102 protein-coding genes, 2 tRNA genes and 1 pseudogene (2 of these 105 only partly in view) are annotated in these 115343 nt (G+C 47.3%); 38 read left to right on the plus strand and 67 right to left on the minus strand.

Annotation, left to right across the window (positions count from 1 at the left end):
- The 8 genes from IPP66_16115 to IPP66_16150 all read right to left on the minus strand — a co-directional run.
- On the minus strand, positions 1–1265 hold the 5' end (the start) of the coding sequence (locus IPP66_16115; GenBank protein ID MBK9926798.1) for a DNA polymerase III subunit epsilon. It extends 1516 nt beyond the left edge of the window; 1265 of the gene's 2781 nt are visible here — the first part of the coding sequence; it begins with the start codon at positions 1263–1265; its stop codon lies beyond the left edge, outside the window.
- A 168-nt stretch (positions 1266–1433) separates the two neighbouring features.
- Complete coding sequence (locus IPP66_16120; GenBank protein MBK9926799.1) at positions 1434–2993, minus strand: glycosyltransferase family 39 protein; 1560 nt, start codon at positions 2991–2993, stop codon at positions 1434–1436.
- 78 nt (positions 2994–3071) lie between these two features.
- Positions 3072–3764, minus strand: coding sequence for a hypothetical protein (locus IPP66_16125; protein ID MBK9926800.1), 693 nt, complete (start codon positions 3762–3764; stop codon positions 3072–3074).
- Between the two features lie 60 nt (positions 3765–3824).
- On the minus strand, positions 3825–4247 hold the full coding sequence (locus IPP66_16130; GenBank protein ID MBK9926801.1) for a GxxExxY protein: 423 nt from the start codon (positions 4245–4247) through the stop codon (positions 3825–3827).
- Positions 4248–4307: 60 nt separating this feature from the next.
- Positions 4308–5324 (minus strand): phosphate acyltransferase PlsX, encoded by a 1017-nt coding sequence (gene plsX, locus IPP66_16135; GenBank protein MBK9926802.1) that lies wholly within the window; start codon positions 5322–5324, stop codon positions 4308–4310.
- A gap of 8 nt (positions 5325–5332) precedes the next feature.
- The gene (locus IPP66_16140; protein ID MBK9926803.1) at positions 5333–8614 is read right to left on the minus strand and encodes a GAF domain-containing protein; all 3282 of its coding nucleotides are present in this window, start codon (positions 8612–8614) and stop codon (positions 5333–5335) included.
- A 75-nt stretch (positions 8615–8689) separates the two neighbouring features.
- On the minus strand, positions 8690–10012 hold the full coding sequence (locus IPP66_16145; protein ID MBK9926804.1) for a hypothetical protein: 1323 nt from the start codon (positions 10010–10012) through the stop codon (positions 8690–8692).
- Positions 10002–12608 carry a PAS domain S-box protein gene (locus IPP66_16150; protein ID MBK9926805.1) on the minus strand — a complete coding sequence of 869 codons (2607 nt, stop codon included), beginning with the start codon at positions 12606–12608 and terminating at the stop codon, positions 10002–10004. Before IPP66_16150 ends, IPP66_16145 begins: the two co-directional genes overlap by 11 nt.
- 90 nt (positions 12609–12698) lie before the next feature.
- Between IPP66_16150 and IPP66_16155 the strand changes: the two genes are divergently transcribed.
- Positions 12699–12780: transfer RNA gene (locus IPP66_16155), tRNA-Leu, on the plus strand.
- 81 nt (positions 12781–12861) lie between these two features.
- Here IPP66_16155 and IPP66_16160 read toward each other — a convergent pair.
- The 4 genes from IPP66_16160 to IPP66_16175 all read right to left on the minus strand — a co-directional run bounded on the left by IPP66_16160 (position 12862) and on the right by IPP66_16175 (position 16209).
- Entirely contained in the window at positions 12862–13626 is a 765-nt protein-coding gene (locus IPP66_16160; protein ID MBK9926806.1) for a dimethylargininase, read from the minus strand.
- Positions 13623–14387 carry an amino acid ABC transporter ATP-binding protein gene (locus IPP66_16165; GenBank protein ID MBK9926807.1) on the minus strand — a complete coding sequence of 255 codons (765 nt, stop codon included), beginning with the start codon at positions 14385–14387 and terminating at the stop codon, positions 13623–13625. The genes IPP66_16160 and IPP66_16165 overlap by 4 nt, the downstream gene beginning before the upstream one ends.
- A gap of 1 nt (position 14388) precedes the next feature.
- On the minus strand, positions 14389–15225 hold the full coding sequence (locus IPP66_16170) for an amino acid ABC transporter permease (protein ID MBK9926808.1): 837 nt from the start codon (positions 15223–15225) through the stop codon (positions 14389–14391).
- A gap of 81 nt (positions 15226–15306) precedes the next feature.
- Entirely contained in the window at positions 15307–16209 is a 903-nt protein-coding gene (locus tag IPP66_16175) for a transporter substrate-binding domain-containing protein (GenBank protein ID MBK9926809.1), read from the minus strand.
- A 172-nt stretch (positions 16210–16381) separates the two neighbouring features.
- Here IPP66_16175 and IPP66_16180 point away from each other — a divergent pair, with 172 nt between their 5' ends.
- The 6 genes from IPP66_16180 to IPP66_16205 all read left to right on the plus strand — a co-directional run bounded on the left by IPP66_16180 (position 16382) and on the right by IPP66_16205 (position 21777).
- A complete protein-coding gene (locus IPP66_16180) occupies positions 16382–16792 on the plus strand; it encodes an SCP2 sterol-binding domain-containing protein (GenBank protein MBK9926810.1) in 411 nt (136 codons plus the stop codon).
- Positions 16793–16816: 24 nt separating this feature from the next.
- Positions 16817–18637 carry an aldehyde ferredoxin oxidoreductase family protein gene (locus IPP66_16185; GenBank protein ID MBK9926811.1) on the plus strand — a complete coding sequence of 607 codons (1821 nt, stop codon included), beginning with the start codon at positions 16817–16819 and terminating at the stop codon, positions 18635–18637.
- A gap of 172 nt (positions 18638–18809) precedes the next feature.
- Positions 18810–19010 carry a 50S ribosomal protein L32 gene (gene rpmF, locus IPP66_16190; GenBank protein MBK9926812.1) on the plus strand — a complete coding sequence of 67 codons (201 nt, stop codon included), beginning with the start codon at positions 18810–18812 and terminating at the stop codon, positions 19008–19010.
- A gap of 105 nt (positions 19011–19115) precedes the next feature.
- Entirely contained in the window at positions 19116–20057 is a 942-nt protein-coding gene (gene fabD / locus IPP66_16195) for an ACP S-malonyltransferase (GenBank protein ID MBK9926813.1), read from the plus strand.
- Between the two features lie 60 nt (positions 20058–20117).
- A complete protein-coding gene (locus IPP66_16200; GenBank protein MBK9926814.1) occupies positions 20118–20510 on the plus strand; it encodes a hypothetical protein in 393 nt (130 codons plus the stop codon).
- A 4-nt stretch (positions 20511–20514) separates the two neighbouring features.
- The gene (locus tag IPP66_16205; GenBank protein ID MBK9926815.1) at positions 20515–21777 is read left to right on the plus strand and encodes a hypothetical protein; all 1263 of its coding nucleotides are present in this window, start codon (positions 20515–20517) and stop codon (positions 21775–21777) included.
- Between the two features lie 51 nt (positions 21778–21828).
- Here the strand turns inward: IPP66_16205 and IPP66_16210 are convergent, their stop codons facing one another.
- On the minus strand, positions 21829–22380 hold the full coding sequence (locus IPP66_16210; GenBank protein ID MBK9926816.1) for a DUF4231 domain-containing protein: 552 nt from the start codon (positions 22378–22380) through the stop codon (positions 21829–21831).
- Between the two features lie 250 nt (positions 22381–22630).
- Here IPP66_16210 and IPP66_16215 point away from each other — a divergent pair, with 250 nt between their 5' ends.
- From IPP66_16215 to IPP66_16225, 3 genes are all read left to right on the plus strand, one after another.
- Positions 22631–23848: an aminotransferase class I/II-fold pyridoxal phosphate-dependent enzyme gene (locus tag IPP66_16215; protein ID MBK9926817.1), complete on the plus strand. Its 1218-nt coding sequence runs from the start codon at positions 22631–22633 to the stop codon at positions 23846–23848.
- Between the two features lie 256 nt (positions 23849–24104).
- On the plus strand, positions 24105–25751 hold the full coding sequence (gene pckA / locus IPP66_16220) for a phosphoenolpyruvate carboxykinase (ATP) (protein MBK9926818.1): 1647 nt from the start codon (positions 24105–24107) through the stop codon (positions 25749–25751).
- A gap of 105 nt (positions 25752–25856) precedes the next feature.
- Entirely contained in the window at positions 25857–26672 is an 816-nt protein-coding gene (locus IPP66_16225) for a 1-acyl-sn-glycerol-3-phosphate acyltransferase (protein MBK9926819.1), read from the plus strand.
- Here the strand turns inward: IPP66_16225 and IPP66_16230 are convergent.
- Together IPP66_16230 and IPP66_16235 are read right to left on the minus strand one after the other, a co-directional pair.
- Positions 26665–27033 carry a hypothetical protein gene (locus IPP66_16230; GenBank protein MBK9926820.1) on the minus strand — a complete coding sequence of 123 codons (369 nt, stop codon included), beginning with the start codon at positions 27031–27033 and terminating at the stop codon, positions 26665–26667. The genes IPP66_16225 and IPP66_16230 overlap by 8 nt on opposite strands.
- 137 nt (positions 27034–27170) lie before the next feature.
- Positions 27171–28199: a hypothetical protein gene (locus IPP66_16235; protein ID MBK9926821.1), complete on the minus strand. Its 1029-nt coding sequence runs from the start codon at positions 28197–28199 to the stop codon at positions 27171–27173.
- A gap of 407 nt (positions 28200–28606) precedes the next feature.
- Here IPP66_16235 and IPP66_16240 point away from each other — a divergent pair, with 407 nt between their 5' ends.
- Positions 28607–28801 (plus strand): helix-turn-helix transcriptional regulator, encoded by a 195-nt coding sequence (locus tag IPP66_16240; protein ID MBK9926822.1) that lies wholly within the window; start codon positions 28607–28609, stop codon positions 28799–28801.
- A gap of 96 nt (positions 28802–28897) precedes the next feature.
- Positions 28898–29887: a restriction endonuclease gene (locus IPP66_16245; GenBank protein ID MBK9926823.1), complete on the plus strand. Its 990-nt coding sequence runs from the start codon at positions 28898–28900 to the stop codon at positions 29885–29887.
- Here the strand turns inward: IPP66_16245 and IPP66_16250 are convergent.
- The 7 genes from IPP66_16250 to IPP66_16280 all read right to left on the minus strand — a co-directional run bounded on the left by IPP66_16250 (position 29868) and on the right by IPP66_16280 (position 36909).
- On the minus strand, positions 29868–31571 hold the full coding sequence (locus IPP66_16250) for an N-6 DNA methylase (protein MBK9926824.1): 1704 nt from the start codon (positions 31569–31571) through the stop codon (positions 29868–29870). The two genes, IPP66_16245 and IPP66_16250, sit on opposite strands and share 20 nt — an antisense overlap.
- Positions 31572–31819: 248 nt before the next feature.
- A complete protein-coding gene (locus IPP66_16255; protein MBK9926825.1) occupies positions 31820–33232 on the minus strand; it encodes a family 43 glycosylhydrolase in 1413 nt (470 codons plus the stop codon).
- A gap of 53 nt (positions 33233–33285) precedes the next feature.
- The gene (locus tag IPP66_16260; GenBank protein MBK9926826.1) at positions 33286–33702 is read right to left on the minus strand and encodes a ubiquinol-cytochrome c reductase iron-sulfur subunit; all 417 of its coding nucleotides are present in this window, start codon (positions 33700–33702) and stop codon (positions 33286–33288) included.
- Positions 33699–35486, minus strand: coding sequence for a cytochrome bc complex cytochrome b subunit (locus tag IPP66_16265; protein ID MBK9926827.1), 1788 nt, complete (start codon positions 35484–35486; stop codon positions 33699–33701). The genes IPP66_16260 and IPP66_16265 overlap by 4 nt, the downstream gene beginning before the upstream one ends.
- A 15-nt stretch (positions 35487–35501) precedes the next feature.
- The gene (yedF, locus tag IPP66_16270; GenBank protein MBK9926828.1) at positions 35502–35840 is read right to left on the minus strand and encodes a sulfurtransferase-like selenium metabolism protein YedF; all 339 of its coding nucleotides are present in this window, start codon (positions 35838–35840) and stop codon (positions 35502–35504) included.
- A 2-nt stretch (positions 35841–35842) separates the two neighbouring features.
- Entirely contained in the window at positions 35843–36082 is a 240-nt protein-coding gene (locus IPP66_16275) for a hypothetical protein (protein MBK9926829.1), read from the minus strand.
- Positions 36083–36084: 2 nt separating this feature from the next.
- On the minus strand, positions 36085–36909 hold the full coding sequence (locus IPP66_16280; GenBank protein ID MBK9926830.1) for a YwiC-like family protein: 825 nt from the start codon (positions 36907–36909) through the stop codon (positions 36085–36087).
- Between the two features lie 138 nt (positions 36910–37047).
- Here IPP66_16280 and IPP66_16285 point away from each other — a divergent pair, with 138 nt between their 5' ends.
- The gene (locus tag IPP66_16285; GenBank protein ID MBK9926831.1) at positions 37048–40152 is read left to right on the plus strand and encodes a HEAT repeat domain-containing protein; all 3105 of its coding nucleotides are present in this window, start codon (positions 37048–37050) and stop codon (positions 40150–40152) included.
- Positions 40153–40177: 25 nt separating this feature from the next.
- Positions 40178–40903 (plus strand): peptidylprolyl isomerase, encoded by a 726-nt coding sequence (locus IPP66_16290; protein ID MBK9926832.1) that lies wholly within the window; start codon positions 40178–40180, stop codon positions 40901–40903.
- A gap of 75 nt (positions 40904–40978) precedes the next feature.
- On the opposite strand, the gene IPP66_16295 is transcribed toward IPP66_16290, so the two are convergent.
- The 5 genes from IPP66_16295 to IPP66_16315 are packed head-to-tail and all read right to left on the minus strand — an operon-like array spanning position 40979 to position 47394.
- The gene (locus IPP66_16295; protein ID MBK9926833.1) at positions 40979–42289 is read right to left on the minus strand and encodes a YeeE/YedE family protein; all 1311 of its coding nucleotides are present in this window, start codon (positions 42287–42289) and stop codon (positions 40979–40981) included.
- A gap of 9 nt (positions 42290–42298) precedes the next feature.
- Positions 42299–42850, minus strand: coding sequence for a YeeE/YedE family protein (locus tag IPP66_16300; protein MBK9926834.1), 552 nt, complete (start codon positions 42848–42850; stop codon positions 42299–42301).
- Positions 42850–45591 (minus strand): cytochrome b/b6 domain-containing protein, encoded by a 2742-nt coding sequence (locus IPP66_16305; GenBank protein MBK9926835.1) that lies wholly within the window; start codon positions 45589–45591, stop codon positions 42850–42852. Before IPP66_16305 ends, IPP66_16300 begins: the two co-directional genes overlap by 1 nt.
- Before the next feature lie 10 nt (positions 45592–45601).
- A complete protein-coding gene (locus tag IPP66_16310; protein ID MBK9926836.1) occupies positions 45602–47050 on the minus strand; it encodes a tetrathionate reductase family octaheme c-type cytochrome in 1449 nt (482 codons plus the stop codon).
- An 8-nt stretch (positions 47051–47058) separates the two neighbouring features.
- Positions 47059–47394 carry a winged helix-turn-helix transcriptional regulator gene (locus tag IPP66_16315; protein MBK9926837.1) on the minus strand — a complete coding sequence of 112 codons (336 nt, stop codon included), beginning with the start codon at positions 47392–47394 and terminating at the stop codon, positions 47059–47061.
- A gap of 152 nt (positions 47395–47546) precedes the next feature.
- Here IPP66_16315 and IPP66_16320 point away from each other — a divergent pair, with 152 nt between their 5' ends.
- Entirely contained in the window at positions 47547–48182 is a 636-nt protein-coding gene (locus IPP66_16320) for a helix-turn-helix domain-containing protein (protein ID MBK9926838.1), read from the plus strand.
- Positions 48183–48261: 79 nt separating this feature from the next.
- On the opposite strand, the gene IPP66_16325 is transcribed toward IPP66_16320, so the two are convergent.
- The 5 genes from IPP66_16325 to IPP66_16345 all read right to left on the minus strand — a co-directional run bounded on the left by IPP66_16325 (position 48262) and on the right by IPP66_16345 (position 52803).
- Positions 48262–49434, minus strand: coding sequence for an ABC transporter permease (locus IPP66_16325; protein MBK9926839.1), 1173 nt, complete (start codon positions 49432–49434; stop codon positions 48262–48264).
- The gene (locus IPP66_16330; GenBank protein MBK9926840.1) at positions 49434–50165 is read right to left on the minus strand and encodes an ATP-binding cassette domain-containing protein; all 732 of its coding nucleotides are present in this window, start codon (positions 50163–50165) and stop codon (positions 49434–49436) included. The genes IPP66_16325 and IPP66_16330 overlap by 1 nt, the downstream gene beginning before the upstream one ends.
- Positions 50166–50184: 19 nt before the next feature.
- Complete coding sequence (locus tag IPP66_16335) at positions 50185–51636, minus strand: alpha/beta fold hydrolase (GenBank protein MBK9926841.1); 1452 nt, start codon at positions 51634–51636, stop codon at positions 50185–50187.
- Positions 51637–51758: 122 nt separating this feature from the next.
- Positions 51759–52049, minus strand: a complete 291-nt coding sequence (locus IPP66_16340) for a DUF59 domain-containing protein (GenBank protein ID MBK9926842.1) — start codon at positions 52047–52049, stop codon at positions 51759–51761.
- A gap of 130 nt (positions 52050–52179) precedes the next feature.
- Positions 52180–52803, minus strand: a complete 624-nt coding sequence (locus tag IPP66_16345) for a winged helix-turn-helix transcriptional regulator (GenBank protein ID MBK9926843.1) — start codon at positions 52801–52803, stop codon at positions 52180–52182.
- 145 nt (positions 52804–52948) lie between these two features.
- On the opposite strand from IPP66_16345, the gene sufC reads away from it, so the two are divergent.
- From sufC to IPP66_16385, 8 genes and pseudogenes are all read left to right on the plus strand, one after another.
- Positions 52949–53725 carry a Fe-S cluster assembly ATPase SufC gene (gene sufC, locus IPP66_16350; protein MBK9926844.1) on the plus strand — a complete coding sequence of 259 codons (777 nt, stop codon included), beginning with the start codon at positions 52949–52951 and terminating at the stop codon, positions 53723–53725.
- A 71-nt stretch (positions 53726–53796) separates the two neighbouring features.
- Positions 53797–55205, plus strand: a pseudogene (gene sufB, locus IPP66_16355) (Fe-S cluster assembly protein SufB).
- 1 nt (position 55206) lies between these two features.
- Positions 55207–56547: a Fe-S cluster assembly protein SufD gene (sufD, locus tag IPP66_16360; GenBank protein MBK9926845.1), complete on the plus strand. Its 1341-nt coding sequence runs from the start codon at positions 55207–55209 to the stop codon at positions 56545–56547.
- 40 nt (positions 56548–56587) lie between these two features.
- Positions 56588–57127 carry a hypothetical protein gene (locus tag IPP66_16365; protein MBK9926846.1) on the plus strand — a complete coding sequence of 180 codons (540 nt, stop codon included), beginning with the start codon at positions 56588–56590 and terminating at the stop codon, positions 57125–57127.
- Between the two features lie 77 nt (positions 57128–57204).
- On the plus strand, positions 57205–58425 hold the full coding sequence (locus IPP66_16370; GenBank protein ID MBK9926847.1) for a cysteine desulfurase: 1221 nt from the start codon (positions 57205–57207) through the stop codon (positions 58423–58425).
- Between the two features lie 3 nt (positions 58426–58428).
- Positions 58429–58824 (plus strand): SUF system NifU family Fe-S cluster assembly protein, encoded by a 396-nt coding sequence (locus IPP66_16375; GenBank protein MBK9926848.1) that lies wholly within the window; start codon positions 58429–58431, stop codon positions 58822–58824.
- Between the two features lies 1 nt (position 58825).
- A complete protein-coding gene (locus tag IPP66_16380) occupies positions 58826–59173 on the plus strand; it encodes a non-heme iron oxygenase ferredoxin subunit (protein MBK9926849.1) in 348 nt (115 codons plus the stop codon).
- 15 nt (positions 59174–59188) lie between these two features.
- A complete protein-coding gene (locus IPP66_16385) occupies positions 59189–59863 on the plus strand; it encodes a DUF998 domain-containing protein (GenBank protein MBK9926850.1) in 675 nt (224 codons plus the stop codon).
- A gap of 20 nt (positions 59864–59883) precedes the next feature.
- Here the strand turns inward: IPP66_16385 and IPP66_16390 are convergent, their stop codons facing one another.
- The gene (locus IPP66_16390; protein MBK9926851.1) at positions 59884–60513 is read right to left on the minus strand and encodes a PIG-L family deacetylase; all 630 of its coding nucleotides are present in this window, start codon (positions 60511–60513) and stop codon (positions 59884–59886) included.
- 48 nt (positions 60514–60561) lie between these two features.
- Complete coding sequence (locus IPP66_16395) at positions 60562–61362, minus strand: class I SAM-dependent methyltransferase (GenBank protein ID MBK9926852.1); 801 nt, start codon at positions 61360–61362, stop codon at positions 60562–60564.
- An 87-nt stretch (positions 61363–61449) separates the two neighbouring features.
- Between IPP66_16395 and hisS the strand changes: the two genes are divergently transcribed.
- The 6 genes from hisS (at position 61450) to malQ (ending at position 67588) form a co-directional block, all read left to right on the plus strand.
- Positions 61450–62718: a histidine--tRNA ligase gene (hisS, locus tag IPP66_16400; protein ID MBK9926853.1), complete on the plus strand. Its 1269-nt coding sequence runs from the start codon at positions 61450–61452 to the stop codon at positions 62716–62718.
- 92 nt (positions 62719–62810) lie between these two features.
- Positions 62811–63179 (plus strand): GNAT family N-acetyltransferase, encoded by a 369-nt coding sequence (locus IPP66_16405; protein ID MBK9926854.1) that lies wholly within the window; start codon positions 62811–62813, stop codon positions 63177–63179.
- A 31-nt stretch (positions 63180–63210) separates the two neighbouring features.
- A tRNA-His gene (locus IPP66_16410) sits at positions 63211–63282 on the plus strand.
- An 89-nt stretch (positions 63283–63371) separates the two neighbouring features.
- Complete coding sequence (locus IPP66_16415; protein MBK9926855.1) at positions 63372–64832, plus strand: glycogen synthase; 1461 nt, start codon at positions 63372–63374, stop codon at positions 64830–64832.
- 7 nt (positions 64833–64839) lie between these two features.
- Complete coding sequence (locus tag IPP66_16420) at positions 64840–66102, plus strand: glucose-1-phosphate adenylyltransferase (GenBank protein ID MBK9926856.1); 1263 nt, start codon at positions 64840–64842, stop codon at positions 66100–66102.
- Positions 66092–67588: a 4-alpha-glucanotransferase gene (malQ, locus tag IPP66_16425; GenBank protein MBK9926857.1), complete on the plus strand. Its 1497-nt coding sequence runs from the start codon at positions 66092–66094 to the stop codon at positions 67586–67588. The genes IPP66_16420 and malQ overlap by 11 nt, the downstream gene beginning before the upstream one ends.
- A gap of 73 nt (positions 67589–67661) precedes the next feature.
- On the opposite strand, the gene msrB is transcribed toward malQ, so the two are convergent.
- From msrB to IPP66_16440, 3 genes are all read right to left on the minus strand, one after another.
- Positions 67662–68108, minus strand: a complete 447-nt coding sequence (gene msrB / locus IPP66_16430; GenBank protein ID MBK9926858.1) for a peptide-methionine (R)-S-oxide reductase MsrB — start codon at positions 68106–68108, stop codon at positions 67662–67664.
- A gap of 108 nt (positions 68109–68216) precedes the next feature.
- Positions 68217–68702 (minus strand): YbaK/EbsC family protein, encoded by a 486-nt coding sequence (locus IPP66_16435; GenBank protein ID MBK9926859.1) that lies wholly within the window; start codon positions 68700–68702, stop codon positions 68217–68219.
- A complete protein-coding gene (locus IPP66_16440; GenBank protein MBK9926860.1) occupies positions 68699–69622 on the minus strand; it encodes an EamA family transporter in 924 nt (307 codons plus the stop codon). The genes IPP66_16435 and IPP66_16440 overlap by 4 nt, the downstream gene beginning before the upstream one ends.
- A 166-nt stretch (positions 69623–69788) precedes the next feature.
- On the opposite strand from IPP66_16440, the gene IPP66_16445 reads away from it, so the two are divergent.
- The 3 genes from IPP66_16445 (at position 69789) to IPP66_16455 (ending at position 71804) form a co-directional block, all read left to right on the plus strand.
- Positions 69789–70553: an SH3 domain-containing protein gene (locus IPP66_16445; protein MBK9926861.1), complete on the plus strand. Its 765-nt coding sequence runs from the start codon at positions 69789–69791 to the stop codon at positions 70551–70553.
- A gap of 142 nt (positions 70554–70695) precedes the next feature.
- A complete protein-coding gene (locus IPP66_16450; protein MBK9926862.1) occupies positions 70696–71301 on the plus strand; it encodes a superoxide dismutase in 606 nt (201 codons plus the stop codon).
- An 89-nt stretch (positions 71302–71390) separates the two neighbouring features.
- Positions 71391–71804, plus strand: coding sequence for a ferredoxin family protein (locus IPP66_16455; GenBank protein MBK9926863.1), 414 nt, complete (start codon positions 71391–71393; stop codon positions 71802–71804).
- A gap of 55 nt (positions 71805–71859) precedes the next feature.
- Here the strand turns inward: IPP66_16455 and IPP66_16460 are convergent, their stop codons facing one another.
- The 5 genes from IPP66_16460 to IPP66_16480 all read right to left on the minus strand — a co-directional run bounded on the left by IPP66_16460 (position 71860) and on the right by IPP66_16480 (position 77164).
- Positions 71860–74274, minus strand: a complete 2415-nt coding sequence (locus tag IPP66_16460; GenBank protein MBK9926864.1) for an FtsW/RodA/SpoVE family cell cycle protein — start codon at positions 74272–74274, stop codon at positions 71860–71862.
- A gap of 31 nt (positions 74275–74305) precedes the next feature.
- Positions 74306–75169 carry an S-methyl-5'-thioadenosine phosphorylase gene (gene mtnP, locus IPP66_16465; protein ID MBK9926865.1) on the minus strand — a complete coding sequence of 288 codons (864 nt, stop codon included), beginning with the start codon at positions 75167–75169 and terminating at the stop codon, positions 74306–74308.
- On the minus strand, positions 75166–75645 hold the full coding sequence (locus IPP66_16470) for an FHA domain-containing protein (protein ID MBK9926866.1): 480 nt from the start codon (positions 75643–75645) through the stop codon (positions 75166–75168). The genes mtnP and IPP66_16470 overlap by 4 nt, the downstream gene beginning before the upstream one ends.
- Positions 75642–76496, minus strand: a complete 855-nt coding sequence (locus tag IPP66_16475; protein ID MBK9926867.1) for an FHA domain-containing protein — start codon at positions 76494–76496, stop codon at positions 75642–75644. The genes IPP66_16470 and IPP66_16475 overlap by 4 nt, the downstream gene beginning before the upstream one ends.
- An 83-nt stretch (positions 76497–76579) precedes the next feature.
- Entirely contained in the window at positions 76580–77164 is a 585-nt protein-coding gene (locus tag IPP66_16480; protein MBK9926868.1) for a zinc ribbon domain-containing protein, read from the minus strand.
- Between the two features lie 72 nt (positions 77165–77236).
- On the opposite strand from IPP66_16480, the gene IPP66_16485 reads away from it, so the two are divergent.
- Together IPP66_16485 and IPP66_16490 are read left to right on the plus strand one after the other, a co-directional pair.
- Positions 77237–77824 carry an SH3 domain-containing protein gene (locus tag IPP66_16485; protein MBK9926869.1) on the plus strand — a complete coding sequence of 196 codons (588 nt, stop codon included), beginning with the start codon at positions 77237–77239 and terminating at the stop codon, positions 77822–77824.
- A 7-nt stretch (positions 77825–77831) separates the two neighbouring features.
- Positions 77832–78458 (plus strand): SH3 domain-containing protein, encoded by a 627-nt coding sequence (locus IPP66_16490; protein ID MBK9926870.1) that lies wholly within the window; start codon positions 77832–77834, stop codon positions 78456–78458.
- Positions 78459–78530: 72 nt separating this feature from the next.
- Here IPP66_16490 and IPP66_16495 read toward each other — a convergent pair whose 3' ends face one another.
- A complete protein-coding gene (locus IPP66_16495; protein MBK9926871.1) occupies positions 78531–78959 on the minus strand; it encodes an iron-sulfur cluster assembly accessory protein in 429 nt (142 codons plus the stop codon).
- A gap of 201 nt (positions 78960–79160) precedes the next feature.
- On the opposite strand from IPP66_16495, the gene IPP66_16500 reads away from it, so the two are divergent.
- Positions 79161–81494, plus strand: coding sequence for a sodium-translocating pyrophosphatase (locus tag IPP66_16500; GenBank protein ID MBK9926872.1), 2334 nt, complete (start codon positions 79161–79163; stop codon positions 81492–81494).
- Between the two features lie 67 nt (positions 81495–81561).
- On the opposite strand, the gene IPP66_16505 is transcribed toward IPP66_16500, so the two are convergent.
- From IPP66_16505 to mutS, 15 genes are all read right to left on the minus strand, one after another.
- Complete coding sequence (locus IPP66_16505) at positions 81562–83682, minus strand: hypothetical protein (protein ID MBK9926873.1); 2121 nt, start codon at positions 83680–83682, stop codon at positions 81562–81564.
- Positions 83679–84698 carry a flippase-like domain-containing protein gene (locus IPP66_16510; protein MBK9926874.1) on the minus strand — a complete coding sequence of 340 codons (1020 nt, stop codon included), beginning with the start codon at positions 84696–84698 and terminating at the stop codon, positions 83679–83681. The genes IPP66_16505 and IPP66_16510 overlap by 4 nt, the downstream gene beginning before the upstream one ends.
- On the minus strand, positions 84691–85623 hold the full coding sequence (locus IPP66_16515; GenBank protein MBK9926875.1) for a glycosyltransferase family 2 protein: 933 nt from the start codon (positions 85621–85623) through the stop codon (positions 84691–84693). The genes IPP66_16510 and IPP66_16515 overlap by 8 nt, the downstream gene beginning before the upstream one ends.
- A gap of 11 nt (positions 85624–85634) precedes the next feature.
- Positions 85635–86717, minus strand: a complete 1083-nt coding sequence (locus IPP66_16520; GenBank protein ID MBK9926876.1) for an N-acetylneuraminate synthase family protein — start codon at positions 86715–86717, stop codon at positions 85635–85637.
- 85 nt (positions 86718–86802) lie between these two features.
- Positions 86803–88599, minus strand: a complete 1797-nt coding sequence (locus IPP66_16525) for a thiamine pyrophosphate-binding protein (protein MBK9926877.1) — start codon at positions 88597–88599, stop codon at positions 86803–86805.
- On the minus strand, positions 88596–89741 hold the full coding sequence (locus IPP66_16530; protein MBK9926878.1) for an FkbM family methyltransferase: 1146 nt from the start codon (positions 89739–89741) through the stop codon (positions 88596–88598). The genes IPP66_16525 and IPP66_16530 overlap by 4 nt, the downstream gene beginning before the upstream one ends.
- Before the next feature lie 6 nt (positions 89742–89747).
- Positions 89748–90926 carry a class I SAM-dependent methyltransferase gene (locus tag IPP66_16535; protein ID MBK9926879.1) on the minus strand — a complete coding sequence of 393 codons (1179 nt, stop codon included), beginning with the start codon at positions 90924–90926 and terminating at the stop codon, positions 89748–89750.
- A 30-nt stretch (positions 90927–90956) separates the two neighbouring features.
- Entirely contained in the window at positions 90957–92465 is a 1509-nt protein-coding gene (locus tag IPP66_16540; protein ID MBK9926880.1) for a hypothetical protein, read from the minus strand.
- Positions 92458–93000: a hypothetical protein gene (locus tag IPP66_16545; GenBank protein ID MBK9926881.1), complete on the minus strand. Its 543-nt coding sequence runs from the start codon at positions 92998–93000 to the stop codon at positions 92458–92460. The genes IPP66_16540 and IPP66_16545 overlap by 8 nt, the downstream gene beginning before the upstream one ends.
- Positions 93001–93522 (minus strand): hypothetical protein, encoded by a 522-nt coding sequence (locus IPP66_16550; GenBank protein MBK9926882.1) that lies wholly within the window; start codon positions 93520–93522, stop codon positions 93001–93003.
- A 13-nt stretch (positions 93523–93535) separates the two neighbouring features.
- A complete protein-coding gene (locus IPP66_16555) occupies positions 93536–94570 on the minus strand; it encodes an NAD-dependent epimerase/dehydratase family protein (GenBank protein MBK9926883.1) in 1035 nt (344 codons plus the stop codon).
- Positions 94563–95882: a lipopolysaccharide biosynthesis protein RfbH gene (rfbH, locus tag IPP66_16560; protein MBK9926884.1), complete on the minus strand. Its 1320-nt coding sequence runs from the start codon at positions 95880–95882 to the stop codon at positions 94563–94565. Before rfbH ends, IPP66_16555 begins: the two co-directional genes overlap by 8 nt.
- On the minus strand, positions 95875–96858 hold the full coding sequence (locus IPP66_16565) for a GDP-mannose 4,6-dehydratase (GenBank protein ID MBK9926885.1): 984 nt from the start codon (positions 96856–96858) through the stop codon (positions 95875–95877). The genes rfbH and IPP66_16565 overlap by 8 nt, the downstream gene beginning before the upstream one ends.
- The gene (rfbF, locus tag IPP66_16570; GenBank protein MBK9926886.1) at positions 96849–97619 is read right to left on the minus strand and encodes a glucose-1-phosphate cytidylyltransferase; all 771 of its coding nucleotides are present in this window, start codon (positions 97617–97619) and stop codon (positions 96849–96851) included. Before rfbF ends, IPP66_16565 begins: the two co-directional genes overlap by 10 nt.
- The gene (gene mutS, locus IPP66_16575; protein ID MBK9926887.1) at positions 97616–100168 is read right to left on the minus strand and encodes a DNA mismatch repair protein MutS; all 2553 of its coding nucleotides are present in this window, start codon (positions 100166–100168) and stop codon (positions 97616–97618) included. Before mutS ends, rfbF begins: the two co-directional genes overlap by 4 nt.
- Positions 100169–100235: 67 nt before the next feature.
- Here mutS and gpmA point away from each other — a divergent pair, with 67 nt between their 5' ends.
- Entirely contained in the window at positions 100236–100982 is a 747-nt protein-coding gene (gene gpmA / locus IPP66_16580; GenBank protein MBK9926888.1) for a 2,3-diphosphoglycerate-dependent phosphoglycerate mutase, read from the plus strand.
- Between the two features lie 99 nt (positions 100983–101081).
- Here the strand turns inward: gpmA and IPP66_16585 are convergent, their stop codons facing one another.
- From IPP66_16585 to metG, 4 genes are all read right to left on the minus strand, one after another.
- Positions 101082–101564 carry a hypothetical protein gene (locus IPP66_16585; GenBank protein MBK9926889.1) on the minus strand — a complete coding sequence of 161 codons (483 nt, stop codon included), beginning with the start codon at positions 101562–101564 and terminating at the stop codon, positions 101082–101084.
- Positions 101565–101799: 235 nt separating this feature from the next.
- Positions 101800–102675 (minus strand): HD-GYP domain-containing protein, encoded by an 876-nt coding sequence (locus IPP66_16590; GenBank protein MBK9926890.1) that lies wholly within the window; start codon positions 102673–102675, stop codon positions 101800–101802.
- 471 nt (positions 102676–103146) lie between these two features.
- Positions 103147–103791: a class I SAM-dependent methyltransferase gene (locus tag IPP66_16595; protein MBK9926891.1), complete on the minus strand. Its 645-nt coding sequence runs from the start codon at positions 103789–103791 to the stop codon at positions 103147–103149.
- 52 nt (positions 103792–103843) lie between these two features.
- A complete protein-coding gene (gene metG / locus IPP66_16600; protein MBK9926892.1) occupies positions 103844–105634 on the minus strand; it encodes a methionine--tRNA ligase in 1791 nt (596 codons plus the stop codon).
- Positions 105635–106055: 421 nt separating this feature from the next.
- Here metG and IPP66_16605 point away from each other — a divergent pair, with 421 nt between their 5' ends.
- On the plus strand, positions 106056–109388 hold the full coding sequence (locus tag IPP66_16605; GenBank protein ID MBK9926893.1) for a PAS domain S-box protein: 3333 nt from the start codon (positions 106056–106058) through the stop codon (positions 109386–109388).
- Between the two features lie 14 nt (positions 109389–109402).
- On the plus strand, positions 109403–110620 hold the full coding sequence (locus IPP66_16610) for a response regulator (protein ID MBK9926894.1): 1218 nt from the start codon (positions 109403–109405) through the stop codon (positions 110618–110620).
- A 21-nt stretch (positions 110621–110641) separates the two neighbouring features.
- On the opposite strand, the gene IPP66_16615 is transcribed toward IPP66_16610, so the two are convergent.
- The 5 genes from IPP66_16615 to IPP66_16635 form a co-directional block, all read right to left on the minus strand.
- Positions 110642–111694 (minus strand): hypothetical protein, encoded by a 1053-nt coding sequence (locus IPP66_16615; protein MBK9926895.1) that lies wholly within the window; start codon positions 111692–111694, stop codon positions 110642–110644.
- A gap of 245 nt (positions 111695–111939) precedes the next feature.
- Positions 111940–112944 carry a glycosyltransferase family 2 protein gene (locus tag IPP66_16620; GenBank protein MBK9926896.1) on the minus strand — a complete coding sequence of 335 codons (1005 nt, stop codon included), beginning with the start codon at positions 112942–112944 and terminating at the stop codon, positions 111940–111942.
- Between the two features lie 47 nt (positions 112945–112991).
- The gene (locus IPP66_16625; protein ID MBK9926897.1) at positions 112992–113987 is read right to left on the minus strand and encodes a glycosyltransferase family 2 protein; all 996 of its coding nucleotides are present in this window, start codon (positions 113985–113987) and stop codon (positions 112992–112994) included.
- 113 nt (positions 113988–114100) lie between these two features.
- A complete protein-coding gene (locus IPP66_16630; protein MBK9926898.1) occupies positions 114101–114607 on the minus strand; it encodes a DUF177 domain-containing protein in 507 nt (168 codons plus the stop codon).
- A 53-nt stretch (positions 114608–114660) separates the two neighbouring features.
- On the minus strand, positions 114661–115343 hold the 3' portion of the coding sequence (locus IPP66_16635) for a polyprenyl synthetase family protein (protein MBK9926899.1). 286 nt of this gene lie beyond the right edge of the window; the window shows 683 of its 969 coding nt (coding positions 287–969); its start codon lies off the right edge, out of view — the gene reads right to left on this strand; the stop codon is at positions 114661–114663.

Below are 115343 nucleotides of genomic sequence, written 5' to 3' on the forward strand. Positions count from 1 at the left end.
CGATGGAACGGACATGTGCCGCCTGCACGTTTGATACATGTTTCGGTCGTGCACGCATCATCCTCAGCCGACATCCGAGTCCACACCTCACGCTCGGTCGGTCCCGTGAGATTTAACTGGCTTCGATCTCCGCTCGTGTCATTGAGTTGCCACACCATGACTTTTGCCAGCACGCGCATTTCATCTGCGTTCTTGGGGCCGAAGTGACGCATATTTTCCACACGTCGCGGACAAAGATAATTCGAACGGCCCTTAAGTACCGCAAAACGGAAATCAAGGTTGAGCGCCTGACTTAAATTGGGCAGGTCGCGTTGAATGAGTTGATCTTGCAGGTTGATCGTGTTCGTTGAAACTACAACACGTGTATTGTTTTGCAGAGCGAACAATGCTGATGGTACGAGATAAGCAAAAGACTTACCGACGCCCGTGCCCGCCTCGACCATCAAGTGACTTCCATACGAGAGCGCATCGCTCACGGCGCGGATCATGCCGATCTGTTCGGGTCTCTGCTCAAAGGTTTCGAAATATTGTGAGAACGGTCCGCCGTACTCAAGAATGGATGCGACCTCATCTGTGTTGAGCGGAGTAGGCTCATCAGGGTTGCTCAGTGGTGGATATTTGGCGTCATCGAAGAATGCCTCTTGCTTTTTGGTCTTCTTTGCTTTTATCCCCTCTTTGGCACGTGAGCGCAGGATTTCTTGAAACGCCCAATTTGCATCCCAATCCAGCACTTCGCCGTGCCTAACGATCTCAGCGATGACATCAAGTGGCAACTCGCGCGCCATTTCAAACAATTTGTTCAATGCCGCCATCGTGACGCGTGCATCATCCAACGCGCGGTGGGTGGCAGGGAGCAGAATACCAAGTTGTTTGCCAAGCGCGCCGAGGTTGTAACGGCTGGCTGTGGGCATGAGCACAGCGGCTAATTCATACGTATCAATGACTTCGTTATATTGCGCGATTCCGCCCTTTTGCAAAAATCCCAAATCGAAGCGGACGTTATGTCCAACTACAGGCACCTCGCCGATGAAGGCTTGCAAGTCATTCCTGACCTCTTGAAACTTCGGAGCGTTGCGAACTTCTGAATCTGTGATGCCTGTCAGCCCCGAGATAAATTCTGGGATATGCCTGCCGGGATTGATGACCGAGGTCCACTCATCCTCTACGCGATGCCCTTTGAATCGCACCGCTCCAATTTCAATAATGGCATCGCGGTCTTGACTCAAACCAGTCGTTTCAATATCTATGGCTACGATTGAATTCATAATACATGTATTTCGTTGAGCAGGCAGATACCTGCTATCTGCTCACGACAATTCTCTTTTCAAAATGGGGTGTTTTTTGGTCGTAGAAGTAGAACAAGTGTATCATAAAAGATGATAGGGGCGACTCTCGGAGTCGTCCCTATCATGGCAGGTGTAAAACAAAAGAGATTACTGGCTACCCTTTAATTTGTAGATAAACCAATCACCAAACTGAGCAACATGTTCGTAATTTTCGCCAAGATATTTGACGCCATCTCTCACGACCTCGGACCTCTTTTGTAGTGGCAGGTAAAGTTTATCGGTTATCTCTGTCTTACCGCGAGTGTCGATGATTAAGACAGGTTTATTCTCTATTATTTGATTGAAATACTCCTCGAACATTTGTTGATTTCCCGTTAAGGCTAGTGGATATTGATAAACATAACGTGTGGGAGCTTCCCTTTGGGTAAGGAAATTTACAACGCTTTCTGCTCCAATAATTAAAACTTTATCTTTCTCATCTGTATGCGTAACAATGTATTCAGCTATCGGTAATCGGCTAGTACCTACCAGGCTTTCCATGTACTCGCGATACCCCTTCGCTTTAGGTACTTGTGCGAGAATCACTATGGCGAGTAACCCCAACCCCATAATATTATTTTGGATGAATCCGCGTGGTAGAAATTTACCTGCAATTTGTAATATGATGTAAATAACGATACCACTCAGAAGTGCCATAACAGGTAAAGGGGCAAGATAATAATGGAGGATGGAGTGACTGGAAACTAAAATAAACATTAATTCGATTGGTAAATCGACGACTGAGAAAAGAATTAATGCATTTTTCCCTTTTAAGAAGTCTTTCTTTTCAATCCATAGGTAGAAGACCCCGGCTAACCAACCTGCCAATGCGAAATATAGAACCCAGCCTTGCTTTAGAAAGGCAAACCCCTTGATAAACGTTGCTATTAGGTGCCGTATACCATCACGCTGTTTGATATAAAGAAAATTGTAGATAAATACCTGATTCCAAAGGTCACCCAATGCGTGGTTGACATAAAAATATAACGTAAAAATAACAATCGGTAGAGACCATCCGATCATTAAGTATATAAACTCAGAAATCGGTATTGTTTTTTGCTTTATCCTTGTAAGTACCAGCAAAATAACAAATGTGATCCAAACTCCAATTGTCGTTTGTTTGAAATAAAATGCCATGCCTCCACATAAACCGATCCATAACATCTGTATAGGCGGATAATTCTTTTCTCTTGCCCTGATAAAAAGGTAGATGCATAGGGCCTGGAAAACCAGAGCATATTCTTCGGTTACATTACCACGGTTAATGATTGATAATAAGCCAGATGTCAATATGATTGTCCCCGTTAGGGCAGGGAAAATGCCTAACTCCCGATTTAGAGCTTTATAGATTAATAGGATCGTAAGGAATATAAAGATAAATTCAATCGTCCAAACACCCCAAAGTGATTTGGGCGTTAGTGATAAGCCAAGAGCATCGATATAATAAATTAACGGCGGTTTATGATCCCATACATCTCTATATGGGATATCGCCATTAAGTATTCGCCATCCAATATAAAGAAAAACCCCAGAGTCGCGTGAGGGTACAGGCACATTATTGGGGTTGTTGGGATATAAAGCAATAATTGCTCCGACCAATGAAAGCAGAGCAGGTAAGATAGTTCCTTTTAGTATTGTATTTTCACGATTCGTATCGTCTTTTTGCATCCTGATATCCTTAGTAGAAGAAGCACATCATGAATATTGTAGGGGCACGATATATCGTTATATCGTGCCCCTACGGGATTATTCGGGGAGCGCGGCTTTCACTGCCGCTAATTGCATTTGCGAGATGGGCTTTTCTTTCATCTTCTTTCTGAAGAATTCCTTGATCTCTTTTAATTTCATCGTAGGGACGGGAGCATCATCTGCGTTGATATGGACATCTTCGTTGGTGAAGACCATCATGGCATTGACTTCTGGGATTTCGGTTCCGTTCATCTGTTTTTGGAAGTGATTGATCATGGCGTTGACTTCGCTTTGCGCTTCAAGGTCCGGCCGGCCAAGACTTTCCTGCCCGAAGATGCGCATGTAGCCTTGCAGGAATCCACCACCGCTCATCTTCCAGCGATTCTTGTTAAATGTGACCACTCCGCGTTGGTGATAGGGCATAATCACCCAAACGCCTGCAGGACCAACTAGCAGATGTGATGCAGGTGTAATGTAGTGATAGATCGTAAATTCATTTTGCAAGCCCTTGAGTCCTGCGTCCAATTGTTCGTCCAGCCGTGGACTTCGTCCATAGCGATTGCCCATGTACATGCCGATTTGAGTTAGTGTAAAGCCCAGGAGCAGTGCGACAATTGAATAAACGAACAGGTCTGTGCGTGTGAAAGAAATATACATGCCCAAGCCAAGCACGGCCAATGCGCCGAGACTTGTCCACTGGCCGATCTGTGAATTGCGTTTGATAAGTTTTTCGTTCTTGATGATTTTCATATTTTCCTTTTTAGGACACGGATTTTACGGAAGTGCGGATTTCTTTTTTTTACGGAAAGATCATTTCTTGATCCAAGAAAGAGAGCCCTTACGTTCATTGTCATAAATTTTTCGGCGGAACTCGGCAGTTGGGCCGAAATTGAGCACCAGCCCAACTTCAATATCGGTTGCCTTCAAATAGTTCAAAAGCTGGGCGGCATGATCCTCAACGATCTTTTCTGCTGCTTTCAATTCCAACAGAACCACATCGTTCACGATCAAGTCCGCTTTGTATGTGCCAACTTTTTGCCCGTGAAAGTAAACATGCAAGTCTACCTGTGGCTCCACTTTCAAGCCGATTTCATTCAGCAAGATCACCAGGGAATTTTCATATACCTTTTCGGAAAACCCATATCCAAGTTCTTGATGAACCTTGAAGAAAGCGCCAAGAATTTTTCCTGTTAATTCAGAATGCTTGCCTTCAAATTTACTACGATTTTGCATCTTTGTTCTTTCCGTAGCTTCAAAGATATTCCGTTTTCTCCGCGCGATCCGTGTCCAAAATTATCTCTTTAGATTTTCTTCAATCGCGGCTTTGATCGCGTCGAGTACTTTTGACTCGGCCGCTTCCTTCGCCACGCGGACTGCGTTCTTCATTGCCAGTGCATCCGACCGTCCATGGCCGATAAAGACCAGGCCATTGATACCCAGCAAGGGAGCCGCGCCTTCTTCGCTGGGATCAAGTATTTTCTTGATCTTGCCCATGGCAGGTTTGATGAGCAACCCGCCTAAGATCGTCAGCGGACCTCCACCTTTAATAGCGTCACGTATCTTTTCGATGATCAGTTTGGCAACCGCCTCAGTGGACTTCAACAACACGTTACCGGTAAAGCCGTCTGTTACGGCCACATCCGCGTGACTGTTGAACAGTTCCTTGCCTTCGAGATTTCCTACAAAGTTGAGGTTCGCCTTCTCCAAAAGCGGATACGCCGCCTTCACCAACTCGCTTCCCTTACCAGCTTCTTCACCGTTTGAGATCAACCCCACACGCGGATTTTTTACACCACGCACACGCTCCGCGTATACACTGCCCATGATCCCGAATTGCAAAAGATTCTCTGGTTTACACTCGGGGTTTGCTCCGATATCCAGCACAATGCAATATCCCTTCGCTGTAGGGAAGGGAGGGGCGAGCGCGGGTCTATCCACGCCGCGAATGCGCCCGAGCCTAAATAATGCGGTCACCATTGCCGCGCCGGTGTTGCCCGCCGTGACGAACGCGTCCGCTTCACCGTTCTTGACTAGATCGTACCCCACCGCCATTGAATTTTGCGCATCCTTGTGGCGTGCCTTCATCACAAGGTCTTCGCCTTTGTCGTGCATCGTCAGCATTTCAGGTGCGTGGACAACGCGAATGGGCAGACCAGCCGCATTGTGTGAATCAAGTATCGGTTGAATCTTTGAAGCGTCCCCTGTCAAAATAATTTTTACTCCATATTCTCGTGCCGCCATCACAGCGCCCTCTACATCTGGCCCCGGATAATTGTCGCTCCCCATCGCATCCACAACGATCGTCGTCATAATATCTCCTATTGATCTTTATTTTCCAGCGTGAAAAAGAAAGTTGCGCCCTTTCCAACCTCTGATTCTACCCATATTTTACCGCCATGTACCTCTATGATACGTTTTACGAGTGCAAGACCGATGCCAGTTCCATCGCTCGATGGATCCAGCTTGTTGAACAGCCCAAAGATGCGATCATGAAATTTTGGCGCAACACCCATGCCATTATCCTTTACAAAAAAAACTTTATTGCCATCTTTTTCCTGCATCCCAATTTCTATGATCGGACGTTCCTGAGCGCCCATAAACTTGATCGCATTGACGATAAGGTTTTGCAGGACTTCGACCATGCGGACGTGGTCTACATGAACAACGGGAAGATCCGCCTCTACCTTAACCTCAACCTGTCTCTCGGTTAATTGACCGTGTACCATCTCAAGCGTTTCCTCCACCAACTCCCCGAATGGGATATCCTTTGGTGGGTTGATCAAACGTCCGATGCGTGAAAGTTCAAGCAATTCACTGAGCAGACGCTCCATTTTTTTTGCAGCCTCGCGGATGCGACTGATCGTATGAGGAATCTTTTCGTGTCTTTCTTTTTTGATGTCTTCCTCAAGAAATCCCAGGAACCCTGCAATCGTCACAATCGGGCTTTTCAAGTCGTGCGAAACCGTGTAGGTGAAGCGCTCAAGCTCGGCATTTTTATTTTCAAGTTCCTTCACAGATTGCACCAAGCGCTCTTGCGTCTCTCTGTGCTTCATCAACTCTTTTTGCAGTGCATCGAACAGTTGAGCATTCTGAATAGCGATGGCCGTTTCCTGTGCTATCGCTTCCAACATGGAAAGGTCGCGGGGTGTAAATTTTCTCCCGGGCTTTCTTTTGTAGACAGCTATTACACCCAGTGATTTTCCCGCGCTAATGATCGGAATGCTCATGAACGCGTGTATTCCGGTGGCTATCCACTCTGGCATTGCATTTGGGTGTCTGGAATATTCGTCTTCAATGATCGGCCTTCTTTTTTCATAGGCCAGCCACGTCAACCCTTGTCCTTTTGGGATGATACGGGAAATATCCCTGTGCTCATTGAAAGAATATGCATTAACGATGGCGGACCCATCTGCCGACATGATGCTGACAGTCCCTGTTTCTGCGCCTGTCAACGCCACACTGACCCTTGCGGCTGTTTCCAGTGCATTCGGCAAGTTGTCGATAGTACTGCTGATGGCATGTGCAAAATCGTTGATGTGTTGTTCTCGTTCGAGGTTTTCTGCTCTCTCTGTGTACAACCGTGCGCGACGAATGGCGATATTGATCTGTTCTGCTAATAAGTTCATCAAGCGCAGATCATCTTCGTTCAAAGGATAATTGCTAGAACTTTCCACATTCAGTGTTCCACAGATTTCATCTCCGTCAAAAAGTGGAACACAAACCTCTGATTGTATCTGTGGGGATGCCCGTAGGAATCTCGGTTCGTTTGTTACATCCTTGATCAAAACCGCTTGTCCGTTATTGAGTACCTGACCTGAAATCCCCTCAGTGGGTGAGATAGTTTCGAGCACGTTTTCGGCCTCGTAGCCGATCTGGTGCTTCAAATGTAGTTGTCCATCTTCGAGCATATACAAACTGACAAAGATATAGCCGAACATTTTGGCGATCTCTTCAACTACTTTGTGAAAGAGAGCATCCAAGTCAAGTTCACGTGCTAAAGTATTTTGAACCGCACTAAGAAGGGATAGTTCCTGTGCCTGTCTATGGGTTGTGACGAACAATCTGTGATACCTTTCCTCGCTCTCTTTCAGGAAAAGCTCTGCCTGTTTTCTGGTAGTGATATCTGTCAGAATGCCTTGTACGATCAACTTTTTGTCGTTTGATGTAGAAACGCTGATGCTCTGATCGTGTATCCACAACACACGGCCATCCTTTGCGATCATTCTGTATTCGGTTTCTATGCTAAGGCCCTTTTCGAGAGATAAAGCTTCAGTTCTCACCGTATCATCCCGGTCTTCCGGGTGGATCTGCTGATACCAAAGGTTTGGGTTTGTGATCCATTCTTCTGGCTCGAAACCGAGCAAGGACTTGATTTGTGGGCTGACATAGAACCAGTGGCCGGTGTCACCGGTTTCAGCGCTATAAATGACAGCCGGAATCCGTTCCACCAACTCCCGGTATCGGGTTTCTGCAGCGCGGAGTTGTTCCTCTATGTTCTGGCGTTCCTCGAGCTCTCGTTGCGCTGATGCATATAACCGGGAATTTTCAATAGCAACTGAAACTTGATTAGCAATGCCTTCGAGGAGCTTTAGGTCTGTTGCACTGTATACGTTCATCGTATAACTTTGTGCAGATATCAGCCCGATCACTTTTTCTCTAACTTTTAGTGGAGCAAAAAGCAGAGAGGCAGATTTCTTCGATTCATTCCCGATTGCCTCATGGCTTTTGATCGGTAGTACCAATTCCTCTTTTGTGCGCAGAATGAGTGACGCGGTTGCACCTTGCAAGAAACCGTGCATAAAACTTTGATTGGCAACTGGCTCTGGCTCTGTTGGATAGTACTTCCCATCGTCGTACATGATCGGATAGGAGACGGTATTGTTTTTTGAGTTATATAAAGCAACATAAAACGCATCGACACTAACAACTTTCTTGACTTGTTCGTAAACGACTTCCAGTAGATCCGTCAGGTCTCTTAATTCCGCTACAGCACGTCCTACCTCGTTGATGGTCATAAGTTGATCGGCATGCCGTTGTGCATTCTCTACAAACTTCTCCCTTTGAGACGCTTCTTCGCTAAGTTTAATGTGATTGTCGATTAAATCCTTTTGCCTGTCATTCTCGATCTTGTTGCGTTGAACCATCACAGTGATCGTGAATAGGGATGCGAGCATGTAAAAGCCAAGTGCTGGCGCCATAACCCCGAAATTCAATTCGGAACGAATAAAAGGCAACACTGCTAGAACGATAATATTTATTGTGCTATAGATGATGGTGGTCTGCACCGAATAGATCAGCCCACTAAGGGTGAGTGGTAGAACGATCCATACAAAGGCGGCAAGGATTTGATCGGGCTCGGGGTTGGGTCTGGTAAGAGCAATTAGAAAGGATGGAAAAGAAAGCGTAACCAGCAGAACCAATGTAGCAAATTTGTACCAATGTGTGCGCGCTAAAAAATAACTAACGAACAATAGAACCAACGCAATGAAAGGAATGTTGCCTGTCATGATCTGTTCAATGCTGACCGCAATAAATGAGAATAATAGAAATATAGATGCTGTGATGGCACGTCTGCGCTCTTCGGCTTTAGAGAAAATCACAAACGGCTCTGTGAGCAATCTCAAGAGTTGTTCAAAAAAAGAGCTTACGATACTAAAAAGACGTTTCACATTTATCTAATTCTTTGGTGTATCTTGCAAAGTGAACTTAAAGGTCGAGCCATTTCCTGGCTCCGATTCTACCCAAATTCTCCCGCCATGTACTTCGATGATCTTCTTTACAAGTCCAAGCCCAAGGCCTGTCCCTTCCATTTCCGGGTTGAGCTTGTTAAAGAGCTCAAAGATCCTTTCATGATGTTCTGGCGCGATACCGATCCCATTGTCCATGACTGAAAAAACATATTCACCATTGACCTCGGCAAAGCTAATCTTTATGGTCGGGTTGGGTTGATGTCCTATAAACTTGACGGCATTGGCGATCAGATTCTGCATGACCTGAACGATCCGCATACGGTCTACGTGGACAGTGGGAAAGGCCGCGTCAATTTTAACTTGAACCTGCTTTGCCTTAAGTATCCCATCTGTCGCTTTGAGTGCATCTTGTACGATCTCACTAAATAGTACATCTGTGGGTGGGTTGGTGATGCGTCCAACTCGGGAAAGGTCCAGTAACTCATCTACGAACACCCCCATTTTCTTTGCCGCATCGCTGATCTGTCCAAAATCCTTTTCTGCTCGTTCTATATCTCCTTTTTTGATATCTTTTTCGAGATATCCTAAAAAGCCTGCGAGCGTTATCAATGGTGTTTTTAGATCATGCGAAACTCGAATGGCAAAGCGATCCAACTCCTGGTTCTTTGATTTTAGCTGACGGATCAATTCTTCCCGTTCTTGTTCTGCTGCTTCGCGCCTTTCGATCTCCTCTTCCGCTTGCCGTAAACTGTTATATACATTCTTTGACAGCCGGTACACCGCATTTCCAGCAACAAGGATAATAATGCTTCCAATAAAAAAATCTTCCAAGTTGGTTGTTACAAAATGGGGCTCATAGAGATTCCAAATATCCCCAAAGACCAGCCATGCCATACACAAAATGATCAACAACGAAAGATTCATTACCGCCTGCCCTCGCAGGATCAACCCTACTACCAATAAAATAACTGGGTAGCCCAGAACGCCAATATCGTAAATGCCCTGACTTGTTGTTGCCATCCATGTGATCAAGAGAATGGTTACTACTGCCAGTGTGGTACTTGGCGTAGTGATTGCATCTTTCTGTAACTGTATCAGGGAAATAACAACAGGTATAACGCCGATTGAGATCACAAGGGCATTCAAATATTTCCCCATGATTAGATTTATAAAAAGAATAGTCAGGAAAATTGCAAGTGTTGAAAACCCAATCCACCGCACAGTACTCTTGATCTCCCCTTTATTCTCTTGAGATTGTCTGCGTAGGGCTGAAAAAAATAATTCTCTGGTGGTTGGTCTACTTTTCATTCTGTGCCCTTCCTGGATATTTTGCAAAAGTGAAATAGAAGGTCGAACCTTTTCCAATACCTTCCGATTCGACCCATATTGATCCACCATGAACATCCACGATTCGTTTAACCAACGAAAGGCCAATGCCTGTACCTTCGCTATGTGCATCCAGTTTGTTGAACAGCCCGAACACTGTATCAAAATATTGAGGCTCTATCCCCATACCGTTGTCGCGCACGAAAAACACCGGGCTTCCATTCCTCCACTTTACTCCAATGCAAATACATGGGTCTGTCTGTTCCCCCATAAACTTCGCGGCGTTATCCACAAGATTTTGTACCACCTCAACCAACCGTATACGATCCCCATACACGGATGGAAGATCCGCTTCCACCTCCACTCGAACTTGCCTCGCCAGCAAACGGCCTTCTACAATTCTCAAGGCTTCTTGTACTACTTCACCAAAGGGAACATCTTCTGGTGGATTCATCAGACGTCCGATACGCGAGAGTTCGAGCAACTCGTTGAGCAACCTCTGCATTTTGACGACCGCCTCGGTGATCCGCAAAATGTCTTTGCTCACTCTCTCTATGTCGCCTTTTCGAGCATCCTGTTCGAGATACCCCATAAAGCCTGAGATCGTCACCAATGGAGCCTTGAGATCATGCGACACGGTATATGTAAAGCTTTGTAACTCCTCATTTTTCGATTTCAATTCACTCATAAGCTGATCGATGCGTGAGATATCGTAGAACGAATAGAGCTGACAAGGCTTGCCTGCGATGGATATATTCACCGCAGAGAGTAACCCGACGCCGATCTCCCCGTTCTTGCGGCGAAATTCTGCTTTATATTCATCGATGTATCCCTGTTGTTCTAACGAGTTGATAATGAAATCGCGATCTTCCTGGTTTAACCAGATGTTCAGATCACGCCCGGCCCTCTTCCCGATAGCATCTTCTCGCGTATATCCTGTTACTTTGGTAAACGCCTCGTTGATATCTAATAGTCTGTGGTCGTTTGTATTATTAATTGCCATCGCCACATACGTATGATGAAAAGCTAGTTCAAATTTCTCCTCTGAAACCCTGAGCGCCCGGTCAGCTTGTTGACGTTCAATAGCGGTTCCCAAATTGCTTGCCGCTACCACGAGGGCATCTGCCTCTGTCTTTGACCATGGCATTTCATGTACATAATCATCGAACCTGATGATGCCCCACCACTGTCCATTGACAGTGATCGGTACGTCCAAAATAGTTTTCAATCCTGTGGCGCCGAATCTGTCATCCCAATATTGGGGATATTGTTTTCGGCTTCCATAGAAAGGTTTTCCATTCTTCAAGTTTGTATGCCAATCCTCTATGCCTAGGGTTGGATCGATTTGGGTACTTTGGTAATCTAGGTTCTCTAGATCTGATTGCTGATTGGCTGAACCCCATTCATACTTTTGCGATGAAAGTATTTCACCATTCTCCCCTGGATGATTTTCGAAAATATAAACATGACTTGCCTCCGTTGCTTCACAGAGTAGTCGCAACATCTCGTTTGCGTCGCTTTGCCAATCGCTTGATTTAAGAAGCAATTGAGCAGTTTCGGCAACTGCATTAAGAATAGCCTCATGCTGTTGAATCTTTTGTTCTGCATTCTTGCGGGCTGTGATGTCGGTCAACACGCCGTGAATGTATTGAGGTTTACCATCATCTCCTTTGACTACAACAGACTCATCTTGAAGCCATACCCATCTGTTGTCCTTTGACCTCATTCGATATTCGATCACCGACCCCTCGCCCTTTGCAAGATAATTCTTGATATCTGACAGAACGTTTGGTAGATCCTCCGAGTGTGTTAACTCCATCCATATCTTGGGGTTATTTTGCCATTCTTCAACCGAATACCCCAGCACTCTCTCGATCTGAGGGCTGATATAAAGTGTGTCGCCCTCTTCTTCAGGAGCATCGCGATAGATAATGACAGATGTATTTTCCACCAATGTCCTATACATCGCTTCTGCATCACGCAAAGCTTTTTCAGCTTTTTCACGTTCAGTCAACTCTTTTTGAACTGTATTCAAACTACTACGAATAATGTTCGATAGAACATAAACTGCAGACATTGTAATAAGCAATATTAGTGATGTGACAACAAACTGCCCTATATGTGACGATTGTGGATATGTGGGGTGATATAAGCCGTACACTGCGCCAAGAGTTAACCATGCATTGCAGAGAATAATAAGCCCCATCAAATAAAGGACAGTTCTTCTTTTCAAGATCAGGCTGGCAATGATTAGGATTGATGGAAAGACCACAGCCCCAATGTCGTAAGGGCCCTGCCCGACAGTTGCCAGCGCTGTAAATACGGCAATCAGTGAAACTGCAATGACAGTCCCTGCTAATTCAATACGATCACGGTGCGTCAGCCAAAGCGCGAATAAAATAGGGATTATGCTTGGCGCGAGGATCGTGGCATCCTGTGTATTTCCGCTGAGTATCTGTAAAGCAAATATACCCCCCATGCTCAATAGGATCAGAATAGATAACCTAAATAGAACAATTCTTGTAGTTGTTTTGATAGTATTCGGCTCAAGAAGACGGGAATCGTGTGTGTTGTGCATTCAGAAATTCGTGAATCGGTGATGAACCAGTAAAAATATATCTTTGCTTGACAACTCTATGAACACGATTATAATACGCCCTGCTCTTGGGCGCTGGTGCTGGAATTGGCAGACAGGCACGTTTGAGGGGCGTGTGGCGTAAGCCGTGGAGGTTCAAGTCCTCTCCAGCGCACAATCAAGAAAAATCCCCATAATAGGGGATTTTTTGTTTAAACGAAGTTCCGCTTCTGACTTACCTTGAACCTGATTCTACTTAATTAGTAATCACCAAACTACAACAAGTAACTGCCCCCTCTGCCTTTGCCAATTCATCCACATCAGCACTGACGATTGTATAGCCATGCGCCTCTAGCTTTGCACGTGTCTTCGGAAACGATGTGGGATAAATGATCGAATCTCCAATGGGAAGACAATTTGCCGCATTGGGTTCTGACGGGTCTATCTCGATCAGCTTGTAACCTTCGAAGAGACTTGCGTCCACCCAGCTTTTATTGATCAGTAGAGTGTTATCGTCTACGCGTGTAACTGCGGACTTGAGATGTAGGCAGTCGTGCAATGGAACGCCTGTGACAGTGTATCCATCGTCGCTGAGTAAGTCTTTCAGTTGATTGATCGCAACATTATTACTGCGTGTGGATAAGCCGATAAAAATGTCTTTGCCAATGACTAACACATCACCGCCGTCTAGCGTGGCGGGCTCGCGAATGTAGAGAAGTTTGATGTGTGGGGACAAGGTTTGGATGATAGATTCGGTTTCAGGTTTCCGCGAATCAGCCCCAGGTCGAGTGATGACCGCTGCGTGAGGGAGGATAAAAGCTGTATCTTCGACAAAGACCGAATCAGGCAGATTGGCCTCAGCAGGGAGTTCTAAAACAGTACATCCAAGTTTTTTGAGCGCATCTATATAGCCGCAATGTTGTGCTTGTGCAACAGTAACATCAATAACACTTCGCTCGATGTGCGTGATCTCGCATTCATTAAAACGCGGACTCACATCTCGGGTAATGGCGAGCATTATCTTTCCCCGGAACGATAACGTTCTATCAATGCCTGGGTGCGTGGATCTTTAGGATGATTGAATAGCTCATCAGGCTTAGATTCCTCAATGATCTCGCCATCAGCCATCACGAGAACACGATCTGCCACTTCACGTGCGAAACCCATTTCATGTGTGACGACTAACATCGTCATGCCATCTTTAGCGACCTTTTGCATCACGCTCAGCACCTCGCCAATGAGTTCAGGGTCGAGAGCAGATGTGGGCTCATCGAAGAGCATGACTTTAGGTTGCATTGTAAGAGCGCGTGCAATAGCCACACGTTGTTTCTGTCCGCCTGATAGCCTGTTTGGATATTCATCCTTTTTGAAGAGCAGACCTACGCTATCGAGGTTTTGCTCTGCAAGCTCAATAGCTACCTTGCGATCCATGCCTTTGACAGTGACGGGTGCTTCGATGACATTTTCAAGCACGCTCATGTGTGGAAAAAGATTGAACTCTTGAAAAACCATGCCGGTCTTCAAACGGATTTCATGAATGGCTTGCCGATGTTCTTTGCGTGTGCCGTTTTGAATTTCAACGCGAACACCATCCACCTCGATATGGCCGCGCGAGGGATCTTCAAGGAAATTGATGCATCGCAGTAATGTACTTTTTCCAGAACCACTACGCCCAATGAGACATACTACTTCACGCGGCTGGACTTCGATGGAGACATCCTTCAACACATGGAGTAGGCTGAAGTACTTATCAAGGTTCGATACTTTTACGATCGGTGCCATATTAGCGGTCTCCTTTGGCAAGACGGGTTTCGATGATGCTTTGAACGTAGGTCAGGATAATGGTCATCACCCAATAAAAAATCGCTGCCATGATGAGCGCTTCGAGGTTGTTGAACTGCGCTCGCCCTACTTTCGTTGCGCGCCACATCACCTCGTGGACGAAGCCAGTGGCGGAAACAAGAGCCGAGTCTTTTGTCATGGCGATAAAGTCGTTGCCAATGGGAGGGATCGCGAATCGAAGCGCCTGCGGGAGAATGACGCGTCGCATGGTTTGCATGGGCGTCATGCCTAGAGCTACCGCTGCTTCACGTTGTCCTCGCCCAACAGATTCGAGCCCGGCGCGGAAGATCTCGCTCATATATGCACCATAGTTGAGCCCTAGCGCAAGGACCCCTGCGAATAAACCCGTGAGAATAATGCCCAATTGTGGTAAAGCAAGGAAAAAGAAAAATATTTGTAGATATAGAGGTGTTCCGCGAATCAATGAAACATAAAAAGTGCTTAGTGCGTAAAACGGGGGAAATTTGGAAAGCCGTCCAAGCGCCGCGAATAGAGCCAGTGCGATTGCCAGCGTGATCGAAAGGAGCGAGACGATCAGTGTTTGCCCGAGGCCGCCTGCAATGAAAAGAAAGTTTTTCTGAATGAAATCGAGGTTAAGAGCAATTGTTTCAAAGCCGAGAAAACTTTGGCCACTGAACAAGTAGACTAGAAAGAGAAACAACAGACCCCATGTTACGGATACCCACGTACTAAATTGGCGGGATGTTCGCTGTTGCGACTCGTAGAGTAATTGCGCATGCGTTTTTTCTATCTCTGTTCCCGTGGATGTTGGGTTCATGTTGAGGTGCTCCCTTCGAGTGAATGCATTACAAAAAGGGAAGCAGAACTTTCCTGCTTCCCTTTTTGTGTTAAGACTTGCTTATTTGGGTGCTATGGTTAGATCGCTACCAAGCCATTTTTTCGACAGGTCAGACAAGCGACCGTCGCTGTGCATGGCGGTGAAGATCTTGTCAACTTCTGCGCGGAGGGTGGCTGTCGGCAGGCTGGATGACTTATCGAACGCGGCCGCAAGTTCTTCGGAGTACACGGGATCACCAAGTTGCACGACCGGGAAACCAGCTGCAATGTTGGCATTGACGACTGTTATATCCGTTACGTATCCTACAAAGTCCTCACGTCCGGCGGCAATGGCTTGCGCACATTCCTGATCGGTGGGGAGTGGGACAACAGTTACATTCGGAGCTTCAGCGTAGATGGAAGAAGCGGGTAGGCCAAGCCCTTCCATATCGTGATTCAACCAGGATTCATAAGTAGTGGCTGTTCCAGAGCAAAGAGCCTTGCCCTCGAGGTCAGCCAGTGAGGTGAAACCAGAGTCCGCACGAACAGCAACAACTGCTGGCGCATAATAATACGGAACACTGAAATCTAAGATTTTCTGGCGAGCTGTGGTGATGGTCATTGAGCCAACGCTTACATCCCACTTGTCAGCCCAACTACCAGCGGTGACAAGGTCCCAATCTGGCGTGGCGAAACAAGTCTCAACACCCAACCCTTCGCCAAGAGCCTTGGCTACATCCACGTCAAAGCCCTGCATTTCGGCGGTGGTGAGGGCGTCAGATGGGCACTTGGTATCAGCAGGTCGCTTTCCATCGGTATTGAGGAAAGATTTTGGCTCATAGTTCGGGTCGGTTGAGACCAGAATATAGCCACGTTGTTTGATGGCGTCCAACACATTGTCGGCTTTTACTTCTTTGCTTCCACAAGCGGTGAGCAGAAGCGCCGTAGCCATTACTACGACAAGAACGTTATATAGTTTTTTCATTTCTCCTCCAAGAGAATAGAATGGGTTTGAGGCAACAACCAAGTTGCCTTGAGATGTTGACATATTCATCTCATCGCCTAAGCATAGACTATTTTTTTGAAATATGCAAGTGACCATATGCAGTATTTTCGAATGGTAAAATTGGCTCATCAAATTTACGGAGGCACATCCCATGGTGGCTATATTTCCCAGTGAAGAATGGTTGAGGGGATTGGAAGCAAAATTGAATTCCGATGAAAAATATGCGGAGATTGCAAAGAATTGGGAGGGTGACCTGCTTTTTTTCATTGAGCCTGAAGGCAACCTCAAAGAAAACCTCACGTTCTACCTGGATCTTTGGCATGGTTCCTGCCGTAAAGCGGAATACAAGCCCGCGGCCAACTCTTACCCAAACCCAACCTTTACGCTTATTGCAAACTATAACAACATCACGGCCATTCTCTCGGGCAAAATGAATCCCATGACGGCCATGATGACAAGCAAGTTGAAGGTCAAAGGAAATATGGGGTATATGATGCGCAACGTTCCGACCGTGTTGGACTTTGTCCGCGTGGCGCAGGAAGTTACAAAGGAAGTTATGTAGAGAGCATCTCTTTACATAATCAATATGCAACCCATCCTCAAGATCGACCTATCCAGTGGCGCCACCGAAGAATACAAAATTCCTTTGCAATGGGAAAAGGATTTTTTAGGTGGTGCATCGCTCGCGGCTCGTATTCTATATGAACATTTAACGCCTGGTTTGGACGCCCTTTCACCCGAGGCTCCTCTTCTTTTTTTGACCGGTCCAATGACTGGTACCTCCGGCCCCACAACTGGACGCTTCGTCATCTGTGGAAAGGGGCCTGCTACAGGACTATGGGCAGAATCCAACATTGGAGGCTTTTGGGGGCCCGAGCTTCGCAAAGCCGGTTACGACGGCTTGTGGATCACAGGCAAGGCTTCAGAGCCGGTCTATCTTTGGTTAAACGGAAGCAGGCTCGAGGTCCGTAATGCCGCGCATTTGTGGGGTCAGAACACATATACAACACAGGATAAAGTCAAAGAGGAAATTGGGGAAAAGTCCGCAAGAGTCTGCGTTATTGGACCGGCAGGAGAGAAACAAGTCTTGTACGCATCCATCATGTGCGATCACGGACGCATGGCCGGGCGCACGGGTATGGGCGCGGTAATGGGGTCAAAGAATCTCAAAGCGGTTGCTGTGTATGGCGAGAATGAGATCCCTGTATTTGATCTTTCTAAATACAAATCACTTCGTTCAGAAGCGAATCGCAAATTGCGCGATGATAATGAAGCGAAGGTGATTCGTGAAGTGGGGACGGCAGGTTTGGCTAACTATGCCGAATACCTTGGAGCGATGCCCGCGAAATATTACACACAAGGCTCGTTCCCTGCCGTGGATGCTATATCTGGCGCGATGGTAACTGAAAAGATTTTGGTAGGGCGTAGTGCATGTCAGGGATGCGTGATCGCCTGTGGTCGTGTTGTCAAATTCCCGAACGATGTGTTGAAACGTAAAGGCCCTGAACACGAAACAATGGTTGGGTTTGGTGCGAACTTACTGAATGACAATCTCGAGTCCATCGTTGATTTGGGTGAGTTATGTGATCGCTATGGCTTGGATACGATCAGCACAAGCAATACGATTGGCTTAGCGTTTCATCTGTTTGAAAAAGGAAGTATTACTGAAAAGGATACAGGCGGGATCGTTTTGAAATGGGGAGACACAAATGCTGTTGAAGAACTTGTGCGTCTGACCGCTTCACGTGATGGGATCGGTGATCTGCTCGCGCAAGGCTCCAGACGATTTGGTGCGCATTTCAACGCCGAGGAAGAAGCTGTTCAAGTCAATGGACTTGAGATCGCTTATCATGATCCGCGTGGTGCTTCTGGCATGGCGCTTTCATATGCAACCAGTCCGCGTGGGGCGTGCCATAATCAATCTGATTTCTTCTTTGTAGATTTTGGTCATTCCCAGGAGCAGATCGGTATTGATTTTATGTCTCGCCATGCTCAGGCAGAGAAAGCCGCCAATGTGGCGCGCCATCAAGATTGGCGGACCGTGTTCAACGCCATCGTGATGTGTATCTTTGCAAACGTTGAACCTGATGTACAGGTTGAATTGATCAATGCGGCCTGTGGCTTGGATTGGTCTGTGGAAGATATGATGAAATTTGGCGAACGCTCGTGGAATCTCAAACGTGCGATCAATAACCGCATGGGGTTGACACGTGCAAACGATAAACTCCCAAAGGCCTTATTGACGCCATATCCAGATGGTGGCTCTGAAGGATTTGTCCCTGATATTGATGCGATGTTAATTGCTTACTACCAGCACCGTGGCTGGGATATGGAAACCGGCAAACCCTCACGTGAGAAATTGTCCACTTTGGGGATGGATGATGTGGCAAAAGATTTGTGGGAGTGAGTTTTTGCCGCAGTTACCTATACTTTTGCCTTCCTTAATATCAATTTCAATATCTGCTTTTATAATCACTTGACGCACCCCCTTCCAGCCGCTATAATCTGCCCGCTCAATTGGAAACCACTGCAGGTTCATAGAAAACGAACCTGCGCAAGAAAAATAAGGAGAAAGTCGAATGCCCCCACATCCAAAGCGAAAACACTCAAAAAGCCGCCGCGATATGCGCCGCGCACATGATGCGTTGCAACCCCGCAACCTCACACTCTGCGCCAATTGCGGTTCCATGCGCCTTCCGCACACCGTTTGCGCCAATTGCGGACACTACGAAGGACGCGAAGTGGTTGAGATCAAGAAAGAAAAGAAAAAGGCTGAATAAATCTTGATGCGCCAACGGGTCGTGACGAACACGACCCGTTTGTGTTTTAATGTCCAACCTGTAGGCAGAAATCTGAAACTTGTCCTACAAAATTATGGAGGCACAATGGATCTTAACCCCAAAACTACAGCTTTTCTTTTCCCAGGCCAGGGCTCGCAAGCCGTTGGCATGGGAAAGGAGCTCGCAGAAGCATTTCCCGTTGCAAAGCAGATCTTTGACGAAGCAGATTCCATCCTCGGCTTTTCCCTTTCCAAGCTCATGTGGGAAGGTCCAGCGGATGCACTCAACGAGACGGTCAATACGCAACCAGCTTTATTTGTACATTCGGTTGCCGCTTTCAGGACATTCACGCATCTTTACTCGGACTTTGGGCCTGCTACTGTTGCCGGACATTCTCTTGGCGAGTTATCGGCTCTGACCGCATCTGGAGCCTTATCCTTTACCGATGGGCTCAGGCTTGTCCGCACACGCGGCGAATTGATGAAGCGTGCTGGGGAATTGAACCCCGGTGGCATGGCCGCCATCCTTGGGGTGGATATTCCCACGCTTGACAAAATTTGCAGCGAAGCAAGTACAGCTGACGATTTTGTGCAGGTTGCCAACGACAATTGTCCCGGACAGGTGGTTATCTCAGGCCACAAGCCTGCCTTGGAACGTGCGATGGTAGGAGCAAAAGCCGCAGGTGCAAAGCGTGCCTTGCCTCTTGCCGTAAGCATTGCGGCACATTCCCCGTTAATGGATTCGATCCAAAGTGAGTGGAATGCCGCCGTGGACGCATGTGTTATGAAAACACCAACAATTCCAGTAGTGGGCAATGTCCACGCGAATGTATTGCTCTCAGCTGATGAATTGCGCGCCGATATCAAAGCGCAGATGCAATCGCGTGTGCGTTGGACGGAATCAGTGGGAACAATGCAAGGGAGCGGGATCCAGACCTACGTCGAGGTGGGAAGCGGGGAAGTTCTGCTGGGTTTGATCAAGCGTATCGATTCATCTTCAACTCGTTTGACATTGGGAAGTCCCAAGGATTTTGAGTCGATCAAGTAAATCTGCTATACTCACATCATGAGTGATCTGGAAAAAAGATTTCACAGCGTGATGGGTAACATGATCGGAAACGAATCGCTTGTCATGTCTTTGGATGAAGACGCGGCAGGCGAGTTGTTTTCATGGGGTGAGGCCGCGGTCAAAACAATTGTAGATCAAACCGATGCATTGGATGATCCTGCGGCAGATGAATATATCACGCCGCGATTACGTGCCTTGCGTTTGATGATGCGCGCCATGGGGAGGTGGGTCGGTGAGACCAAAACTTTGGATACTGAAACGAAGCATGCATTATGGAATCGCATAGGCGAACAAGCTCGTGCACTTTTTGGCGACGCTTTCGTGATGCCATCCATGGAAGATGCAACTCAGACCTTGTCTCAGGATGCGAATGCGCAGCAAATGATTATATGGCTTAAGAATTTTATTGATGAGATTACGCCAAAAGGATAGTGACATGACGAAGAAACGACGTACTGTATCAAAAGCGCAGGGCGGGGTCATTGTGGGATTGTTTACTGTTTTATTGCTGATCTGTGGTGCCATTGGCGCGATGTCTGGCATTGACGTGGGCGGTGTCCTTTCTGGGACAGACACGCCTGCTGTGAATATTCCTACGGCGCTCCCGCCGTTATTTGCAACTGAGACGCCCTTTCAACCAGATGGGATTACTCTTTCTCCTACGCCTGTAGTGATCGGCGGTCAACCGCCCGCCTCAGGCAGTTGGTGGGAGGTGTATTTCACAGACCCAGTCAATCATCATGACCCGAATGTGATTGATGGCTCGGTGGAAGAGAAATTGCTTCAATATATCAATGCCGCACAGACGAGCATTCACATCGCGTCTTTTGAGTTTGACCTGACGCGTGTGGTCGATGCATTGATCGCGGCCCACAATCGTGGCGTGGATGTGCGCTGGGTGACCGATGATGAAAATGGGTTGCTAGCCGATGAAGAGCCGGGACGCGGTCAATTTAAGATGCTACAAGATGCAGGGATCGAAGTGAAAGATGACTTGGGTCGTAGTGCTTTCATGCACAATAAGTTTTGGATCTTCGATGGGCAAACTGTGTGGACGGGTTCAACCAATATCACCAAGAGTGGTATCTACGACCAGAATAACAATGTGGTCGTGATCCATTCCCCTGATCTTGCAGTTATTTACGAACGCGAATTCGATGAAATGTGGGCCGGACAGTTCGGGGCTAAGTCGCCTTCCACGCTGACAGATCAGTCTTTGACTATCGATGGATCACAGATACTGGTGATCTTTACCTCAGAGGATAGCGCTCTTGAGAATGTCATTATCCCCTTTGTGCAAGGTGCGAAATCGAGTGTGTATTTCATGGCGTTCAGTTTTACGGATTATCCCCTTGCTGATGCCATGGTGCAGGATCGATTACGTGACCTCGACGTGGCAGGTGTATTTGAATCGTTTGGCAGTACATCGGAATCGTCTGAATTGAAGACCTTGTTCTGTGGCGATGTGCCGGTACGGCAGGACGGTAACGGTGGTTTCCTTCATCATAAGGTCATCGTTGTGGATGAACGATATGTGATCACCGGCTCTTTGAATTTCTCCACCCGCGCGGAAGAGACAAATGACGAGAACGTGATCATTATTGATAACCCTGAGATGGCCAGGCTTTACGTTCAGGAGTTTGAGCGGGTATGGGCGCTAGGCAAAGACCCTGACCCAGCCGAGATGGCTTGTCAGTAATTAAGTGAAAATCGGGATGGATAACCATCCCGATTTTTTTTGTTGATAGCCCTATTTATTTGCTGCCGCATCCTCTTCTAGTTCAAGCTCGTGTGTGTCTGTTGGAACAGCCTCTGTATCCAATATCCTTCTAAAGAAGGCCTGAGTTTCCTCCAGGACAATAGTGTTGATGCGGATCAATTCCTTCCTATAATCCCGTTCCTCTATTTTTGTAGCAAGGAAGCGATTCTTTTCTTTCTGAAGCCTGGAAGCATTGACAACCATATCTCGCCAGGTGGCGCCCCATTGAAAATTCTGTGACATGGTGTTGATAATCGTCAATATAGCTGCTAGTATAGGGGTCAATAGTGTAAAGATCCCTTTGATGATCGGATCTTTTGTTATGATTTCCGTTGTTGTCAGTGAAGCAATGAGCGTGACTAATGACCCAAGGACGATCGTCCAGAAGCGAAACCTTTTATAGTTTTGCTTGTTGGCGCCGCCTGCCTTCCAGTACCAATCTATTTGCTTGTCATATGCCTGATGGACATACTTATCCAAATCCTCGATCTTGCCAGTCAAATTTGCGTACTTATCGCCATCATTGTTCGCTGCGTTTGCCATAGCTCCTCCTGTATACTTTTTTTGCTGGGTAATGATGTCTCAATTATAGGCGGGATTTGTCAGTTTTCAAGCCAGTTTCCCGGATTAATCATGACATTCGTCGGTTGTAGTGCATTTCGTGCGTAGTATAATGACGGCATGGAAGCTTTGTCTGACAAATTAATTTGTCAGCGCCGCTTGTTCTGCGGTTCTAGTTGTATATCTGGTTAGGGCGTGATCGTCCTAGCCAGATTGCTTTAAAGGAGCGCAAATGAAACTAAGTAAACTGGCAAGTGAGATCGTTGAGTCACCGACGTTGGCCTTGAATGAAGAAGCGCGGCTTCTTCGAGAGCGGGGAGAGGCAGTTATCAATTTGGGCATTGGCGAGCCGAAAAACAAGACGCCCATTGCGGCGATCCTGGCTTCGGCCGCAAAGTTGACAAGTGGGGATGTGAAGTACGTTCCGATTGATGGTGTACCATCGTTGAAGAAGGCAGTGATCCATTATACAGAAGAAGGTTATGACCGTCTGGTTGCGCCAGAGAATGTGTTGATCACCAATGGCGCTAAACAATCCCTCTTTAATATTATTTACAGTATTTTGAATCCACAGGATGAGGTCATTATCCTCGCACCGTATTGGGTGTCGTATCCTGAGATCATCAAGATGTGCATGGGCAAGCCTGTGATCGTGACCCCCGAAGATGGGACGTTCACGCCGCGCTTCGATGAGATCGAAAAAGCAGTCACATCCTATACTCGCGCGATCATCGTCAACAGCCCGAACAATCCTTCGGGTGTGATCTATCCGCCGGAGTTGATCGAGAAGATCGTAGACCTGTGCGAACGCAAGGGCATTTTTATGATCTGTGACGACATCTATCACAAACTGACCTTTGACGGAAATATCGCAGTCCCTGCATGGCATTTCACGAAAAAGGATATGGAAGATTCGCATATCGTTGTGGTGAATGGTGTGGCGAAATTGTACGGCATGACCGGCTTCCGTATTGGATGGGTGATTGCGCCACGTCAGCTTGTGAAGGTGATGACCAATGTCACCGCGCAGACAACTTCGGGCGTAAGCCCCGTCAGCCAGGCGGCGGCTGAGGGAGCGCTGAACGGCTTACAGTCTGTAGTGGAGGCGATCCGTCTTCAGATCCAGAATAATCGTGATGTATTGCTCCAGGAATTCAGTTCGTTCAATGGCGCACGTCTGATCGAACCGATGGGGACTTTCTACGCACTGCCCGACCTGCGAGCTTTCAATAAGAATTCAGTGGAAGTGTCTCGCTTCCTTCTCAAAAAGGCGATGGTGGTGACGGTGCCCGGCAAAGAGTTTGGGATGGAAGGACACATCCGCCTCTCTTTCTCAGGGACAACGAAAGATGTGACCGAGGGAATTGCTCGTATCCGATGGGCACTTGACCCCTCAAGCCCTAATGAGATCTATGTGGGCGATAGAAAGTTGATCCGCGATTGGATGTGAACAGAGTAAAAACGGCATCACTTGTTTTTGTAATATGACCTTAACGGCATATTTTTATAAGAGTATCTCTGTGCCCGGTTTCGGGTTAAAATGCATTAATAGCAGGTTCGTGGGTGATGTGTTATTTGTGACCACGTTTTATTGGTGATGAATTTGTAGCTGTGCTGATCGGATGCCGGTGCAGGGCAATGTGTATTGTATTGCCCTGCATTTACAAATTTCATTGGGTGCCCTCTTGGGCGAAAGGATACTGACCATGAATAGCTTTTTGAATATCAAGACCCCCGCAGAATCGGTTGCGAGAGCCCGTAAGGCTGATTTTGGCCTTGCGAATCAGGGTGTATCGAACGTGCGCCTCGATTATTGGAACCTTACAACCGAAGTCTTATATGAAGAAGCAGTATTCCGTGGCGAGGGAGTCACATCTGTAGGCGGGCCTTTCATTGCTCATACCGGCAAGCATACCGCCCGCTCAGCAAAAGACAAGTTCGTGGTGCGACATACAGATTCCGAAGGGAATGTTTGGTGGGGTGTACACAACCAGCCGTTCAATGAAGAAAAATTTGATGCGTTGTATTCACGCATGTTGGGATACTTGCAGGGCAGAGATGTGTTTGTGCAGGATGTGTATGCAGGTGCAGATGAGCAATATCGTTTGCCTGTCCGTTTTATTACTGAGCGTGCGTGGCATAGTATGTTCATTCGAAACATGTTCATCCTGCCGCAATCGCTTGAGGAATACAAACGTTTCATCCCTGAGTTTACGGTTGTATCTGCGCCGGGTTTCCAGGCTATGCCAACTGTGGATAATACGAACAGCGAAACCTTTATCATTTTGAATTTCGAGAAGAAGCTTGCTATTATCGGCAACACGGAATACGCGGGCGAAGCGAAGAAATCTATTTTCACGTTGTTGAATTACCTGCTCCCGCTGGATGGCGTTCTATCCATGCATTGTTCGGCCAATGTGAACCCGAATGATACGCACGACGTGGCCTTGTTCTTCGGCTTGAGCGGCACCGGCAAAACGACCCTTTCTGCTGACCCGGAACGCCGCCTCATTGGGGACGATGAGCATGGGTGGAGCGACAATGGCATTTTCAACTTTGAAGGCGGATGCTACGCTAAGGTCATCGGGTTATCTGCGGCCGCAGAGCCTGAAATTTATGCAACGACGAAGATGTTCGGTTCGATCCTGGAGAATGTTCCATTCGACCCGATCACGCGCGCCATCGACTTGAACGATGACTCGATCACAGAGAATACTCGTGCTTCGTATCCTTTGGAGTACATCTCGAATGCCGTCCCTGAGAAAAAGGCTGGGCACCCGAAGAACATCATCCTATTAACGTGTGACGCGAGCGGAGTCATGCCCCCGATCGCGAGGTTGAGCGAGAATCAGGCGTTGTATCAATTCATTTCGGGGTATACGTCCAAAGTGGGCGCAACGGAAGTTGGTCTGGGCAAAGAACCGCAGATCACGTTCTCTGCTTGTTTCGGTGCGCCGTTCATGGTGCATCATCCATATAAATATGCCGAATTGCTCAAGGACAAGATCGAACGCTACGGCGTGACGTGTTGGCTGGTCAATACGGGTTGGGTGGGCGGTGCGTATGGTGTGGGCAAACGTATTTCGATCAAATACACGCGCGCCCTGCTTCATGCGGCATTGAATGGCAAACTGGATACTGTAAAATATAAGAAAGACCCCATCTTTGGCTTTGAAGTGCCGACCGAATGCCCTGATGTCCCTGCAGAAGTACTCGACCCGTCCATCTCGTGGGGCGATCGCGGAGAGTACGACAAGAAATATAAACAGTTGGCACAGAGATTTATCGATAACTTCAAGAAGTTCGAGGAACATACGCCAAAAGAAGTGATCGAAGCAGGTCCGAAAATTTGATGAATAATATGATGGTCAGATTGAAGTCTGACCATCTCTTTTTTGTATATGGACAATCGTTTTGAACAACTAAACCATTCTTTGATTATTGAGTTGGCAAGAGCGATGTCGCTCTCTCGGTCAAGCATAACTTTGAAGACACTCGATCTGATCTTTGGGCGGGCAACGAGAAAGTTCTCAAAGCTCTCTCTTGGCCTCGACCATGAGATCGAGCACCATGGCCCATCTGCCGGATTGCGTTGGTTCCTACCGAACTTTGTTGCAGGGTATTTTGCGCAAGGGCAAGAGATCATTCCTAAAGACGGCCCCTTGCTTATCGTATCCAATCACCCGGCTTCGTACGATGCACTTGTCATTTCGTCTTTTATCAACCGTCCCGATTACAAGATCAGCATCGGTGAGATTCCCCCGTATCGTTACCTGCCACACATCAGCCAGCATGCCATATTTTCACCGCCCGTCAAAAACACATTTGGGCGCATGCAGACGGTTCGAAACATTGTGAAGCACCTGAATGCCGATGGGGCCGTTTTGATCTTCCCACGCGGAGGCATCGAACCTGACCCTGCTTTCATGCCAAACCCAGGTGCAGAATTTGACAAGTGGTCTCACAGCCTTGAGATTTTTCTTCGTCGCGTCCCGCGGACCCGTGTGCTGGTCACTACAGTAAGTGGCGTGATCTCCCCGAAAGCTATGCGTCACCCGATTACTTGGTTCCGCAAGGCACGCCGAGATCGTCAGCGATTGGCGTTTATCTATCAAATGATTCGTCAGATCTTGAGCGGAAAAGAACTATATGGTTTGACGCCGCGCGTTACTTTTGGCGAGGTGCTATCCAGCGCGAATCATGAACATATCTTGACGGAAGTAGAACGATCCGCGCGGCGGACATTGGCGCGGCACATGGATTGGTCTAGTTGAAATTCAAGCGTGAGATATGTGGAGCGTTTTCAAGATGCAGAACGTCAATGCTCTGTTTGCACTGTAACTTCTGAAACACGCTTTCGCTGACAACTTGCAATGCCTTGATGCTTCTTCGATACTTATACAAAACATGATAGATCGGTTGCCCATCTGATGAGTCCACCCATTTTTCAAGGATAGCGCCTGTTGTAAGTGTGCCTGTTTGTTCGAGTGTGCGGGCATTTCGATATTGGTAGATCGCTTGAGCGATGAGGAACACAGGGAAGACGATCAGGAAAATCACGAGCAATACACTTCCTGAAAAGATAAATGTCCACCCTGATGAATTTTTGAATGTATCCATCAACTCTGGTGCCATGATAAACAAAGCTACCGACAGAGAAATGACCAGCAAAAGAAAAGCGCCGACCAGATTTTTGCGAGTTGGCCTGCGGTTTCCATGGCTACAATGATGTGACGTTTGCTTTTATTGTCCATTGTTGGATTCTCCAAATGTTAGAGTGAGTCGGCCTTTTCCCATCTTGGGCGGGTGCGAATTCCCTTGCGGATTTGTTGTAGGACCGGCATGGGGGTATGCAAGACGCGTTTGGCAATGTTGGCGATCCTTTGGGAGGAGATGCCGTTGTTTTGGATGGGCATCAGGCGGTTCAACTCTTCAAGGTCGAGATTGGTGAATACTTCCTTGCCGAGCGCCACCGCCACAAACGTGCAAGTGGACTGTTGCGTGATGACCGTGGATGCATTCGCGATCATGTGGTTGACATTGCCGCTTGTGAATACCTGTGCGCCGGGGGCGTGTCTCTTGATCTCGTTACGGGCACGCCGCGGATTTTCGGTGGGATGTAACTTAAAGATCAATGGCCGTCCCTTTGCGATCTCGACACAGCGTCCGATAAAAGCGACCCGGTCATCGCGCCGAAAAGTTTCCCGCAGTGGCGAAGTGGCAACCAAAACGTAGTCATGATGCGGGAAGTCGTTATCCATATTTTTTTGCAGGTTGTCGAAGTTGGGTATCCCTGTCACCGCGAGTTTTTCGGGGCGCACACCCTTGCGGATGAAGTGTTTTGCATATCCCTCCGATGCAACACAGAAAATATCGTATGCGTCTGATAGCCCGCTGGTGGATGTGTTGGCGATGTAGCGTGGTAGTTTCAGCCATCTCACCATCCAGTAGACCCAGGTCTCTGGCTCGGTGATTCCTTCCTGAACAAGCACAACTCGTTTCCCGCGGATATTCCGTTGCACGATCAGGTCGCTGGAGGTGACGATGAGATCGTAATTATGTTTTTCGCCTCGATGATCCACTTGCAGGGAGTTTCGCGTAAGGTACTCGGCCGTCTCGCGCATGTGGCGTCCGCCTAGGACTGTGAAGTTCAACAACCCGGTGCGGCTGGCGAGGTGCTCAATGCCGTCGGCATAATAGGGGGTGAAATAACAATCATATTCACCCATGTGTTGTGCGATCTTGTGCATCATCGTCGTCTGGTTAAGCGAGCCGCCGATGAACAATACCTTTTCTGCCATATCACCTCTTTGCTTTCAAATTCTACTGAAAGCTGGTTAATGGCAATGCAACAGATTGTTAAGGGTTATTAAAGGATTGGGAAATGGGGAGAATGATGAAGTTTATGCACGATGTTCAATACATTGTGCATTATCGTTTGAGTTAGGATTTTGATTTGGGTAGGTGGGTGAATTACGATAAAAAGCACAAACAGTTGGTGTAGAGATTTATTCATCTTAAGGCTATTACTTTTTGTAATTCTAATTATTGTTTTGGTAGCGTTAATCTCTTATCTCGGCCGCTATTAACGGCTTACTCTTTTGTGTTTTGTATGCTACTTCTAGTGTGTAGACTTAAAAGTAGCATTGCTGGTAATTTATAAACACAATTTTCTCTCCAATGTTATTTCGTACTCTTAGGTGAATATATGAGCGAATCAAGTACAGAATTACGGAAAATACTCGCTAGAAATGTGCGGGCACTCCGATTACAGAAAAAAATTTCGCAAGAGCAACTTGCGGATATTTGCAAACTTCATCGAACCTATATTGGTTCAGTTGAGCGAATGGAGAGAAATGTAACTATAGGTACTTTGATAAAGTTTGCAAATGCCTTAACGTGACAGTTATCGATTTGTTGACCAAAAGAGAGAACATATAATGAGCCATTATGAATCATCCATTAATTACCCTAAAATAATCTCAGAAAGAAACTCTCAATATACGACTCACTGGAAGGAAAGAATCAGGATTTATGGATACCGACACCTGATCTTGAACGATTGTTAAATAAAGGGTTATCCGCTTTTTCTATAAGTGGATTGCCACTTCGAACTAGGTCAAAAATCATTAAGCAAAAAATTTGTGAGATTTTGGGTTACCCAATACCTGAAACATTCCAAAGAACTCAGCCTAGATTTTTTGGACAATTATTTGATACGTATATCCAAAAATCTAATAATCTCCAAATTTGGAATGAAGATATATCCCTTTCTCGCCGCTATGTGATTATTCAAATTTCCACAGATGATATTGTTCAAAAGGTAAGAGTCGTTACAGGCGAACTTCTTTCTAGTTTGGATAAAACAGGAGTTTTTACGCAAAAATACCAAGCTCGTCTTTCTCCTGGGGATTCAGTTTTAGAATTAGTGACGCCCGATGACACAGATCGATTGAGATTATTGTTCAAGAACGATTCTTACCCCAATTCGTTTACATCAAGCCCTGCGCAAAACCCATCCGTGAAATCGCTACTCCCAATTCAAGTTATTTTTGAAAGGCTTAAAAACCTTGTTGGGCGACGTTTTCATAATAGAGGACACGATCAAGAGCGAAATAGAGGAGAGCAATTACATCGGCTAGTTTGCGATGCCCTTGGATACAATAATTTTTCAGATGATGGGCAGTTTCCCGATATTCGCCATCAATTGCTTGAAATAAAATTGCAAACTTCGCCAACCATTGATCTTGGACTTGTTTGTCCCAATAGTACAGACTTTCTTGATATTCCAGATATTGAAGGTATTAATGTGCGCCATTGTGATGTGCGATATGCGCTTTTTTATGCAACACTAAATGGAGAATTTATTACTATAACGCACTTCTTTCTTTCTACTGGGGAATCTTTTTTTAGTAGATTTCCACAATTCGGAGGAAAGGTTGTAAATAAGAAACTGCAAATTCCGTTACCTAAAGACTTTTTTGATTGAAGCCAAAAGCTTGCCATACAAGCTGATCTAGTGCTTCGTCTAATTCGTCGACTTTGTCTGTTTGTACTAAATCATAGATTTGTTTTGTTGCCTGGATGATCTGTTTAGCTAATGGAGTGTTTGGATCTGGCAAGGGAAATTCTTTTACATATTGCGCGTTATAACGTCGCCTGCCTGCATATAACTTATTATGGAAACGGTGATCGTAGAAAGCTTCGGCGAGGGTGGAGTTTGCAACTGCAAGCATGAGCCATAATAGCTCAATTTGTTGTGGGTTTTTGCATGTTATCCAGTAACAATCACCATTAATAACTGACTTACTTAAATCCATCCAAAAGGTTGGCTTTTCAGAAATATCGCGCATTACAATTTTCGGTATATCCCATGCGCTGGGGTCTTGTGGAACCCATATTTCATACCAGAGCCTTCCACTATCTATTAGGTAAGACCTTGCCTCTAAGGTATTTCGAAATTTTTCAAGGTATTGAGATGTTTTTGGGTAATTATCTAAATTTGCAACCCCCCGTTTACCCTGAATAATCATATGCGGATAAAGAATTTCTCTCTGCTCCGACGAATCTGTTGCCCTATACCTCCTAGCTATATGATGCGTTACTAAGGGTCTTAATAATTCAGGTCGTTCATTCTCTGGAAGCTCATTCCAGTCAGTTCTAATAAACACTTTATCTGCAGTCGTTTTAACTCCTACCTTAATGTCGCCAACTTCATCGAAAGAATATGCAGTATTAGCTTTCACTGTGGAGAGCCAATCCTCAGACTTTTTATTCGCAATGCGCCAGACGTTTTTGGTTTTCTGCCCGTATTCTAGTTCGCCTTGCCTGACTAGATAAATATTTCCGTCATGTGTACTAATTATTCCTTCCATATCAAGTGCTGATATAGCGTTATCTACAAATTTGGTGGGATTGCCTTGAGTTGTATATATGGAAGTAAAACTTGCTTTTTGAATAAGGCTGTTTTCGCCTTTTTTCCTCAAAAGCAATACGGCAGGTAGGACTGCGGCTTCAAAAAGCCGAGTATCGCCTAAGTCCCAAATGTCTAGTACATCAAAGTCATCAAGAATATTTTCACGTATACTTGCTCCAGACTTAGTACTTAATAACTTATTAGAAATAATGATGCCCGCTATTCCATTTGGTTGCAACACATGAGATATTCCCTGAATAAAGGCATGATATAGGTCAACACGCCCAGTTAAATTAAATTGCTTAGAAAGCTCTCTGGACTTTTTGCCACCCATTATTTGGGTTCTAACGTATGGGGGATTGGCAATAACTATATCAAACCGCTCGAAATTGTTGTCGTCAAATAAACCTAGCTGTTTCTTGTTTTTGAATGCAAATTCAAGGAAATCTTCGTTTCTTAGGGCTAATGGAATACGTGGGAATTCGCTTGAAATACGTTGATGTGCAAACAAAATTGCACTTTTATCAGTATCAAATCCTGTTATTTTTTTGTTGTTTATTTGATTGCTGGATAAAACATTTAGAAGAGAACATAATAATTCGCCATTCCCGACTGCTGGATCCATCACATGAATACAACGTTCCTGAAAGTTGGTTGGTATTACTTTATAAATTTTATCTGCAACAAAATCAGACAACGTTTTAGGTGTGTAATGAACACCATTTTCTTTTTTTTCATCTACAGCAGAATATCTCATAATTATAAATATCTCTTGGACATTAGATTGTTTAGAAGATGGTACTTATAGTCATCATTTTTGTCAATCCCCAATAACAATTCCTGTATTTTCAATACTTGTTTTTGGTGTAACAAGATAACTATAATTTACACCAGTTAGACTACCGATTGTAAATTCTTGACTTTACCCATCCGCCAGCACATGCCTCACAATGACCAGCCTCTGAATCTCGCTTGTCCCTTCGCATCGCGATAGATCCTCTCAACTTACTCCAACGTGAAAGAACACAGACTTGCTATCCCTTCGCCTGCGAACACAAAATACAATGCCGTGATCCCGTCGGGGATTTTGATGTCCGCAGAATACTCCGTCCAGATATTCGTGAACACAACAGGTATGGTCCCCAAAACATCTCCGTCCCATGATGCTTTCACTTGAAAGTCACCTTTGCAATATCCACGTACTTTGATCGTCACTTTGCTGACTTCCTGACAATCAAAATACTTGAAGCCTGCAACGGCGGAATTCATCATATTCGCGATGTAACCAATCTCTTCATCGCCATCTTTCCCGTCTTGCGTGATCTTGGGGTAGTGGTTGTCCATCCATGCGCTGTGGGATGTGTACACCGCCTCATCCTTACAGAAAAGGTTGCATGCCAGATACGCTGGATATTCTCCTCGCCCGATCAGCGGACCACGATTGAGGCCGCAAGAGGTCATCTCCACTTGGGGAATTAAGCCATCCTCCTGAACCTGCAGACGTTCGATACAGCCTTGCCTGCTGAAGCTTGTCCCGTTGGTGTGACGATGATAGAAAATGTACCATTCTCCATGGATCTCCACGATACTGCCGTGATTGTTCCCTCCGTAATACATTGGTTTCTCTGCAGGCTTGTAGGAATCGATGTGGAGGTCGTTGTTGCTCACCAACACTCCCTGATATTGAAAGTCTTTGGTAGGGTACTTGCTGGTTGCGTAGCACAACTCGTGCATCACGATGGAAGAATAGACAAAATAGTATGTGTCCCCTCGCTTGCGGATGGATGACGCCTCAAAAAACTCATGCCTCTCAAAGCCTGAACCCTTGCTGTAAGGTTGACTGGGCGCAACGAACACCGGCTCTTCCATGACCGTTAGCATGTCCGGGCCTAGAACTGTTGCCATCGCTCCGTTTCGGGTCTTATCTCCGGGCAGGCAGAATCCTGTGTACAGATAAGTTTTATCGCCCTCTGTGAGAACGCCTGGATCAAATTGGGGCTGATCGCCCGGTCGTTTTCCAAGGTGTGTTCCGTCCGCGTAGTGTACGTAGCCGAGAAAGTTGTATTGCCCGGCGGGTGTGTCACAAACGGCGACTGAGACGATGGACACCTTATCGAGAACATAATACAAGTAGTAGCGTCCGTCTGGCCCTTGTGTCACATCGGGTGCATACAGACACATCCTGCCATCCGGGTTTAAGGGATCATCGGTCTTTTTGTAGATCACGCCTTCATATCGCCAGTCCCCAAGGTCGGTGACCGGAGCCGACCAGCATACATAATCGTTCAAACAAAACACATGACCATTAAAGCGGTCGTGTGATCCGTATACATAAACCCTGTCGTTGAAAACATATGGCTCCCCATCTGGAATGTATTCCCATGAAGGAAGGTATGGGTTGAATCCTTGCTTTTTCATGCTTATCGATAAACTCCTTCTATTCTGTTGTCTTTGGGGATTCTCATTATTAACTATATTGTGAACAGACGTAATGAACCATCTTCTTTTTGCTCAATGCGTAGTTTCTGTAAGGAAGAAACAGCGGGTCCTCTCAAAGCTTTGCCGGTCATATCGAATCGTGAGCCATGGCATGGACATTCAAAGCCGAAGTTGCTGGGTTCAGTGGTGCACCCAAGATGCGTGCATGTGAGACTGATCGCTTGAAGGCCGTTGTCGTCATGGATGACCACGGCTGGAATATAAGCAAGGACAGTACGGCTATTATAGGGGAAATCAGACACCTTTCCAATTTCGAATTCGGTTTGTGATGGCTTATCGAATTGATAACTCAGAAATCGGATCAAACCTCCGATGCCCAGTGCGCCTGCCACTGCGAGCAATGAGTTGGTGGAGAGTTTGAGAAAATCGCGGCGGGATGTTTGTTTCATGGGGAACCTGTTGGAAAAGATGCAAGGATGGTGAGTGCGGTGATGGTGAGCGCCAGAACGATGATGATGACTTGTGAAACGCGGTTGCCTCGTGGGAACCATTTGCCAAGCTCATGGTCGCCAGCCTCTCGGAGCACATAAGGGATGAGCGACATCAAGATCAATGTCAGCACCGGCACGGCGACACCCCAAAGGAAAGGGTCGCCATATTTGAGAAGCTCTTGTACCCACAGGAAGAACCATGGTGCGCGGGCATCGTGAACTTCGGTTGCGTATGTCATGGGGCGTGCAATAGGCGCAGGGAAGATGATCGATAACAGAATCAGAATAACGCTTGAAATGAGCATGATGCGCACTTCGCGTCGGACAAGTTCGAAGCGTGAAATGCGGATGCTATCTTCTCGTTGTATTGGAGGCGGCACAGCGATCCCGCCATCGCGGCGTACGCGGAAGATGTGCCACACCACGAGAAAGATCAACGCGAGCATGAGCACAAAGATATGCCAAGTGTAAAAGCGCTCAAGGGTTGATAAGCCGGGTTGCCCGCCACCAATGACGAGTTGATACAACGCTCCGCCGATCCATGGAACGGTCTTGAGCAGGTTTGTACCCACGGTCAATGCCCAGCGGATGCCCTCGTCCCAGCGCAGGACGTAGCCGGTGAAATCCAATAACAAGATCAATACTAACATTCCCATGCCGATCAAATAATTGAACCGACGATGGCGGGCGTATGCCCCAGTCAACACAACGCGTAAAAGATGGACCGATGCCACGATCACGAGCGCCTGTGCTGACCAGTAATGCAAGTTGCGGATCAATGCTCCGAATGGGACGAGTGATGTGATCGTCTCAACAGAAACTGCGGCATGTTCCGGTACAGGGATGTAATAGAACATCTCCAGGATACCGGTCACAAGAAGGATCAAACATAAGAAGACGGCCATTCCACCTGCGCCAAGGGTGTAGCGAAAGCGTGCTTGCAGAGCAGGGATGGTCGGAGCGTGCAAGTGATGGAAGAAGTTCGGTCTCTCGTGTGTAGGCTTGGGATCTGTTGCATCCACATTCTTTTTTTGTAGGATGCTTTTTCTGATATCTTGTGCCAGCATGCCGATTGCTGCAAGCCCAAGGATCCCAGCGAACACGAACAAAGCCGGGCGGTCGTTAATTGGCTGTGGCACGGCGTATTGGGTCATGATCGCCGATGCATTAGTATCGTTGAGTATAAAATCATCAGGCAATGTGCCGTGCATATCAAGAATGTATGCAGTGGCCTGCCATGCTTGTTCGTCGGTCAGTTGACCGGGGTCCCACCACGGCATGCTGGCAAGAACGTAATCATGTAGCTCTTGTGCGTTTTTGAAACGTGCCAAACTGCCCGGCCCCGCGACCGATGGAATGATCTTGTCTCTTGGAATTGCAAACCCCTGCGGTGGGACGTGTGATCCGTGACAACCGGACTTCCAGCAGTTGCGGTCTTCGCCGAAAGCCTCTCTCCACTCGTCGGTCAACCCCTGACCGTGGTCACCATGACACGCCATGCACACGCCCCAATATTTGAGCGAGCCAGCCTCTAATTGATTTGGCGTTTCTGATGTAACGTTTGGCTTGTCCAGGCGCTTGGGGTCAAAGGTTGGTGTGGGTTGTAAGGTGGGTGCGGCAGTGAATTGTAGATTATGTGACGCCTCTACTGTGGATGATGAAAGCAAGGTTGCTGTTATTGCTAGAACGATAACAGATACAGCCAACAAAGTACGGACGATAGAAATGCGATGCTCAGACATTAGGCTACGTGTATCTTATAAGGTTATGACTTTATCAGCTTTTGTTTGGGCTTCGATGATATCGCCCATGCCGCCTACGATGCCAACTTTTACTTTTTCAGTGATGTCATAGTAGTTCAAGCAAGTAGAGCAGACGATCAGTCGCACGCCCTTTTGCTCAAGATTGCGCAACTGCTCGATCACAGGTGAACCTTCGCAGACAAGCCTTACACCCAACGTGTAAAAGCATAACGCGGCAGGCAGGCTGTCGTTTTGTAGAAGCAATTCAAAATACTTTGCCATCAATGTGTGTTGTAGCTTTTCGTCTGCACTCCCCATGCCGTTGTTAGTGATCAAGATAACAGTGTTTTTCATTTTTATTCCGTTGCGTTGTTATATTCCTCGAGAAGTTGTTGAGCAGATTGTAAGACTTCATTTGGAACAAAAATCTGCACCAATCCCAACATATCGAGTGTTGTCGGGTAGATATTTTGCCCCAAGGCTTCTTGGAACAATTCCACATCTTCGATACCGTTTCCCATGAGGAATGCTTTGAGAACATCGGCCTCTGCGCGTCCATATACTTCGGTGAGCAGGCTCCATTTAAGTTCGTCCATATTTACCTCCAGGTCAAAATAAATAATACCGTCCAGAGAATACTTACGATCAACTGGCGGATTCCAATGTGTGTGGGTTTCCATCCATTTGCAGGATGCGTGATGCCCCACATCGTCTCGATCCATTGTATCAAGTATGGGAGGAAGAGAAGGCTCGGGAGAACAGCGAGTAGACTCAAAGTCAGGACTGATGCGAGATTGAAGGATGTATATAACGCGGCGCGCCATCCCATCTTCCACATCCCGCTTCTTTCTGGACTTTCGGCCTGCTCCCGTTGCTCAAGCCTTAGATATGCGTAGACGATGCTTGCCGCCGATTGAAACCAGGTGAGTATCCAAAGCCACCAGCCTGTTGGGTCATAGTGACCGATGCCCACCCAAAATGCCGCTAGCCCCGCAAGGGATAATACGCCGGTTGCGATAATTTCCACGTTGATCTGTCGTCGTTCGTCACGTTTGCTGACCAACCACAAGTGCCATGCAAAGACCAATGCACTTGGCATGGCAAGGTATAGAAGAAAGCCAAAACCGTTTAGTAGGAGCGCTGTGATTGCCAGAACAGCAATGATGCCATAGAGCGCTGTCCAAAAAAACGCGGCCGGTAATTCATCTCTTGTGCGGCGCTTGGAATAGATCTTGACGACGGTTGTTACAGGCTGACGAAGCATGAACGCGGCCATTGCGGCAACGATCAAGTTGAATGATGAAAATGTAAAAACCTTGCCCGCAAAAATGCCAACCAATAACGGACTTAGGACAAATACCCAGGAACCATGATCTTGCGGAATGGCAACATTTTTGCGCAGAAAATTATGTTTACTCGCCACACTTGCATTATATCTTTAGGGTCTATGTGCGGTCATGTGACGAAAATCAGGTTATTGTATGAATTGTAGGAAGGGCGTTTGTTAGCGTCTTGCAGATGCGCCTGCCCATCAATTGTGCTAGAATCGACGGAACTTAATATGCTTAAAGACCGCCTGATCGCATTCTTGAAGATACTTCCTGAAGAGACCCGCATGGTCTCTTTAATGGCTGTGTTGTTCTTGTGCTTGCAGGCTGGGCAGGGGTTTGGTGAGAATGCGGCATTTGCGTTGTTCCTCTCCAGCGTGAAAGTGGATTACCTGCCGTATATGTACATGGGGCTTGGGGGAGTGGTGTTCCTTGCCTCGATCTTCTTTTCAGCCAGTTTAAGCCGTTTTCAAAACTCCAGCGTTGTCGTGAACTTTTTAGCTGGGGCTATTTTGTTGTTCTCGCTGGAATGGATCTTTATTGTTTTCGCTGGCAATGCAGTTTCCTATCCTGTACTTTGGCTGACCACGTATGGTTCGGGTGTTGTATTTGGCACATTGTTATGGACCGTAGCAGGTGAAGTGTGCGATGCGCGTCAGGCAAAACGACTTTTCCCATTGTTCACAAGCATGGGTATTTTGGGAAGCGTGTTGGGGAATTCTCTGACAGGTCTTGTCGCGAAGGCGGCTGGCACAACCAGTCTCATCATTTTCTACGTTTTATTATTGGGAATTGGTTTTGTGGTTGTACGGCGGGTGACGAAAGAATATTTCAAGACTGAGCCAGATGCCAATATCCGTTTTAGCCTGATAGATGATATTCGCGCTGGGTATCAATTTGTGCGAGGCTCGCAACTGTTTCGTTTGATCGCGCTGTCGTCCATCCTCTATTCCATTCTTTTTTTCACCGTGGACTTTCCCTTCAGTGAGCGGATCTCCATTCAATTTGCGAACGATTCTGCCGGGTTGGCGGGTTTCAAAGGCTTGTTCACGAGTTTAGTCACCGCTGTGACGTTTTTGGTCTCGTTGTTTTTGGCCAATCGTTTGTACACCAAACTGGGCATTGTCAACAGCGTTTTGATCATGCCGATCACGTATGTTGTGACGTTCATTGTGTTCTTTGTCAGTTTTAATTTCTGGGGTGCTGTTGGCGCACGTTTCGGTCAGTTGGTGATTTTGGGCGGACTTGGCGGCACAGCGTGGAATGCTTTGTTCAATGTAGTGCCCTCTGAACGGCGCGGACAAGTACTGTCTTTTAATAACGGTGTCCCAGCTCAAATCGGCGTTGTACTTTCTGGCCTCTTAATCATCCTCAGTCGACGGGCTCTGGAGACACAGGATATCCTCCTGTTGGGTCTGACGATCGCGATCGTTACGGTGCAAGTCACACGTAAGATGCGCCCCGCCTACGGGGAAGCGTTGTTAAGCGCTTTGCGTGCGGGGCGTGTGGAAGTATTCAGTGAAGAGGCTGATGATTTCGCTGGGTATCAAAACGACCCGATGGCCCTGGAAGTGACTCGTGATGCGCTTAACGACCCGCGCCCTCTTACGCGCCGACTGGCCGTGGAGATGTTGGCTCGCATGGGTGGCAAGACTGCCGCGCATGATATTGTCGAGCACTTGAACGATGAGGATGCTTCTGTCCGTGCGGCGGCTGTGGGTGCCTTGGTTGATTTGGATGCGAAGGATTCTTTCAAACATGTCATCATGGGATTGGACGACGAGAGTGATGAAGTACGTGAACAGACTCTCGCGGCTCTTCCCAAGCTGGAAGTTGCCTCAACACCCGAACTGATTCGTACCCTTGAGCGTTTGCTCGAAAACCCCAACCTCAAGATCGCTTCGCATGCCGCGATCGTGTTGCTATATCTTGGTGAAACATCCAGAGCCCTTGCGTTTGTTGCAAAGACTTTCAAAGACAAGGATCCTATTCATCGCATCACTCCGTTTTCCTCGTATCGCGTGATTGCTTCCATGGTGAATACTGTTATTCCTTTTGATAAGGGATTGGTACGCGCAGCCCTTCATGACCCTGCTCCTGTAGTTCGCCGCGAGGCCGCGAGGATTGTTTCCTTTTTGATGGATGAGTCCATTGTCGATGATGTAATTACTTTGCTCGGTGACCCAGATACGATGGTGAAGAGAAATGCGTCAGAATCGCTGAAGCAGAATTGGGATATATCGAGAGGCGTCTTAATTCGTATGTTGCAAGAGGCCGACGAGTCCATTATTGCGCCTGTCATGGATTCCATCCCTACTGGCGACGCGGGAATATTGGATGCGCTCTTGACTCGTATTCACCGTGAAGTAGCATGGATCCAGTATTTGCGCGCGTTAGTGGAGCCGCTCCCGCTTAAGGGGCGAATGACAAAACTGCTGGTCTATATTTTGCGGTATCGCATTTTGTTGCGTGAAGAACGATTGGTAAAAGCTGTAGGTTTGTTTGGCGATCAACGTGCCATGAACCTGGTGCGTGCCGCCTTGGTGGAAGGTGATGCTTCTGCAAGAGCCGCTGCTTTGGAAGCTCTGGAAACATTGGGCGATAAGCGTGTCACTGCAGAGGTGTTGCCGATATTGGAGAGTGACTCCAGTGATATGTTAGCTCCATTTACGCTTACAGACGCGATGAAAGAATTGTTGAAAGATCAGGACCCTGAACTGCGGTCGCTGGCTATGTTTGTGATCGCAGAACTTGCGTTGGAAGAGTTTGTTCCGAAACTACGGGAACTTTCTGTAAGTGACGATAAATTAACTGTAAGCATGGCGCGTGACGCCCTTTCGCGCATGGGAGGTACTTCCATTATGAAGACATCCAAAAATATAAAGACCTTGCGAACATTGACCACGCTGGACCGCATCCTGTTTTTCCGTGAGGTGCCTATGTTCTCGCGTCTCACGCCAGATGACCTTGAGCGTATCGCAGAGATTGCTGAAGAACAGTTATTTCTGGAAGGTTCTTTCCTGTGTCGTGAAGGGGAACGAGGCGATACATTGTTCATCATTACTGATGGTATGGTGGATGTGGTGAAGACCTCTGGGAATGTTGAAACTGTTTTAGCTACACAAAGCGTAGGCAGTTATGTAGGGGAAATGGCCGTGTTAGAATCGGCGCCTCGTTCGGCCACGTTACGAGCGCGCAGTAATGTGCGCGCACTGGTAATTAATGGAGATGCGTTCAACACCATCCTTTTGGATCGCCCGGAAGTGGCCGTCTCTGTTTTACAACACATGTCCCACCGTGTGCGCGAGTTGAATCAACGCGTCGGTGTGTCGGCTTGATGTTATATTATTTTCAATGGAGTGAATGAGAATGGCAAACAAGAAAAAGATCGAAGAACAATTGGAAGCAGAGCGAAAGGAACGGCAGGCGCGCTATATACAGATCGGCGGCGCACTTGTTGTCCTTTTGTTGATCGTGTTGGGATTTTGGTTCTTCTCACCGAAGGCCCCGGCAGATGTTCCTGCCGCCGCTGTGAGTGTAGGAACCCAACCTGCTTGTGATATTTTTGCAGATATTCCGGTGGCTTCCCAGTATAGTGCGCCCCCCATTAAGATCGATCCAGCAAAACAATATTTTGCGACAGTTAAAATGGCCAACGGCGGCGAGTTCGTGATGCAGTTATACCCCGATAAGGCACCGATCACTGTAAACAGTTTTGTATTCCTTGCCTGTAAGGGCTTCTTCAATGGCGTGACGTTCCACCGTGTGCTCGAAGGCTTCATGGCGCAAGGCGGTGACCCGACAGGCACAGGCGGTGGTGGACCTGGCTATCAGTTTGTGAATGAAGATAGCGATCTTGTGTTCGATAAAGAAGGCGTGGTTGCCATGGCGAATGCAGGCCGTGACACGAATGGCAGTCAGTTCTTCATTACATTTGGCCCAGCTGACTTTTTGAATGGTAGCTACACCATTTTTGGGCAGATAGTGCAAGGCATGGATGTGGTCAATGGCATTACGAAACGTGATCCTGAGCAAAACCCGTCCTTTACGGGTGATGTGATGGAGAGCGTGACGATCACAGTGCCGTAGCGAAGAAGCTGTAGAACAAAAAGGACCTCGCAGAATGAACTGCGAGGTCCTTTTTGTTTATTATTGTTGAGTTTGTTAACCACAACCTCCGCCAGATTTGTCACGCTTTAGTTGAAGTTTGATCTTGGCTTCGAATTCCAGTTTTTCATATTCGATTGGACTCGGATCACAGGATTCGTAGCGGTCGCCCAAGGCGGCAGGGAAGATATAGGCCAATTGATCGGGAGCAGGTTTCGGGTTGGGTTGAACCGCCTGGAGCGTCTTGTCTTCTTTACCGAAGAAGGCGATCCAGTTGTTGACTCCACCTTCAAGAATGTAAACGTTCGGGACTGTGGAAGCGACAAGAGTCTTCCATGTTTTGACGGCGGCGGTCTCGTCGTTGCTCATCAGGATGAAAACGGAATTTGCAGGTGGCTCACTGAGTAATAAAGGAATGACTTCCTCGATGCGTTCGGTGGGAATGTTGACAGCGCCTTCGATGTGGTACAAGTTGTAATCAGCCTCAGAGCGCACATCCAGATATATTAGGTTCATCGATTGGTTGTACTTTGCCTTGAACGCTTCGGCAGGCGAAACGAAAACCAAGCGATTGGACAACATTTCGTCTGCAGTGTAGATAACGGTGTTGACAATGGGGTCAGCATTGAGTTGCGGGATGGTCTCCGTTCGGGTAAAGGTGAGCTTGTTATATTTTTGTTCAAGCGATGGTGAGCCGATGAAAACGACTGCGAGGGCGAGGACGACCAGTGCGCCAGCGCCTACAATGCGAAGTTTGGGCTCTTTGCTCATATCTTTTTTACCGATGATGCGTTCGAGTTGTTCGGAGCCCCAGAACATGAAGAGTGCCATCAATACGACAAGTAGGACTACAACACCGATCGGGAGATGGAAGACTTGGTCAAGTGTGACACGTCCGTAGTAACCTGCATTGTTGTACCATTGGGTGAAGTATTGCTCGGTCTCACCGAAGAGGAAGGCGCCAACGAAGCCGCCAGCCATGAAGAACATGCCGTCTATCTTGCCAGTGGACGCGGATGCGAGCGAAGTCGTGGGGCAGAAGCCGCCGATGATGAAGCCTACGCCCATGATGAGCCCGCCCACAATGCCAGATGCAAGATACGTTGGATTGACCCAGACTTGACTGAAGTTGAGAATGCCAAGCCCGACTGCGCCGAAGAGCAATACCATCGCAGTGACAATAGCGGTAAACATGACCTTGAGCACGGTAAGTTCGGTGAAGTAGAACTGTGCGGCGAGTTTGCGGGAGTCACCGAAGCCAGACATTTCGAGAGTGAAGCCGAAAGCAAAACCGATAACGCCGAAGAGCACGTACGTCCACGGGTTTGCGGCGCTTACAGCGATAAATTCAGGAAGAGGAAAGTTCATAGGATACTCCTAGTTCCATAACTTTCTTACAAAATATGCCAGTCCATATGCGCCGCCAAATATGGCGAACATGACTGCCCACGAGCCAGCGGAAAGAGTTGCTCCACCTGAAAGTGCCTGACCGGATGTGCATCCACGTGCCATCCGCGCTCCGTAGAGGAAAAGTACTCCGCCGAGGAATGCCATGAGCCAGCGTGTGCGATCTGAGATGTTCGGCCCTTTGGTCGTCATGAACTTGAGACGTCCATTGAACAAGCCCGAGGAGAAACCGCCAAGTAATGCGCCGAAGAATACAGGCACGATCCAATCGTCCATTGGGTTTTTATCGCCGCCCGCCATTTTTAGTAAATATGGATTGTTGTCCACGTGGGAGGGCGAGATGGCATCCACAAGGGCGGCATCAATGCGGCTGGTTGCGCCCGAGGAGCCGAGACCATTACCTGTGAGGAAAAAGGCAAGGAAGAGTACAATGCCAAGCACCACGCCTCCAAAATAGGGATGCACGTATGCTCTTTCGGGTCGGTTGAAAATACTTTTCTTGGTAGCAGGAGCAGTTGTCATTATTTTTTCTCCTTCTTTTCTTTTTTATCTTCTTTCACTTCCACGTGTTCATGTTTTTCGACTTCTTCATACCCCGTCACCATTGCCCTCATCGCCTCAAGCGGAGTTGCGCCAGTGGTGGTCATGTACACATGTACGAGGATGAAGGTTGCGAAGGTCCATGCGACAAGCGAGTGGAACGGCGCGAGGAATGGAAGTCCGCCCAAAATGTTCGGGTACTTTTGCACAAGCCACATCAATGCGCCCGTGATGATCTGCAATGGCAACAACACATTCAAGATGCCGAAGTATGTTGCCTTTTGGATCGGGTTCATACGGCTATCGGGTCGCTTTTCAAAAGGATGCCCTTCACCCTTGAAGATTCCGCTGATGTAATACTTCGCCTGCAAAATCGCATCGTCGAAAAATCCGTAAGGACGCGGGATGAATTCCCGAATACGGTCAGTGGCTAGGTGATAGAACAACGAGAGGATCGCGTTCACGACCAATATCACCGCCAGCACGTTGTGCACTGTTACTACTCCACGGAATGAGAATGCACCGAAGATATCAGGTCTGTGAATGATGAGTCCTGTGAACAACAAAATGACGATGGATGCGGTCTGGAGCCAATGCCAGAACCTGCGATAGGGCTCGTACATATAAACCCGCTCGGTTCTTACTGGACCGTGAGCCTGCTTCCTGGACGAGAAATATCTCAGCGTCCCATGCCCGACCACACCTAAGAGCGAACCGACGAACATCAGCGCGCCGAGCCAGTCGATCCAGTTGACACGGCTCGAACCAAAGACATACATTTTGTCATTGGCAGGGACGGGGTTGTAATAAACAGCGCCATCTGCGCCTGTGACAATTTCGCCAGATGCATTGACGTTGTTGTTCGCATCAAAGACAGGCAACGTGCCGTTCGGTGCATAGCCTGACAGCATGATGGGTTGCGAAACACGAGACTCGTCATTGTGACAGGCTTTGCAGTCGTTGACGGCATTCTCGCCACGAGTCACGTTGTGGTTGATGCTATAGGGTTGAGACAACCCTTCGATGCGGGGATTATTGAGGCCGAGTGCAGTGAGTTTGGCCTTGACGGCTTCTTCTTTTGCAGAAGAGTCGATCTTGAGTTCAGTGTCGCTGAGTGAACCATCTTTGTTCGCGTCGAAAGTAGACATCACGTCAGCGGCGTATTTGCTATCTTCGAAGTACGCAGATTCAAGGTCCATGAGGCGAACGGGGCGTTTATTCCCAGTTGCATCATCGTAGACCCAGTAATATGTAGTGATGAGATTGTACGGGGCGAGCAGTTGGTCGCCGTCAATATTATTGCGGTTGAGCAGAACGGGTTTGTATCCTGTTACAAGCGAAGTGACGGAGTTGGGATCACCTTCGATGCCACGACATGTTTTGACAGGCTCGTTATTCGTTGTAAGAACTGTCCAATCATAGGATTGAATAGCAGGAGCATACATCTGCGGAATGTGGCAGGTTTCGCAGGCGACAGCGTTCATGTGTGTGTCGATGTACGGAAGCCAATCCGCGTGTCCCTTTTTGGCATCGTGGCAGGATTCACAGCGGCGCATCGTGCCTTTAAGTTCTGGCGCAATGGTAAATTGTGCGCTTTGTCCACGTGCGAAGTTGTGATCAGGTTGTTTGAGATACTCGCCGATATCGAGCTTTCGTGGATCGTAGAGCAGATGGCTGGGCTGGGACTTTTGTGAAACATCAGAATACACAGGATTGTTGATGGAGAAGTGACAATCGGTGCATTGCAGTTGACGTTCGGCATGAATATCCCATGAGCGATTAGCTTCCGCTTTGTTGCTCAGGTTGATGCCTGATTCAGAAATTTTTTGTGATGCAACAACTTGCCCTGTTGTGGCCGTCTGTGGGTTATTCAAATCACAGGCGGTGATGGTCAGCGGCTCGATTGCGTCTGTGTGAACTTCGCCATGACATGCGGCGCAATTGGCGTTGGTGGGATCTTGGATCTTGATGACGTCAGCTTTGAGTTCACTGTTTTCGTTGAATGATTCAGGGTTCCAGGTCCATGTGTCTGTGGAGCCATCATGTTCAGCAATGCCAAGACCGAGAAGAGTCGCTGTGTTGGCGTTACCGAACCATCCGCTTCGAATGAAACCTGCCCTTGCGGCAGTATTGGGGCTTTCGATGTGACATAGGAAACAGTTCATTTCCATCGTGCCAGAAGCGTTCCAATCCCAGGCTTCGACATTTCCATTTTTATTCAGGATGGCTGTCTCGTAATTCTTCGATGTACTTGAAATAGAAGTGAGAGCTTGTCCTTCTCGTGATGTTTCAGCAGGACCTCCGCCGACAACACGTGAGCCGTTCAACTTCAACCATTCCGCTGTGGACATGTCTAGGCGTTCGTCGCCTGTCTGTGAGAGATAGCGATAGGTGAGCGGGTCCCATTTGCCGAATGTGCCTGTGCTGGCGTTGAAGTCTTTGGTGTTTTTGTAGTCGCTCAGTCCGAGATCGGAATGAAAAGCGTGTTGTTGAATGAACTTGGTGTCGTGACATTGTCCGCAGGTTTGCATGGTGGAAATAGATTTACCTGATGTCAGTACATTATCGCCATTGGAGTCAAGCAAGGCAAAGTCTGGGTGTAAGGGAGATGCTTGGGATGTTGAAGCAGGCTCAGGTTGGGCAAGAACCGTTCCAATCCCAAAGGCGGATACTACGATGAGCAGTCCGATAACGATGAGTAGGTTGCGTTTTGAAATGTTCATGTCCGTTTGCCTATTTCTTGTCAAATCGTCCGCCCCATTTGATGGGGTCACCAGGGTAGCCGAGAGCTGCCCAATCGAGCCGACTGTTCTCGCCGTGACAGGAGTCGCATTGCAGGGCATTTTCGGCGGGTTGCACCATGTGTGTAGTTGCCCAGTACATGTAGGTTTCAGTGAAGTCGTAATGACCACTGTATTCAAGGCCTGTGATCGGCGCGGCGATCTCGAAGGCGCTGTTCCAGTCGAAGGTTGTCCAGAAACCGCCCTTACCCGATGTAACAGGTTGAAGCAGGTAGTTATTTACTGTGTCATAGGGTTGCTTGGCGATGTGTAACTTGAAGGGAAATATCTTTGCATTCTTGTCGTTGATGTCGCCAGCAGGTTTGTTGATGTACGTAACAGTATTGGGGTCGATCTTATCGCCAAGGATATAGCGGTATTCGTTGTTGCCGTTGAACCAAAGATACGTGGGTTTGAAATTCTTTTCGTAAGTAAATTCGCCTTTGATCTTCAGGTAAGTGAAATGATCGTCCTCTCGTCCTTCCTGACCTGCTTGTGACCAGTCCCAGGTTGTTTTAGTGGGATCTTGAAGAGCCATGGCAGGGATGTGGCAAGTCTGACATGCAACAGAGTCAAGGTGTGTATTGATGCGTTCATCCTCGTGTTTTTGATTCACGTGGCATTGCTGGCACGAAACTTGTTCCTTGGGGTCGATCGTGTAATTGTCGGCGATCATGCGCCCAAGAATTTGATGGTTCGTTGTGACGTGACAGTCAGTACATTGCATGTTGAAATCGCTACCCATGTGGACATCAAGGCTTTTATCAGGGAAGTAGAGACTCTCGTCGAGGTCGCCATGTTTGACGCCGTTCCCACCACCGCCATCGAAGTGACATTTTCCGCAGTTTTCACGTGTGGGTGCTCGCACACTCTTTGCGGCGGCAAGCAGGTCTACGCCATCGGCAGGGTTGCCGAAGAGACCTTTGCCGTATAAGCCAGTGTCGGCGTGGCAGGCGAGACAGTCCACGTTTTCGGGCTTGGATTGTTCTACTTCCTTGCCTTCTTCCCATCCGTAGCCAGCATGACAGGACATGCATTTATTTTCATTCCCTTGTGAGCCGATGCAGAAGTTGTTGATCTGATTGATCTTGCCAATGGTCACGGGCACATCACGCCACGGAACGTTGAATTGTTTCGATTCCCATGTCCAGTGTGTGGTCTTCATCAGATCGGTTGCGGCATTTTCATGACATTCGAGACAGGCTCGGGTCACATCCTGTCCTGTTTTGAAATCGCCTTTGACAATGTCGTGATGGTCCACATGGACGAGTTTGGTGGGCAGATAATCTTCAGGGTTAGTGGAAGGCTTATCGGTACGTGGGAGGAAGTAAACCACAGGGACAAGAATCACTAAAAGGATTCCGAGCAGTCCCAAGGTCCAGAACGGGAAGCGTTTCTTCATACATTCTCCTATGAAAGTTCATTAACGAGGTTTGCACGTTCGGTCATACGATCACGCATTGCAGATCGAAGAAGGTCCATCGCCTGAATAATGCGCGAATCGGCCAGGTGATACGTGATCACTGTTCCTTGTCGTTCGGTGTACACAAGTCCACGTTCGCGTAAAACTTTGAGGTGTCTGGATGTAGTGGGTTGGGGGATGCCTAATTCGTTCGTAAGCTCTGTTACATTAAGAGAGCGCTCGTTCAATGCATATAAAATAAGAATGCGCGTCGGGTCAGAAAGTGCCGCGCAAAAATCAGCTTCGAGTTGGATGATTTCCTGTTTAAGGGTCTGATTTACCATCTTTTTCTCCTAATATACGGATAAACGAATATACGCTTGTTTGCATAATACTCCTGTGACATTTTTCACAATAGTGAAGGTTGTCACTATAAAGCTGGCATAATGTCACAGGCGGCATAAGGATGTGTGAGACTTTGGTAAGATGATGAAGTATGACTCTCTATCAACATGATGCACTTTCGGTAAACGTGGGTGAGCGAGTACGAGAACTTCGTACAGCCCGTAATATGACTTTGCAAGTACTTGCTACGAAAAGCGGGCTTTCCGTTCATACCTTGTCCATGATCGAGTTGGGGAAGACCTCACCATCTGTCAGTGCCTTATATAAAATTGCTGATGTGTTGAGTGTTTCCATCACGACATTTTTCAGTACCGATACAGATCAAAAACAAGTCATCTTTCTCAAATCGGATGAACGGACTCGTATGCCGTTTCCTCGTGGTTTGATAGAAGGTTTGGGCGGTGAAAAATTTTCAGGCAAGGTTGAGCCTTTTCTGCTCACACTTGAAAACAGCGCCAATAGTGGCTCAAAAATGATCTCGCATATGGGACATGAATTTGTTTTTTGTTTGCGTGGTCAAATCGAATATCAAGTGGAGCATCACATCTACGAACTGGCCCCAGGTGATAGCCTCCTGTTTGCGGCTACCCTCAAACACCGTTGGAAGAATTCAGGCAAGCGCGTGGCTACTGCTTTGATCGTCGTTTCATGTTTTGGTGATACTAACGAGCTACAACATTTGCACCATGGGGATACTGGACAGGAATCAAAAAGAGCGTCTCAATAGAGACGCTCTTCGCTTCTTAATCTGGACTTGAAGTTGCTTCGCTTCAAATATCCTTATTTACACTGAAACTTTTCTCCACTTATCCTGTGATAATGCGTTCGCTTTCATATAACTTGACGGCGATATAAGTAATTACCACTGTCAGCAGAATAGTCGCCACAGTGGAGATAACAATGTTCATTCCTGTGATCGGTTCGGAGCGTAAAAACTGATTGATCAGAATCTGTTGCCCAAATGTAGGGATAAGCATTGTCCACAGATCTGGTTTGACCGGCAGGAACGCCAGCGCCAGGCCAGGCAAGGATGGGATCAAACCGACGAAGGGCAGATACGTTCCCGCTTCCTTTGCAGTTTTGGTGAACGAAGCGATCAACGTTTGGATCGCACACGCTAGAAACACGATCGGGATACAGATCAGGAATACAGCCATCAACGTGCTCATATCAAAGCCGATCTGGACCCCGATCAATTCCTCGATAGGTAGCAGACGGAAGATTGCGGCAAACCCAGCCAGTGTAATTATTAAGTTGATCGTTGCAAACGGCGTTGCCGCAAGCATTTTGCCAATGGCAACCCATCCGCGGCGTAGGGGATTGATCAACAAAGGTTCCAGAGATCCGCGTTCCCGTTCGCCAGCTGTTGCATCGGTAATGACGGGTGATGCGCCGTTGAAGATCGCAAAGATGATGAAGTATGGCAACATCGAAATGAAGATCAATGCCTGGCTTTGGGGTGTGGCGGTGTCTATCTCTTCGATCTGTAGGACCTGTGTCACTTCTGGGCTGACGCCGCGCAAGCTCAAGCGTAACAGACCGATATATTCGCTGTAGCCATTAAGCAGGCTCTGTGTACGGTTGATATCTGCTGAAGCAGATTGACGTGTGCTATCGAAGACCAGACGTAGGGTTGCAGATTCTCCTGATGTGAATTCCTCGCCATAATCCTCAGGGATGATCAGGGCCACGTTGATATCACCTGCTATGACGGCCGCCTCAGGGTCTACAGGGGCGGTTTTGATGATGACATCCTGCTGTTCAAGGTAGGCGATCAGGTTGGGGGCATTCTCTGCACCTGAAACTGGCAAGACCAGAGATTGCTCAACTCTATCTCGAAATGTATTGCCGAGTAACATGATCATCCCACCGAGAAGAAGAGGACCAAAGAGGGCCCAGAACAAGCCTGTCATCCAACTGCGGTAATCACGCAGATTGTCGAGCAGTTCTTTTTGAAAGATGATAAAAATCTTTTTCATTATTCCAGCCCTTCCTCTGAGCCAATAGCGGCAACGAATGCATCTTCGAGATTTTTCTGCCCTGTTTTTCTTTGTAATTCATCAGGGCTTCCGTCAACGGTTACTTCGCCATGGGAAATGATCACGATTTGGTCACATAATGCCGCGACCTCCTGCATGATATGGCTGGTGAACAACACACACTTACCCTCTTCGCGAAGCCTTTGGATAAACAGACGCATGGCGCGTGTACTCATCACATCCAACCCGTTCGTGGGTTCATCGAGAAGGACGTTCTTTGGGTTGTGTACCAATGTACGGGCGATGGCGACCTTGAGTTTCTCGCCTGTGGAGAAGCCTTCCGTCTTGCGATCAGCGATGGATTGCATATCGAGCAGAAGTAACAGGGACTCGATCTGTTTTTCGAGAGCTTCACCTTCCAGGCCATGCAGTCGCCCGTAGTAGCGGATGTTTTCACGGCTTGTTAGTCTTGCGTACAGTCCGCGTGCGTCTGCGAGAACACCGATCCTTTTCTGGACATCAATTGGGGATTGTCTCACATCAAAGCCATCGATCTGTGCCGTTCCATGATCGGGTTTGAGCAGGGTATAGAGCATACGCAGTGTTGTACTTTTGCCGGCGCCATTAGGCCCTAATAAGCCTGTGATCTGCCCATCTGCGGCGGAGAAGGATACATTTTTGACGGCTTGTACTTTGCCAAAAGATTTGGATAGATTTTGTACTTGGATCATACTATTGACCTTTGTGTGATTATGGACGAGGTCCGCTGAAGTCGACGAAGAACGGCCACGGCTTGACCTCTTCCACACAGGACGTGTCCAACCCTTCGACGGAAGCATTCTCGATGAAGGATTCGAAGATATCGATACTGCATTTGTTGGATAGATTTCCATGCCCCATGCCTGAAAAGACAAGATGAACATCATTTGTTAAATGTTCTGTCACTTTTTCGGCGTGCCAGGGCGGGGTGATGGGATCGGAATCGCCAGAAAGAATTAAAGCTGGAACGTTAGAGTTGACTGGCTCTCGAAATTGTGGCGAGACAGTCCCTTTTTGCCACGCACTACAAACATCGGAAAAGTCTACTGTTCGGTCACCGAAGACGGTTCCTTCACTGAGTTGGGCGGCTTCCTCAGCTGAGATCAATGGTGCATCCTCCGTGCAAGCTACGGCGTAGAACATTCCATCGTACAAACCTGCATTCACGAGAAATGCCTGCGAGATGAGAGGGACATAATTCTCGTTCGCATACGCCTCATGAATCGATAGTGGCAGTGTTGCCACGATCTCTGGCGCATACATTGTGTTGAACACCATATTCGTGACCATTTTTTGTGTCACGGTCAGGTCAAGAGGCTTGTGTGTCAGCGGATGTGGAATGGTGATCTCTACCGGCTTCTCTTCTACACGTTTCAATAGATCATTAAACTCATCTTTTATATTTGGGAATGTCGTTTTACAGGCATCGTCGGCTTCACAACGTGCAAAGAACTTGTCGAGCGCAGATTGCCCATCTCTTGCCGCGTCCATGAATAGGATGAAGCTGGGGTCAACGACCGCATCGAGTGTCACTGTGCGGACGCGTTCCGGGAACATACGTAGATATGTCAATGCCGCGCGGGTTCCGTACGATGCGCCGTAAATATTTATCTTGTCATACCCAAGAGCAGAACGGACATCATCCAGATCGGTCATGGCGATCTCTGTGTTGTAGAAACGCAGATCGGCGTCCAAGTTAGTGGGGCAAGCCTTGAGTTTTGCAAGCATTTCTTCATCTTCCAGATCATCATCTTCTGGGGTGAGACAGCGTAATGGATTTGATTTGCCTGTCCCTCGTTGGTCAACGATCACAATGTCGCGGCCTTCATGTATGTTGAACAGTAGCCCGATGAGTGCTGGATAGGTTTCAATGGCGGATTGTCCAGGGCCGCCGGCTAATAGAAAAAGCGGATCAGGTTGGGGATTCCGTTTGATGGCAGGGATGACTGCCACCTCTAAACCGATCTGACGACCGGATGGACTGGAACGATCCTCAGGAACGGTTAGTGTGCCGCACTGGGCATCTACTTGTTTGCCAGTGGATGTTGTCAGTGCACAATCTTCCAGCTTGAGAGATTTCTCAGGAACTGGAGTCAGGCTCTGGGGTGAGCATGAAGCGAGGAAGGTCAGGAGTAGTAGGGATGTAATGAAGATTCGTCTCATAGTGTTTGTCTCACAATCAGTATATTCGAGTCCTGATTGTAATAGGGTATACGTAGAAAACAAAAAACTGGATCACCTTATTGCAAAGGTAATCCAGTTGTAGTGGACAAAGTTCGTTATATTTAAGTGTACATGCCCCAATCCAAGGCGGACGGGTCTTCCATCATGGCGAAGTCCCACACATCCATGCCCATTTCGATTGTGACAGGCATGTTCAACCCTTCGGTTGCTTTGGCTTTCGTCATTTCGATCATGGCGGGTCCGTATGGGCAGAAGGGGGTAGTGAGGATCATCTTTAAGTGGGCAATGCCGTTGTCGATGGAAATATCTCTTACCAATCCCAATTGGATGATGTGCATGCCGATTTCGGGGTCGACTACTTCGGAGAGTTTCTCGCGTGCAGGTTTTACCATTTCGGGGTGTGTGTCGTGGATGGTCCACTTGATTTCGTTGATTGTTTCTTCAGTCATGGTTCCTCGTTTGGAATTTTGGAGTTAGGAGCTTGCTCCTGTAATTCGCCAATATATTGGCTGATTCCAAAATTTAGTTTTTTATTGCAACAGCCTGCACTACATAGGTACAGTGTGCGGCGCCGCTTAATATACATTGGACTTTGCTGACGGGCAGGGCCAGCATTTTAGAGATCAGGGTTTGATCAACCGTGCAGACTTCAGGATGTGTCACACCGATCTGGTAGTAGGGGCAGGAAATCTCATGGATCTGATAGTCGTTGCCCTTCTTTTCCCATTCTACGGTGAAGCCTTCGTGTGCCAGCATGGCTTTGACAAAATCCAGCCGCTCTTCCATGCTGAGGCCTTTCATTTGTTCAGAGTAATCGTTTGCCATTTCTTCGGCGACCTGGCTGAACAATTTTGCCACAGCCGGCGCAGGTAAGGAGTCTTTCATTTGCGCCAATAGACGAGTGGTCAGGCGCAGATATTTCGTGGGAAATTTCTCCATTCCGTCTTCGGTTAACGAATAGACGAGGCGAGGGCGTCCTACGCCGTGACGTTCCTCTTCCGCTCCAATCAGGCCTTCCTTTTCGAGGTTGGATAAATGATGTCGGACGGAAATTGGATTGATCCCAACGCCTTCTGCGATCTCGTTGATCGTGATCTTTGGCTTGCGAAGCAGGGTTTGAAGAATCTTATCTTTCGTGCTTTTCATGATTGGGAGTATACCTGTCTGCTTTAGTATTGTCAATATACTAGAAAAATATCATAAATATTGACTTTTCGATATGACCCTGCTATAATGCCGCACGATGATAAAAACGCCAGTAATGGCTTAATAATGTTAGGAGCAAATACGAATGTCGCAACTTGAAATCAAGAACCTGCATGTAAACATTGAGGGAAAAGAGATTCTCAAAGGTCTCGATCTCACAATTGAACAGGGCAAAGTCCACGCTATTATGGGGCCCAATGGAACTGGTAAATCCACTTTGGCTTATACGTTGATGGGACACCCATCTTATACAGTGACCGAAGGTGAAGTTATATTTAAAGGACAAAACGTCCTCGAGCTTGAGCCTGACGAACGTTCCCGACTTGGGATCTTTTTAGCATTCCAATATCCTGTCGCTATTCCGGGTGTGACGGTTGCCAACTTCTTGCGTACCGCGCTCAATGCCCGTCGACGTGCTGAAAACCCTGAAGACAAGGGTATGCCAATCCCTGAATTTCGCAAGTTATTAAAAGAGAAGATGGCGATGCTCAAAATGGACCAGACCTTTGCGGGACGTTACCTCAACGATGGTTTCTCTGGTGGTGAAAAGAAACGTGCTGAAATTTTGCAAATGGCAACTCTTCAGCCACAGATCGCTATTTTAGACGAAACCGATTCAGGCTTGGACATTGATGCGCTTCGCATCGTTTCTGAGGGTGTCAATGCTTTAATGAGCAAGGATATGGGTGTGCTGGTCATCACGCACTATCAACGTTTGTTGAACTATATCAAGGCTGATTACGTTCATATTATGTACGGTGGCAGAATCGTTGAATCGGGTGGACCTGACCTAGCGTTGCACCTTGAAGAAAAAGGTTACGACTGGGTTCGCGAGAAGTACGACGAGGAAGTCACAGCGTAGGTTCGTTTTATTAAACGGTAGCAGGTGACGGCTTGGAAAGAAGCGGTTCGTCATCCAAAAAGGTAAATGATATGTCTGATGATGCAAAAATTTTAGAAGATATCGGCGAGTACAAGTACGGCTTTCACGACCGTGACGATAACTACACGTTCAAATCTGAAAAGGGATTGAGCCGTGCTGTGGTTGAAAATATCTCACGCATGAAGGGTGAGCCGGAATGGATGCTCGAATTTCGTTTGAAGGCGCTCGATCATTTCTTGAAACGTCCCATGCCGAATTGGGGCCCCGACCTCAAAGAACTTAATTTCGACGAGATCTACTTTTACGTTAAGCCCACTGAGAAAAGTGAAAAATCATGGGATGATGTTCCCGATGATATCAAGCGCACTTTTGACAAGCTCGGTGTACCTGAAGCCGAACGAAATTTTTAGCGGGCTTAGGCGCGCAATACGAATCGGAAATGGTATATCACTCAATCCAGGAGCATCTTGAAAAACAGGGCGTGGTCTTTTTATCTATCGAAGATGGTTTGAGGCAATACCCCGATCTGTTCCGTGAATACTTCGGAACGGTCATCCCGATCGAAGATAACAAATTCGCCGCACTGAACAGCGCGGTATGGTCGGGTGGATCGTTCGTGTATGTGCCAAAGAATGTGAAAGTGGACATGCCTTTGCAGGCTTACTTCCGTTTGAATACGGCGAATCTCGGACAATTTGAACGGACACTTATCATCGTTGAAGAAGGCGCGTCGGTTCATTATGTCGAAGGCTGTACAGCTCCTCAATATACAACCGATTCGTTCCACTCTGGTGTGATCGAGATCATCGTCAAGAAGGGCGCACGCTCACGTTACTCGACCATTCAGAACTGGTCGACCAATGTCTATAATCTCGTGACCCAGCGTGCCAAGGTTTTTGAGAACGGTTCACATGAATGGGTTGATGCCAATATTGGCTCAAAGATCACGATGAAATATCCTTCGTGCTATCTTATGGAACCAGGCGCACGTGGCGAAATGCTTTCGATGGCATTCGCAGGTCCAGGTCAAATTCAAGATGCGGGCTCGAAGATGATTCACTTTGCGCCAAACACCACCAGCAAGATCACATCCAAGTCCATCAGCAAGGGTGGCGGACGTGCATCGTATCGTGGCATGGTCAAAGTTTACAAAGGCGCGAAGGGCGTCAAATCCAATGTGGTTTGTGATGCGCTTCTGCTTGACCCGAAATCCCGCTCCGACACATATCCCTACATTGAAATTGACGAAGACGATGTGACCATCGGCCACGAAGCCTCTGTCAGCAAAGTGGGTGAGGAGCAACTCTTTTACCTCATGAGCCGTGGTCTCAGTGAAGAAGAAGCTACAACCATGGTTGTCTCTGGCTTCATTGAACCACTCGTCAAAGAACTGCCGATGGAATACGCTGTCGAAATGAATCGTCTCATCGCATTACAAATGGAAGGAAGCATCGGCTAGCATGGAAGAAAAACCAAAAGTTGTTGTTTCAAGGACTCGACGAGCCGACTCTGCCGCAAAAGATTTTTCTTTCGCTGAATCCGATATCCGCGCAGGGAAGGACGCAGTCGCTTCATACCGCGCCTTAGCCTGGTCTGCTTTCAAAAAGCATTCCCTCCCCGATACGACTCAAGAAGCATGGCGCCGCACCGACATCCACAACCTACCTGTTGATAAGTTCAAGTTCGCGGCAGAAGGTGCCTTCAATGACCTGCCTCCTGTGCGTGAAGATTTGCTTCGCCCTCTCACTGCCGATCAGCACGGCGGACAAATTGTTCTCACCCCTGGTGGCGTCAAAATTGACCTTGATGAAAAACTCGCAAAGAAGGGTGTCATCTTCACGGATTTAAAAACTGCTGAACAAGAACATCCTGAACTGCTCGCAAAAATGCTTGGCAAGACCGTCAATGTTGAAGAAGGAAAGTTCTCTGCATTGGTTGGCGCTTTTGCTCAAAACGGTGTTGTGTTGTATGTTCCCAAAGGTGTGATTGTGGACGAACCACTTCACTCCGTCCTCTGGGGCCCCGGTACTGATATTGCTCATGTCTCGCATATCCTCGTCCTTGTAGATGAAGGCGCTTCGGTGACATATGTTCACGAGTCCGCATCACCCGATCTAAAGGGAGCCAACTCCATGCACGCGGGAATCGTGGAGATCCAAGTTCTGCAGAATGCGTCATTGAAGTTCGTCGAATTGCAATCATGGGGGCGTCACGTCTGGAATTTCAGCCACGAGCGTGCCCGTGTAGAACACAGCGGCAATCTCGACTGGATCTTTGGCGCCATTGGCTCACGCATTACCAAGAACTTTACCGAACTCGATCTTGCTGGCGAAGGCGCACAAGGTCGTATGTCTGGTTTCTACTTTACCGATGGAAATCAGCACCTTGACCATGACACGCAGCAGAATCACCTCGCTCCGCATACTAACAGCGATTTGCTGTTCAAGGGTGCGTTGAAAGGTCAAAGCCGTTCTGTTTGGCAGGGCATGATCTACGTCGCTCCCGGCGCACAAAAGACCGATGGCTACCAAGCGAACCGAAACCTGGTTTTGAGCGATGGCGCCCGTGCCGATTCTATCCCTGGCTTGGAGATTCTTGCCGATGATGTCCGCTGTACACATGGTGCAACGGTTGGTAAACTAGAGCAGGAACCACTTTTCTATTTGAAGTCTCGCGGTATCCCACAAGCTGAAGCTGAAAAGATCGTTGTGGAGGGTTTCTTCGACCCGATCTTCCAACGCATCCCATTTGAAGGTGTGCGTGAACGCTTCCAACAATATATTGCTGATAAGATGGCATGATGTCATCGTAAATTTGTAGTTCTGAAAGATAAGGTTATTCATGGCAGAAAAAAAGAAACCCAGTGTGAAAAAGGTCGAAGCGAAATCCAAATCAGCAACAGGCGGAGGGACAAAAATGGCAGATAAAATCAAATCAAAGGCAAGTGCACCCACGAAAGTGGTAGTCAAAACCAAGGTCCGCACTTCTGAAGCGTCGCATATCGTCAATAAGATTTCGCCGCCCCGTGTTAGTGATGAGCGAAAACCCAGCCGTGGAAGCCGCGTAACCCATCAATATAATTACATGAAAGCCCCGGGGATCATGCATGATTTCCAAGTGGGCGATAAAGTGGAAGTTTATTGCGATCACGAAAAAGGACGTGAACGTGTGCGTGGGTGGGTCTCAGGCATCGTCGTTCAAGTAGATAACAAAATGGTTGCTGTTCAATTCCGTTCGAACGTTTATCTGACAGACGGTTGGATGGTACCGGACCGCATCTTGTGGTACTCGCTTTCCTCCGAGCATATTCGTCCTGACCTGGGGAAAAAATCCTCCAGAAAAGAAGCCGTCATCAAGATCGTTCGTGATGACGATTATTAGTCGATGAGCAAATACGTAAACAAGTAGATAAATTACTGGTTTGCGTATTTACTTTTATCTTTACCTGTTCCATGCCTATCAATATTAACCAAATTCGAAAAGATTTTCCCATCCTCCAGCGTGAGATATCTCAAGGTGTTCCGCTGGTTTATCTTGATTCAACTGCTACTTCACAGAAACCTTTGTCTGTAATTGAAGCAATGGACGAGTATTATCGTCGCTCGAATGCGAATATTCATCGTGGTGTGCATACACTTGCTGAGGAAGCAACCGCCATGTATGAAGATGCGCGCGTGAAGATCGCAAAGTTTGTCAATGCGCCTTCTGCAAAGCAGATCATATACACACGCAATACAACTGAGTCGATCAATCTCGTTGCGTATTCATGGGCGCGTGCGAATCTCAAAGCTGGCGACCTTGTCATTTTGACAGAGATGGAACACCATTCCAACCTTGTCCCGTGGCACATGCTTCAAGCAGAGCGTGGCATTGAATTGGATTTCATCCCTGTGACCGAATCCGGCTTGCTGGATCTGGATGCCTACAAAGCGCTTCTTTCTCGGACCCCGAAACTGGTCTCGTTTACTCACATGTCCAACGTCCTCGGCACGATCACCCCTGCGGCTGAGATCATTCGTCTCGCGCACGAAGCAGGCGCAGTGACGTTGGTTGATGCGGCGCAGTCCGTCCCACACTTGAAAGTGGACGTACAGGCCCTCGATGCAGACTTCCTTGCTTTCTCTGCGCACAAGATGTGCGGCCCCACCGGCGTCGGTGCTTTATATGGCAAATTGGATCTGCTTGAAAAAATGCCGCCTTTCCTTGGTGGTGGCGACATGATCAAGGAAGTAAAACTACGTTCGTATCGGCCTAACTCCTTGCCTCATAAGTTTGAAGCTGGGACTCCTGCCATTGCAGAAGCTGTCGGTTTCGGCGCGGCTGTGGATTATCTAAACTCAGTTGGCATGGATAACATCGCTGCGCATGAGCATGAGATCACAGAATATGCCATTGAGCGCTTGGAAGAAGTTCCCGGAGTGAAGGTATTCGGTCCCGATGCCGAACATAAGGGTGGGGTGGCCGCATTTACACTTGAAGGTGTACATCCGCATGATGTGGCACAAATCCTTGATAAGGATGGGATTGCTGTCCGTGCGGGGCATCATTGTGCCCAGCCGTTGCATGAAAAGTTTGGAATTCCCGCAACCAGTCGTGCTTCTTTCTATTTGTACAATACAAAAGAAGAAGTGGACCTGTTGATCAATGGAATCTACAAAGTGAAGGAAATGTTTGGATAGGATATGGATGACCTGTATCGTGAAGTAATTATTGAGCATTATAAAAACCCTGGCTATCGCGGGCACCTCGACCCGCACGATATTCTGTTTGAAGATAATAATCCCCTCTGTGGCGATCATATTGAGATCACTTTGAAGACCGACGGACAGGGTAATGTAGCTGATGCGCGCTTTGATGGCCACGGTTGTGCCATCTCGCAAGCTTCCGCTGATTTGTTGATCGAGTCGATTATTGGTAAGCCGCTTGAAGACGTGAAGCAACTCAACAAGGATTCTGTCCTTGAAATGCTCGGCATTGACCTTGGTCCCGTCCGCTTGAAATGTGCATTGCTTTCACTCAAAGTGTTGAAAGCAGGTGTGTATGGGTTGGGCGAGACCAGCGACGATCTGGTGGAATAAGATGTTTGATTATACAAAAGCAGACGAATCAAAAGTTGAATTTGTAGAGATCGCTCCCGCGAGTGAATTGCCGAATGGCGAAAGACTTTTCCTGGAAGTGGGAGGAAAAGCGATCGTCATTTTTAATATTGCTGGTCAACTGTTTGCCATCGGCGATATCTGCACCCATGATGATGGTCCGTTGGGGGATGGGGACTTGGAAGGCTTCAATATCGTCTGCCCGCGTCATGGCGGTGAATTTGATGTACAAACAGGCAAAGCTGTGCAAATGCCCGCTGTAGTGGATATCCCTGCGTATCCAGTGAAAGTAGTGGATGGGATGATCCAGGTAGGTTTGCCGAAGGAATAAATAGCGAAGTTAAAAATGGCGGGTATTAAATTGAAACCGGCGGTCTGGTATGGGGCAACCCTTTTTTGCGTTGTTATTCTGGTTGCAGGATATCTAACCCCGAATTATTCTCATATCAAACAGGCAATTAGTGAATTGGGCGCTCCGAATGCTCCGTATGATTGGGCTGTCCGTGGGTTGGGATTTGTGCCTCTTGGCATGAGTTTTATCTTATATGCGTTTCAATCACGGAAATTATTCTCTAACAATCTGCCCTTTTATCTTTTTCTTTTGACAGGACTTGCCATTATCATGGCCGGGGTTTTCCCAACTGACCCAAAAGGCAGGCGAGATACGGCAGCAGGCATTCTCCACGCTGTTGCAGGGATTATCCTGCTTGTGCTTCTCAGTATTACACCGCTTGTTATGTCATTTAATCGTGTTTATCAAAATCCCCCGAAAAAATGGCTGTTGATGTTTTCCTTTGTGATGGGAGTTCTTGTCGCTGTATTTTTTGTGATGCTACCTAATGGAATCTCCCCGCAATTGGTTTCATTTCATCAAAAGGTACTCGGTGATTACTTTGAAGTCTGGTATCCCATGCATGGTTTACACCAGAGGTTTTTGTTGTTTCTGTACTTTATCTGGCTATTTATCTTTTCTTATTTTGAGAATATATATCCTTTGATGCCGCAGGTTGAAAAGCAATAACCACCTTACTATTGCACCTGTTATCTAAAAGTCCCCACGATCCTCAAAATATCAAATCCCTCCGCGAACGGACATTCCGCCAGCGCGCCGTGACGTACCATGATGGAACGCGTCAACTCGTTGTTGAAATAGTAGCGATCGCGGTACGTCTCGTATTTGGATAACGCCTCTAGCTTCTTATTTACATCTTCTTCAGTAACTTCAACCAGAAAGTGCGGAAAAAAACCGTAGGAGGAGCGTACAACGTCAAAACCAAGTACGGTGATACCACGGAAGGCTCGTAGGGCTTCATCGGTCATCGTATTGTGATCTTGATGCACATCCTGTTTGGAGTGGACAAAGATCAAATCTGGCTTAAAGTCCTTGCGGAGTTTGAGGAAGTATTCGAGAATTTCCTGACGGGCATCAGGGAACACACGAGTAGTGAAGGGACCAAGGACGATCTTTTCTTTGGGGACGCCCAACACAGCCATGGATTCGTAGTGCTCGTCTTTGACGTTCTTGAGATCTGGGTTTTTCTGGTTATCTGAAAGCGTAACGCACAGCACGTCCGTTTTTTGGACGATGTTATTAAGCAGAGCACCACATCCCAATTCGATGTCATCGGGATGTGCGCCAAGAAACAGGACTCGTTTGCCGGAGAAATTCATACTTGAATGAAGCGTAGGGGCGTAGCATTGCTACGCCCCTACTAATTGTTATTTCGTAGCCAAAATCCCGCCAACGACCTTGGTCATCACCAGTTTGCCGTCGCGTTTTAGCCAGCGTGTAGCCACGTCGGTGATCTTGCCGATCAAGGCTTCGTATTCATCTTTACCATTGAACATGGATGTCCACAGTTTGCGGTCTTCACTCAATGATGCGCGGACGTAATCAATGAACGGTGCAACCTCGGGGAAGGTGAGGTGGTTCTCGAATTTGTGTAATTCGGTCTTGGCGAAGATCTTCTCTATCGTGTTGAAAATGTCACCCTTGAAGCGGGAAGAGCCGGGCATGGGTGGGATGGTGGCGTTGGTGGCTTCTTTGATAATGTCGTAGAACATCTGCTTGTTCTCAGGCAATGGGCCAGAGACGAAAAGCCGTCCGCCAGATTTAAGGACTCGGTGGGCCTCACCAAATGTAAAGTCCAGATTTGAGGCGTAGTAGATCGCGAAGGCGCTTGTGCACAGGTCAAAGGTATTATCTGCGAAGTTGAACGGTTTGTTGAAGTCCAAAAATTGGAATTCGATCTTCGAACCGCGTTCCTTGTTTTTGGCACGGGCCTTATCCAATAATTCTTCTGAGAAATCACCACCCGTTATTTTTGCCTTACCTTTAGTATAATCGTCGAACAGAAAAGAGAGTTTGCCCGCACCGCAACCGACATCGAGAATGTTCATGCCTGACTGGGGTTGGAGTAGTTCATTTGTCCAAACGTCAATATTGGCAGAGCCATATTTTTCGTGAATGTCAATGCGAACGAGTAAGTCTTTGCTGGTCTCTTGATAATTGATTTCCATTAGATGCTCCTTGTGAGTGGTCGGTGGGATTATACCAAAAATAAATCAAAATTCAACTTCTGAATTTTGAACCTTGATGGAGCAACTATGTCTTCGAAAATAAAAACAGTAAAAGGTGTACGCGAGTTTTATCCCGAGCAGATGTTCCTGCGCAACTATCTTTTTGATAAGGTGCGTGCGGCCTCGCAGGTGTTCGGCTATCAGGAATGGGATGGCCCGTTCATTGAGACCATTGACCTGTATGCGGCGAAATCGGGTGAGGAATTGGTTAAAAAACAGTCTTTCGTTTTCACGGATCGTGGCGGTGAAGAAGTGACACTTCGACCTGAACTGACCCCGTCCCTCGCGCGCATGATCGCGGCAAAACAGGGTGAGTTGAACTTCCCTGTGCGCTGGTGGTCGTTTGGTCCGTTTTGGAGATATGAACAGCCGCAAAAGGGACGCTCTCGCGAATTCTTTCAATGGAATATTGACATGTTGGGAGTCAACTCACCAGAAGCGGATGCAGAACTGATCGCCGTTGGTGCGACATTTCTCCGCTCGGTCGGACTTACCCCGGAGCGGGCTCTCATCTATGTGAATAATCGTCGTCTGATGGATTCTGAATTCGAAGCGTTGGGCATTACTCAGGAAAAGCGTCTTGATGTTTCTAATCTTGTAGATCGTCGCACAAAAATGGAGCCTGCCAAATGGGATGCTTATGCTCTTGATCTTGGGCTAACGCAGGTTCAGCTCGATGGCTTGAAAGACATCCTCAGCAACTTTGAGCTGTGGAAGAAAAGCGATGAGTTGGTTCGCCTCTTTGCTGCGCTGGAAGCGTTGGGCGTGCGCGAGTACGTTAAATTCGACCCGAACATCATGCGCGGACTCTTATACTACACCGGTACAGTCTTTGAAGCCTTTGACACAAGCGGTTCGTTGAAGCGTGCCATCTTTGGCGGTGGTCGCTATGACAATTTGCTGGCCGACGTAGGCGGACAACCTCTTTCTGGCGTCGGCTTTGCCATGGGCGATGTTGTGATCGGAATCATTCTGCAGGAGGCGGGACTTGTCCCTGAGTTTGAACCGAGTCCTGCGCGGGTGTTGGTCACTGTGTTCGATGAGAGTTTATGGATGCAATCGTTCGCGCTTGCTTCAGAACTGCGTAAAGCAGGTTTCAATGTGATGGTTTCTCCAGAACCGACCAAATTGCCGAAACAATTCAAATTTGCTGACAAGATGAAGATGAAGATTGCGGTAACGATTGGTCCTGACGAAGCAGCGAAAGGCCTTGTGGCTGTGAAAAACTTGTCGAATGGGGAGCAGGTTATCGTCGCGCGCGAGGCGGCGGCGGATGCGATCAGGAAAATTCTGTGAGTATTACGCTTCAACCTGTCAGCGCAGAAAACTGGCAGGCGTTAATCAAATTGAAGGTATGAGAAGACCAAACAGGTTTTGTTGGGTCGAATTTGTATTCGATTGCCGAATCTCAATTTGGTTATGATTATGAAGGGCATTGGGATTTGCATCCTTTTGGGATTTTTGATAGTAAAGTTCCAGTAGGATTTTTGATGTATGGCTACAATTTCTCATACTCGAAGTTCCATGCGTTTATTTTCCGCTTGATGGTAGATGAGAACTTACAACGCAAAGGGTATGGACGTTTGGGAATGGAAAAAGTATTAGATATTTTCCGCGCCGATGAACGGATTAAGGCTATAGGCATCAGCTACAAGCCGGAGAACGAAGTTGCACGCAAACTGTACGCGAGTTTGGGGTTTATTGAGCCTGGTGAGATGATTGAAAGCGAAACGCTTGCGATATTGAACTTACGATAATTTATGGTAAAATTTTGACCGCTTCATTACGGAGCCTGTAGCTCAACGGCAGAGCGCTACACTGTGGCTGTAGATGTTGTGGGTTCGAAACCCATCAGGCTCCCAACTCAGACTTCCGAAGTCTCAAAGACTTCGGAAGTCTTTTTATAAACTGACCAATGTGCCTCTTGAATTTCGTTGTACAATTGCGACATGTCTCAAACTATCAATGTTCTTTTCCTTGCAGCTGAAGCTGAACCTTTTGTAAAAGTAGGGGGATTGGGAGATGTGGCGGGAACCCTACCGCGTGCATTACGAGCTCTTTCAAATGAAGAACTAAAACTTGATGTCCGCTTGGTGTTGCCCCTGCACCCGGTTATCAAGCAGGAAGGCCTAAAGCCAGTAGGGATATATTCGATTCCGCGCGGCAAGACCGAGGTCCAGGTAGAAGCGTTTGAAGGTGTGCTCGATGGCATGCCTGTCTACTTCCTCAACGGGGATCCGATCCGCGCAAGTGGCTCCGTTTATTCATCCAATAACAAACTCGATGCTGAGAAATATGTTTTCTTTTCGCTGGCGGCACTCGAACTGCCTCGCCAGTTGAATTGGAGTCCCAATATCTTGCATTGCAATGATTGGCATACTGCGTTGACTGCGTATGGCAATCTTGTCAAGCGTTGGGAAGATAAAAAGAATCGCGTTGCGTCACTGGTCACAATTCACAACCTCCCGTTCCTTGGTTCAGATGTAAAAGAGGTTCTTGAAAGCTACGGCTTACCACTGGCAAACACCGACCTGCCTGACTGGGCACGTGTCATGCCCATGCCGCTTGGCTTGTGGGCCTCAGATGCAATCGTGGCCGTTTCACCAACCTATGCAACCGAAATCTTGCATGAAGAATTTGGATGTGGACTGCAAGAGTTTTTTAGAAATCGGACAGACTCCATCTACGGCATTCTCAACGGCCTGGACACCGCTTCATTCGACCCACAAACTGATTCCGTACTATCTACTCAGTTCAACGCTGAAGATTTATCCGCACGTAAAAAGAACAAGGCCGCATTGCAAGAAAAACTTGGCCTGCCCGTGTTGGACGATGTGCCTTTGCTCGGCATGGTCACACGCATGGATCAAGCCAAAGGCATCGACATTGCTCTCAAAGGCTTGAAGATGATCAGCAAACAGAGTTGGCAGTTGGTGATCCTTGGCGCAGGTGACCCGAAACTGGAAGAAGCTGCCAAGAAATTGCAGGAGTCCTTGCCAGATCGTATCAAAGTGGAGACGCGTTATGACGCCAAACTCGCTCGCCAAATTTATGCGGGTTCCGATATTTTCCTCATGCCATCCCGTTATGAACCCTGTGGTCTTTCACAAATGATCGCCATGCGTTATGGAAGTGTCCCGCTTGTTCGTGCTGTGGGCGGATTGCACGACACCGTTACCGATAGTGAAACAGGATTCGTCTTTGTAGATAATAAAGTGAAATCATTCAACGATACGCTTCGTCGTGCGTTGAAGTTATATCCATATCATTCGCGTTGGGCCGTTTTACAAAAAGCAGGCATGGCACAAGATTTTTCATGGCCAACATCAGCGAAACGATATTTGGAAATCTATAAAAAGCTATTGGAAAGTTTACCAACACGGACCGATACGCGCAGAACCGAGGGATAGATAATAAATGAAAACACGAGCAGTCATCTTAGCGGGTGGTGAGGGGTCAAGGCTGAGCGTCCTAACAGCAAAACGAACAAAACCTGCCGTTCCATTTGCGGGGAAATACCGCATCATTGATTTTCCCCTATCGAATTGCGTGAACTCTGGCATCTTTGATCTTATGATCCTGGCACAATATCGTCCACAGTCGCTTATTGAGCATGTTGGTTCTGGCGCGCCATGGGACTTGAACCGCGACTTTACCGGCGGCGTCAAAATACTAACTCCCTATAAAGCACGGAATGATTCCGATTGGTATGCTGGCACCGCTGATGCGGTTCAGCAAAATTTTGCTTTTCTCAAGAATGGGTCTCCTGATTTTGTTTTGGTCCTTTCTGGCGATCATATCTACACCATGGATTATGACCCGATGATCTCCTTCCACGTTGACCAACAAGCAGACCTGACCATGGGCGTGATCAAAGTCCCCATGGAAGAAGCATCCCGCTTTGGAATTCTTGCCACAGACGATAAATATCGGGTTACCTCATTTATTGAAAAACCTGTCAATCCTCCATCTAATCTTGCGAACATGGGCGTTTACCTGTTTAACAGGGAACTGCTTGACAAGATCCTTTGGGAAGATCATATGGACCCAGACTCATCCCACGATTTTGGCAAAGATGTCATTCCCAAACTTCTACAGTCAAAGGCCCGTATCTTTGCATATCCATACACTGGTTATTGGATGGACGTGGGAACTGTCCAGTCGTATTGGCAATCGCATCTTGATCTGTTGGCGCCAGCCCCACCGCTCAAACTTTATGACCGTAGCTGGATCATTTATACACGTACTGAAGAACGTCCTCCTGTGCGATTATCAGGCAAGGCAGATATAGTTTCCAGCATGATCTGCAACGGGAGTTTTGTTGAAGAGGGCGCACATGTTGAAAGTAGTGTTCTTTCACCGGGCGTTATTGTACGAGCGGGGGCGGTCGTCCGCGAATCGGTCATCCTAACGGATACTGTGATCGAGAGTGGCGCAGTGGTTGAGCGTGCTGTCATTGACAAACGCACTCGTATAGAAAAAAATGCGCGTGTCGGTTGGGGCATTGCGGACCAGGATATAAAGATCGCTGTTGTCGGTAAAGGCAGTATTGTCCCCTCTGGGTATGTTGTTGAGCCTGAAGGTGTAGTCGGCACAGATGTCATTGCTTCAGATTATGATGACTCAGTTGTACGAGCCGGTCAGTTCATTCAAACACGGAGATTAGCAAATGAAATTTGAGCGTTCCGGCGGAATCCTTCTTCATCCTACAAGCCTGCCTGGCCCTTATGGTATAGGCGATCTTGGCCCGCAGGCATATCGTTTTGTAGATTGGCTTGCATCCACGGGATGCAAGTTATGGCAGGTACTTCCGCTTGGACCAACGGGATACGGCGACTCACCATATCAATGTTTTTCGGCATTTGCGGGGAATCCCTATTTGATTAGTTTTGATGCATTGATCGAAGATGGATTATTGACTCGTGATGACTTTACTAATATGCCCGAATTCAACGCCTCTCTCGTGGACTTCGGCCTGCTCATCCCCTGGAAACTTGATCTTCTCCTGAAAGCTTTTTCTCGCTTTCAATCCGCATCTGATGGTTTACACAAAGAGTTTGATGCCTTTTGCGCTGACAATGCGTCCTGGCTTGATGATTACGCTTTGTTTATGTCATTGAAAGAAGCGAACGGTGGTGGTGCGTGGAACGAATGGAGCGAAGACCTTCGCAAGCGCAAAAAGACCGTGATGAGCAAGGCTCGTAAGGAACACGCTGAAAGTATTCTGCGTTACTCTTTTTACCAATTTATCTTCTTCCGACAATGGAATAAGTTGCGCGCATATGCTAATGAACGCAATATTAAGATCATTGGAGATATTCCCATCTTCATTGCCTACTATAGCGCAGATGCATGGTCAAATGCAGAGTTATTCTTTTTAGGTGAAGACAGCCTTCCTGCTGTAGTTGCTGGTGTTCCCCCCGATTATTTCTCTGCAACAGGACAGTTATGGGGCAATCCACTGTATCGCTGGGATGTTCACAAGAAAACAAAGTACGCCTGGTGGTTGGAGCGTTTCCGTTCTGTCTTGAAAATGGTGGACATCGTCCGTGTGGATCACTTCCGTGGGTTTGCAGGGTATTGGGAAGTCCCATTTGGGAATCCCACTGCCGAACATGGACGGTGGGTTGATGGCCCCGGCGCTGACTTTTTCAGTGCAATGAACGAAGGCTTGTTAGACAGCCCAGATTCCAAACTCCCCATCATTGCCGAAGATTTGGGGGTGATCACTCCTGACGTCGTTGCGTTACGTGATGGCTTCAACCTGCCTGGTATGCGGATCTTACAGTTTGGCTTTGATAAAGCGGAAAATCCTTTCTTGCCGCATAACTATGTCCCTAACTGTGTAGCTTATACTGGAACTCATGATAACGACACGGCACGGGGTTGGTACGAAACCGCCCCTGAGCACGAACGCGATTATGCTCGTCGTTACCTCCGCGTGGATGGTTCTGACTTTGCATGGGACTTAATCCGAAGTATCTGGTCATCGGTTGCGGTGTATGCTGTCACACCGTTGCAGGATGCATTGAGTTTGGGAACTGAAGCGCGTATGAACTTCCCATCGAAACTGGGCGGTAATTGGGAATGGCGGATGCGAGAAACAGATATGAATGATGGTCTTGCAGGTAGACTGCGGGAGATGAACGGCCTGTATTTCCGATAACAATAAGAGACATATAAAAATGCCACGAAAAAATATTTCGTGGCCTTTTTTGATTCAGCTCCTATGAAGTAGTCTACTTTTGAAACAACGACGTGTATTCACCATATCCCTCTTCTTCAAGGTTTTCTACAGGGACGAACATCAACGAAGCTGAGTTCATGCAATACCGCAAGCCTGTGGGCGCAGGGCCATCATCGAAGACGTGGCCTAGATGCGAATTGGCATTCTTCGAACGGACCTCCGTCCGTGGCATGAAGAGTTTGTAATCAGTATGGGTGACCACATTGTCTGGCTCAAGCGGCTTGGTGAAACTGGGCCAGCCTGTACCGGAGTCATATTTATCCAATGAACTGAACAATGGCTCGCCTGAGACAATATCCACGTAAATGCCAGGGCGTTTGTTGTTCCAAAACGCATTGGAAAATGGTGGCTCCGTGCCTTCGCGTTGTGTCACCTCGTATTGCAAGCTTGAGAGTTTCTTACGGAGTTCAATATCTGACGGTTTGGTAAAGGTTTTCATTTGGGCCTCCTATGGAATGAATATCCTTTTGTGTTACATCCCATAGATAAACTGTCTTGTATATTCTTTACCGTTATGATGCAAGCCGTAAGAATTCTGTAATATCCTTTATTGAGGAAGCTTCTCTGTCAAATTGACTACAATTGCATTGCTGGCTCTAATGAGGTTTTCAGGCGTGATCATAATTTCCTCACCCCATTGGCCTGCACCTGTACCCAGAATGGGTTCATTGACAAGACTCGCTTCGAGGAAGGTGCGGAAGTTCGCTGGTTGCCAGCCAAAGGCGGGGATGGAGCCGATAATATATCCAGTGGTTTGCTTCACGATCTCAGGATCAGCCATTTTGATATTGCGTGAGCCGATCGCTTTTTTGAGGTTTCCTGAGATGGCGTTCTGGTCAGCGCCGAGCATTACAAGTACGCATTCGCCACTATCTACTACCTGGAAGATCAAAGTTTTTACAGCCTGACGTTCAGAAAAGCCCAAGACATGGGCAACGTTGGCCGCGCCTTTTTCTGTTTCTGGAGAAAAGCTTTTGCGTTCGTAAGGAATGTTGTGCTGGTCGAGGTAGGTGTGTGCAGGAAGTTGGATCATTTGTTATCCCTTGTTGTGTATAAAATGCCTAGCAATATTAATATACCACCGAGCAGAGTTGCAAGTGGAACTGTCTCATTCAAAATAAAAAATGCAAGGATCGCTGAACCCACTGGTTCACTGAGTGTTGTTATGGCAATGAGCGATGCGGGCAAGTACCGAAGTGCCCAATTGAAAGTTGTATGTCCGATCAGTTGTGGCACGGCCGCAAGCAGAAATATCCAGCCGTATGTTTTTGTTTCGTACCCAAGTGGCGAGAACCCAGCCGCAAGCATGATAACGATCAACACGATTGCCGCCATTCCATACACTAAAAAAATATAGGGGATGAGGGTCATTCCTGCTCGCAACTTTCGTCCGATGATCAAATACCCTGTCACTGCCCATGCCCCAGCCAGTGCAAGGAAGTTCCCCCACATGGCCTTATCTTGGAAAGCTTGATCGAAACCTGTGCATTGGAGTTTTCCATAGTGAATGCACGCATCGAACAACCCGATAACTGTTCCACCTAAAATAGTCAGCGCCAACCCGATAATTGCCGCGCGCGATAATTTCTCGTTTAACAGCATTGGCGATAACAACGCCACCCAAATGGGACTGGTTGTTACGAATAAAGCAGAGCTTGCAACTGTAGTGTATTCAAGGGAAGATATCCATGTTGCAAAATGAATGGCAAGGAATATCCCTGATATGATACCAAGCGTGATTTGTTTGCGTGTAAGTTTGGCAAGCTCTTCGCGGTGACGCGTTAACGCCACAGGAGCAAGCAAGAGAGTGGCAAAGGTCAAGCGCAAGGCGGCAATGACAAGCGAAGGAGCACCGTCAGTCTGCGCGAAGCGGATAAAGATTGAAGCGGTGGAAATGGCCAGTATTGCAATAAGCAGGCTGATGGGAAGAATGATGCGATGTTGTTTGTCCATGCCTCATTGTATCGCTGTCCGTCAACTTTTGTATTTGGTGTGTTTCTCTCCGAATAGCGTTCAATCTGCTATTGGATTTGGGAATCTAAAACCTGGAACACAGCGGCAATCTGGAACGTCAGAGTTCAGCAGGAGTTTGTTACATCAGGTGAATAGAGAGGAAATTATGAGAAAACCAGCCCAACTTCTTTTAATCGTATTTATTGTTTTAGCTATTTTAAGCCTTGCATGCAGCAGCACGGTGACCATCTACGAAACCCCAATTCCGCCCAATGTGGAGACAGTTGTTGCCGCCACTTTTGCGGCGTATACAGAGACGGCATCTCACATCGTGGTTACAGTTACGCCAACGATGACATCTGTACCGGCCAGCCCAACGGCAGAAAAATTTGGGGAAGTGTATATTTATACGACAGTCGAGAATGTCAATTTGCGAGCTCAACCGGGGATGTTGTTTCAAGTAAGCCGTGTGTTGCCAATGGGCACGCGTTTGAAACTACTAGGACGTGCGCCTGGTGGGGAATGGTTGAGTGTACTTGGTGATGATGGCGTTATAGGATGGGTGCATGTCAATGTTGTGCGTGTGGCTTATGATGGCCCTCCGCCTCCTGTTGTAGAGCCGACAGATGTACTTCTGGTCACCGGTAAATTAGATACAGAGTCAGGTACGCCTGTCAGCGGGGTTGGCTTTGCGGTGTCACAAGGTATTAACCAAACACAAGCTGTGACCGACAAGACGGGGCAGTTTTATGCGTATCTTCCTCGCGCCATGAATGGTATTTGGACGGTGGAGTATACGTCTGTTTCTTGCACGAGTAATACGATGGATGCGAACTGTAGCTGTATCGCAGGCAAGTGTGGCTCTTCAAACCCAACTAAACAAACAGTTACTTTGCCTCAAAATGAGCCATTAAAATTCGTTTGGAAATAATTTCCCTCTTTTAGAATTAAACTCAAGAGAACAGCAAACTGAATATTTTTCTTGACACGCGCCCTCCAACGTACTACAATTTTTAGTGATGAAGTACATAAAAATCTGAATGGGGGCAGATACATAAAAACTAAAGGAGAGAATAATGGCTTTTGAATTACCCAAACTTTCGTACGCGTACGACGCTCTTGAACCCTATATTGATGCACGCACGATGGAAATCCATCACACGAAGCATCACAATACATACATTACCAATCTTAATGGTGCCGTTGAGAAAACCCCTGAATTGGCTGGCAAATCACTTGTAGAGTTGTTGAGCGACCTAAACGCAGTCCCTGATGCTGTGCGCGGTGTGGTCCGCAATCATGGCGGTGGCACATACAATCACAATCTCTTCTGGGAAATCATGGGACCCAAGGCCGGTGGCGCTCCCAGCGGAGCATTAGCTAAGGCGATCGATTCAGCTTTCGGGTCGTTTGATGCGTTCAAGGATGAATTCACCAAGTCTGCCACAACCCGTTTCGGATCTGGTTGGGCATGGCTCGTCAAAAAGGGAAGTGGCTTGGCCGTTGTTTCCACCGCCAATCAGGATTGTCCGCTCTCTGATGGGCAGACTCCCATTCTTGGCATTGATGTTTGGGAACATGCGTATTACTTGAACTACCAGAACCGCCGCCCTGATTACATTGCCGCTTGGTGGAATGTTGTGAACTGGAATGCTGTAGCCGACAAGTTCGGTAACTAGAGATTTTTTCAAAATACATCTTGTCTGAGCGTTGAAGCAAGATATAATACGGTAACTCGTTCGATCCTAATCCTAAAAGGAGAAATTCCATGACTCACATTATTACCAGCTTGTGCGTTCGTGACCGCGGTTGTATCGATGTTTGCCCGGTGGAATGCATGGTCCCTGGCCAGCCTGTTGCTGAATGGCCCTGGATCTATATTGACCCCGATACCTGCATCGACTGCGGCGCTTGTGTCCCTGAGTGCCCGTTCGCGGCCATCTTCCCTGAAGATGAAGTCCCTGCGGCGTATACAGCCAAGGGCGGCGAATATATCAGCCGCGTTGGTCTGACCGGTCATTACGAAGGCACCAATCATCATGGTTCCCCAGTTGTTTTGGAAATCACCAAACAACTCGCCGCTGGTGAAGTGGTTGACCTAACCCCGGATATCAAGCCCAACTATGATTTCTTCAAGGGCGGCCCCGGCTACGGCGCGAAAGATTCCGACAACGGAATGTAACCCGATCTATGAAAAGAGCCACGCAACTGCGTGGCTCTTTTTTGTTTAAGTTTCACTATGGATTCATGGCGTCCAATAATACGCTCTGTCCGATCCGTTGTGCTTCCCCCGCGTTGTTTTCTTCGAGCAGAACAACGATCGCCAGTGGTGCGGCCTGCCAATTGGGTGGTGTGCCTCCAATAAACCAAGTGATGGGGGATTCGTCGCTTTGTGCCTTGCCAATGTGGGACCAATAACTATTCCCATCTTTGATATAGGATGCGACCGCCTCATCCCAAGCGGATGACTGAATCGCTTCGAGTGGCTGTCCCTCAGCTGGGAGCGTAAGCCAGCCATTCTTTGGCGTGTTTACGGCCATGGCAATACGTGGCGCAGGTACAACACCCTGATGGCTCAATGCCGCAGAGGCCAGCACCATTTGTAGCGGTGATGCATTGAATCCTTTCGTCGTATCCAAAGACGGTTGGGCTACGTCCATTTGTAATTTGGGGGTGTTGTCAAAGCCGAAGGTTTTGTATACATTCAACCATTGTTCTTTATTTAGATCTGTATTTTTATATACCGTTTGACCAAATGGCTCCATCACTGAACCGGTTGGGTAATTCCCTAGAGCGGCACGATTGATCAATGGCTTTTGTGGATCTGAAAGAAGTTCTGCCGCTGTCTCGTTTAGGAGATTGGGGTCGAATGTGGGGTGTGAGGACATGACCAATATTTCGCCGGTCTCTGCGTTTAACAAGATCACAGCGCCCTTATGGCCGTTCATCAATTCGTCTGCGGCAGATTGACGGCGTAGGTCAATGCTTAGGCGGATATCCAAGCCGGGCGGAGTAGTGCCATATAGTAGGTGATTGAGCCAGATGGTTGAGGATGGATTGCCTTCCAACCCACGTAAGTAGCCATCTAACACCGATTCAAGCCCGGCTTGCCCGTAGTTTGAATCGGTGTAGCCAGTGACTGGGGCCAGATCGGGATAGATATACTTGCGGGCAAAAGTCCCTGTTTCACCGGTGGTTATTGTGATGGGCGAATTGGACCGGTCCAGGATCGTGCCGCGTGGCACATATCTCTCTTCGATGATCCATCTCAAATTATCTTTTCTTTCCAAAAGATCGGGCGAGCGAATAACCGACCACCATCCCGTTGAAAGCGCTGAAACAAACAAACCCGCGAGCAAGAGTGTATTGAGCGCGACATATGACGATGGATTTTCAACGTGTGCAGGCTCTTCATCCATGTGATTGCTGATGATGAGCAGGAGCAATAACGCAATGAACGATGTCAACAAGGATGAGCCACCATACGAAACAAATGGGAGCGTCACGCCGGTCAATGGCAGAAGGCGCAAGTTGCCACCGATAATAAGGATGGTTTGAACTCCAAAATATCCTGAGATGCCAGCCGCCAGGAACCTTTTGAAAAGGTCTGGGGCGCGGAGTGCGATGCGTAAGCCTCGGGTGATGAGAATGCCGAAGAGGGCAAGCAGGCCCAAGGTCCCTAAAAGACCCGTTTCTTCTGCTATCGCCGCATAAATAAAGTCAGAGACAGTCACTGGCACAAGATTCGGATGCCCAAGGCCAATCCCACGTCCTTCAATGCCACCATTTGCAATGGCGATCAACGATTGAATGACTTGATAGGATTTCCCACCGGGGTCGTTCCATGGATTTAGCCAGGTGTCGATGCGTGCATGAACGGTGTTCACAAAATGATAACCAGCGATACCCATGATCGCCAGCACGACGATACTGATGAGAGGAATATTTTTATTGTTCGTTGCGAGGTAAATTAGGATCATGTACAACGCGAGGAAAATGGATGCAGTGCCGAGATCGCGTTGTGCCATGAGGAGCATAATCACAACGCCGCTCAAGATCAACGTTGGATATAAAATGTGAATGGTTCGAAGACGATAGGGGAGCTTATCTGAAAAATAGGCCGCAAGATATACGATCAACAGTAACTTCAAAGGCTCTGAAGGTTGAAAGTACACATCGCAACATCCAAGCCATAACCGTGGACCAAAGCCGCCTGGGTTTGTGCCGAAAACAAGTGTGAAGGCCGTAAAGGTCAGCCCGCCAATAAGAAGCAGATATTTGTATCGTTGCAGGAATTTAAGCGATGTAATTCGTGCCCCTGCAATGACCACAAGCATGCTAATGCCAAACCAGAGCGTTTGACGCATGCCGTAGCTGTTATCAAGCCTCCAAATGGTAAGGATGCCCCATCCGCTCAGGAGGGCGGCCACGGGTAAAAGATAAGGGTCTGCATCTGGAAGATGTTTCTTGAAATCGAACTGTGCGCGGAGTATAGAAACGACCCATACAATGAGCACGACCCATTGCGTCCATCGAAGGCTTACATCCCAGCTACGTTCACGCACCACTGGTGATATGGTGATAATGATCGTTTGTAGTAGTAGAAACAGGCCAGCAATTTTTAGCAGGCTGTTCTGTATAAACCTGCTCATGCGTTGTTTATTTTAATCATGTGCTGAACACTTACATGTATTTGTTGACCAGCAGGCCAAGTTTTTGTAATGTCTCACTCGGGATCACGTCTTTGCGCGTGATGATCGCTGTTCCGAGCGCATGTTCACAATCGCAATTGCGCTTCTGTTTTAAATTCTTCGCCAAGATGCGGACAGCATTTTGCGCAAGCTCCGTATTTTTGTTCAGTGTCTTGATGACCATTTCTACGGTCACAGGCGATTCGCTTACATGCCATACATCATAGTCTGTGACGTGTGCCATGGTGGCGTAGCAGATCTCAGCTTCACGAGCAAGGAAAACCTCTGGTGATGCTGTCATGCCGATGATAGACATACCCCAAGAACGATAGGTTCTGGATTCTGCCTTTGTTGAAAACCGTGGACCTTCTATCGTGATGAAGTTTCCGCCGCGATGAACCACGCCTCCTGCCTCTCTGACAGCTGATTCAAGTTGACTGGAAGTGTCTTCACAAAACGGGTCTGCAACTCCCACGTGGACGACGAGTCCTTCGCTGAAGAATGAGCGAGTGCGTTTGTGTGTATTGTCGTAAATTTGGTCAGGGATGACGATGTGACCTGGCTCGAACTCTTCCTTCAAGGAACCGCAAGCACTGATGCTGATAATTCTCTCCACGCCCAGAGATTTCAATGCGTAAATATTGGCTTGATAGGGAACTTCACTAGGGGTAATGTGATGCCCGATCCCGTGGCGGGCAAGGAAGGCCACACGTACTCCTTCAAGTGTACCTGTCACAATGGGGGCACTGGGTTTCCCGAAAGGGGTGTCGATGAGAAGCTCTTTTATATCTTGAAGCCCCTGCATTTCATATAGGCCTGAGCCCCCGATGATCGCCATGGTCGCTTGTTCGGTCATTTTGAGTCTCCGATTTTATTTTGTTTGTTCAGTGGAAGATTTTCGCTGGACGAGTCGATATACAACGTGAAGGTGATGTTACCGCATTTAAAGTTGTCTCCGCTGATGATCACTGTTGGAATCATAATGCGGTCGTTGTTGAGAAATGTCCCATTGGTGGATCCGAGATCTTCCAGCCACCATTGCGCATGGTGAAAGGAGATGCGGGCGTGACGCGCAGAAAGGGCCTCGTCGGTAAAATTAATGTCACAGTGGGTGGCACGACCAATCACTACCTCAGCTTGGTGAAATTGGTACCTGTATTCTGCGCCATTTTCCGCTTTTGCTTCAAGATGAATGCCCGGCTTCTTTTGAATGGAAAGGATGGTTCCTTGTTGCTTGAGTTCCTGCCAGAGTGTTTGTAATACCCGCCATAGGAAAACGTAAATAACAACGGCAAGTCCTATCCGCAAAACAAGGACTACGATTGCAGTCATTTATCTGTTTTTTTATTTTTTAGTCTGTCAGTTCTGATGTCTACGGTTTTGTGCTCAAGAGTTGCTGTTGGGCGTTCGCTTGCACCGAGGTCTCGGAACGGGGATGTTTCATTCAAATCAGGGCGTGGTGGAGGATTATCTTGCCCAAAGATCAGGGCTACGCCTGCGAGGGAGATTACGTCGCCGGGATATAGCACGGTCTGACTGGTGCGCTGTCCATTGACGAATGTGCCGCCGGTAGAATTCAAATCAAAGAGAACATATCGTCCATTGACAGCACGAAGTTGCGCGTGGTTGCGTGAAATCCGTGGATCGTCAATGACCAGGTGATTTTCCAGTCTGCGGCCGATGTTGACGACCGTATCCCTTAATGGGTGAACTTTTACACCCTCAACGATTAAAAATGCGTTTTCGGGAATGGTATCGTTGTTTTCTTTTTTTTCTGCGTCAGTTGCCATGCCTTTGGTGTCCTCCACGAGCTCCAGATTATGTGATGCGATTACCGTTATTTCTTTCTCAGCATATGAGTCGTCAGTGGTGATCTTGATGGTGGGTTGGGTTGCCAATTTTAAGCCCACATCTTTTATTGCCGTGCCTATCGCGCTTTTGAGAGCGTTCATTACTTGCGGGTCCTTCCACATGGGGGCGGCAGTGGATGCCACGATTAATGTAAAAACACTTGGAGTGACTGTCTCTTTTTCTCGTTGTTCGATAATGTTCTGCTTGAGAGCCACTGCCAATTTCTGAATGACCCTATCCTCCTGCTTTATCCCCGGGAGGATCGCCATAAGCTGATCCTCAAAAAGTGATTGTAATTTGGCTTCGAGCTGGTCGAACTTGTTGTTATTCATTTGGCTATTTTCGAACACCTTTTGCATATTATAGGTGTGAGCTACAAAAACCGCAAGAACAATAAACTTACATTTTCAAAAGATTATAAATTTTGTCCACAATTTGGACATTTTTGTTCGCCATTTGTGACAACAAAACCACATTTGGAACAAGTAGCGGGGTGAGCACTTCCCAAAGGGGCTCCACAGGCGATGCAGGAAGCTTCTCCTAGCGGATTGGCAATTCCACAATGTTCACAAGTAATACGTCGTAGGCGTTCGGATAATTCGTGAGAAGCGGCAAGGGAATTACACACACGGCCTATTGTCTGCCAGACCTTTTCTTTCAATTGTATGTTTTCAATGTCTTGTGCGAGATCATCGAGCCGACCAAACAAGCTGAATGGGTTTCGTAAAGCGGAGATGGCGGTCTGGCCGAGGCTGGCGGCTACACCCATCCATGCCTGTTCGCCAATGTCCACCATAACGCCATCATCGACACTTTGGATCGAGACGGTCATTGCAGTTTGTCCACCAGATTGGGAGCCCATTCGTGTGGCAATCTGGACAGCAAGTTTGGTGGCTTGTCCTACCGCTTGCGCTTGTAGGTTGCCGCGATTAAATTCGGCCATAAGGGCTTGGGCAATGTCGTTTGGTTTAATGTTTCCGTGAAAAATCTTTCGTTCCATGTTTTGGATTATAATCCTTTTATGAGCGGCGACGATATGTCGTCGTATTTTATATATGGTTAACTCTACGTTATGAAACGATTTTGGTTTAAGTTTTTCGAGATGACTTTGGTAGTATCCGCTGTCAGCTTGTGGATACTTGTTGGGGCGGAGCAGGTTGATGCGTCTGAAGAGGCGCAACAATCCACTGTATTGGCGACGATTATTTATACCGAGCAGATCAACATACGCGGTGGTCCAAGCACTGTCTATTATCCCATCGTTGGGACAGCCCAGCCTGGGGAAGTTTTTCCAGCGATTGGTGTTTCGCCGGGGCGGGAGTGGGTCGCCATTACGTTTCCATCTGCGCCGGGTGGGGTGGGATGGGTGTATGCTACATTTGTAAGTATTTCGGGAGGGGAGTTGAATGTAGTTGAACCGCCCCCGACACCCACGCCGTTTGCGACCGCGACAGTGAACCCAACATTCGCCGCGGCTTTTATCTTTCAACCCACTACCACGCGAATGCCAACTTTTACACCTCCGCCGCCTTTGGAAATACCGCAGTATACCGATGTGGCACCACGCTCCTCCGGCATTGCATCTGGAGCGATTGTAATTGGTTTATTATTCATTGGCATCGTTGTATATGTTGTTTCGATTGCTTTGAATAGACAGTAAGGAAGTTATGTTGCCCAAACGGAAGGTATTAGTTTTTTTCTGTGCGGCTATGGGGTTGATCCTTCTGGGTGTGTTTGGTCCGTTTCAGCCGGTTGCCTTGGCACAACAGCCAACGGGTTCTGTGCCAACTGTGACCGGTACGCCAGAAGGACCTTATGTGAAGGTAGATCCCAGCCTTGATACGATCATTGTTTATTCAGGGCCAAGCTCATTTGATTATCCGGCAATCGGCATTCTGGTAAAGAACGAAACCGCGCCAGCTTTGGGGTATGCCAAAGATAAAACAGATTGGATACAGATTCGGTATGCGGGCGTGGATGGGTCAGTTGGTTGGGTGTATGCGCTCTATGTCAAGATTTTCCCTGGCGGGATATTTCTTCCCATTGTGGACGCTCCATCAACACCAACTCCGATGTCGACTCCTACAATCAATCCTACACTTCAAGAAGCCTTTATCGGTCAGCAAACTCCAACGCGATTGCCGACTTTTACGCCTCCTCCGCCTCTTGAATTACCCTCGTTTAATGAGCCGAATACTACAGCGACGGCTGGGGTCCCTGCTGGGCTGTTGATCTTGAGCCTTGGGTTGTTTGGGTTTCTTGGGGCCGTGATTTCCTATCTGCGTGGCAGATAGAGTGGTTTTATATAAAAACTCACCCGTGAATGTTCACGGGTGAGTTTTTGATTCAAAGTGTGTTGGACTAAATTAGTTATTGCAAGAGCAGGAACCGCCACCGCATCCGCAAGAACCGCCACCGGTGCCGCAGGCGCAACCGCCTTCTTCACCATGGCTGTGTCCCTTTACGTTGGGGCTATCTACTGCAAAGCCAGCGCCACGCATGGGGTCATTGACAAAGTCAATGCTTGCGCCACGCAAATAATCAATGGAAACTTCGTCGACGACAACCTGAACGCCATTCGCTTCGAAAACGGTATCCACATCACGGATGTTGTTATCGAGCGCCATGCCGAAGTTCACGCCGCAACAACCGCCTCCTGCCACATACACACGGAGGGCGTAGCCTTCCAGTTTGCGCTCAGCAAGGATATTTTTAACGGCATCGCTGGCAGCCGAAGTTAGAGAGATATTCGTATTGGTTTCAGTAGTAAATTTTGTGTCAATTTCCTGTAACATGTAGTTCTCCTTCTATAGGGAATAGGACGTATCTTATCAAATTAGGGAAGTGCTGTCAACATAAAAATAGCCTGATATATGACATGTGCGCATGATTACTTATTTTCTTGACACATACTATTCGCACCTGTACAATCCTCCTGCTTAAGGCGTAAGCCTATATTTTTTATTTCCTGAGGAGGATTATCCTACATGTTCACGATGGGTCTCACCAATTTTGAACAGATTGCGATTTGGGCCGTATTTGCTATTGCATGGCTTGGCCTTGGATACGCAGTCTTCCTTCGTTCTCAGATCCTGCGCGAGGACAAAGGCACTGAAAAAATGCAAGAAGTTTGGGGCGCAATTAAAGATGGAGCGAATGCTTATTTACAAAAGCAATTTCGCTCCATTTTGCCTTTAATTGCGATATTGACGATTGTGTTGTTCTTGTCCGTCTATGTTGTTCCGCCTTCACCCGAAGCTAAATTACGCTTCCCGACTTTTAGCGATGCTCAGCTTAAGCTGTGGATCGGTATTGCACGCGGTTTGGCGTTCATCATGGGTGCGGGGTTCTCGCTGGCGGTTGGACAGATCGGTATGCGCATGGCAATCGAGGGCAATGTGCGTGTAGCGTCTGCTTCCAAGAGATCGTTTGGTGAGGCACTTCGTATCGCTTACCGTGCTGGCACAATCACGGGTATGTTGACTGATGGTCTTGGTTTGCTCGGTGGTACGCTCATCTTTATGATCCTTGGTGTTGCGGCGCCCGATGCTTTGCTCGGCTTTGGCTTTGGTGGCACGCTCCTTGCGCTGTTCATGCGCGTTGGTGGCGGCATCTTCACCAAAGCGGCTGATGTCGGTGCTGACTTGGTTGGTAAGGTGGAAGCAGGCATCCCTGAGGATGACCCGAGAAACCCTGCTGTGATTGCGGACCTCGTGGGTGATAACGTTGGTGACTGTGCTGGTATGGCCGCTGACATTTTCGAATCCTATGAAGTAACGATGGTTTCTGGACTTATTCTTGGCTTGGCCCTCTGGCATATTACCGGTCGCCTTGAATGGATCGTCTTCCCCTTGATCGTACGTGGTATTGGTGTGCTTTCATCTATCGTCGGTACATACTTCGTTAAGGCTGGTACGACTGGTAAGAGCGCAGATGCGATGAACGCGATCTTCAGCGGCTTCCTAACATCGGCTGTGATTTCTGCTCTGTTGTTCTTTGTTGCTGGTTGGCTCTATATGAAAGACACAATGGCCGCTTTCGGCGGTTGGTGGCGTATGCCAGCGGCCGTGGGTGTTGGTGTCGTGCTTGCTATTTTGATTGACCGTCTCACTGAATATTTCACTGGGACTCACGCATCACCTGTCAATGATATTAAGAAATCCGCAGATACGGGTCCAGCGACCTTGATCTTGAGCGGTATTTCGGTTGGCTTTGAGTCATCTGTATGGTCGGTGATCGTTATTGCGTTGACAATCGTTGCTTCCATTGTCATCTTTGGAACCATCCCTGGTGTCGGTGTAGAGCGTGCGACATATATTCTGTATGGTGTTGCGATGACAGGCATTGGCATGTTGACCTTGACTGGTAACAATGTGGCTATGGACTCCTTCGGACCGATCTCTGACAATGCCAATGGTATTGGTGAGATGGCCTGGTCTGGTCAAACCGATAAGGCTACCAAAGATGCTCAGCAGATCATGGCTGACCTTGACGCAGTTGGAAACACCACGAAAGCCATTACCAAGGGTGTTGCCATCGGTTCCGCAGTGATTGCTGCTGTGTCGCTCTTCGGCTCATTCCTCGTCGATGTGACTCGTGCTCAAGTAAGTCTGAATATTCCTGAAGCTTCATGGATTAAGAATATCGGTATTCGGGTGGATGATCCGCAAATCTTTGTGGGTATGTTGATCGGTGGCGCGTTGCCCTGGTTATTCTCCTCCTTCGCTGTTCAAGCTGTAACCCGTGCGGCTTCCTTGATCGTGTTGGAAGTTCGTCGCCAGTTCAAATTGGGCGTGTTGGAAGGTAAAGTCAAGCCTGATTACAAACAAGCTGTAGAAATCTCCACCACCGCCGCGCAAAAGGAATTGGTCTCGCTGGCTTTGCTCGGCATCGTAACCCCGATTGTAGTGGGATTGATGTTAGGCGTAGAAGCGTTGGGTGGCTTCCTTGCTGGTATTATCGTCTCTGGTCAGTTGCTTGCGGTGTTCCTCAATAACGCTGGTGGCGCTTGGGACAATGCCAAGAAGTTGATTGAAGACGAACCCAAAGATCCGCAGAATAATCTCGGTAAGGGTTCTGAACGTCATAAGGCCGCTGTAGTGGGTGATACTGTTGGTGATCCCTTCAAGGACACGGCTGGCCCTGCTCTTAACCCGATGATCAAAGTTGTGAATCTTGTATCGGTCATCGTCGCTCCGGTAGTTGTGCAGTATGCAGGAGCCACTGGTTTGACTTTGGTTGTTGTTTGGGTTGTCGCAATCGCTTTGCTCGGTGTGCTCGGCTGGGCAATTCTTGAATCTAAGAAACCAGCTCCATCCATGGGGAAGTAAAAGAAGAATAACAAGCAAGACTTGTTGAAAAGAAACACGGCCTGTCAAGCTGACAGACCGTGTTTTGTTATTCTCCGCACTCGAAAGCCGAATAATAGTTCCCTGAAAATATGGATTGCCGTTCTTTTGATAGTGATGAGATTTGGTCCCAGATTTCGTCGGTATCTGCGAAAATAATGATCTTGATTTGATTGTTTTTGCAGGCGGTATCTATTGATACCCAATTAGTATTTGGGGTTGTAAAAAGCTGTGCCATTTTTCTGGCAAATGGCTTATATATTTCTGGTGGGATACCGTAAAGAGTATGGTAAGAAATAACAGCCCCTCGTGTTCGATATAACCCTGAGGGACGATCCAGCCCGACAAGCGGGTTAAATTGGACAATTGTGTCCATGGGGTAGTTTTTTTCAATGATCGAGTAGGCTGTCCGTGCTTCAAAGTTCTTGGTGCCTAAATATTCATCGGACTGGATTGGTTCAGGTAGAACTAGTACACCGGTGTCCACAAGAATAGGCCAGAGTCTCAAATAGATGGTGTCTTGTAAGCTTGTTACTACTCCTAGGGCGAGAAGGAGTAGTAGTAAAAACTTGATTTGATTTGCCGGGCTTGGCTTAAGCAACAATAAACTTGCCTTGATTGGCTTTTTCTTCCAAATGTGCGATAGCACGTCTGTGCCCCAGATCAATAAAATGAATTGACCGGGAAGCCAGCCACGCCAGCCAAAATCATTGTTTGAGATCAAGGTAGAGCGGGTGAAACTGGTTAGAAACACTACGATGATAAGAAGCGCAATTTCCTCTTTTGCAAGTGGATTGTTGGGTATATACCCCTTTTGACGAAGCTTGTACCAAACGATCCCAATAAAAAAGAAAAAACCAAGTTCTAAAAAATAGTTTAGTGGAAGCATTATCAGGTTAATCAAAGCCGCTTGCCAACCTGGTAGACCTGTTGTGAGAATGAGCGCGGGTCGAAACACGCGAATATCGAATCCCAGCGGCAAACCGGCAGATCCGCCGGAGCCGCCTCCATACAAGTCTAGTATAAAGGGGAAAATGACGATAGTTGCAACCACGCTTGGAATTAACATCACCCAAACTGACTTGAAGGTTTCCCCATTCAAGAGGCGCATGATGAACCAGACCATCCAAAAAATAACAAAGATCATTGTCACCCATGAAGAAAGGCCAAATGCGGATGCGAATGCGATCCCTGCGATGACTGCCGAGCCGAATTTCTGAAGAGGTTTAGCGTTCTTGTGATATACAATCAACATGATTCCAAGGACACAATTCAACAAACTGACAAGGTGATGGGGTGTCCACATGGTGGACCCCACCCAGGCTGTGATTTGTTCGTTCCAATGTTCGATATCCCCATCTATAACGTATCCGTATAGGAGTTGCGGGAACGCCATGTAGAGTGTGCTTCCGAAAATATCCAGACCGCTGACCGCAAGCAAGCCAATTCCCATAAGGGCTGAACGCCCAATATTGGGGATGCCTGAATTTCGAATCTTTATGTACAAGGCTACAGTTGCCATTAAGGCAAGCCCTGCCCAAATGACGCTTGCCGCAAGTGCCATGCGTGCGTCGACAATGTCCCCACCAAGTTTGTCCACTAGACTGCAAAGGATATACCAAAAATAATAAAGGAATGTGAGTTTGACCGGCACGCCGGGGTGATAACTTGGATTAAGTGGCGGCACTCCCGTACGCGTAATGGCATTGATCACCGAGACGCGTGTCTGATAATCGAAAGCCGTAATGTTGAAATATAAGCGGTCGCCAAATTGGAGATCGATTAATGAGAAAGCGGTAAAGGCAATCCATCCGATTGCGATGCCGACGAAAATTTTTAGTTGTTTGTTTTCTTTGATTTCGTGGAACAGCAAATGAAATTTGCGCTCACCCGAAATTTGCAACAGAAAAAGAATCGTAAATGCAAGCAACACGATAAATGTGAGTGCTTCTGAAACCATTCTGTATGTAATGAAAAGAAACACTGGTGTGATGGCAGAAGAAAGCAGGAGCGCAAACCCTAATCTAGTAGACCACCTTCGAGATCGAAAGTCAAATAGGTTAAGTGCAAAACCTGTTACGTAGCCAGACGGCACGAAGATTAATGCAAACAACAAGAACCCTGCAAAAATACCTAGAATATCCTGTGCTGTGAAGTTGGTAATCATCATGATACGGTTACTCGCTTTTTACCTAGAAAAGTGGATGCACGTGCAATCCCTGCCCACCCCCAAGTGATTATCGTCAAAAAATTCATAGCTTGGAGAAAAACAATCAGGATCAGCGCGCTTAACTTTGGTATCTCGAATGGACTTAAAACAACCACCGCTACAAATTGATATACACCTACATAGCCTGGTGTGGATGGGATTGCGCTTGAAAGTCCCAAGCTTGCAAGCAGTATAAACGATTGGAGCATTGAAATATTCATGTGTACCGTCTTAGCAATGATCACTACCCCAACTCCATCCATTACCCAGATGAGACACGTGAATAGGATGAACATGCTCGCACGTGACGGATGATGCAGCGCTTCGACCCCGTGAAGAAACTGCTTTAAAAACTCATAAACCTTTTCCTTTGCTGACGGCTGAACGCCGGGTAGTGATGGCATCGAAATGATTAGTTTGTTGCCAATATAAGGGACACTTAGAATCCCAATAAGCCCTGCGAACGCGACCACAGTCATTAGTTTGAGCGCTGTTTCCAACTGTGCAGATACTATCCCTGAAAGTGCTAGCGAAGTAGAGCCGAGAATAACAAGTGCGATCAAATCCATGAACCGCTCGACTAGTCCGGTGGCTAGTACAAAGGAAACAGGGATATCATTTTCCTTTCCAAGGTAAGCCGCACGAACCAATTCCCCTGCTCTTGCTGGGAGGATGATATTCCCCAAATACCCAACCATGTTTGCCCAAAAGACTTTCGTAGTTACAACTTGTTTTCCTGCTGAAAGAAGGATATTCCAACGTTTTGCGCGAAACCAACTTGTGAGGCTTCCCCACAGAAATATGACCGGAATGTAGAAATAATTTGCCTCCCGTAGCGCAGACATGAACGCGGCCCAGTCAACTCCGCGTAAGGCAAGGAAAAGGAATAGCCCGGCGAGCAGGATCGAGGTCCAAAAAATGAGACGATTACGCGGGGATTTTGATTCTGGCGCGTTGGACAGGAAGTCTCTAAAAATTGATACGCTCCTTTTCGATCACAAGCGGTCGCTTCATTACTTGGGTGTATATCGCGCCAAGATACTCACCGACGATGCCAAGGAAGAATAATTGTACTGACCCCAAAAAGAACAAGCCAATGACGATGGGAGCCGAACCCAACTGGAATTGAAACCAGAAGATCAGTTTGTAAAGAAGATATACAAGACCGACAAGGAAGCTCAAGGCGGCAGAAAGAAAGCCGAACATGGTTGCAAGCCTGAGCGGGATTTTGGTGTAACCTGTAAAACCCAACATGGCAATATCATATAGTGTATAAAAATTATTTTTACTGATTCCGCGTTTGCGGCGTGGTTGGGTAAATGGAATGCGTGCCATAGGATAACCAATATCAGCGATTAAGCCACGAAAATAAGGGTAGGGGTCGTTGATCTCACGCAATATCTGGATGATGCGCTGATCATACAGGCCAAAGCCAGTGTAGTGCTCGATCAATTCCACATCCGAAATATTTCTGAGAATGCGATAATAAACAGTTCGAAGTAAATAGAACAATCCTGCCTCTTGACTTTGTGTTTTGACCCCAATCACTACTTTATACCCCTCTTCCCACTTTTTGATGAAGTCAGGAATACGCTCTGGTGGATCCTGTAAATCAGAAGCAAGGATAATAACAGCGTCACTACCTGCTTGAAGTAGACCATGATATGGCGAACGAACGTGCCCGAAGTTGCGCGTATTCACAATGGCCTTAACTCGTTTATCTTTTTCAATTAACGCGCGGATTTTCTCAACAGTACGATCATTGGATGCATTATCAATGAAGATGTGCTCATATTCATAATTAGAGCCAGACATTGCCATACGAATACGTTCATACAGTTCATCTACATTTCCCTCCTCATTGAAACATGGGGTTACGATGCTAATCCGTTTTTTACTCATGTTGTCTCAATTCATAAGCCTCGTGCCAAAAATTTCTTCCGTAACCCTTTATCTTGGTTATACAAACTCTCGACAGAATCGATCATAAGTGGCGCATCGGCTTTTATCTTTTTTGCAAGTATCTGATTGTTTAGTAACTCGCGGCAGGAAAGCTGCCCTTTTTGGAGGGGGATGGCAAGATAGTAGTCATTGGGAGTTAATACATGCCCAGCAGGAAGATCTTGTTTGGCATACACACCACGCACAAGTGTAGTCAAATAATCAACCTCTTTTTGCGAGGATGGCATTTTTTCTGTGCCGGGTGCCCCGCACATTTCTCGTGCTTTTTGGAAAGCCTGAAACCACTCACCGATCTGTTCGGGCGTGGAGCAATATGGGGAAAAAGGTTTGTCCTCTGTTTTGATGTCAATATGGCGTTCAAACGTGCGTGCACCTTTGGCATACGCGATCAACATGGATGAATGCCAATCGTGATATTCATGCGTGGACAATCCGATGACATGTCCCGGGTAACGGTTCCTCAAAAAATCGATCTGGTTGAGTTGCAATTCCGCATCTTCTGATGGATATATGGACACGCAGTGATTGATCGCAAGCGGGATATTTCTGTTATCAAAAAACGTCACCATATCGTCAATATCCTTCAGCGATGTTCCGCCTGTCGAGACCATGGTAGGTTTGCGCGCCCTCGCGATCTTTTCCAGCAACGGCCAATCCGTTACATCTGAACTGGCGATCTTGATGATCTCGACACCAAGTTCCAGGCATAACTCAACCGACCTGTCGTCGAAAGGTGTTGCCATGCGCACACATCCCGCCCGTCGCACCGCCTCTGTCAGCGTTGCCAATTCTTCATGGGTGAGGCGTGTGTCAATCGTCTTCTTGATATAACGGATGTCTGTGCGGTCCCGGAACTTCTTGTGAATGAACGAATCAATATCGCGGAACTGCAACTTGATCGCCGCCCGCACATTGTTATAGCGGACAACCGTTCCGAACTCCTTTACGATCCTGACGCCGCGCTCCACATCGCCCCAATGATTATTTGCAAGCTCAAGGACGAACAAATCTTCGAAGATATCTCTGTTGATCATGTTTTACCTCTCTTGGATGAAAACAACGCTTCTCTCTTAACCGATACCTGATTCTACCCAATTAATCTTTTCTCCCCTTTGTCTCTTACTCCTCCCACGCAGGGATGAGTAGATTTTCCATTAACTCTTCCCGTTCGAGGAATGGAAACATATCCTCAAGAGGAGCAGAAACGATGCGCCCGTCCGGGAGTTGACGTGAACTCTGGCGGGGTTCGAATCCCTGTGTCGGGTCGAGTACCACTTCGCATAGGACAGGACCTTCTGCTTCCAACACGTCACGCAATGGCTTGCTGAAATTTTTCACAGCCAAACGTTTGTATGGTATCTCATACGCCTTTGCGATTTTCTGAATATCCGGGAAACTGACACTTGACTCCGGGCTTTCGCCAACTGTATCGCCAAAGAAGCCCTTTTGCGATGTGCGGATGGATAGATAACCGTTGTTGTTGAGCACAAAGATTTTTACAGGCAATTTATACTGTGTTACGGTCTGTAATTCCTGAATGTTCATTTGTAAACTCCCGTCGCCAGCCAGGCAAATTACTCGTTTGCCATTTCTTGCCACAGCAGACCCAATTGCTGCAGGCAGATCATACCCCATTGATGCAGAACCCGAATTGGAAAACAGCCTTTGTCCGAGTTTGATCTTGCCTGTTTGAAACGAGACGATACAGGCGGTTGCGTTGCCAGTTACTACTACATCATCCTCCGCAAGGTTTTCGAAAAGCACTTCCATGAAGTGATACGGGTTAATCTTGTCATTGAACTCGCGGTGTTTGGGCAGAACGGCGGGGTAGCGGGTTTGTCGTTCTTTGCACCATGCCAACCAATTTTTGAATTGACCGGCATCCCAGTTATCGAGTTGTCTTTCCATTTCTTCGAGAAATATTTTTGCATCGCTCACAATGGGCATGTCTGCTTGAATGGTGGGGCGGTGGAGTTCGGCTGGATCCACGTCAACCCATATCTTGTGGGCGGCACGGGCAAAGGATTTAAACGCATACCCTGTCTGGCGGATGTTTAGGCGATTCCCAATGACAAGCAGAAGGTCTGAGTTCTGAACGGCGAAGTTACCGGGGCGTGTGCCAATGGTGCCGGGGCGGCCAACGAAGACAAGATCGTCAGATGCGATCAGATCATGTGTCCAACCAGTTGTAACAGGGATGCCAAGTTTATGGACAACGCGATTGAATACATCAACTGCGTCGGCAAGACGGACGCCCGTTCCTGCGAGGATGACTGGACGCTGAGCGTTCTTTAGTTTGCCTAATGTTTGGGCGACGGATTCTACTAATTGGATGGAGGCAACTGTTGGGTTAAGGTCTGATGCGAAGCCATCCAGTTTTGTTTCGTCTATTTGGCTCGATTGTACGTCAATAGGAATATCCAGCCAACAGGGGCCGGGACGTCCACTTTGGGCGAGATGCCAGGCTTTTTCGAGGTGATAGCGAATGGTTTGAGGGTCAGTGATTGTGACTGCGTATTTGGTGATGCCATATACCATCGAAATAATATCCACCTCTTGATCGCCGAGTTGACGGAGGTTAGGCAGGTCGTAGGTGCGGATATAGGTCTCAAGTTTCACCTGGCCTGAAAGGACAAGCATGGGGATGGAATCGGTGTATGCGCCGTAGACGCCATTGAGTGCGTTGATGCCACCAGGGCCAGTAGTAACGTTGACGACAGAAGGTTTATTCGTGATACGAGCGTATCCTTCTGCCGCCATGGCACTGGCTTGTTCGTGGTGATTGAAGACCGGCGTAATGTTCGGGTGCTTGCTGATGGCATAGTTGAGGAACATCGAGCCGCCACCTGTGACCATAAATACATGGTGAACGCCGAGTTCTGAAAGCCGGTTTGCAATATACTCTGAAACTCTCATGCTTGTTCCTTTTGTGGGATGGCGTAGAAGATCGTTTCGAAACAGTTGTGCGCATGGGCGCGATAGTGATATGTATAATGAAGATTGTTTTCCGTTGCAAGCTGGTTGATCCACAATGGAATTTCCCAGAGATGTGCAGGGGTATGGTATGCCGATATGGCAAGTGCGGGATGATATTCTTTTATGAGTTGACAGGCTCCTGCCAACGCATCCATTTCTGCGCCTTCAATATCCATTTTTATCAAAGTTGGACGGAATGTGGGGATACATTCATCCAGTGCTACGCATTGGACTGTAGTCTTGCCGGTTTGCGATACACTACTCCCTTCGCCTTTGCCTGTATTAAAGGTCAATTGAGTTGTTGATGAATATACTCCGCATGGAAACAGTGATATGTTTGGAAGTCTGCTCTTTGAAGCATACGCTGATAACTTGCGGAAATTATCCTGATCTGGTTCGAAGGCGGCAATCGCCTCAAATTGTTGTTTGGATTGCAGGAGTGAATGAAGCGTATCTCCATCATATGCGCCGCAATCTACGAAACGAATGGGCTGTGGCCACATGGGTAGATCGAGTGGAAAATATTGGTGTTCCGTATCGGGTTCCGGAAGAAGTGAGTAATCGCCACTAATCCGAAAATGGATGAGTGATTCAAAGGTCTTGCGGCTGTTTTCATCTGAGAGAAGTTTATAGACAGCTTGGATTTCTTCTGTGTAAGATGAGTAATATGTTCGTGATGTGAGCCAGTAACGTGTGCCAAGTTCTTCGGCAAAGTGATCGTATAGGTCAATGGGAGACAAAAGCTCTCTGTTGTATCCATGTGTTTTTAGATTGTTGATTATTGGTATAAGGTTTACTTCTCGATTGTGAATTCCTAGAATGACCAGAGATTTTTTGCGTAATTCAATGGGAGGTGCTTTTCCATCAGGTTTGTGAACTGGAAGATTGTTGATCACCTGATCATTTGTGCTCCTATGATCAAGAAAACCGTATATCCCTGTTCCATTTTTTTCGAGTGCCAATTGGATGTCACGCGCAAATGAGCCGGTGCCATAAATGAGAATATTTTCTTCCTGCCATTTGACCTCTCCAAGATTGCTTTTTGAAGCTTCTTGAGTAAATTCTGGAATGTCTTTCATCATCCCTCTTTACTTTAACAGGATGAGTGGGTTCTTGATCCCCATCTCTGAAATTTGCTCAACTATAGCTTGCTGGTGAAGCGTTGACGATATTAGTATCGGTTCTGAATAATGATCAATCTGGTTCGGCGCCAATATCTTGACACCCCGAAATATTTTTCCTTGATTGATGGGATTGTTGTCCACAAATGCAATGACCTCAGCATCGGCGAGGGTGGTTTCTACAAGTAACTTCATGACGAGTTGACCCGTCCCCCAAACGATGATCCTTTTGTTCTGCGTCAGGGCTGTTGAAATTCTTGTGTTTATTTCATCCAGTATCTTGCGCGAACGTTGGATGTATGTTTCTATGCTGGAAGGGAGTGCTTCATCCTTGGTGATATCTGTGATTCTTGCATCCACTTTTGCAAAACAGAATATTGCTGGATATGGTTTGTTTGACGATGCAGGGATTATTTTTTCACCCCAACTTAATGGTTTAAATCCACTAAAACTTAGGAAATTCTTCAAACATGTTATAGAGAAATGATTTATGTGTTCTGTATTGAAGTCCTGGAATGGAGCGTCGACAAAATCCTTGTAGTGTGCGGCATCTGGCACTTCGACATATAGGGTTGATGATGGTTTAGAGACTGCCAAGATCCACTCCGCCGCTGTTCGTAAATCTTGAATGTGCTCAAGCGTATGTGAAAGTATTATACAATCAAATTTTTCTTGTTCCAGCGCCTTATTAAGGGAACCGATTTGTGCTCTGACACCAAGGGCTTGGGTGTTCGCAACACAGATCGGGGATGGGTCAATGCCCAGAACGTGATCATATCCAAGGTCTATCATGGCTTTTAATAACCCTCCATTTGCACATCCAACGTCTAATATACTGGCTTGGTCATTGTTGAGGAAACTGGCTATGTCTTTGGCTGTTTGAGTAAGCCTATCACGGTCCCATTGATTTTCGATGCCGCCCGTGCCGGTTTTCTTATCCTCGTATTTGGAAAATTGAGAATAGAACCTATCGTATTCATCCTGTGTGACAGATGTGTCCGCATACACAAATCCACATTGATCGCAGGAAACAACATCGTATCCTTCACTTAGCGGATGGCCATCTGGTAGTATGAATTTTTGTGTATGAAGTTTTACTGCTTCACTGCTTGAGCATATGGGGCACGGACGCTTTGCGGTTGGCATTTGATCTGTCCTTGGTAGACAAAATGGTTATTATTTTTGAGTTGAAAATAGAATGTAAATTGGATCATCCAGAATAGCCCTATCTGGTTGGTATTCTGGGGATTTAAGATTTGCCAAAGCTTTTAATAACGACGGGTCATGTAAGTTTATTCTGGTATTGGGGCCACCAATCAACACATCCTTGATGCGAATTGAGCCAATAACATTGCCAATAAGCAAAAATGCAAAAATAAGTGTGACCAACGCAAGCCTCTTATGTTCCTTGAGAAACCATCTGCTTTTTGCGCGTGTCAAAAGAATTGTAATCCCGAAGAGAATAGCTGCTTGAGCAGGCATAATGTAGTATGTTGGACGGACATCGGGCCATAAGAGAGGGGGGTGCCTTGTTACTAGAAAATCGTATACTATCGCGATACTTCCTGCGAGAAAGAACAGGCTGGGGATGGGTTCGTAGCGGGCGATAAATGCCCTGAACTTTTGAGGTAGTTTTTTGCTGTCTTTGGGATTCAAAAACCTTTCAGCCTTTTTGTTTGATCTAATGCTGAGCCATAGAGCTATCTCCAAGATCAAGATAAGCTCAATGCTTCCCAATAATGTGGAAATATAGCCAAAAAGGTAACGAAGCATATCTGTCATCAAAGGCAGGATGTCTGCAATGAGAAAGTTGGGTAAAGCTGCAAATGGTGCCCCGGTTAGGAAGGATGTATCTGCCCGCTTTCCTGAAATGGCGAATGTTATGATCTGCCCCAGATAGAGAAAGTAAAAGACCCAAATTGCGTAGCCGATGATCATCCCTGAAAAAGCAGATATTTTGTTTTTATCGGGCTTGTACAGCATAGATAAAAACAAATATGCGATGATAAATGATGCAAAAAAACCACCCAAAATATCGAAAAGCATTAATGCAAGTGTCGCAAAAAGAAACATCATGCCAAGCCAGAAATGCTTGGGGATTTTTATATTAAGATAAGTTTCACCTCTTGTGATCTTATATATTTCTCCTAGCAAAAAAATCACCAATACAGTGATTCCAATTTTGGAAGTCCGATAATAGTATGAATAGATAAAACTTGGGGTAGTAAGTAGCAAGGAAATGAGAATTATGGATAATAAACGATTTGCCTTCAATGTATTTGTCATAAACAACCACAGATAGATCACGATGATGAAGGTGAATAGATAATGGGTAAGTGAGCGAAAATGCGGATACCCAAGACGAATACACCACGCCACAAAATTCCCATCCAGGATATCGAAAAGAAAACTTAATTGACGTGCTTCCCACCCTCCAATGTTCATGCTGTCTGCATCAAAAATAATTTGCAGTATGGGTCTTCCGGAAATGTGTGCGGGCAGGCGCACATCCATTTCCCTGTGCAGAATACCCGACCCTCCAGCCACTATACTGAATATTACATAAATGATAAATATGATGGTGATGTGAAAAACGGATATCTTTTTAGAAAGTGAATAGATATACGATGTCGCAGATTGTATATTGTTTTGCAGGGATGTTGTGAAGTCGCTGTTTCTAATCATTAAAGTTCGAGTCCTTGGCGTTTTTCAGTGTTGATGCAGAAGAATAAAATCCCTGACTCTCCATGTTGAGGATTTTATTTGTTAGTTGGATTTTTTGCACGGTGTTTCTGCCTTTTTGCGTTGAAATATAACCTTGCTCTGTTTTTTCTGCCATTCCCTGTGCTACAAGGAATTCGACTCTCTGTTTGAAAACATTTTCCACGCAGTTTTGATATACATCTTGCAATGGTGCCATGTATCGTGGTTGGCGATATAGATAGTGGAGAATCCCTATTGATACGGATGCGCTGTAGATGCTTGTGACAAAGAAAAATAAAAACCATAGAAATGCATAAAGTGATGCTTGATACCAATAGGAAAAATCATCGAGAAGAATAAAACTGGCAATTGATGAAATGACGTGGACGATTATCCCTGTTAAGATCTCCAAAATAAGCCATCCAGTTTTCAATGGAAGTCTCAAAAAAATTAGAAATACAGTTACAAAGACTATGAAGCTTAAGATACCTGCAAAATAAGACAACATTCCGCTCATCTATTCGCCCCTCACTTTTGGAAAAATGTATTTGAGTATATTCATTAAACTTGCAAAAAAGGTTCCCCAACCGTTGAGAAGGTGTAATTGACCATTTTTATATTCAACCGTATTCCAGGGAATTAATATAGCCTGGATTCGGTCCTGTAAAAATGTTTCCATCCCTAAGCCGCTGAAAGTCTTCATCCATTCTTCCAGTGCGATCGGCACTTTTTGATTGGCAAGATTGACCTGCATTTGAACGCGAAAGCCCCCTGCAAAATTGCCAATCCAATAATGACACCAGAACGCGCATAAAAAAATTAATACCCCACAGATAATATCCCCCCATTCATTTGAAGTGGGACTAGCAGCTCTCGTAATGTAAATTAATGCTACCCAAGCTATAGCGCTGAGGAGGAGAGAGCCAAAGATCTGGCGCCAAACATTTTTTATGCGAAATGGATGACGTGAAATGATAACTCTGATCGCCAAAGTAGAAAGACTGCAAATAATAGCCAGGGCGATGATAGGTGGAATCATAATGCCTCGTTGATTATTTTAATTTATACCAATCTTTTGTTCTGTTGATGCCATCTTGTAGTGAAAAAGTTTCCTGCAAGCCTAGCTCCTTCTCAGCTCTTTGCGTGTCGGGTACATAGCGACTTGCTGGCTTTTGAGTGTCAGGAATACCTTGTATCTCTGTTTTTATCCCGTTTTGAAACTGGTTCGCAACTGTTGTTGCCAGTTCGGCTATGGAAATGGGATTTTTACTTCCCACATTGTAAGGCCTCAGTGATTCGCCCCGTAATAAAATCGTCCAAAGCCAAACCGCTAGATCAGCCGCATATAAGTAGGAGCGGTAAGGGGTTCCATCCCCTTTGATGACGATTGGCCCTCCGTTCATTGCGTCGCGGATGAAGTTTCCGATAGCAAAGTGAATATCTAAAGGGAGATAAGGACCGACGAAGGCGAAACAGCGGGCGATCTTTATCTCGAGATTTGAATCTGCATAAAGCGAGCAAAGGTGTTCGGCGAGTCTTTTTCCTTGCCCGTAGGCTGAATTGGGGTCGAGCGGGTCTGGCGCGCCGTTATAGTCTTCGGGGGTATGTGTCATGTCTGACGGTTGTTTTCCGTACACCGCGCCGGAACTTGTGAGAAGAAACTTTTTTGCTCCGCATGCCTTGGCAAAGTCCAATGTATGACGTGTGCCTTCGACGATCGTATCGAGCATAAGAAGTGGATTTTCTGCATTGAGTTGAGCGCTTGCATCGGTCGCGGCATGGATGATGTGAGTGAATGTGCCTAGCGGAAAATCAAAGGTGCGGACGTCGCCAGTTAAGACAGAGACAGTTCGATGTCTAGAAAGATGCGGGGCGTTCGATTGGAAAAGGTCTGGGTAACGAGTCAACACGGTAACGTGGCAGTCCAAGTCCAGTTTGTCGTTTGCCCATAAGAGACTTTCAAGAAGCCACTTGCCGAAGAAACCTGTGCCACCGGTGATGAAGAGACTAGCCCCGCGAAGCTCATCCCAAAGGCTGTTCGTGTGATCGAGGATATGGTTGAGGTCGTTCGAGAGAGAATTATTCATGCTTGTTGCATAATTGAACTAATACATCACAAACATAATCGAGCATGGACTGATCAAGACCGGGGTACACACCGATCCAGAAGACGCGGTTCATTACTTCATCTGCTTTGGCGAGATCGCCGACAACTCGGTAATTCTTTTCGCGGTAGGCGGGCTGGCGGATGAGGTTACCAGCGAAGAGCAGACGTGTGCCGATCTTGTGCGCCTCAAGCCAGCGGACTGTATCGTCGCGAGTGAAGGGAGCTTCGGGACGGACAAGGATCGGGAAGCCGAACCAGCTTGGGGTTGAGTTACGAGTCGCTTCTGGGAGGATGAAAAATTCATTGAGGGCTGAAAGTCGCTCGTATAAGTAATCGAAGTTGGCGCGGCGAGTCTCAATAAATTGTGGAAGTTTTTTCATTTGCGAAACGCCGACGGCGGCTTGCATGTCGGTGACTTTTAGGTTGTATCCGATGTGCGAGTAGGTGTATTTGTGATCGTATCCGTGCGGGAGGTCACCGAGTTGCCATTCAAAACGTTTGCCACAGGTGTTGTCTTTGCCGGGCGCACACCAACAATCGCGTCCCCAATCACGGAAAGACTCGATGGTCTTCTTAAGTTTGGGTTTGTCGGTGAGCACCGCACCGCCTTCACCCATGGTGATGTGATGCGCGGGGTAAAAACTGACCGTTGCGATATCGCCGAACCTGCCAACGGGTTGGTCGTTGTATTTTGCGCCAACGGCATCGCAACAGTCTTCGATGAGCCAGAGATCATGTTTTTTGCAGAATGCGGTGACAGCCTCGAGATCAAATGGGTTGCCGAGCGTGTGCGCGACCATCACTGCGCGAGTCTTTTTGGATAGTGCAGCTTCGAGTTGTGTCACGTCAATGTTATAGGTGGGGATGTCTACGTCCACGAAGACCGGCACGAGATTATTTTGAAAAATGGGATTGACCGTTGTGGGGAAGCCCGTTGCAACTGTGATGACTTCGTCGCCTTCTTTGAGTCGCTTCTCCTGCAAGAGATGGGACGTGAGCGCAGTCAACGCCAGCAGGTTTGCCGATGAACCCGAGTTCACCAACAACGCATGGCGCATGTTGAAGAAACGCGCAAATTCCCGTTCGAATTGTTTGGCGTATCGTCCGGTGGTCAGCCAGAAGTCGAGACTTGAATCGACGAGCGTTTGAATATCTTCTGCGTCGAACACGCGCCCCGAAACAGGCACTGTGCTTTCGCCGGGAATAAAATCCTTTGGCGGGAACGCCTCTGCCGCGTATTCGGAAACCAGTTCCAAAATTTGCGCGCGCAATTGGTCGGCTCTTTCACTCATTGAAAAAATCCTTATACCAATCGATCGTTCGGATCAGACCTTCATCGAGCGTGAACATCGGCTTCCATCCCAACTCGCGCCGTGCTTTTTCTGCGCTGAGATATTGATGACGGATCTCGTTTGTGACTTCGTTGCGGATGTCGGGAGTCAGATTCGAATCCATTGCCTTTAGGAGGCGCCCCACGATCTCTCTCACCGACACCTGAATCTCGTTCGAAAAATTATATGCCTGCCCTTTGAGTTCTGGTCGCGCAGCGAGTTGTTCTGCCAACAGCATGTAAGCCGCCGCACCATCTTCGACATAAAAATAGTCACGGATGTATTCCCCGTCCGAGCGGATTACAGGTTGTTGCCCGCGCAAGATCGAGCGGATCGTGCCGGGGATGATACGGTTCCAGTTCAAGTCGCCGCCGCCGTAGAAATTTCCACAGCGCGTGATGGCAACAGGAAGGTCAAAGCTTTTTGCATAGGTGTAAGCGATCAAATCCGCCGCAGACTTGCTGACATCGTACGGGTGTTGTCCCTGCAAGGGAGTATTTTCATCGTAGGGTAAAACTTCCTGGTCGCCGTAGGCTTTGTCTGACGAAGCGATAACAACCTGCTTTACCTTTGGGCTCCGTTTACTGGCTTCGAGCAAATTCCACGTGCCTGCGATGTTCGTCTCGAATGTGGAAATGGGATTCCGATTCGCAATTGTGACAATCGTCTGCGCAGCAAGGTGGATGACCGTGTCAATCTCATATTCGCCGAGTGTGCGTTCCAGTGTCTCGCGGTCGCTAATATCGCCTCGAACAACCTTGACTTGTTCGATCCATCCCTTTCGGACCATTTCGCTTTGTGGAACCCAATCGCGCACAAGGCAGACAACGTCAGCACCAGCATCCATGAGACGTTTGACCAGCCACGAACCGACCAACCCGGTCCCGCCGGTGACAAACGTGGGGCGGTCAAGCCAGAAGGCGCGGTTCAATTCCATAGCTTCCATGGGGCGTTGCCTTCCTGCCATAGTTTTTCTAAGTTATGCACATCGCGGATCGTATCCATGCATTGCCAGAAGTCATTGTGCTGATAAGCTGATAGTTGTCCATCTGCCGCGATATGCTCAAGTGACTCGAACTCCCACGCGGTGTGGTCGCCTTGAATATATTTGGTGATGCCCGGTTCGAGGACAAAGAATCCGCCGTTGATCCAGCCTTCGCCGATCTGCGGTTTCTCTTTGAACTCCACCACGCGATGATTCTCGATCATCATTTGCCCAAACCGCGCTGGCGGACGGACGGCTGTCATGGTCACTAATGTTTTTTGCTTTTTGTGAAACTCGATCAGTTGGGGAATGTTCACGTTGCTAACGCCATCGCCATAGGTGAGCATGAAAGTCTCATCGCCTATGAACTCTGCCACGCGTTTGACTCGTCCACCGGTGTTTGTGTCTGTGCCTGTATCAAGTAAATGCACAATCCAGTCTTCACCTTTATCGTTGTGAATCGTCACATCCCCGCTTTTCAATTGTACAGAGATACTGCGCGAGCGATAGTGATAATTGATGAAATAATCTTTGATGATCTCGCCCTTGTATCCCAATGCAATAACAAACTCTTTATATCCGAAAGAAGCGTAGATGTTCATGATGTGCCAAAGCATGGGTTTACCGCCAATTTCGACCATCGGCTTTGGCTTGATCGTTGTTTCTTCGGAGAGACGGGTTCCTAATCCGCCTGCAAGTATGGCGACTTTCATCGATTCCCTTTTATATACTTCTTCTGCCATTCAAACAACTTGTTCAACGCCTCGATAGGGGAGAGACTATTAACATCCACGTCTTTCAATTCATCCAACAGCGGACTGGTCTCTGGGAACAGTGATGCCTGTTGCGCGGCGTGTGGGTTGATGCGCATGGCTCGACCTGACGATTTTTCCAATTCTGCCATAATTTCGTTCGCGCGTTGGATGACGGGAGCCGGCAATCCTGCAAGTTGTGCCACGTGGATGCCATACGATTTGTCCGCGCCTCCGGGAACAATCTTATGCAGGAACACAACCGTGTTGTCCGCTTCGCTGACGGCTACGTTGTAGTTGCGCACGCCGGGCAGTAACTCTGCAAGTTGAGTCAACTCGTGGTAGTGCGTAGCAAACAAAGTCTTTGCCCGCAAATGCGGATGGTTATGAATAAACTCAATGATTCCCCACGCAATCGACAGTCCATCATATGTTGAAGTGCCGCGCCCGATCTCATCTAATATCAACAGCGAGCGTGATGTGGCGTGATGCAAAATGTTCGCCGCCTCCACCATCTCCACCATGAACGTGGATTGCCCCGCGTGGATCTCGTCCTGTGCGCCGATGCGAGTGAAGATGCGGTCTACGAGACCGATCTTTGCGGAGTCCGCGGGCACGAACGAGCCGATCTGAGCCATCAATGCGATCAGCGCCGTCTGCCGCAAATATGTGGACTTACCCGACATGTTCGGCCCCGTAATAACGCGGACGATCTCTCCTTTTTCGAAGATGACATCATTCGGGATGTAGCGCTCTCCATGCAAAGACTGTTCCACAACAGCATGTCGTCCTTCATGGATCTCCAACTCGCTTCCTTCATGGACCTCGGGCCTAACATAGCCTCCCAAAGCCGCGACCTCCGCGAGGGCAGATAGCACGTCCAATTGCGCCAACGCCCGTGCCGTATCCAGCAACTTGAACGCCGACTTGGATAACTCGGCGCAAATCTCCTTAAACAAGCGCAATTCAATCTCACGGATGCGATCTTCTGCATTCAATACCAGTGTTTCGTACTCTTTCATCTCAGGCGTGATGAAGCGTTCAGCATTGACCAATGTTTGCTTGCGGATGTAATGCTCTGGCGCTTTGTCTGCTGCGCCGCGTGAGATTTCGATGTAGTATCCGAATACTTTGTTGTATCCAACTTTCAGCGTTTTGAGACCCGTCTTTTCGCGTTCGACCCCTTCAAGATTGGCGATCCAATCACGAGCGTGTTTGGATGCGTCAATGACCGAATCCAATTCCTGTGAATAGCCAGATCGAATGATGCCTGTGTTCTGCAGTGTGGCTGGTGGATCATCGTCAATGGCGTTCTGCAGAAGCGACAACTCTTCCTGACAAACCGACCACTGATTATTGATGACTGATGATTGCTCGCCAACAACTTCTTTTATTACTGGTAAATGTCCTAAGGCGTCACGCATCGCTACGAGATCACGCGGTTGCGCTTGCCCTGCCATAACGCGATTGACCAACCGCTCTAAATCTGCGAGTGGTTTCAATACGTTACGCATTTCGGCGCGTTTCATACCGTTGTCGAAGAAGTATTGCACGCCCTCTTGCCTATGATGGATCTTTTGCACATTGAGCAGTGGTTGGCTGACCCATTGATGCATCATGCGTTTGCCCATCGGCGTGACGGTATGATCGAGCGTGCCAAGCAACGAGCCTTTGCGTTCGCCGCGCAGGGTTTCATCGAGTTCAAGATTCCGGCGTGTGGATGCGTCGAGAGTCATGAATTCATTGATACTGTAGGAGCGTAGACTTGTGAGCAATGTTAGTGCATTGGGTTGCGTTTCTTTTAGGTATTGCAGTATTGCACCTGCCGAACGGATGGACAAGCTGTTGCCTTTAATACCAAACCCTTCAAGTGTAGATGCGTTGAAGTGTGAGAGCAGGGTCTCTTCACATTTGCCGGGTTCAAATTTCCATGCGAGGTAAGGAGTCTGGTGCCCTTGAAAGACATCGTTCAGCGTTTGGTTGTCAGGATGTAAAATTTCAGCAGGGTGCAAGCGTGTCAGTTCAGCGCGCAAGGCTTCAAGCGGGAGTTCAGTGACAGCAAATTCTCCAGTGGTGATATCGGCATAGGAGACAGAAGCAGACCTCTCGTCCAGAATGACCGAGGCGAGATAGTTGTTTGAGTCGCCGGGTAGGAGTCCAGGTTCGGTCACGGTTCCCGGAGTCACTACTCTTACCACTTTGCGTGGAACAAGTCCGTTGACGGGTGTGTCACCCATCTGTTCGCAAATGGCGACGTGATATCCTTTTTCAATGAAACGTATTAGGTAGTTGTCTACTGCGTGATACGGAATGCCAGCTAATGGAACTCGCACCCCCTTGCCAACAGGACGTGACGTCAGCACAATATCAAGTTCGCGCGCGGTGATCTCGGCGTCTTCATCGAATGTTTCATAAAAATCGCCGAGCCGAAAGAGTAGGATCTCATTCGGGTATTGACGCTTGATATCAAGATATTGTTGTCTGCTGGGGGTGATGTCGTCTTTAGGCATGGCATGATTTTACTATGGGTGGGGGAGTTGAGCTATAATAGCGGCGATATTATTTTAGGAGATGCTCATGTACAAGTTAGTATTGGTCCGTCACGGACAAAGTGTTTGGAACCTCGAAAACCGTTTCACGGGATGGACGGATGTAAGCCTCACGGATTTAGGCAAGACCGAGGCGCGAGATGCTGGTAAGTTGTTGAAAGAGGGCGGTTATGTGTTTGATGTAGCGTTCACTTCTGTGTTACGACGCGCTATTCAAACTTTGTGGACGGTCTTACAGGAAATGAATCTCGAGTGGATTCCCGTCACGAACGCCTGGCAACTGAACGAACGCCATTATGGCAATTTGCAGGGCTTGAACAAATCGGAGATGGCTGAAAAATTTGGCGAAGATCAGGTAAAGGTCTGGAGACGCAGTTATGATGTACCGCCTCCAGGTTTGGAGTTGACCGATGAACGTCACCCCAAATTTGACCCGCGCTACGCCTCTTTGACTCCCGAACAATTGCCAGCCACCGAATCGCTTAAGATCACGCTGGAACGTGTTCTGCCTTACTGGCACTCGACGATTGCTCCTGCGATCAAGTCGGGCAAGCGTGTCATCATTGCCGCGCATGGAAACAGTATCCGCGCGTTGGTGAAATACCTCGATAACATTTCCGAAGCCGACATCACTGAGCTCAATATTCCTACTGGCCTGCCGCTTGTCTACGAATTGGACGAGAACCTCAAGCCGATCAAGAGCTACTATCTCGGCGACGCGGCCGAAGCCGCCAAGAAAGCCGCCGCAGTGGCGAATCAAGGCAAGGCGAAGTAAGAGATCGTGTAAGGCGGGAGTTTTACTCCTGTAATCTAAAAATAACAAAGCGGACAGTTCATCACGAACTGTCCGCTTTGTGTTACATGAAGGAAGTTATTACTTCGCTACTGTCCACGTCATTGTGACCTGACTGGTTGTGATGCTCACTGATTTCAATGTGTTGTTTCGGCCTTTGTTGCCAAAGTTCGCGATGCGGTTGGCGATGGTTTGATTCCAATTGTCCACACGATTCTGCTCAATAAGAATGCCGTCAATTTGTGCATTGGAAACGGTTGCGGCCAGTGCACCGTTGCTTACGCCCAGATCCAAGCGGAAGGAGAGATTGTCGGTTTTGGATGCATCATTCAGCCGTTGATGTGTGCCTGAAACTGAAACGTATCCCGGTTGCAGTGAAACAGTAATGTCCTTGACAAGCGGATCCGAAATAGCGGATGTGATCACATCCTGCAATTCCTGCTGGGTGATGACCGTTTCCACATCCGCTGAGCCGTCACCGTTGCGTGTGACGTTTCTCTGGCAGGCGCTAAGAACCAGGGCAAAGGCGAGCAGTAAGGTGGAAATCGTTTTTGTCGTTTTCATTGTTTTCTCCTGTTATATGTTATGTAATGAAGTATATTCCTGCTTTGTTAAGCGGGTACGACGGCGATGTAAATACTTTGTAAATTCTTTATGGCGAGACGGTTTTATGGTTTTTAGCTTTCCCCGGGCTATATCTTCTGTATATCAGGTGGAATTTTCATCTGCGGCAGCTATTAAATGACAAATAGGATGCAGTGATGCACCCAGTAGGGATGTGGTAGTTGTCGTTAGCGGATTATTGCGGAACAAGTTTCAATAGATCTTTGGTCGTGTGGAAAAACAGACTTACGACTTTGGGGTCAAAGTGACATCCTGATTGCTGTTGGATATAATCCATGATCTTTTCATGTGGCCATGCCTTTCGATAAACACGGTCAAACGAAAGCGTTTCCCAAACATCCACAACTGCGAATAGACGAGCAGGGAGGGGGATGTCTTCTCCTCGCAAGCCTTGTGGGTAACCTGTCCCGTCCCACTTTTCATGATGTGAATATGGAATCGACAGACAGTTTCTGAGATATTCAATGGGATACACCAGATCGTAAGCATAGACAGGATGTTTGCGGATGACTTCCCATTCGTCAGCAGTCAGTTTTCCTGATTTGAGCAAAATGGGATCAGGTATCCCAGTTTTCCCTATGTCATGAAGTAACGCACCGCGCCTGATGTGGATGATCTCGTTTTCTGATATCCCTGCCATTTTTGCGAGTATGACTGTCGCCTCTGTTACACGGAGTATGTGCTCGTTTGTTTCCTTGGTACGAGAATCTAACGCGTCCAGCCATCCTTCTATGGCTAAAGATTTTGACTGGCTTGTGATGATCTTATTGTGTGCTAGAGAGTCTTCCGAGTGATACTGTGAGTGGTGGTTAGCCATGGTCGACGGTACAGTCTTTTGTCTAACCTTTATTTTTGTCTTGTGCGCGGCCAATCCCGTTGAATGGATGAATACTCCCTCAGGCACGGGGTCCATTTTGATCTTCCATTTTGTGAATGGACTGTTGGAATAAGACGACTCGTCTTCAAATTCGACCGACCTTCTTTCGTCCATGCATTCTTTTAAGTGCAAAAATAGCGGGGTAGTTTCGATGTTTGGGTGGAGTTCCTGCATCGTGTGCCCAAGAATCTGATCCCTTGCGATACGTTCCCGTTCGGCCGCCGCTTCGTTGACGTATACATAACGGAAATTAAAATCCACCACTTGGCAGACCTCTGTCAGGTGATCGAGAATGGTGTAATCAGGTGTCTGAAACATATCCCTTTCTCCTTTTCTATTTTGCTATAAAACGCCAGCTTGGGCCTAGCCTGTGCTAGGCATTGTTGTATCCTTGAAATGCCCCGCTTGCTCCTGTGAACCTCAATTTCATTATACAGAGTTGGATACCAAAAGGCAAATGAGAGAAAGATTATAACTATTTGAATGGACTATCGTATCGGAGTGTGTCATGCCCTGTAGAATATATAAAAACTCGGATGTCACAATGACATCCGAGTTTGCTTTTACTTCCCCAATCTCGCCCGTTCCTCTTCCTCACCACTCTCTTCCAACTTCTTGAATAACGAGTCTGGCTGATTCCCAACTTCAATCCTCCGACTTCCTCGCAAACAAATACGCTCTCCTCGTGGCGACTTCCACGTCCGGGTTTGGCTCTCTCACAAGAGTTTCTTCCAACTTGATTCCTGCCTCTTGCAACCATTCTTCCATTTCATTCGGCTCATAATAAGCAAAATCCAAATTGACAGATTTTTCCCACCACGTGTCAATGTGTTTAATTTCTTCTCCGATGTGAAATGTGACTAGCAGTACGCCGCCAGGTTTGAGAACTCGTTTCATCTCTCTCAAGGCATCAACGATCCTTTCACGCGGAATGTGGATGATGCAGTAGAAGGCGGCGATTCCACCCCAGGAATTATCGGCATCGGGCAGGGCGAGCATGTCCCCTTGGTGAAAATGGATCTCGGGATTCAGCCTCTGTGCTTCTGCGATCATCTGTGGCGAGAGGTCTACGCCCAACGTGCTCGCGCCTTTGCGATGTAAATATCGCGCGATCTGACCGGGTCCGCAACCCAGATCACAAATGAGGCCGAGATTTCCAACTTCGTTCACCAAACGATCAAGGCAATCGCGGTCGAAGGGCTTGTCGTCCATTTCATCTTTGAACTTCTCCGCGTATTCTGCCGCAACATTGTCGTAACTGACTTGAGTATTCAAAATGGTATTGTTCATCTTTATCATCTCATAAATCAAAAGGGCGACCCAACTGGATCGCCCTTGCATATTATTTCCCTAACCTCGCCCGTTCCTCTTCCACCACACTATCTTCCAACTTCTTGAACAATGGACCCGGCTGATTCAACTTCGCTCCAGGCTTCAATTCGCTGGGCTTCCATTGCACTCCCTCAGCACCGCGATATTTCAGTCCTCGATGTGTGCCGAGCGAGTCATGGATCTCTTCAACGTATTGCTCACCGAAGAGCGGAGTCTCATACCCGAAGAAGCCATGCAGTTTCGCAGATGTAAATGGCAGGAACGGCGAGAACAGCACTTTGAGCGAGTCGATGGCTTTGAGCGCAGTGTAGACCGTCAGCGCGGCAGAGGCTTTGTCTGTTTTGATGGCTGTCCATGGTGCGTTGACATCGAGATATTGATTCACTGTTGTGGCGAGTTTCATTGCTTCGCCGACGGCCAGTCGCAGGCGCACGGCTTCGAGTTCCGCGCCTACAGTGTTGAATCCGTTTTCGATTGCCGCGAGCAGTTCCAGGTCCGCGGGGCGAAGCGTGTTCAAATCCACATCAGGGATGTGCCCATCCCAGTGTTTGTAACAGAACGCCAGCACACGGTTTGCAAGATTGCCCCACGTCGCCACCAGTTCGTTGTTATTGCGCGCCACAAACTCGGCCCAATCCCAGTCGCTGTCCTTGGCTTCGGGCATGTTCACCGTCAGGTAATAGCGCAACGCATCGGCGTCATACCGCGTCAATGCATCGCGTCCCCACACCGCCCAATTGCGCGAGCCGCTGATCTTTTGCTTTTCGAGATTCATGAACTGATTGGCGGGCACATCATACGGTAGGGTCAATGGGACCGCGTCGCCCGTAAAGATTTCCATGAACGCACTGCCAGCGCCCATGAGTTGTGCAGGCCACAGCGATGTGTGGAAGAAGATGTTGTCCTTGCCGATGAAGTGGAAATGCTTCGCTTTGGGATTCGTCCACCAATCGCGCCACGCGTCTTTCTTCGGGGAGAGCTGTCCCCACTCAATGGCAGCGGAGAGGTAGCCGATAACTGCTTCGAACCACACGTAGAGCTTTTTTGTTTCCCAACCCGCCTCATCGATCGGGACAGGGATACCCCAATCAAGATCGCGCGTGATCGGGCGCGGCTTGAGTCCCTCGGCTTCGATCTTGCCTAGTGACTCACCGATGACCGTATCGCGCATGTGATCGGAGCGGTCACGCAGGAACTTCTTGACATCAGGTTCGAGTTTGGAGAGGTCGAGATAAAAATGTTCAGTCTCACGTAACTCGAGAGCACCGTCACCGGTCTTGGCACGCGGATTAATTAATTTCTCAGGCTCGAGTACGTTGCCGCATTTGTCGCATTGATCTGAACGTGCGCCCTCAAAGCCGCAGATGTAGCATGTCCCTTCGACGTAACGGTCGGGCAGGAATTTCTTTGCAGTAGGGGAGTACCATTGCTTGCTGAACTGCTTGAACATGAATCCGTTCTTCTGTAAGGCAAGGAAGATGGTTTGAGAGACCTTGAAATGGTTCTCGGTATGGGTTGTGGTGAACAGATCGTACGTGATGCCCCAGCCTTGGAATAACTCAAGGAAGCTATCGTGATAGCGTTTGTACACTTCCTCGACAGATTTCCCTTCCTTGTCCGCGGCGATGACAACGGGCGTCCCGTGTGAATCCGTACCACTGACCATAAGAACATTATTCCCTTTCAGGCGGTGGTAGCGTGCGGCAATGTCACCGGGCAGGTGGGAACCGGTGATATTTCCTACATGGATCTCTGCATTGGCATAGGGCCAGGCAATGGCAATGAGTATGTTTTCGTTCATAGTGACTCCGCATAAACTTTAGTAATAGCTAGTGAAGCTGTTAGCGATTAGCTTTTAGCTTCTGGCTTTTAGCTAATTGCTAACAGCTAAAAGCTAAAGAAAACAAAAAAGCTGTCCGCAATATGGACAGCCCGTTATTGAAAAGTAAACGGTCTAACGTGCCATCCAGACGCGAGTTGACATCTCCATGCTTCGCATGGCCATGGTCATTGTCACCATTGGGTCATCGGGTCTGAATTTCATGGGTGGTATTTTAGGCTGTGGGGGATGGTTTGTCAATGGAAGAAAATAATGGGGGGTTTCCCTACTTTTTGTTGTGGTTGTTGAATTGTAAGATATGTGCCAAGCAATTCATGCTAAAATTCTTTAACTCTTGTAACTTTTTAATAAAGTAGTTGATTAAGAAATGGAGTTCATCGTAATGGAACCTGCGAAATCAAGCCAAGAGTCTGCCTCGGGGAGAAAAAAAACGACAGATGATCCGAATGTAAATGATGCCAATATGGGTAATAGGGCGCCTGAAAAATATCAGTTGATTGAAAATAGCCTTCTTCGGGCAATGTTTGACCTTTCCTTGGATGCAGTTGTGGTTATTGACCCTCATGATGCGGATGTTTCGTGGCCCATAATTGATTGCAATGATGCCCTTTGCAAGATGAATGGATATCACCGTGAAGAACTGATTGGACATTCCATTGATGTATTGAACGGGAGTGAGGGGACAGAAACCGAGCGCACAGCTTATATGAACAATTTGCGACAAGCAGGCGGATTGATAAAAATTGAAACTATGCACACGCGTAAAGATGGCACGGCATTTCCAGTAGAAGTTTCGACGATGCTTGTAACCATTGAAGGGCGCGAATTGGTCGTAGGGATAGATCGCGACATTACAGCCCGTGTCCAAATGGAAGAAAAGCTTGCGCAGGAGCGTACTCTCTTGCATACATTGATGGATAATATACCGGATTATATTTATGTAAAAGATAAGCAGGGCCGCAAAATTATCTCTAATGTTGCCGATTGGATGGGATCTGGCGGGAAAGCAATGGAAGATGTTCTGGGAAAGACAGACTTTGATATGTATCCACCTGAACTGGCTGCCAAGTTTTGGGCAGATGATAAGTTTATTCTTGATACGGGACAATCAATTATAAATCGTGAAGAACCTGCGCAAGACAAAGATGGTAACCCAATATGGTTGTTGACAACAAAAGTTCCCTTGATGGATGGCAATGGAGAAATTACGGGAATAGTGGGAATTGGCCGAGATATTACCAGGCAAAAGCAGAGTGCCATGGAAACCGATCGCCAGAGACGGTATTTTGAATCTCTTATATTGAATAGCCCGGTTGCAATTGTGGTGTTGGATAATGACGAAAATATAGTTTCCAGTAACCCTGCCTTTGAGACGTTGTATGGTTTTACCAATGAAGAGATTATAGGCTCGAATCTGAATTCTCTCATTACAAATGATGAATCACGTCAAGAAGCTGACCAGTATACGCGGGACGCTATGACTAAAACCGTTCATGCGATTGGAAAACGTCAACGCAAAGATGGTTCATCAGTTCACGTGGAAATTTTTGGCGTGCCCGTTATTATTGATGGTAAAAAAGAGGGCGCGTTTGCCATGTATCATGATATTACTGAGCTAGATAAAGCTCGTGCAGATGCAGAGGCGGCGAGCCGCACCAAGAGTGAATTCCTTGCTAACATGAGTCATGAGATCCGCACACCTATGAACGGTGTCATCGGTATGCTGGAACTTGCTCTTGATACACCGCTCACAGCAGAACAGACTGATTATCTACAAACATCCTTGCACAGCGCCGAAGCATTATTGACTCTACTTAATGATATTCTCGACTTCTCCAAGATCGAAGCTGGCAGACTGGAACTGGAGACCATCAACTTCAACCTCCGCAATGTGGTGGAGGATGTGACGTACACACTTGCCAAACGTGCCCAGGATAAAGGCCTTGAAGTTGTTTGCCTGATCCATCCAGATTTGGCTTCTGACCTAAAAGGTGATCCAGGTCGATTGCGCCAGATATTAGTCAACCTGCTTGGAAACGCCATCAAGTTTATGCATTTTGGAGAGATTGTTGTTCAGGCTGAACCTATTGAAGAGACCAGCACGCATGCCAATATCCGTTTTGCGGTAAACGACACGGGTATTGGCATCCCTAGTGAACGCCTTGCCGCGATCTTTGACCGTTTTACTCAGGCGGATGGGTCCACAACTCGGCAATACGGTGGGACAGGATTAGGTCTTACAATTAGTAAACAACTGGCTACTGCGATGGGTGGCAAAATTGGTGTAGAGAGTAAGCCGGGAGTAGGCAGTATATTCTGGTTTGAAATTCGATTTGCCAAGCAAGTACATGAAAAACGTACTACAGCTCCTCTGGCGCTTAAGCCTGTCAACCTGATGCAGGCGCGATTCCTAATTGTGGATGACAATCAAACCAATCGAATTGTTCTTACAAAAAATGTAGAAGCATTAGGTTCCCGTGTGGATTCAGTTGCTAGCGGGGCAAAAGCCTTGGAAGTTTTGAGAAATGCTCATCGAAAAGGTGACCCGTATCATTTTGTATTGCTTGATATGCAAATGCCCGGTATGGACGGCGAGCAACTTGCGCGGGCGATCAAAAGCGACCCTTCAATAAAAAATGTAAAAATCCTTATTCTTACATCCATGGGCCAGCGTGGTGATGTGGGCCGTCTTGAGGCTCTCGGCGTTTCCGGGTATTTACTCAAGCCAGTCAAACAACAGATGCTTTTTGATGCAGTGATCGCAGTTTGGAACAATCCGGAAGAAGAAAGCTCAAACTTAGTCACGCGTCATACACTTTCCGAAACAAGAAAACTTGGTTTACGTCTTTTGCTTGCTGAAGATAATACGATCAATCAAAAACTTGCCATGGTACTGCTTCAAAAAGCAGGTTACTCAGTGGACGCTGTCGGGAACGGTGCACAGGCCTTTGAGAAAGCTAAGGCTAATCAATACAGTGCCATTCTTATGGATGTTCAGATGCCTGAATTGGATGGTTTGGAAGCCACACACTTGATTCGTGAATGGGAAAAAGACACAGGTCAACATATTCCCATTATTGCCATGACCGCCCATGCCATGGCAGGTGATCGTGAGCGATGTTTGGATGCAGGCATGGACGATTATGTTTCCAAACCACTCGACCCGAAAGTCTTGTTCAGTGCTTTGGATCGTTGGACACAGTCTAACAGTAATATGATGGACGAGCCTCTTGATACTGTGCAGGATTATTCAGCTTCTGTGCAACTCGTTTCGACTGAAATGGATGCTGGATTGTTTGGTGAAGAGGACATCATATCATCCGCCTCAAATGACGACCGAAAGCCTGCTCCTGTTTTTCAATCAGTGTCCGTGGCCGACGATTTACCTGTCAACTTTGATGACGCCCTTTTCCGCTTTGGGGGAGATCGAGATTTCATGATGGAAATGTTTAAGGAATATCTGGATCATTTGCCAGGACGCCTAAATGAACTCCAAGTGGCCTTGAAAGCAGGTGATATAGGCAGTATTGCTCGTCTTGCTCACAATCTCAAAGGTATTTCGTTAAACTTTAGTGTAAACCCGCTTGCCAATGTTGCGCTGGCTCTTGAGGAGATCGGCAAACGCGAAGATATAACCCATGCTCCTGAACTCATTTCCCAGCTTGATGTAGAAATTCGTCGGTTGGAGAAATACCTATCCACTATCGGCCAGTAAAAGAGGAGAGTTTCATGACGCGCATTCTTGTAATTGATGATGAACCTATTAACCACCAATTAGTGGCGCATGCATTGGAGCCGTTGAAGTGTGAATTACATTTTTCTCCTGATGGCAAGGATGGAGTAGCAAAGGCCCGCAATCTCAAGCCCGACCTGATTATCACTGATGTGATGATGCCAGACATCAACGGTTATGAAGTCACGCGCATTCTGCGCCGTGAGCCACAATTTGCAGTAACGCCGATTTTGGTGCTCACCGCGCAATCCGGTTTGCAGGATAAGCTCAAATCTTTTGAGGCAGGCGCAGATGATCATTTGACAAAGCCTTTTGAAGGGGCTGAATTGATGATGCGGGTAAGCGCTCTTTTGAGACGTATTGAGTTTCTCAAATCATCACAACAAACATCTACTGGGCAAGAACGTGCACGTTTTGTTGCTGTTCATAGTCTCCGGGGCGGGACGGGTTCATCTACGTTGGCAGTTAATCTTGGCGTTGGGTTATTTCAATTGTGGAAGCGGCCAGCAATCCTGCTTGACCTGACAATGACTGCAGGGCAGGTTGCGCTTATGTTGAATATGTCTCTAAAGCGTACTTGGGCAGATATTGCTCGGTATGGCCCAGACGATTTGGATTTGGATGCATTGAATTCCATTATTGGTTCTCACGAAAGCGGGCTTTCATTCATTGCAGCCCCGACTTTCCCTGCTGAGGCTGAAACATTACGAGGTGAAACACTCAATTCGGCGTTGCGTTTGATTGCAAGCCAATTTGATTATATCGTTGCGGACCTCCCACATGATTTCAGTGAGTCTGCTATTCAAGCCCTTGATATGGCTGATTTGATTCTAGTGATGGCAACTCCCGACATGGCATCTATACGAGCAGTTATTGCGGCACTCGATACCTACGAGAAACTTGGATATAAAAAGGAAAAGATTAAATTTGTCTTGAGTGCCCCATTTTTGCATTCTAGCCTTACGAAGGAAAAGATTGAATCTGCCTTGGGTATGCCATCCGTTTTAATGATCCCCTATGTTCAGGATGTGCTGCTTAACGCAATTAATTTAGGCCAACCAGTTGCGTACCATAAGCCGAAGGAGTTAATCTCAGGGGTGTTCGAAGATTTTTGTTTTTTGCTAAGCAAAGATGCTCATAGAAAAAGCAAACCCGAGAATCCTAGTGACGCTTGGAAAAGGGTCTATAAACGTTATCAAGAGAGAAAGAGATAGCTGAACAGAGTCTTTTGCCTGCTACAAGCAAGTGCGATATATTGCAAGTTTCCCGTCACGGTCTGATGTGAAGTAAACATATTTCGAGGCTGAATCAATGATCGGGTGGGGATGAGCGTCTTGTGATCTCCAACTGGAGAGGTGGGTGGTGAGGGGAGTCCATGTCATTTCGCGATTTTCCCAGTCCACATCCACACGGCAGAGCCATGAGCAATTTATGGTTAACTTTGGGTACTGTGCTCGAAAATGGCCATCGGTAACTAAGGTCCCTGCTTCATCGATATTGTAGTGGCCGTACTGATACCATCCTCGAGGGAGAGATAATTCTATTGTAGCTCCAGTATTCGGCGTGATTTTTCCGATGAAGTGCAAGCCATTTGTGTATTTTCCATGGTAGATGATATCTTGACCGTCTTGTGACCAGATTTCATGACATACCCAATCATCCGCACTCCGACCATCTTTTGTATCCCTCAATTGCGTATGTCGCTTTCCGTCCCAAAGCCACATACGACGTATGCCGCTTTGAAATGCCCATTCGTTGTTATAAAGGATTAGATTGCTATTCGTTGGTGAGAATTGAACGTGTGTCACCCATGCTTTTGGAATGACCTCAGTTGTGATCTCTTTTCCACTTTCGGTGTCGTATATGCGAAGATAGGAGTTTAATCCCTCGTGGCGGACACGTTCATCAATGTTATATGGAGGATGTCCACGAAGTTGTTTTCTCCCGTCTAATGCACGTTCGTCAACTGTTGGAACGCATAGGAATTTTCCGTCAAATGAAACATGTGTGTAAGCTGTCATTTGTCCGTCAGGGAGTTCAGCGAGGACTTGTCTTGCACTGTCAGTTGACACCTTATAAATCTGCCTGTCTTGAATATAGTAGACCGTCCCGCTTTCATGATGGACACACGGACTAGCCTTGTTCAATCCGCGATAGGGTGTGCCATGAAAATAGACATAAGATTTTAGTAAACCGTCTGTGTTGTTACTGAGTTGCTTTTCCTGCCCATTTTCGATGTCACGAACGAATAGATTTGGGTGTCCCGTGTGGTCACTGAGAAAGATCATGCTCTTGTCGTTTTTAATGAGACTCGATGATGTGAAGTATAGAAGTTGCTCGTTTGATTTTCTGTCTTTCCCGATAATCTCTGGTTGATTTATTGAAACGGCGGAATGTCTTTCAAGTTTTCCGCTTGCAATCGACGTAATGAATGACTTCTTTACATATCTTAATGGCCAAGAAACAGGTTTAGCGAGTAAAAATATGGCCATTTGCTTTGCGGCCCGGAAAATGCGAGTTGCAACCGAATTGATCATGTTCGCCCCGTGTTTAAGATTGATTTCACATACATCATATATTGTTCCGAAACGATTAAGTACCCATCGTCAACCAGATCATTGATTCCTGAAAGTTTTTTGGCTGAACTGGTTTTTAGCGTTAATTCATCACCCATCTGATTTATTTTCAAAAGGTAATTCCTGTACTCAATCGAATTGCTCCAGTGACTGTTTCTCCGTACGATTTCCTCACATCGCTTTGGAAAGGTGTTATCGAATGCATAATGGAATAACGCACAGCTTACATCTGCTAGATCGGCGTTTTTGATCCAATGTGGTGAAATAGGATATGCACCACGAGATGGAAAGAGCAAAGTTTGTTTTGTCTGTAGTTTTTCGACATTAAAGATGGCTTTACGGATACCGCCCCATAAGGCCTTAATATTTGAGTTCGTCTCTTTATTTCCCAAAGCAGTATCTCTTGTGGCTGTGTTAGGGTCTATGAAAATATTCGTATGGTCATACCAGAGTGAGCGTTCTTCAATGTTTTCAATAGTGGGCCAATCCAATATTGACTTGTCTGCGAACAAGTCTACCATTTGAAGATAAACCCCAGAATATTTATAAGAATTTAAATACTGAAGAAAGCTACTAAGTTTTATTAAATTTGAATATGGAAAATCAAACCGTTCATCAATGTCTGCTATTAAGCACCAACAACCGCTTCCAAAAGTTTGTGCAAGCCAGTATTTAAACTCGTCCCGATAACGTCCGTATTGTAGATCGCATTTCAAAAGAATTACATCGCCTTGACTTTGTTGTTGTGCTAACTCTATTGTCAGATCTGTTGAGTTGTTATCCAGGAATACAATATACTTCGCCCCGATTTTTCTATGATGATCTATAAAGCCTTTTAGATGTTCTTGCCCGTTTCTGACAACACAGATAACCACTAAGTCGTTGCTGTCTGTTTGAAGACTCAACAAACGGGGCGTTATCCATTTGACTTGTGATGCAACAGTTCTTGCACGTATTGGCAATATAAAACTCTGTTTAATGGACCAGATAGTTTTCGTAAAAGGTATTTTCATTTGTTCAGAGATTTTTGCCCACTGGTGGCTTTAGTTGTTTCTACAAATTGAGAATATCGTTTGGACACAACAAGGAAGCCGTCAGCTACCAACTGGTCGTCGCCTGTGAATTGCTTGGCAGTTTTTCCCTTTAGCGAAAACTTACTGCCTTCCTGTATTAGTGTGTTGAGATAAATGCGATACTCTCCAGAATTCTTCCAGTGGCTTTTTCGTTGGACGATTTCAGCGCACCTTTCATAGAATAACCTGTCAAAAGGATAGTGTAATAGTGCGCAGCTAACATCCGCGAAATGTGCTCCGATTGCCCAGTGGGGTGTAAGGCTGGTGACGCCGCGAGATGGAAATATCAGTGCTTGCTTGGTTATGCTTCTCTGTGCCCCGAGTGAAACCGCACGTATCCCTCCGCGTAGAAGTTTTATTTCCTTGCTGGACTGGCTATTTCCTGCCAGAAGTTGTGAGATGGGTTCAAAATCTCGCTTACGAATTCCCGATGTATCATACCAAACACAGTCTCTTTCTACATTTTCTGCATTGGGCCATTCGTCTATAGAGCCATCTGCGAAAAGATCAACCATTTGCATGTTTACACCGGAATAATTGTTTTGATTTAAATAGCGCAAAAATGATATCAGCTCAATATCAGGAGAGTATGGATACTGAAACCGTTCATCAATATCTGCCAATAAGCACCAGCAAGATTTTGCGAATTTGTTGACCATCCAAGCTCGAAATGCCATTTCAAATTGGTTGAAAGGCAATTTGCTGGATAAAATTGTGACCTTTTCCCCGAATTTTCGCGCGTTATTTATTGTTTCATCAGTTGAGCAGTTGTCCAACAAAATGATGGATTTTGCGCCCAATTGTAGATGGTGATTTATGAAATTAACTACATGCCCTGCGCCATTTCTCACTACACAAACTACCACTAAGTCTTCTGCGCTGTTAGCATGGATAGGGGATTCACTGATCCATTTAATATGACCATCAAGCATTCGTATATTTTTACTGTGTTTGCTGGAATGAAAAAAGGGCGTCACACTTGATCGCAGGTCATTGATCCATTGCGTAATCATTTCTGTGTTGTCAAAAATGACATTTCCAATTGTTACTTTAGGTTCTTCAATACAGAGAACGGCGAGTCGTTATCTTCCTGACTGTGCCCGCAATCCTTCACATTCAAATCCTGCCCGCATTCAATGCAGAGACCTTTGCAATCGGGGCGGCAGAGTGCCTTGATCGGAAACTCGAGCATGGCATACTCGCGCAATACAGGTGCAAAATCGATTTGTCCGCTTTCGGGTACAAGTAGCCCTGATTCACTGATTGATTTTTCAGTGAATGCATACAATTCAGTCCACTCGCCACTGAGTGAATATGTGAATGGGTTTAGGCATCGCACACATTCAAGTTCAGTATCACCTGAAAACTCGCCTTGAACCACCAACCCCTGTTGGGCGCGGTCAATGACGATTAAGCCTTCGAAATTTTCCAATGTGAGATCTTCACCAAGAACCGCTTTATCGAACTCAAGCGGGAACCGATGGCTATAGCCGGTCTCCTCGTGAACGATGAAACCGACATTTAAACGAAATGGTTTGCGTGGATTGGTCATAATGTTTTAATTTGTGGGATCGACTTCAGGAGATATCTTCCTGATGCGCGATATTAGACTTTTCTATCAACGATGAAATTTGCCAACTCTTCCAACGCGTCTTTCTCAGGGGTGGCTGGTGCATCTTCCAATGCGCTGAGTGCCCGGCTGACAGCTTGACGTGCCTCTTCCATGGCTTTCTCAATTGCGGCGTTCTTGCGGATGTTATCCACAATGCGTTGGACTCGGTCTGTGTCCTTCCAGCCTCCGCCGGGTAGGGACAGTACATCTTCATCATTAGGATGTTCTTCGGCGTAGTAGATGGCAGGCAATGTCACCAGACCATTGAGCAGATCTGAGCCAATGGGTTTGCCAACTGTAGATTGGTCACCGGTGAAGTCGAGGATATCGTCCACGATCTGGAAGGCCATACCTACTTCATAACCGAAGGTCTTCATGGAGGTGCGTACTGCCTCATCTTCGGTCGCGACCATTGCGGCCGCCAGGGATGACATTTCAAACAAGGACGCTGTCTTTGCGTAGATGCGCTCGTAGTAGTTGTTACGCTCGATCACACCGCGCGCCGTGAACATCTGAGTCAATTCACCGTTGACGATGGTTGCAAGCGTTTGCGAGAACAACTTCATGAGGGGCAGGTAGTCGGTCTCAGCGGCGAGTTTTGCGGCACGGGCAAAGAGGAAATCGCCAGTTAGAACGGTTGCGGCTGGTGACCAGCGTGCGTTCAATGTGGGCATGC

The organism is Candidatus Defluviilinea proxima (assembly GCA_016721115.1).
GTDB lineage: Bacteria > Chloroflexota > Anaerolineae > Anaerolineales > Villigracilaceae > Defluviilinea > Defluviilinea proxima.

Coding starts and splice junctions, on each gene's coding strand:
- IPP66_16375 (MBK9926848.1), top strand. CDS start 58,429: ATGGATGACCTGTATCGTGAAGTAATTATTGAGCATTATAAAAACCCT.
- IPP66_16255 (MBK9926825.1), bottom strand. CDS start 33,232: ATGAAAAAGCAAGGATTCAACCCATACCTTCCTTCATGGGAATACATT.
- IPP66_16185 (MBK9926811.1), top strand. CDS start 16,817: ATGCAACCCATCCTCAAGATCGACCTATCCAGTGGCGCCACCGAAGAA.
- sufC (MBK9926844.1), top strand. CDS start 52,949: ATGTCGCAACTTGAAATCAAGAACCTGCATGTAAACATTGAGGGAAAA.
- rpmF (MBK9926812.1), top strand. CDS start 18,810: ATGCCCCCACATCCAAAGCGAAAACACTCAAAAAGCCGCCGCGATATG.
- IPP66_16320 (MBK9926838.1), top strand. CDS start 47,547: ATGACTCTCTATCAACATGATGCACTTTCGGTAAACGTGGGTGAGCGA.
- IPP66_16235 (MBK9926821.1), bottom strand. CDS start 28,199: ATGGCAGAAAAGGTATTGTTCATCGGCGGCTCGCTTAACCAGACGACG.
- IPP66_16420 (MBK9926856.1), top strand. CDS start 64,840: ATGAAAACACGAGCAGTCATCTTAGCGGGTGGTGAGGGGTCAAGGCTG.
- IPP66_16535 (MBK9926879.1), bottom strand. CDS start 90,926: ATGCCAACCGCAAAGCGTCCGTGCCCCATATGCTCAAGCAGTGAAGCA.
- rfbH (MBK9926884.1), bottom strand. CDS start 95,882: ATGAGTGAAAGAGCCGACCAATTGCGCGCGCAAATTTTGGAACTGGTT.
- IPP66_16145 (MBK9926804.1), bottom strand. CDS start 10,012: ATGAAAAGTAGACCAACCACCAGAGAATTATTTTTTTCAGCCCTACGC.
- yedF (MBK9926828.1), bottom strand. CDS start 35,840: ATGAAAAACACTGTTATCTTGATCACTAACAACGGCATGGGGAGTGCA.
- IPP66_16550 (MBK9926882.1), bottom strand. CDS start 93,522: ATGATTCCACCTATCATCGCCCTGGCTATTATTTGCAGTCTTTCTACT.
- IPP66_16180 (MBK9926810.1), top strand. CDS start 16,382: ATGGTGGCTATATTTCCCAGTGAAGAATGGTTGAGGGGATTGGAAGCA.
- IPP66_16175 (MBK9926809.1), bottom strand. CDS start 16,209: ATGAAAAAACTATATAACGTTCTTGTCGTAGTAATGGCTACGGCGCTT.
- IPP66_16265 (MBK9926827.1), bottom strand. CDS start 35,486: ATGTCTGAGCATCGCATTTCTATCGTCCGTACTTTGTTGGCTGTATCT.
- metG (MBK9926892.1), bottom strand. CDS start 105,634: ATGAACGAAAACATACTCATTGCCATTGCCTGGCCCTATGCCAATGCA.
- IPP66_16525 (MBK9926877.1), bottom strand. CDS start 88,599: ATGAGAGTTTCAGAGTATATTGCAAACCGGCTTTCAGAACTCGGCGTT.
- IPP66_16310 (MBK9926836.1), bottom strand. CDS start 47,050: ATGAAGAAACGCTTCCCGTTCTGGACCTTGGGACTGCTCGGAATCCTT.
- IPP66_16335 (MBK9926841.1), bottom strand. CDS start 51,636: ATGAGACGAATCTTCATTACATCCCTACTACTCCTGACCTTCCTCGCT.
- IPP66_16130 (MBK9926801.1), bottom strand. CDS start 4,247: ATGCAAAATCGTAGTAAATTTGAAGGCAAGCATTCTGAATTAACAGGA.
- IPP66_16440 (MBK9926860.1), bottom strand. CDS start 69,622: ATGGACAAACAACATCGCATCATTCTTCCCATCAGCCTGCTTATTGCA.
- plsX (MBK9926802.1), bottom strand. CDS start 5,324: ATGACGACGATCGTTGTGGATGCGATGGGGAGCGACAATTATCCGGGG.
- IPP66_16330 (MBK9926840.1), bottom strand. CDS start 50,165: ATGATCCAAGTACAAAATCTATCCAAATCTTTTGGCAAAGTACAAGCC.
- IPP66_16500 (MBK9926872.1), top strand. CDS start 79,161: ATGGGTCTCACCAATTTTGAACAGATTGCGATTTGGGCCGTATTTGCT.
- IPP66_16210 (MBK9926816.1), bottom strand. CDS start 22,380: ATGGCAAACGCAGCGAACAATGATGGCGATAAGTACGCAAATTTGACT.
- IPP66_16325 (MBK9926839.1), bottom strand. CDS start 49,434: ATGAAAAAGATTTTTATCATCTTTCAAAAAGAACTGCTCGACAATCTG.
- IPP66_16315 (MBK9926837.1), bottom strand. CDS start 47,394: ATGGTAAATCAGACCCTTAAACAGGAAATCATCCAACTCGAAGCTGAT.
- IPP66_16595 (MBK9926891.1), bottom strand. CDS start 103,791: ATGAACAATACCATTTTGAATACTCAAGTCAGTTACGACAATGTTGCG.
- IPP66_16295 (MBK9926833.1), bottom strand. CDS start 42,289: ATGAACTTTCCTCTTCCTGAATTTATCGCTGTAAGCGCCGCAAACCCG.
- IPP66_16285 (MBK9926831.1), top strand. CDS start 37,048: ATGCTTAAAGACCGCCTGATCGCATTCTTGAAGATACTTCCTGAAGAG.
- msrB (MBK9926858.1), bottom strand. CDS start 68,108: ATGAAAACCTTTACCAAACCGTCAGATATTGAACTCCGTAAGAAACTC.
- IPP66_16585 (MBK9926889.1), bottom strand. CDS start 101,564: ATGAAAACGACAAAAACGATTTCCACCTTACTGCTCGCCTTTGCCCTG.
- mutS (MBK9926887.1), bottom strand. CDS start 100,168: ATGCCTAAAGACGACATCACCCCCAGCAGACAACAATATCTTGATATC.
- IPP66_16555 (MBK9926883.1), bottom strand. CDS start 94,570: ATGAATAATTCTCTCTCGAACGACCTCAACCATATCCTCGATCACACG.
- IPP66_16615 (MBK9926895.1), bottom strand. CDS start 111,694: ATGATCTTTCTCAGTGACCACACGGGACACCCAAATCTATTCGTTCGT.
- IPP66_16530 (MBK9926878.1), bottom strand. CDS start 89,741: ATGATGAAAGACATTCCAGAATTTACTCAAGAAGCTTCAAAAAGCAAT.
- IPP66_16490 (MBK9926870.1), top strand. CDS start 77,832: ATGTTGCCCAAACGGAAGGTATTAGTTTTTTTCTGTGCGGCTATGGGG.
- IPP66_16485 (MBK9926869.1), top strand. CDS start 77,237: ATGAAACGATTTTGGTTTAAGTTTTTCGAGATGACTTTGGTAGTATCC.
- IPP66_16605 (MBK9926893.1), top strand. CDS start 106,056: ATGGAACCTGCGAAATCAAGCCAAGAGTCTGCCTCGGGGAGAAAAAAA.
- IPP66_16365 (MBK9926846.1), top strand. CDS start 56,588: ATGGCAGAAAAAAAGAAACCCAGTGTGAAAAAGGTCGAAGCGAAATCC.
- IPP66_16150 (MBK9926805.1), bottom strand. CDS start 12,608: ATGCACAACACACACGATTCCCGTCTTCTTGAGCCGAATACTATCAAA.
- IPP66_16275 (MBK9926829.1), bottom strand. CDS start 36,082: ATGGACGAACTTAAATGGAGCCTGCTCACCGAAGTATATGGACGCGCA.
- IPP66_16625 (MBK9926897.1), bottom strand. CDS start 113,987: ATGCTTGATGGTCATATTAAATGGATCAGTGAATCCCCTATCCATGCT.
- IPP66_16480 (MBK9926868.1), bottom strand. CDS start 77,164: ATGGAACGAAAGATTTTTCACGGAAACATTAAACCAAACGACATTGCC.
- IPP66_16120 (MBK9926799.1), bottom strand. CDS start 2,993: ATGCAAAAAGACGATACGAATCGTGAAAATACAATACTAAAAGGAACT.
- IPP66_16300 (MBK9926834.1), bottom strand. CDS start 42,850: ATGACAACTGCTCCTGCTACCAAGAAAAGTATTTTCAACCGACCCGAA.
- IPP66_16460 (MBK9926864.1), bottom strand. CDS start 74,274: ATGAGCAGGTTTATACAGAACAGCCTGCTAAAAATTGCTGGCCTGTTT.
- sufD (MBK9926845.1), top strand. CDS start 55,207: ATGGAAGAAAAACCAAAAGTTGTTGTTTCAAGGACTCGACGAGCCGAC.
- IPP66_16520 (MBK9926876.1), bottom strand. CDS start 86,717: ATGATCAACAGAGATATCTTCGAAGATTTGTTCGTCCTTGAGCTTGCA.
- IPP66_16390 (MBK9926851.1), bottom strand. CDS start 60,513: ATGAATTTCTCCGGCAAACGAGTCCTGTTTCTTGGCGCACATCCCGAT.
- IPP66_16125 (MBK9926800.1), bottom strand. CDS start 3,764: ATGAAAATCATCAAGAACGAAAAACTTATCAAACGCAATTCACAGATC.
- IPP66_16170 (MBK9926808.1), bottom strand. CDS start 15,225: ATGAACCCAACATCCACGGGAACAGAGATAGAAAAAACGCATGCGCAA.
- IPP66_16590 (MBK9926890.1), bottom strand. CDS start 102,675: ATGCAGGAACTCCACCCAAACATCGAAACTACCCCGCTATTTTTGCAC.
- IPP66_16215 (MBK9926817.1), top strand. CDS start 22,631: ATGAAACTAAGTAAACTGGCAAGTGAGATCGTTGAGTCACCGACGTTG.
- IPP66_16165 (MBK9926807.1), bottom strand. CDS start 14,387: ATGGCACCGATCGTAAAAGTATCGAACCTTGATAAGTACTTCAGCCTA.
- IPP66_16455 (MBK9926863.1), top strand. CDS start 71,391: ATGACTCACATTATTACCAGCTTGTGCGTTCGTGACCGCGGTTGTATC.
- IPP66_16260 (MBK9926826.1), bottom strand. CDS start 33,702: ATGAAACAAACATCCCGCCGCGATTTTCTCAAACTCTCCACCAACTCA.
- IPP66_16515 (MBK9926875.1), bottom strand. CDS start 85,623: ATGAGTAAAAAACGGATTAGCATCGTAACCCCATGTTTCAATGAGGAG.
- mtnP (MBK9926865.1), bottom strand. CDS start 75,169: ATGACCGAACAAGCGACCATGGCGATCATCGGGGGCTCAGGCCTATAT.
- IPP66_16610 (MBK9926894.1), top strand. CDS start 109,403: ATGACGCGCATTCTTGTAATTGATGATGAACCTATTAACCACCAATTA.
- IPP66_16475 (MBK9926867.1), bottom strand. CDS start 76,496: ATGAATAACAACAAGTTCGACCAGCTCGAAGCCAAATTACAATCACTT.
- IPP66_16540 (MBK9926880.1), bottom strand. CDS start 92,465: ATGATTAGAAACAGCGACTTCACAACATCCCTGCAAAACAATATACAA.
- IPP66_16395 (MBK9926852.1), bottom strand. CDS start 61,362: ATGGAAATCAATTATCAAGAGACCAGCAAAGACTTACTCGTTCGCATT.
- IPP66_16435 (MBK9926859.1), bottom strand. CDS start 68,702: ATGATCCAACTTCCTGCACACACCTACCTCGACCAGCACAACATTCCT.
- IPP66_16305 (MBK9926835.1), bottom strand. CDS start 45,591: ATGAACATTTCAAAACGCAACCTACTCATCGTTATCGGACTGCTCATC.
- IPP66_16200 (MBK9926814.1), top strand. CDS start 20,118: ATGATCGGAAACGAATCGCTTGTCATGTCTTTGGATGAAGACGCGGCA.
- IPP66_16225 (MBK9926819.1), top strand. CDS start 25,857: ATGTCGCTCTCTCGGTCAAGCATAACTTTGAAGACACTCGATCTGATC.
- IPP66_16505 (MBK9926873.1), bottom strand. CDS start 83,682: ATGATGATTACCAACTTCACAGCACAGGATATTCTAGGTATTTTTGCA.
- IPP66_16415 (MBK9926855.1), top strand. CDS start 63,372: ATGTCTCAAACTATCAATGTTCTTTTCCTTGCAGCTGAAGCTGAACCT.
- IPP66_16630 (MBK9926898.1), bottom strand. CDS start 114,607: ATGACCAATCCACGCAAACCATTTCGTTTAAATGTCGGTTTCATCGTT.
- IPP66_16385 (MBK9926850.1), top strand. CDS start 59,189: ATGGCGGGTATTAAATTGAAACCGGCGGTCTGGTATGGGGCAACCCTT.
- rfbF (MBK9926886.1), bottom strand. CDS start 97,619: ATGAAAGTCGCCATACTTGCAGGCGGATTAGGAACCCGTCTCTCCGAA.
- pckA (MBK9926818.1), top strand. CDS start 24,105: ATGAATAGCTTTTTGAATATCAAGACCCCCGCAGAATCGGTTGCGAGA.
- malQ (MBK9926857.1), top strand. CDS start 66,092: ATGAAATTTGAGCGTTCCGGCGGAATCCTTCTTCATCCTACAAGCCTG.
- IPP66_16470 (MBK9926866.1), bottom strand. CDS start 75,645: ATGACTGCAATCGTAGTCCTTGTTTTGCGGATAGGACTTGCCGTTGTT.
- IPP66_16340 (MBK9926842.1), bottom strand. CDS start 52,049: ATGGTAAAACCTGCACGCGAGAAACTCTCCGAAGTAGTCGACCCCGAA.
- IPP66_16545 (MBK9926881.1), bottom strand. CDS start 93,000: ATGAGCGGAATGTTGTCTTATTTTGCAGGTATCTTAAGCTTCATAGTC.
- IPP66_16250 (MBK9926824.1), bottom strand. CDS start 31,571: ATGAGATATTCTGCTGTAGATGAAAAAAAAGAAAATGGTGTTCATTAC.
- IPP66_16565 (MBK9926885.1), bottom strand. CDS start 96,858: ATGGAATTGAACCGCGCCTTCTGGCTTGACCGCCCCACGTTTGTCACC.
- hisS (MBK9926853.1), top strand. CDS start 61,450: ATGTCTTCGAAAATAAAAACAGTAAAAGGTGTACGCGAGTTTTATCCC.
- IPP66_16380 (MBK9926849.1), top strand. CDS start 58,826: ATGTTTGATTATACAAAAGCAGACGAATCAAAAGTTGAATTTGTAGAG.
- IPP66_16495 (MBK9926871.1), bottom strand. CDS start 78,959: ATGTTACAGGAAATTGACACAAAATTTACTACTGAAACCAATACGAAT.
- IPP66_16205 (MBK9926815.1), top strand. CDS start 20,515: ATGACGAAGAAACGACGTACTGTATCAAAAGCGCAGGGCGGGGTCATT.
- IPP66_16230 (MBK9926820.1), bottom strand. CDS start 27,033: ATGGCACCAGAGTTGATGGATACATTCAAAAATTCATCAGGGTGGACA.
- fabD (MBK9926813.1), top strand. CDS start 19,116: ATGGATCTTAACCCCAAAACTACAGCTTTTCTTTTCCCAGGCCAGGGC.
- gpmA (MBK9926888.1), top strand. CDS start 100,236: ATGTACAAGTTAGTATTGGTCCGTCACGGACAAAGTGTTTGGAACCTC.
- IPP66_16240 (MBK9926822.1), top strand. CDS start 28,607: ATGAGCGAATCAAGTACAGAATTACGGAAAATACTCGCTAGAAATGTG.
- IPP66_16445 (MBK9926861.1), top strand. CDS start 69,789: ATGAGAAAACCAGCCCAACTTCTTTTAATCGTATTTATTGTTTTAGCT.
- IPP66_16345 (MBK9926843.1), bottom strand. CDS start 52,803: ATGAAAAGCACGAAAGATAAGATTCTTCAAACCCTGCTTCGCAAGCCA.
- IPP66_16290 (MBK9926832.1), top strand. CDS start 40,178: ATGAGAATGGCAAACAAGAAAAAGATCGAAGAACAATTGGAAGCAGAG.